Annotated in this window: 101 protein-coding genes, 2 tRNA genes and 1 pseudogene (1 of these 104 only partly in view); 45 read left to right on the forward strand and 59 right to left on the reverse strand. The window is 54.4% G+C overall.

What is annotated here, in order from left to right; genetic code table 11:
• The 3 genes from DTL42_RS00740 to DTL42_RS00750 all read left to right on the forward strand — a co-directional run.
• Nucleotides 1-696, forward strand: partial view of a S1C family serine protease gene (locus DTL42_RS00740; protein ID WP_114366761.1) — the 3' portion only. 330 nt of this gene lie to the left of the window's left edge; 696 of the gene's 1,026 nt are visible here — the last part of the coding sequence; its start codon lies beyond the left edge, outside the window; the stop codon is at nt 694-696.
• Nucleotides 697-2,655, forward strand: a complete 1,959-nt coding sequence (locus tag DTL42_RS00745; RefSeq protein ID WP_114366762.1) for a PDZ domain-containing protein — start codon at nt 697-699, stop codon at nt 2,653-2,655.
• A 67-nt stretch (nt 2,656-2,722) separates the two neighbouring features.
• Nucleotides 2,723-3,076, forward strand: coding sequence for a hypothetical protein (locus tag DTL42_RS00750; RefSeq protein WP_114366763.1), 354 nt, complete (start codon nt 2,723-2,725; stop codon nt 3,074-3,076).
• Here the strand turns inward: DTL42_RS00750 and DTL42_RS00755 are convergent.
• The 4 genes from DTL42_RS00755 to DTL42_RS00775 form a co-directional block, all read right to left on the reverse strand.
• Nucleotides 3,045-3,890, reverse strand: coding sequence for a sugar phosphate isomerase/epimerase family protein (locus DTL42_RS00755; protein ID WP_114366764.1), 846 nt, complete (start codon nt 3,888-3,890; stop codon nt 3,045-3,047). The two genes, DTL42_RS00750 and DTL42_RS00755, sit on opposite strands and share 32 nt — an antisense overlap.
• A 163-nt stretch (nt 3,891-4,053) precedes the next feature.
• Nucleotides 4,054-5,832 carry a Gfo/Idh/MocA family oxidoreductase gene (locus tag DTL42_RS00760; RefSeq protein WP_114366765.1) on the reverse strand — a complete coding sequence of 593 codons (1,779 nt, stop codon included), beginning with the start codon at nt 5,830-5,832 and terminating at the stop codon, nt 4,054-4,056.
• Complete coding sequence (locus DTL42_RS00765; RefSeq protein ID WP_147274113.1) at nt 5,829-6,647, reverse strand: DoxX family protein; 819 nt, start codon at nt 6,645-6,647, stop codon at nt 5,829-5,831. The genes DTL42_RS00760 and DTL42_RS00765 overlap by 4 nt, the downstream gene beginning before the upstream one ends.
• Nucleotides 6,648-7,005: 358 nt before the next feature.
• Nucleotides 7,006-8,436: an MATE family efflux transporter gene (locus tag DTL42_RS00775; protein ID WP_158545179.1), complete on the reverse strand. Its 1,431-nt coding sequence runs from the start codon at nt 8,434-8,436 to the stop codon at nt 7,006-7,008.
• 190 nt (nt 8,437-8,626) lie between these two features.
• Between DTL42_RS00775 and DTL42_RS00780 the strand changes: the two genes are divergently transcribed.
• Nucleotides 8,627-9,598, forward strand: coding sequence for a D-2-hydroxyacid dehydrogenase (locus tag DTL42_RS00780; RefSeq protein WP_114366769.1), 972 nt, complete (start codon nt 8,627-8,629; stop codon nt 9,596-9,598).
• Nucleotides 9,599-9,774: 176 nt separating this feature from the next.
• A complete protein-coding gene (locus DTL42_RS00785; protein WP_114366770.1) occupies nt 9,775-10,896 on the forward strand; it encodes a serine/threonine-protein kinase in 1,122 nt (373 codons plus the stop codon).
• 1,017 nt (nt 10,897-11,913) lie between these two features.
• Here DTL42_RS00785 and DTL42_RS00795 read toward each other — a convergent pair.
• Nucleotides 11,914-12,912: a Gfo/Idh/MocA family protein gene (locus DTL42_RS00795; protein WP_114366889.1), complete on the reverse strand. Its 999-nt coding sequence runs from the start codon at nt 12,910-12,912 to the stop codon at nt 11,914-11,916.
• Nucleotides 12,913-13,343: 431 nt separating this feature from the next.
• Between DTL42_RS00795 and DTL42_RS00805 the strand changes: the two genes are divergently transcribed.
• On the forward strand, nt 13,344-13,778 hold the full coding sequence (locus tag DTL42_RS00805; RefSeq protein ID WP_114366773.1) for a thioredoxin family protein: 435 nt from the start codon (nt 13,344-13,346) through the stop codon (nt 13,776-13,778).
• Nucleotides 13,779-13,970: 192 nt separating this feature from the next.
• On the opposite strand, the gene DTL42_RS00810 is transcribed toward DTL42_RS00805, so the two are convergent.
• Together DTL42_RS00810 and DTL42_RS00815 are read right to left on the reverse strand one after the other, a co-directional pair.
• Nucleotides 13,971-14,498, reverse strand: coding sequence for a chemotaxis protein CheX (locus DTL42_RS00810; RefSeq protein WP_114366774.1), 528 nt, complete (start codon nt 14,496-14,498; stop codon nt 13,971-13,973).
• 166 nt (nt 14,499-14,664) lie between these two features.
• Nucleotides 14,665-16,692: a sigma 54-interacting transcriptional regulator gene (locus tag DTL42_RS00815; protein WP_114366775.1), complete on the reverse strand. Its 2,028-nt coding sequence runs from the start codon at nt 16,690-16,692 to the stop codon at nt 14,665-14,667.
• Nucleotides 16,693-17,197: 505 nt separating this feature from the next.
• On the opposite strand from DTL42_RS00815, the gene DTL42_RS00820 reads away from it, so the two are divergent.
• Nucleotides 17,198-18,550 carry a DUF1598 domain-containing protein gene (locus DTL42_RS00820; RefSeq protein WP_114366776.1) on the forward strand — a complete coding sequence of 451 codons (1,353 nt, stop codon included), beginning with the start codon at nt 17,198-17,200 and terminating at the stop codon, nt 18,548-18,550.
• A 75-nt stretch (nt 18,551-18,625) separates the two neighbouring features.
• On the opposite strand, the gene DTL42_RS00825 is transcribed toward DTL42_RS00820, so the two are convergent.
• The 10 genes from DTL42_RS00825 to DTL42_RS00870 all read right to left on the reverse strand — a co-directional run bounded on the left by DTL42_RS00825 (nt 18,626) and on the right by DTL42_RS00870 (nt 27,323).
• Nucleotides 18,626-19,234, reverse strand: a complete 609-nt coding sequence (locus DTL42_RS00825; RefSeq protein WP_114366777.1) for a hypothetical protein — start codon at nt 19,232-19,234, stop codon at nt 18,626-18,628.
• Between the two features lie 5 nt (nt 19,235-19,239).
• Complete coding sequence (locus DTL42_RS00830; protein ID WP_114366778.1) at nt 19,240-20,250, reverse strand: hydantoinase/oxoprolinase family protein; 1,011 nt, start codon at nt 20,248-20,250, stop codon at nt 19,240-19,242.
• 19 nt (nt 20,251-20,269) lie between these two features.
• Nucleotides 20,270-21,295 carry an ATP-grasp domain-containing protein gene (locus DTL42_RS00835; protein ID WP_114366779.1) on the reverse strand — a complete coding sequence of 342 codons (1,026 nt, stop codon included), beginning with the start codon at nt 21,293-21,295 and terminating at the stop codon, nt 20,270-20,272.
• A gap of 57 nt (nt 21,296-21,352) precedes the next feature.
• Complete coding sequence (locus DTL42_RS00840; protein ID WP_114366780.1) at nt 21,353-21,673, reverse strand: metal-sulfur cluster assembly factor; 321 nt, start codon at nt 21,671-21,673, stop codon at nt 21,353-21,355.
• Nucleotides 21,674-21,688: 15 nt separating this feature from the next.
• Nucleotides 21,689-22,003 carry a non-heme iron oxygenase ferredoxin subunit gene (locus tag DTL42_RS00845; protein WP_114366781.1) on the reverse strand — a complete coding sequence of 105 codons (315 nt, stop codon included), beginning with the start codon at nt 22,001-22,003 and terminating at the stop codon, nt 21,689-21,691.
• 73 nt (nt 22,004-22,076) lie between these two features.
• Nucleotides 22,077-23,402, reverse strand: coding sequence for a Fe-S cluster assembly protein SufD (gene sufD / locus DTL42_RS00850; RefSeq protein WP_114366782.1), 1,326 nt, complete (start codon nt 23,400-23,402; stop codon nt 22,077-22,079).
• 222 nt (nt 23,403-23,624) lie between these two features.
• Entirely contained in the window at nt 23,625-25,040 is a 1,416-nt protein-coding gene (gene sufB, locus DTL42_RS00855) for a Fe-S cluster assembly protein SufB (protein ID WP_114366783.1), read from the reverse strand.
• A gap of 105 nt (nt 25,041-25,145) precedes the next feature.
• The gene (gene sufC, locus DTL42_RS00860) at nt 25,146-25,961 is read right to left on the reverse strand and encodes a Fe-S cluster assembly ATPase SufC (RefSeq protein WP_114366784.1); all 816 of its coding nucleotides are present in this window, start codon (nt 25,959-25,961) and stop codon (nt 25,146-25,148) included.
• Nucleotides 25,962-26,023: 62 nt separating this feature from the next.
• Nucleotides 26,024-26,641: an NADH-quinone oxidoreductase subunit B gene (locus DTL42_RS00865; protein ID WP_234824021.1), complete on the reverse strand. Its 618-nt coding sequence runs from the start codon at nt 26,639-26,641 to the stop codon at nt 26,024-26,026.
• Between the two features lies 1 nt (nt 26,642).
• A complete protein-coding gene (locus DTL42_RS00870) occupies nt 26,643-27,323 on the reverse strand; it encodes a helix-turn-helix transcriptional regulator (protein WP_114366785.1) in 681 nt (226 codons plus the stop codon).
• A gap of 280 nt (nt 27,324-27,603) precedes the next feature.
• Here DTL42_RS00870 and DTL42_RS00875 point away from each other — a divergent pair, with 280 nt between their 5' ends.
• The gene (locus DTL42_RS00875; protein WP_114366786.1) at nt 27,604-29,892 is read left to right on the forward strand and encodes an alanine/glycine:cation symporter family protein; all 2,289 of its coding nucleotides are present in this window, start codon (nt 27,604-27,606) and stop codon (nt 29,890-29,892) included.
• Between the two features lie 74 nt (nt 29,893-29,966).
• The gene (locus DTL42_RS00880) at nt 29,967-30,611 is read left to right on the forward strand and encodes a hypothetical protein (protein ID WP_114366787.1); all 645 of its coding nucleotides are present in this window, start codon (nt 29,967-29,969) and stop codon (nt 30,609-30,611) included.
• Nucleotides 30,612-30,656: 45 nt separating this feature from the next.
• On the opposite strand, the gene dusB is transcribed toward DTL42_RS00880, so the two are convergent.
• The 3 genes from dusB to DTL42_RS00895 all read right to left on the reverse strand — a co-directional run bounded on the left by dusB (nt 30,657) and on the right by DTL42_RS00895 (nt 33,360).
• Nucleotides 30,657-31,655, reverse strand: a complete 999-nt coding sequence (gene dusB, locus DTL42_RS00885) for a tRNA dihydrouridine synthase DusB (protein ID WP_234824025.1) — start codon at nt 31,653-31,655, stop codon at nt 30,657-30,659.
• 245 nt (nt 31,656-31,900) lie between these two features.
• A complete protein-coding gene (locus DTL42_RS00890; RefSeq protein ID WP_114366788.1) occupies nt 31,901-32,536 on the reverse strand; it encodes a hypothetical protein in 636 nt (211 codons plus the stop codon).
• A 317-nt stretch (nt 32,537-32,853) separates the two neighbouring features.
• Complete coding sequence (locus DTL42_RS00895; RefSeq protein WP_114366789.1) at nt 32,854-33,360, reverse strand: hypothetical protein; 507 nt, start codon at nt 33,358-33,360, stop codon at nt 32,854-32,856.
• A 116-nt stretch (nt 33,361-33,476) separates the two neighbouring features.
• On the opposite strand from DTL42_RS00895, the gene queG reads away from it, so the two are divergent.
• Together queG and DTL42_RS00905 are read left to right on the forward strand one after the other, a co-directional pair.
• The gene (queG, locus tag DTL42_RS00900) at nt 33,477-34,619 is read left to right on the forward strand and encodes a tRNA epoxyqueuosine(34) reductase QueG (protein ID WP_114366791.1); all 1,143 of its coding nucleotides are present in this window, start codon (nt 33,477-33,479) and stop codon (nt 34,617-34,619) included.
• Between the two features lie 337 nt (nt 34,620-34,956).
• Nucleotides 34,957-35,697, forward strand: a complete 741-nt coding sequence (locus DTL42_RS00905; protein WP_114366792.1) for a TIGR00266 family protein — start codon at nt 34,957-34,959, stop codon at nt 35,695-35,697.
• Between the two features lie 85 nt (nt 35,698-35,782).
• Here DTL42_RS00905 and DTL42_RS00910 read toward each other — a convergent pair whose 3' ends face one another.
• On the reverse strand, nt 35,783-36,727 hold the full coding sequence (locus DTL42_RS00910) for an alpha/beta hydrolase family protein (RefSeq protein ID WP_114366794.1): 945 nt from the start codon (nt 36,725-36,727) through the stop codon (nt 35,783-35,785).
• Nucleotides 36,728-37,015: 288 nt separating this feature from the next.
• Between DTL42_RS00910 and DTL42_RS00915 the strand changes: the two genes are divergently transcribed.
• Nucleotides 37,016-38,980: an SHD1 domain-containing protein gene (locus DTL42_RS00915; protein ID WP_114366795.1), complete on the forward strand. Its 1,965-nt coding sequence runs from the start codon at nt 37,016-37,018 to the stop codon at nt 38,978-38,980.
• 1 nt (nt 38,981) lies between these two features.
• Here DTL42_RS00915 and DTL42_RS00920 read toward each other — a convergent pair whose 3' ends face one another.
• Both DTL42_RS00920 and DTL42_RS00925 read right to left on the reverse strand, forming a co-directional pair.
• A complete protein-coding gene (locus DTL42_RS00920; RefSeq protein ID WP_114366796.1) occupies nt 38,982-39,635 on the reverse strand; it encodes a DUF533 domain-containing protein in 654 nt (217 codons plus the stop codon).
• Entirely contained in the window at nt 39,622-39,930 is a 309-nt protein-coding gene (locus tag DTL42_RS00925; RefSeq protein ID WP_114366798.1) for a Rieske (2Fe-2S) protein, read from the reverse strand. Before DTL42_RS00925 ends, DTL42_RS00920 begins: the two co-directional genes overlap by 14 nt.
• A 166-nt stretch (nt 39,931-40,096) precedes the next feature.
• Between DTL42_RS00925 and DTL42_RS00930 the strand changes: the two genes are divergently transcribed.
• On the forward strand, nt 40,097-40,825 hold the full coding sequence (locus DTL42_RS00930) for a hypothetical protein (RefSeq protein ID WP_114366799.1): 729 nt from the start codon (nt 40,097-40,099) through the stop codon (nt 40,823-40,825).
• Entirely contained in the window at nt 40,800-41,282 is a 483-nt protein-coding gene (locus tag DTL42_RS00935) for a hypothetical protein (protein ID WP_147274114.1), read from the forward strand. The genes DTL42_RS00930 and DTL42_RS00935 overlap by 26 nt, the downstream gene beginning before the upstream one ends.
• Here DTL42_RS00935 and DTL42_RS00940 read toward each other — a convergent pair.
• The 8 genes from DTL42_RS00940 to DTL42_RS00975 form a co-directional block, all read right to left on the reverse strand.
• Nucleotides 41,279-42,331, reverse strand: a complete 1,053-nt coding sequence (locus DTL42_RS00940; RefSeq protein ID WP_114366802.1) for a tRNA dihydrouridine synthase — start codon at nt 42,329-42,331, stop codon at nt 41,279-41,281. The genes DTL42_RS00935 and DTL42_RS00940 overlap by 4 nt on opposite strands.
• 338 nt (nt 42,332-42,669) lie before the next feature.
• The gene (gene zwf / locus DTL42_RS00945; RefSeq protein ID WP_114366803.1) at nt 42,670-44,118 is read right to left on the reverse strand and encodes a glucose-6-phosphate dehydrogenase; all 1,449 of its coding nucleotides are present in this window, start codon (nt 44,116-44,118) and stop codon (nt 42,670-42,672) included.
• A 266-nt stretch (nt 44,119-44,384) separates the two neighbouring features.
• Nucleotides 44,385-45,221 (reverse strand): SDR family NAD(P)-dependent oxidoreductase, encoded by an 837-nt coding sequence (locus DTL42_RS00950; protein WP_234824023.1) that lies wholly within the window; start codon nt 45,219-45,221, stop codon nt 44,385-44,387.
• A gap of 46 nt (nt 45,222-45,267) precedes the next feature.
• Nucleotides 45,268-46,713, reverse strand: a complete 1,446-nt coding sequence (gene gnd, locus DTL42_RS00955; RefSeq protein WP_114366805.1) for a decarboxylating NADP(+)-dependent phosphogluconate dehydrogenase — start codon at nt 46,711-46,713, stop codon at nt 45,268-45,270.
• Between the two features lie 138 nt (nt 46,714-46,851).
• Nucleotides 46,852-47,721 carry an HAD family hydrolase gene (locus DTL42_RS00960; protein ID WP_114366806.1) on the reverse strand — a complete coding sequence of 290 codons (870 nt, stop codon included), beginning with the start codon at nt 47,719-47,721 and terminating at the stop codon, nt 46,852-46,854.
• 61 nt (nt 47,722-47,782) lie between these two features.
• Nucleotides 47,783-49,087 carry a diphosphate--fructose-6-phosphate 1-phosphotransferase gene (locus DTL42_RS00965; protein WP_114366808.1) on the reverse strand — a complete coding sequence of 435 codons (1,305 nt, stop codon included), beginning with the start codon at nt 49,085-49,087 and terminating at the stop codon, nt 47,783-47,785.
• A gap of 118 nt (nt 49,088-49,205) precedes the next feature.
• Nucleotides 49,206-50,324 carry a calcium/sodium antiporter gene (locus tag DTL42_RS00970; RefSeq protein ID WP_114366810.1) on the reverse strand — a complete coding sequence of 373 codons (1,119 nt, stop codon included), beginning with the start codon at nt 50,322-50,324 and terminating at the stop codon, nt 49,206-49,208.
• Nucleotides 50,325-50,452: 128 nt separating this feature from the next.
• Entirely contained in the window at nt 50,453-50,959 is a 507-nt protein-coding gene (locus tag DTL42_RS00975; RefSeq protein ID WP_114366811.1) for a CBS domain-containing protein, read from the reverse strand.
• Nucleotides 50,960-51,249: 290 nt separating this feature from the next.
• On the opposite strand from DTL42_RS00975, the gene DTL42_RS00980 reads away from it, so the two are divergent.
• Nucleotides 51,250-51,549, forward strand: coding sequence for a hypothetical protein (locus DTL42_RS00980; RefSeq protein ID WP_114366813.1), 300 nt, complete (start codon nt 51,250-51,252; stop codon nt 51,547-51,549).
• A 60-nt stretch (nt 51,550-51,609) separates the two neighbouring features.
• On the opposite strand, the gene DTL42_RS00985 is transcribed toward DTL42_RS00980, so the two are convergent.
• The gene (locus tag DTL42_RS00985; RefSeq protein ID WP_114366815.1) at nt 51,610-52,455 is read right to left on the reverse strand and encodes an enoyl-ACP reductase FabI; all 846 of its coding nucleotides are present in this window, start codon (nt 52,453-52,455) and stop codon (nt 51,610-51,612) included.
• Nucleotides 52,456-52,681: 226 nt separating this feature from the next.
• Here DTL42_RS00985 and DTL42_RS00990 point away from each other — a divergent pair, with 226 nt between their 5' ends.
• From DTL42_RS00990 to DTL42_RS25925, 6 genes and pseudogenes are all read left to right on the forward strand, one after another.
• Nucleotides 52,682-53,407 carry an SDR family oxidoreductase gene (locus tag DTL42_RS00990; RefSeq protein ID WP_114366817.1) on the forward strand — a complete coding sequence of 242 codons (726 nt, stop codon included), beginning with the start codon at nt 52,682-52,684 and terminating at the stop codon, nt 53,405-53,407.
• 199 nt (nt 53,408-53,606) lie between these two features.
• On the forward strand, nt 53,607-53,933 hold the full coding sequence (locus DTL42_RS00995) for a thioredoxin family protein (protein ID WP_114366818.1): 327 nt from the start codon (nt 53,607-53,609) through the stop codon (nt 53,931-53,933).
• Nucleotides 53,934-54,225: 292 nt separating this feature from the next.
• Nucleotides 54,226-55,479 (forward strand): serine hydroxymethyltransferase, encoded by a 1,254-nt coding sequence (gene glyA, locus DTL42_RS01000; protein WP_114366893.1) that lies wholly within the window; start codon nt 54,226-54,228, stop codon nt 55,477-55,479.
• A gap of 192 nt (nt 55,480-55,671) precedes the next feature.
• Nucleotides 55,672-55,866: pseudogene (locus DTL42_RS26650) on the forward strand (ISAs1 family transposase); the annotation flags it as partial.
• A 129-nt stretch (nt 55,867-55,995) separates the two neighbouring features.
• Nucleotides 55,996-57,153, forward strand: coding sequence for a hypothetical protein (locus tag DTL42_RS01010; RefSeq protein WP_114366820.1), 1,158 nt, complete (start codon nt 55,996-55,998; stop codon nt 57,151-57,153).
• 189 nt (nt 57,154-57,342) lie between these two features.
• A complete protein-coding gene (locus DTL42_RS25925) occupies nt 57,343-57,729 on the forward strand; it encodes a hypothetical protein (RefSeq protein ID WP_147274115.1) in 387 nt (128 codons plus the stop codon).
• Between the two features lie 48 nt (nt 57,730-57,777).
• Here the strand turns inward: DTL42_RS25925 and DTL42_RS01015 are convergent, their stop codons facing one another.
• Nucleotides 57,778-60,027, reverse strand: coding sequence for a prolyl oligopeptidase family serine peptidase (locus tag DTL42_RS01015; protein ID WP_199590006.1), 2,250 nt, complete (start codon nt 60,025-60,027; stop codon nt 57,778-57,780).
• Between the two features lie 99 nt (nt 60,028-60,126).
• Here DTL42_RS01015 and mnmA point away from each other — a divergent pair, with 99 nt between their 5' ends.
• Nucleotides 60,127-61,251, forward strand: a complete 1,125-nt coding sequence (gene mnmA / locus DTL42_RS01020; RefSeq protein WP_114366822.1) for a tRNA 2-thiouridine(34) synthase MnmA — start codon at nt 60,127-60,129, stop codon at nt 61,249-61,251.
• Nucleotides 61,252-61,317: 66 nt separating this feature from the next.
• Here the strand turns inward: mnmA and DTL42_RS01025 are convergent, their stop codons facing one another.
• Nucleotides 61,318-61,932: a nitroreductase family protein gene (locus DTL42_RS01025; protein WP_114366823.1), complete on the reverse strand. Its 615-nt coding sequence runs from the start codon at nt 61,930-61,932 to the stop codon at nt 61,318-61,320.
• A 170-nt stretch (nt 61,933-62,102) separates the two neighbouring features.
• Here DTL42_RS01025 and DTL42_RS01030 point away from each other — a divergent pair, with 170 nt between their 5' ends.
• From DTL42_RS01030 to DTL42_RS01040, 3 genes are read left to right on the forward strand one after another with little or no spacing between them, the layout of a single operon-like run.
• Nucleotides 62,103-62,513 (forward strand): hypothetical protein, encoded by a 411-nt coding sequence (locus tag DTL42_RS01030; RefSeq protein WP_114366825.1) that lies wholly within the window; start codon nt 62,103-62,105, stop codon nt 62,511-62,513.
• Nucleotides 62,514-62,532: 19 nt separating this feature from the next.
• Nucleotides 62,533-62,922, forward strand: coding sequence for a hypothetical protein (locus DTL42_RS01035; protein ID WP_114366827.1), 390 nt, complete (start codon nt 62,533-62,535; stop codon nt 62,920-62,922).
• 8 nt (nt 62,923-62,930) lie between these two features.
• Complete coding sequence (locus DTL42_RS01040; RefSeq protein ID WP_114366828.1) at nt 62,931-63,323, forward strand: hypothetical protein; 393 nt, start codon at nt 62,931-62,933, stop codon at nt 63,321-63,323.
• A 112-nt stretch (nt 63,324-63,435) separates the two neighbouring features.
• Here DTL42_RS01040 and DTL42_RS01045 read toward each other — a convergent pair whose 3' ends face one another.
• Nucleotides 63,436-63,852, reverse strand: a complete 417-nt coding sequence (locus tag DTL42_RS01045; RefSeq protein WP_114366830.1) for a nucleotide pyrophosphohydrolase — start codon at nt 63,850-63,852, stop codon at nt 63,436-63,438.
• A gap of 97 nt (nt 63,853-63,949) precedes the next feature.
• Complete coding sequence (locus DTL42_RS01050; RefSeq protein ID WP_114366832.1) at nt 63,950-64,759, reverse strand: hypothetical protein; 810 nt, start codon at nt 64,757-64,759, stop codon at nt 63,950-63,952.
• Between the two features lie 207 nt (nt 64,760-64,966).
• Here DTL42_RS01050 and DTL42_RS01055 point away from each other — a divergent pair, with 207 nt between their 5' ends.
• The 4 genes from DTL42_RS01055 to DTL42_RS01070 all read left to right on the forward strand — a co-directional run bounded on the left by DTL42_RS01055 (nt 64,967) and on the right by DTL42_RS01070 (nt 70,849).
• Entirely contained in the window at nt 64,967-65,437 is a 471-nt protein-coding gene (locus tag DTL42_RS01055) for a MarR family winged helix-turn-helix transcriptional regulator (RefSeq protein WP_114366833.1), read from the forward strand.
• Entirely contained in the window at nt 65,434-66,714 is a 1,281-nt protein-coding gene (locus DTL42_RS01060) for an efflux RND transporter periplasmic adaptor subunit (protein WP_114366835.1), read from the forward strand. The genes DTL42_RS01055 and DTL42_RS01060 overlap by 4 nt, the downstream gene beginning before the upstream one ends.
• 44 nt (nt 66,715-66,758) lie before the next feature.
• Complete coding sequence (locus DTL42_RS01065; RefSeq protein ID WP_114366836.1) at nt 66,759-70,340, forward strand: efflux RND transporter permease subunit; 3,582 nt, start codon at nt 66,759-66,761, stop codon at nt 70,338-70,340.
• Nucleotides 70,341-70,579: 239 nt separating this feature from the next.
• Complete coding sequence (locus DTL42_RS01070) at nt 70,580-70,849, forward strand: hypothetical protein (protein ID WP_114366837.1); 270 nt, start codon at nt 70,580-70,582, stop codon at nt 70,847-70,849.
• Between the two features lie 48 nt (nt 70,850-70,897).
• On the opposite strand, the gene DTL42_RS01075 is transcribed toward DTL42_RS01070, so the two are convergent.
• Both DTL42_RS01075 and DTL42_RS01080 read right to left on the reverse strand, forming a co-directional pair.
• Complete coding sequence (locus tag DTL42_RS01075) at nt 70,898-71,239, reverse strand: hypothetical protein (RefSeq protein ID WP_114366839.1); 342 nt, start codon at nt 71,237-71,239, stop codon at nt 70,898-70,900.
• Nucleotides 71,240-71,389: 150 nt separating this feature from the next.
• Entirely contained in the window at nt 71,390-71,719 is a 330-nt protein-coding gene (locus tag DTL42_RS01080; protein WP_114366841.1) for a hypothetical protein, read from the reverse strand.
• A gap of 240 nt (nt 71,720-71,959) precedes the next feature.
• Here DTL42_RS01080 and DTL42_RS01085 point away from each other — a divergent pair.
• The 3 genes from DTL42_RS01085 to DTL42_RS01095 all read left to right on the forward strand — a co-directional run bounded on the left by DTL42_RS01085 (nt 71,960) and on the right by DTL42_RS01095 (nt 74,776).
• Nucleotides 71,960-72,031, forward strand: a tRNA-Cys gene (locus DTL42_RS01085).
• A gap of 633 nt (nt 72,032-72,664) precedes the next feature.
• The gene (locus DTL42_RS01090) at nt 72,665-73,297 is read left to right on the forward strand and encodes a response regulator (protein ID WP_114366842.1); all 633 of its coding nucleotides are present in this window, start codon (nt 72,665-72,667) and stop codon (nt 73,295-73,297) included.
• 126 nt (nt 73,298-73,423) lie between these two features.
• Nucleotides 73,424-74,776, forward strand: a complete 1,353-nt coding sequence (locus DTL42_RS01095; RefSeq protein WP_114366844.1) for a mandelate racemase/muconate lactonizing enzyme family protein — start codon at nt 73,424-73,426, stop codon at nt 74,774-74,776.
• A 19-nt stretch (nt 74,777-74,795) separates the two neighbouring features.
• On the opposite strand, the gene DTL42_RS01100 is transcribed toward DTL42_RS01095, so the two are convergent.
• The 3 genes from DTL42_RS01100 to DTL42_RS01110 all read right to left on the reverse strand — a co-directional run bounded on the left by DTL42_RS01100 (nt 74,796) and on the right by DTL42_RS01110 (nt 78,094).
• Nucleotides 74,796-75,221, reverse strand: a complete 426-nt coding sequence (locus DTL42_RS01100) for a hypothetical protein (protein ID WP_114366845.1) — start codon at nt 75,219-75,221, stop codon at nt 74,796-74,798.
• Between the two features lie 281 nt (nt 75,222-75,502).
• The gene (gene uvrB, locus DTL42_RS01105; RefSeq protein ID WP_234824024.1) at nt 75,503-77,578 is read right to left on the reverse strand and encodes an excinuclease ABC subunit UvrB; all 2,076 of its coding nucleotides are present in this window, start codon (nt 77,576-77,578) and stop codon (nt 75,503-75,505) included.
• A 189-nt stretch (nt 77,579-77,767) separates the two neighbouring features.
• Nucleotides 77,768-78,094, reverse strand: a complete 327-nt coding sequence (locus DTL42_RS01110; protein ID WP_114366848.1) for a tetratricopeptide repeat protein — start codon at nt 78,092-78,094, stop codon at nt 77,768-77,770.
• A gap of 166 nt (nt 78,095-78,260) precedes the next feature.
• Between DTL42_RS01110 and DTL42_RS01115 the strand changes: the two genes are divergently transcribed.
• Complete coding sequence (locus DTL42_RS01115; RefSeq protein ID WP_114366849.1) at nt 78,261-80,468, forward strand: DUF11 domain-containing protein; 2,208 nt, start codon at nt 78,261-78,263, stop codon at nt 80,466-80,468.
• Between the two features lie 3 nt (nt 80,469-80,471).
• On the opposite strand, the gene DTL42_RS01120 is transcribed toward DTL42_RS01115, so the two are convergent.
• From DTL42_RS01120 to DTL42_RS01130, 3 genes are all read right to left on the reverse strand, one after another.
• Nucleotides 80,472-81,440: an SMP-30/gluconolactonase/LRE family protein gene (locus DTL42_RS01120; protein ID WP_114366851.1), complete on the reverse strand. Its 969-nt coding sequence runs from the start codon at nt 81,438-81,440 to the stop codon at nt 80,472-80,474.
• A gap of 77 nt (nt 81,441-81,517) precedes the next feature.
• The gene (locus tag DTL42_RS01125) at nt 81,518-82,702 is read right to left on the reverse strand and encodes a ribonuclease D (protein WP_114366852.1); all 1,185 of its coding nucleotides are present in this window, start codon (nt 82,700-82,702) and stop codon (nt 81,518-81,520) included.
• Between the two features lie 147 nt (nt 82,703-82,849).
• Nucleotides 82,850-84,469: a sodium:proton antiporter gene (locus tag DTL42_RS01130; protein ID WP_199590007.1), complete on the reverse strand. Its 1,620-nt coding sequence runs from the start codon at nt 84,467-84,469 to the stop codon at nt 82,850-82,852.
• A gap of 353 nt (nt 84,470-84,822) precedes the next feature.
• Between DTL42_RS01130 and DTL42_RS01135 the strand changes: the two genes are divergently transcribed.
• The 3 genes from DTL42_RS01135 (at nt 84,823) to DTL42_RS01145 (ending at nt 86,479) form a co-directional block, all read left to right on the forward strand.
• Nucleotides 84,823-85,524: a (5-formylfuran-3-yl)methyl phosphate synthase gene (locus tag DTL42_RS01135; RefSeq protein ID WP_114366856.1), complete on the forward strand. Its 702-nt coding sequence runs from the start codon at nt 84,823-84,825 to the stop codon at nt 85,522-85,524.
• A gap of 202 nt (nt 85,525-85,726) precedes the next feature.
• Nucleotides 85,727-85,936 (forward strand): hypothetical protein, encoded by a 210-nt coding sequence (locus tag DTL42_RS01140; RefSeq protein WP_114366858.1) that lies wholly within the window; start codon nt 85,727-85,729, stop codon nt 85,934-85,936.
• A 231-nt stretch (nt 85,937-86,167) separates the two neighbouring features.
• A complete protein-coding gene (locus tag DTL42_RS01145; RefSeq protein WP_114366859.1) occupies nt 86,168-86,479 on the forward strand; it encodes a polyhydroxyalkanoic acid system family protein in 312 nt (103 codons plus the stop codon).
• Nucleotides 86,480-86,483: 4 nt separating this feature from the next.
• On the opposite strand, the gene DTL42_RS01150 is transcribed toward DTL42_RS01145, so the two are convergent.
• The 6 genes from DTL42_RS01150 to DTL42_RS01175 all read right to left on the reverse strand — a co-directional run bounded on the left by DTL42_RS01150 (nt 86,484) and on the right by DTL42_RS01175 (nt 95,154).
• On the reverse strand, nt 86,484-88,028 hold the full coding sequence (locus tag DTL42_RS01150) for an ABC1 kinase family protein (protein ID WP_147274116.1): 1,545 nt from the start codon (nt 88,026-88,028) through the stop codon (nt 86,484-86,486).
• 134 nt (nt 88,029-88,162) lie between these two features.
• Nucleotides 88,163-88,768 (reverse strand): chemotaxis protein, encoded by a 606-nt coding sequence (locus DTL42_RS01155; RefSeq protein WP_114366866.1) that lies wholly within the window; start codon nt 88,766-88,768, stop codon nt 88,163-88,165.
• Between the two features lie 12 nt (nt 88,769-88,780).
• On the reverse strand, nt 88,781-91,867 hold the full coding sequence (locus tag DTL42_RS01160) for a chemotaxis protein CheA (protein ID WP_114366867.1): 3,087 nt from the start codon (nt 91,865-91,867) through the stop codon (nt 88,781-88,783).
• A gap of 54 nt (nt 91,868-91,921) precedes the next feature.
• Nucleotides 91,922-92,749, reverse strand: a complete 828-nt coding sequence (locus tag DTL42_RS01165; protein ID WP_114366868.1) for a CheR family methyltransferase — start codon at nt 92,747-92,749, stop codon at nt 91,922-91,924.
• A gap of 103 nt (nt 92,750-92,852) precedes the next feature.
• Nucleotides 92,853-94,574 carry a methyl-accepting chemotaxis protein gene (locus DTL42_RS01170; protein WP_114366869.1) on the reverse strand — a complete coding sequence of 574 codons (1,722 nt, stop codon included), beginning with the start codon at nt 94,572-94,574 and terminating at the stop codon, nt 92,853-92,855.
• Between the two features lie 133 nt (nt 94,575-94,707).
• Nucleotides 94,708-95,154 (reverse strand): chemotaxis protein CheW, encoded by a 447-nt coding sequence (locus tag DTL42_RS01175; protein WP_114366870.1) that lies wholly within the window; start codon nt 95,152-95,154, stop codon nt 94,708-94,710.
• Between the two features lie 584 nt (nt 95,155-95,738).
• Here DTL42_RS01175 and DTL42_RS01180 point away from each other — a divergent pair.
• Nucleotides 95,739-96,101, forward strand: coding sequence for a response regulator (locus DTL42_RS01180; RefSeq protein WP_114366871.1), 363 nt, complete (start codon nt 95,739-95,741; stop codon nt 96,099-96,101).
• 66 nt (nt 96,102-96,167) lie between these two features.
• Here DTL42_RS01180 and DTL42_RS01185 read toward each other — a convergent pair whose 3' ends face one another.
• Nucleotides 96,168-97,316, reverse strand: a complete 1,149-nt coding sequence (locus DTL42_RS01185) for a hypothetical protein (RefSeq protein WP_114366872.1) — start codon at nt 97,314-97,316, stop codon at nt 96,168-96,170.
• A 122-nt stretch (nt 97,317-97,438) separates the two neighbouring features.
• Between DTL42_RS01185 and DTL42_RS01190 the strand changes: the two genes are divergently transcribed.
• From DTL42_RS01190 to DTL42_RS01215, 6 genes are all read left to right on the forward strand, one after another.
• The gene (locus DTL42_RS01190; RefSeq protein ID WP_147274117.1) at nt 97,439-98,101 is read left to right on the forward strand and encodes a tetratricopeptide repeat protein; all 663 of its coding nucleotides are present in this window, start codon (nt 97,439-97,441) and stop codon (nt 98,099-98,101) included.
• 44 nt (nt 98,102-98,145) lie between these two features.
• Nucleotides 98,146-99,723, forward strand: coding sequence for a glycerol-3-phosphate dehydrogenase/oxidase (locus tag DTL42_RS01195; protein WP_114366874.1), 1,578 nt, complete (start codon nt 98,146-98,148; stop codon nt 99,721-99,723).
• 18 nt (nt 99,724-99,741) lie between these two features.
• Nucleotides 99,742-101,235 (forward strand): glycerol kinase GlpK, encoded by a 1,494-nt coding sequence (glpK, locus tag DTL42_RS01200; protein WP_114366875.1) that lies wholly within the window; start codon nt 99,742-99,744, stop codon nt 101,233-101,235.
• Nucleotides 101,235-101,453 carry a hypothetical protein gene (locus DTL42_RS01205; protein WP_114366876.1) on the forward strand — a complete coding sequence of 73 codons (219 nt, stop codon included), beginning with the start codon at nt 101,235-101,237 and terminating at the stop codon, nt 101,451-101,453. The genes glpK and DTL42_RS01205 overlap by 1 nt, the downstream gene beginning before the upstream one ends.
• 119 nt (nt 101,454-101,572) lie before the next feature.
• Nucleotides 101,573-102,922 (forward strand): rhomboid family intramembrane serine protease, encoded by a 1,350-nt coding sequence (locus DTL42_RS01210; protein ID WP_114366877.1) that lies wholly within the window; start codon nt 101,573-101,575, stop codon nt 102,920-102,922.
• Nucleotides 102,923-103,055: 133 nt separating this feature from the next.
• Nucleotides 103,056-104,291: a rhomboid family intramembrane serine protease gene (locus DTL42_RS01215; RefSeq protein WP_158545181.1), complete on the forward strand. Its 1,236-nt coding sequence runs from the start codon at nt 103,056-103,058 to the stop codon at nt 104,289-104,291.
• Nucleotides 104,292-104,376: 85 nt separating this feature from the next.
• On the opposite strand, the gene DTL42_RS01220 is transcribed toward DTL42_RS01215, so the two are convergent.
• Nucleotides 104,377-105,633: a thioredoxin family protein gene (locus DTL42_RS01220; protein ID WP_114366879.1), complete on the reverse strand. Its 1,257-nt coding sequence runs from the start codon at nt 105,631-105,633 to the stop codon at nt 104,377-104,379.
• 942 nt (nt 105,634-106,575) lie between these two features.
• On the opposite strand from DTL42_RS01220, the gene rho reads away from it, so the two are divergent.
• The gene (gene rho / locus DTL42_RS01225; RefSeq protein ID WP_114366880.1) at nt 106,576-107,901 is read left to right on the forward strand and encodes a transcription termination factor Rho; all 1,326 of its coding nucleotides are present in this window, start codon (nt 106,576-106,578) and stop codon (nt 107,899-107,901) included.
• 19 nt (nt 107,902-107,920) lie between these two features.
• Here rho and DTL42_RS01230 read toward each other — a convergent pair whose 3' ends face one another.
• From DTL42_RS01230 to DTL42_RS01255, 6 genes are read right to left on the reverse strand one after another with little or no spacing between them, the layout of a single operon-like run.
• Nucleotides 107,921-108,667: a prolipoprotein diacylglyceryl transferase gene (locus DTL42_RS01230; RefSeq protein ID WP_114366881.1), complete on the reverse strand. Its 747-nt coding sequence runs from the start codon at nt 108,665-108,667 to the stop codon at nt 107,921-107,923.
• Entirely contained in the window at nt 108,664-110,175 is a 1,512-nt protein-coding gene (locus tag DTL42_RS01235; RefSeq protein ID WP_114366882.1) for a radical SAM protein, read from the reverse strand. The genes DTL42_RS01230 and DTL42_RS01235 overlap by 4 nt, the downstream gene beginning before the upstream one ends.
• A 34-nt stretch (nt 110,176-110,209) precedes the next feature.
• Nucleotides 110,210-110,677, reverse strand: coding sequence for a hypothetical protein (locus DTL42_RS01240; protein ID WP_114366883.1), 468 nt, complete (start codon nt 110,675-110,677; stop codon nt 110,210-110,212).
• Nucleotides 110,674-111,330: a hypothetical protein gene (locus tag DTL42_RS01245; RefSeq protein ID WP_114366884.1), complete on the reverse strand. Its 657-nt coding sequence runs from the start codon at nt 111,328-111,330 to the stop codon at nt 110,674-110,676. The genes DTL42_RS01240 and DTL42_RS01245 overlap by 4 nt, the downstream gene beginning before the upstream one ends.
• A complete protein-coding gene (locus tag DTL42_RS01250; RefSeq protein WP_114366885.1) occupies nt 111,323-111,814 on the reverse strand; it encodes a hypothetical protein in 492 nt (163 codons plus the stop codon). Before DTL42_RS01250 ends, DTL42_RS01245 begins: the two co-directional genes overlap by 8 nt.
• Entirely contained in the window at nt 111,811-112,461 is a 651-nt protein-coding gene (locus DTL42_RS01255; RefSeq protein ID WP_147274118.1) for a hypothetical protein, read from the reverse strand. The genes DTL42_RS01250 and DTL42_RS01255 overlap by 4 nt, the downstream gene beginning before the upstream one ends.
• A 172-nt stretch (nt 112,462-112,633) precedes the next feature.
• Here DTL42_RS01255 and DTL42_RS01260 point away from each other — a divergent pair.
• Nucleotides 112,634-112,715 (forward strand) — tRNA-Ser (locus DTL42_RS01260).
• A 478-nt stretch (nt 112,716-113,193) separates the two neighbouring features.
• Here DTL42_RS01260 and DTL42_RS01265 read toward each other — a convergent pair.
• The coding region (locus DTL42_RS01265) for an integrase core domain-containing protein (protein ID WP_147274119.1) at nt 113,194-113,411 on the reverse strand (218 nt) is incomplete at its 5' end.

The following is a 113,411-nucleotide window of genomic DNA, read 5'->3' on the forward strand; positions in this document are numbered from 1 at the left end:
ATCGATGCGGAAGAGCTGCCGTTTTTCAACCTCGACGAAGGTGTCTCGGTGCAGCCAGGCGAACGAATTTTGTCGTTCAGCAACTTGTTTGGAATAGCCGCCGGCGATGAACCGGCCAGCGTGCTAAGTGGTTATGTCTCGGCAATTGCCCCTCTGGAAGCACGACGTAGCGCGTTCCCCTCGGCCTATCAAGGTCCGGTATTGATTGTCGATGCGATCGTCAACAACCCAGGGGCCGCTGGAGGGATTCTGACCGATCAGTCGGGACACTTTGTTGGGCTAATCGGCAAAGAGCTGCGTAGTTCGCGAAACGATATCTGGTTGAACTATGCCTTGCCGGTTGCCGAGATTAAAGAGCCGATCGAAGATCTTCTCGCAGGTCGCTCGCGTCCGTTCGTCGACCCGCAGCAGGAAAAACCGCAAATGCCGCTCACCCTGGCCCATTTGGGCTTGGTGCTGGTTCCAGATGTGCTCGATAAGACGCCCGTCTATGTGGAACGGGTCGAACGCGATTCGCTGGCCGCCGCCGGGAATCTTCAACCGGACGATCTGATTATGTATGTCGACGGAACGCTGATTTCGTCCCAAGATGCGTTGGTCGAGAAGCTAAGCTATATAGACCGGGACAAAGTTGTCTCTCTGATCGTCTTGCGAGACAAAGAACTGATTGAAATCACACTGAACGAATTGAAGTAAATGTTGAAGCCGCTGACACGTTTGCCCCTTTTGCTGCTGACCATCTCGCTGACGTTGGCCTGCGGTAGCGTAGGCGCCCAGCAGCTGAACATCGAAGAAGATGCCGCCATCCGCGCGGCGGTTGAACTGGCTGCGCCGAGCGTGGTGCAAATCGAAACGGTTGGTGGTTTGGTTCAAGGAGGAGGTCCGCTTGAAGGGGGCAGCCGCACGACCGGCACGATTATCTCTGCCGACGGCTACATCCTTTCCAGCTTAGTTGGCTTCATTCAAGAGCCCTCCGGCATTTTGGTGACGTTGCCCAGCGGTAAACGGGTGGCGGCGAAGGTGGTTGCCAAGGACAAGAACCGCAATCTGATTTTATTGAAAGTCGAAACCGACGAAGAACTGCCTACGCCGAAAACAATCGAGCGTTCCCAGCTTCGGCCTGGGCAGTGGGCGATTGCGTTAGGCAAAACGTTCTCGCCGGATATGCCTTCGGTTTCGGTCGGTATTCTCAGCGCGAAAAATCGCGTCTGGGGTAAGGCCGTTCAAACCGATGCGAAGATCTCGCCCAACAATTACGGTGGTCCGCTGGTCGATATTCATGGCCGCGTGATCGGCATTCTGACGCCTCTTTCTCCCCAAGATTCTGGGGCCACAGGTGGCATGGAATGGTACGACTCTGGCATTGGATTCGCTGTTCCTCTGACCGAGTTAGAACCACGCTTGGCCCTGCTTAAAGAAGGCAAAGACTTGCTGCCGGGGCTGCTAGGCATCAACCTAAAAGGGAACGACATCATTGCCGACCCAGCGGAAATTGCAGCCGTTCGCTACAACAGCCCCGCTCAGGAAGCCGGCATTCAGGCCAAAGACATCTTAATCGAAGCGAACGGCCATCCGATCGAGCGTCAGGCTCAACTGAAACACATTCTCGGCGAAGCGTACGCAGGCGATACGATTGCCTTCAAAGTGAAGCGGGGGGACGAAGAGCTTTCGCTGGAAGTGAAATTAGCCGACAAGCTAATCCCGTACGATCGCCCACTGCTGGGTATCATGCCGCAGCGTGATATTGAAGAAGCAATTGTGCAGTATGTTTTTGAAGACACCGCCGCCCATGGCATTGGCTTGCAGGCAGGGGATAAGGTCATTCGCTACGACGATACCGAAATCACCACCTCGCAGAGCTTGCGTGAAGCGGTTGCGACCGCGAAGCCTGACGTGCCGCACAAATTGACCATCGTCCGAGAAGGGGCCGAACAAGCGTTCGAGGTTCAGCCTCGCTCGTTTCCGAACCAGTTTCTCACCGGAGCCCCCCAACCGACTGTGGCCCCTGATGCCGCCGAGCAGGAAGGTTTGGTTACCGGTGAGAGTGATTTCCAACTTGCCGAAGAGCAAAACGAAGCCAAGCTGTTTGTGCCGGAAGTGGCCAAGAAGCTACCTTCGTTAGGTTTGGTGGTGGTGTTGGGCGATGTCGACTTCAAGCTGGAACCGATGCGAGATGCCTGGCACGAACAAGCCGAAGCGTTTGGCTTTGCCGTGCTCGAAGTCATGCCCGCCAACGGCGACCGCTGGAATCGGGCCGAGTCGTCGGTCGTTCGGAAAATGATCGACCGCGTTCGTGACAACTACAACATCGATGCCAAGCGTACCATCACGGTCGGGGGCAAATCTGGCGGGGCGATGTCGCTGATTCACGGTTTTGAAAACCGTGACGTCCAAAACGGGGCCGTCTCGGCCGAGGCTGGGATTCCGCGTGGTACCAGCGTGCCAGACTGTGAACCACTCTCGCAGTTGGAACTTGTCTTTGTGATTCCTCGCGAAGAAAAACGAGCCGAGGTGATTAAGAAACAGGCGAGTTCCCTGCGTGAGATGAAATACACCGTGATCGAGCTTCCCATGCCCGACGAAGAATCGAGCGTGCTTTCCGCCACCGAGATCGCTCAACTGGCCGTGTGGCTAAATACGCTCGATCGGATCTAACCCGCTTCCCCCTTTTCCGTACGCCCGCCTGCCTCGCTGCCGTTCTCTTCTCTCGACGTATTGGTTGATGCTCTTGCTTCGCAATCAGATCGGAATTGTGGCCTTGGTGATGCTGGTCGCGGCTGCCGGCATTTGGCTTTTTCATGGGGACGACTCGGCATATCTCCCCATCCAAGGTTCGCTTTTGAAAGTTGGCCTGGTACTAGGAGCGGTGTGGCTGGCCTTTCCGCAGCTATCGAAGCTGCCGATTTGGCTGGCGACCTTCGCCGTCGGTTCGGTCTTGGTAGTAGTGCTATTTAAAAAAGCGGCGATCGTTGTGATCCCGCTTTTAGTCGTGGTTTGGTTGTTACGTCCTCGGCCACCGAAGCCGCCGAAGAAGAAGCCGTGGTTTAGCCGAGAATCTTCGACTTCAAATCGGTAAGCACGGTAACCGCGTGGCCGATTTCCTGCTTCTGGCGTTCTGGCTCTTGCGGGATTTCGCGTTCGATGGTCAGCGGGCCTTCGTAGCCGACTTCCTGCAGGGCACTTAGGTAAGACTCGAAGTTGACATCTCCTTGGCCCACAGGAACTTCCTGGCCCCATTCCTGACCGGGGTTGGCAGCCCACTTGGCGTCTTTGCAGTGAACACTGCCGAGGTGCTTGCCGACCTTCTTGACCGCTTCAATCGGTTCGCCGGTCCCGTACAAAATCATGTTGGCCGGGTCGAAGTTGACCTTCAAGTTATCGCGTGCCACGTCGCCGATGAACTGAAGCAAACCGTCAGCCGTTTCCTGTCCGGTTTCCAGGTGGACACTCTGGCCCATCGTCTTACAGTGATCGCACAGCTCTTGAGCAACCGCCACAACCTGGGCGTACTGCGGGTCGCTGGTATCGTGCGGGATGAAACCAATGTGCAGACCCACGCACTTGCAACCCAAGAGGTTCGCAAAGTCGGCGATCTCTTTCATTTCCGCCGTACGAGCAGCGCGGGTTTCCGCAGGAACCAGGCCAACCGTCTTTTGCGTGGTTGGAATGTCGGCGTAGCTTTCCCCTTCAAACCCGCCAAAGACGCACGTCAACGTGATGCCCATGTCGTTGAGCTTGGCCAGAAACGCATCGGCATTTTCTTTGGTGCGGGAAGACTGCTGCGGGGCATGCAGTTGAATGGTTTTGATTCCCAGTTCCTGGGCAACGTTTAGATTCACACCGAGACCGGCATCGAGACTGGCAAACACGCCAATAGCCCACTTTTCCACAGTCATCTCCTTCTACGCAGAGGGTCAAATTGCAAGCGCTGTAGCGGAATGTAAAGCGTCTGCGAATGGCTCGCAACCATAGCGATGCCACAGGCACGAAAAAAGGCTCAGTTATTTACAGACTGAGCCTTTTCTCATTTTTTATGTTTCGAGACTTTGGTAACTACGCGAGGTCTTTTTCCGGCGTAGCGTCGCTGTGAACGTCGAACCATTCTTCTTTGAATTCGACGTAGCCACCCTTACCTTGGTTCGATCGCTGCATCGCCAAGCGAGCCGTCAGGGCGATCACGGCGTCGGCCATGGCGACTTCCGGATGACACTTCGGCTTGTTCTCGGGGCCTGGGTTGCGGATACAAGCAGCCCAGTGTTCGATTTCCTCGGTGTAACCACGGCTTACCGGGCCAGCACTGGTCGTGTTCGCCACGGCAGCTGCCTTCGAGCCACCGCCACTGGCTTGGGTATCCATGGTCGGACCATCGGCACCCTTTTTCACGGACAGCTTGGTATCGGCCGAGACACCGTTTTTGTACAGCATCACGTCCTTCTCGCGTTCGAGAACCAGCGTTCCCTTGCTGCCCATGACCACTTCGCCGTAACCGCCGTAACCGTTACCGTTGATCGAAGAGTAAGTCACCACGACCTTCTTATGCGGGTCGTCGTTGTAGGAAGGAACGCCCTTGCCAGCGGGTGGCCAGTTGGTGACGTTATCGTAGTAGCCGACGTCAAACGAAGGGTCATAACCGCTGCCGGGGAACTCGAACATGCAGTAGACATGGTCGTCGGCATCGCGGTCGTAACCGAACAGGTGACGTCCACCGGTCGCATGGACAGTTAGCGGGTGCGCCTTCTTGCCGTCGGCTCGGAGGGCACTGATAAAGATCGAAGCGGCGTCCAACTGATGGCTGCCTAATTCGGCCATCAAACCGCCACCGGTGCGGTCCCACAGACGCCAACGGCAAAGTTCTTCCATGGCCGAGATCTGGCGATCTTGTCCTTGACGGTTCTTGATCGTGAAATCGTTGTAGCCGTATTGGGTTGGGTCGATATCGCGATCGTTGTTCCAAGCTTCGTACTGAGCAAACAACAGCTTGTACTGAGCGCGGCGAGCCGGATCGGACTCATCCTCGATACGCTTCTTAAACTTGTTCATTTGCGACTTGATTTCGTCGACCATCTTGCCATCGGCCAGCTTTTCGCCGCCAGGTAGCGGTTGTTGCCAGCTGTCGCCGCCAGGCAAGTTACCACGGTGCCACTGGGCACGGATGTGATGGATTTCGCCGAGAACGCCCCATTTGATCAGGTTCACTGCGTTGTCGTACAGCACGCTGTAATGGCGTTGGTGACCGGTGGCGAGGTACAGGTTTTGTTCCTCGGCCATACGGGCCATTTCCTTGCACTGCATGACCGTTTGGGCCATCAGCTTTTCAGTCAGCACGTGCTTGCCGGCGGCCATGGCATCCATCGCGACCTGCTTGTGCAGGAACAAGGGAAGGGCACAGATAACCGCTTCGATATTCGGATCGGCCAGCAGTTCTTTGTAGTCGGTGTAGACTTTGACGTGCTTTTTGGCTTCGTCTTCGGTCTTCCAATCGTAAACCGACATCAACCCTTTACGGGCATCCAAGGCGGCCGGGCTGGAATGGTCACCGTGGAAAGCACGATGGACGTTGTAAGGGCGAATGTCCGAGATGGCCACGACGTCGATGTATTCCGGGTTGATCGCCCCGATCAGCACGCTTCCTTCGTCCCCGGTACCGATCACACCAACGCGAACCGGATCGTTGACCTTTAATTGCTGATACCCAAAGTAGGCAGCTCCGAGACCTACGCCAGAAACTGCAGCGGCAGCGACACTTCCTTGTAGGAACTCACGGCGGCTAATGCCAACGGCTTCGTTGAAGTTTTCCTTGCCAACGGCTATTTCGTCTGGTTTCAAGTTCATGAATTACTCCCTGATGAGGATGTACCGCAGCCGCAGCACTTAGCGAATAAGTTCCAAAGGATAAAATCCAACCCAGCAAATTTTCCCGCACCGATCGCAGCAATCAAGAGCAATGCGATAAATTCTACCGATTGATAGTAAGCAACGGTCGTGTCCGCACCATAAGCCAAAGGCCACTGGGCGAGGATAACCTGCAGCAGGAAACCAGCCACCGCTAATGCGGCTAACCGCGTAAACAGCCCCACCATCAACAGCAAACCGGAAATTGTCAGCACCCAAGCCACGGTGTAATCGACGGGGCCTTGGTTGGGGTTTACCTGGGCTAGTTCCGAGGTCGAACCGGTGTTCATCTTGCCAATCCGGTTCAAGTCGTCGATATAGTCCGCTTCGTACGCGGCGATATCTTTGGTCCACTTATTAAGGCTCTTGTAAAGCTCTTTGTCTTTGTCGACCAAACGATCTTCGTGGTGGGCGACCCCCTTAAAGTTAGGGTCGTTTCGCTTTGCCTCGTAGATTTGGACTTCGTTGAAATATTTGTCGATATCCTCGGCGTTTTCTTCAAAGTAGTAGTTAATTCGCGAGAGATACTTCTTCAGTTGATCCTGAAATTTGCCCTGCAGGTCTTCACCGTAGGTGTTGGTCGCCATATCGCGATAGCCGGCGGCCCGGCTAGCGATGTACTGTTTGTCGAGACGCTGGGTCCCGTACAAATCGAACACCATATTGCGGAAGTTGTCCGCCAACGGCCCTTTCGCGTTACGCAAAAAGCCTGCGGAAGAGAAATCGCCCGAATGAAATTTCTTCGAGCCTTCCATGAAAAAATGCCATCCGGTTGCTAAGCGCAAAGCAATCAACAACACAATGGCCAGCCAGCCAAGTTGGTATTTCGAGGTAGACAGGGAACTAGCTCCTCACAAGATTCTTTATCGTCGGGGGTGCAGATCCAAGGTGGGATGGTGCCTTAAGAGCCGTCTCGAGTTGGGGTACGACGCTCTTAGAATATGGATGTGCCGAAAGTGTGCGGATATCCATCCAATGTTAATTATTGTCAAAAAGGGGCGTTTCGCCAAGAACAGGGGACACTTTTTAATTGGCCGACGCTTGGCCAGCAAGCTTTCTGTCTTCTGCCAATGAAGCAAAAAATCAACAAGACTGCTAGGTAAAAACGGGCGATTATGTTGCCTCGGTCGCCGTTTCCATCACCGTCTTGCTTCGCCACTGGCCGGTGAAAAACCGGCTCCAATGGGCAATGGTCAGCAGGATGACCCAGCCAGTCAGGGCGTACCACAGCCCTTCGACATCGATTCGATCGAGCCACAGAAAGGTGACGGCAAGCGCCAGCAAGAGCGAAGAGCAAATTGCCCCCACCACCAAAATGAAACGGACATCGCCAGCCCCTTTCAGGGCACTCACAGCGACGAGATTCATCGCGTCGAAAACACAGAAAAAAGCGACAAATCGCAGCAAAATGATGGTCAGCACACGGATTTCCTCGAATTTTGACGGCTCCATTCCCATGGCGTGAGCCGACAAAAAGAAATCTGGGGCCATGAAATACGTAAACCCCATGCCTCCCGCGTAGACCATGGCAACCATCAAGCCTGACCAGGTTGCCACAGCCGCTCTTTGCGGTTGGCCATGGCCGATTTCGCGTCCGACCAGGGTGCTGATGCCAATTCCCAGCCCAATTAAAGGAACAAACGTCAGCGAGTTCACGTCGACCGCCAAGGTCGATGCGGTCATCGCCGTCAGCCCCATTCTGCCCATCAGGAAGGTAAACCCGGTAAAGGTTCCAATTTCCAACAAAACCTGAAACCCGCTGGCCGAACCATATTGAAAGATTCTCCGCAGTAAGTGAGGCTCGTCGCGGGAAGGATCGAGAAAACCAAATTCGCCACCGATCGCTGGTCGCCAGAGCAAAATCGCATAGGCAATCACCTTAAACCACTGGCTCAGCATGGTGGCAATCGCGGCCCCGGTAATTCCTTCGAGCCATTCGCCGCATAAACCGAAGATGAACAGGGCGTCGAGGGCCACATTGAGTACACAAGATCCGACCTCGACAAACATCGAAGTCATCGTCTTACCGCGTCCGGTAAAGAAGGTCGACATTGCCGCAGACACAACCGAGGCCCCAGCCCCGAACGTTAAAATCTGAAAGTAGCGGACTTCCAGCAGTTGAACCTCGGCCGAGTGCCCCACCATTTGAAAGGCCCACGTCGCCAAAGGAATGGTCAGAAAATAGGCCGGTATTAGAAACGAACCAGCGATGACACCTTTGCGGATAACCGCGCCGATTTGTTCTGGGCGGTTGGCTCCGTCGTACTGGGCGACAAACGTATTTAAATACGAAGCCAAGCCAATCGGAAAGCAGAGCAGCGTGAAGTGCAACATCCCTGCCGGCAAAGCCGCGGCCATCGCTTCGGGAGAGTACCAAAACAGAAACAGGCGGTCGACAAAACTAGTCATCGACCATGACGCCGTCGAGGCAATCAACGGCAGCGCGATCCATAGTAGTTCGCGGACTCCGCATGGACGGCTCCACCAGTTTCCCCCCTCCGAGGCCTCAGAGGATGAATGAGCCACTTCCGATGAATCCAACATGCTGCGTCCGGGAGAGAGTTGCGCCAAGAAATTGCGAATCCCAATTATTCGCATGGGCAACTATCTGACAATCGCAAACGCGTCAGGTTCATGCTCCATCCACGAAATTAAACCAATAGTCTATATTTTGGTAATGGACCAAGATGGCCCTAATTCGCGTCCGTTTCGCTTCCCCCAGAGTTGACTAGTTATGAAAATCGCCCTTTGCTATCAAACTCAGCCTGAATTCATCGATGCCATTCGGCAGGTTGCCCCCGATGCCGAAATCGACGATGCCGGGCAAGAGCGGATTGGCGAAGCGATTCTCGATGCCGATATCTTCTGCGGGCATGCCAAAGTGCCAATGCCGTGGCCGGAAGTGGTAAAAAAAGGGAAGCTGAAATGGATTCAATCCTCGGCCGCCGGCATGGACCACTGCTTGGTGCCGGAAGTGATTGCTTCCGATATCATCGTTTCTAGTGCTTCAGGGCTGTTTGCCAATCAGGTCGCAGAGCAAACATTTTCCCTCTTATTGGGCCTGATTCGCTCTTTACCGGTTTTCTTTCGCGCACAAACCGTTAAAGATTATACGAGAAGACCTACCCACGATCTTCACGGAAAAACGGTCGGCATCGTCGGCTTGGGGGGGAACGGTCGTCGAATTGCCGAGATCCTCTCGGCATTCCGCACACGCATCATCGCGACCGACCTGTTCCCTTATGATCAGCCTGAGCATGTCGAGCAGTTGTGGCCTGCCCATCGCCTCGACGATTTATTGGCCGAGTCTGACATTGTGATTCTGACGTTGCCCCTGAACGCCAGCACGTATCACATTATGGATGAAGGGCGATTTGCGGCGATGAAACAAGATGCTTGGTTCATCAACGTGGCCCGTGGTCAGGTCGTGAAAGAAGTGGCCCTGATCGAGGCTTTACAGAACAAAAAACTACTCGGGGCCGGAATTGATGTCGCCGAAATCGAACCCCTACCGCACGATAGCCCACTATGGAATATGGAGAATGTGATCATTACGCCTCACGTCGGTGCGCAAGGAGCAACACGCAATGCCGACGCGACGCAACTTTTTTGCACTAATCTGCGTCGTTATCTTCAGGGTGAACCTCCCATCAACCTGGTTGACAAGCAGCTTGGCTTTCCCGTTCGCATGCCTTCGGCCACCTAAAGCCTGGGCGTCTTATTGCCCCAATAAGGCGAACTTGTTCAAGTGAATCTTGCCATTCACAAGATTTTCATTTATTTACAGGAAAGAATCTTTACCCGTAGATTCTTCCCCTCCTATCATGCAACAGGACAACGTGCGCTTTGAATCCTGAAGACGCCGACAGGAAGTCGCCACTCATGCTAACGACGACCCAACAAAATCTTCAGCTGACCCTTTCGCTCGAAGGCGAGACTGCTTCGCGAAAGTGCCCGGCTGAATTGATGGAGCGATACGAATCGCTGATTCATGCGCGGCGGTCAAGCTGGACCGAGCATTACGCTTTACGTCGCTTGCTTGGTTCTGGCGGCCAGGGGCTGGTTTTTCTCACCGAGCGGCGGGGAGCGAACGGTTTTACGCTTCCCTTGGCGGTAAAGATCTTTTCGCCGGAACGCTTTGATAGCCTGGCCCATTACAACGAGGCCATGGCCCGTGCTGCCCGGGTTGCTTCGCGTGTGGCTCAGATTCAGCAGCACAACTTGCTCGAGATCCACAACTTCCTCGATTCCAGCACGATCCGCGTAATGGTGATGGAATGGGTCGACGGTTACGATCTGCAGCAACTTTCGACTCCCGGCATGGTCGAACGGATTCGTCCGCGCGTCACCACCGAGCGTTGGAATTACATCAATCAAGTGGTTGTCACCAAGGGGCCGCAGCAGCCTCGCTTCAAGCCAGGCGTAGCGGTGGCGATTGCCCGCGACTGCTTGGCTGCTTTGGCGGCACTGCATCGCGATGGGATCGTTCACGCCGACGTGAAGCCCTCGAACATCATGCTCAAGCGAACCGGCACGGCTAAGCTGATCGATATTGGCTCGGCCTTCGAGATCGATAATGCCCCGGAATCACGAACCTGCACGCCAGCCTACGCCGCCCCAGAAGTGTTGGAAGGGGCCGAAGCGACGCCGCGTAGCGACCTGGCCAGCTTGGGTTACGTGCTGATCGAGATGCTCTCAGGCCGCTCAATATTCGGGCACATTAAAAACTTCCGCGAGTTGCTGGAAACCAAACGGTTCCTGGCGCAGCGGCTGCTGGATATCTTGCCGGATGAAGTGACCTGCAACGAACTGCTGATGAACTTCTGCCGCCGCTTGATCGCCCCCGATCCATCGCGTCGGTTCCCTTCAGCCGAAGATGCCGATCTTCGCAGCGGCGGCGCCGCGTCGTTCCATCGCCAACTCGTCAAAGGAGACCTGGCGGTCGAATACGACAACGAGATTCGGTTGTGGATTGAAGAGTTGCAACAGACGGACGAGCATTGACCTGGTTTTCCGCATTACCATGCCCATAGTTCAAACGTGGACATGGTATTTTTTTGCCACGGAGGTCGACAATGCAGCTCTTGCAAGTGAGTCTTCGTAGCCTTTTCTTTTCGTTCTCGCTATTGGCGCCCCGTTGGGCAAGCGACAAGCCGCAATTGCTCCTCTCGAAGTATCAAAACAAACGTTAGCGGCAAGCTTGCCTTCGATGCCGCCTGACTACATGAATTTCACTCAGATATATGACAGCGGTTACTTTGAAATCGACGGTGGCATTTTCTGATGTGTTTGAAATGGCTTCCCGTTGTGTTTGAGAAATCTTCCCCAATAGCCCCAAAGGGGCGACCGTTAATAGCCAGGGGCGGAAGCCCCTGGTAGACGGGGCAACTATCTTCTTAGCCCCAAAGGGGCGTTCGTAGCCCAAGATCCTGGCGAAATGCCTCATTCGTTCTCCAACGCCTATGGGCATCTCGTTTTCAGCACGAAGAATCGCCAGCACTGGAACGATGCGGTGGAATTGAACACTACGAAGGCCCCTTTGGGGCTTGATTTCGAGGGCGCCATTTTTCCAGGGGCTTCCGCCCCTGGCTATTAACGGTCGCCCCTTCGGGGCCGCTGGGGAAGGTTGTTTCAGGCTCAAAGGCTCTCAGCAGAATGCCACGTAGGGTCCGCTGTGCGGACCGAACTCTGGCTGTGGCGATCTCAATTGGTAAGACGTATCACGGCGGACTACGAACGCCCCTTGGGGGCTTGATTTCGAGGGCACCACTTTTCCCAGGGGCTTCCGCCCCTAGCTATTAACGGTCGCCCCTTCGGGGCTGCCTGGGAGGTTGTTTCAGCCTCAATGGCTCTCAAGAGAATACCACGTAGGGTCCGCTGTGCGGACCGGGAGTTTCCCTAGGTGTCCGAACGATTGTTACCTATCTGTCCGGGCCGTCCACACATCGGCCCCGAGAGAGAACTACAGCGAACTGACGAACACCCATATCACGGTCCGCATAGCGGACCCTACGGGAATGGTTAGAAATCAATCCGGCGGTTCTCGGCGATGCTTTGCCGGGCGGCTTGGATGACGCGGGTTGATTCGCGGAATTCGCTGAGGCAATCGAAGTGGCTGTTGCCGTTTTCTAGTAAGCGGTGGAATGCCGCAAACAGACGTTCGCCGACCGGGCGTTCTCCCTCTAAACTTTCCATGTGACGGCCAGCGCCATTGAACCAGATAAGCGTGTTGGGGAGGTCGATGAACGCGATACCGTTTTCGCAGCAAACCTGCATCGCCGCTGGCGGGCGGAACGAGACCGCTTCAGGCCAATCGCTGCGGAGATAAGTCCCCGCACTGATCTGGGCAACCACGCGCTCGGCAGAATCGTCTTTCGTTTGGAAATCGACGCTGAGCATCTGGTATTCAATGTCGCTTGGATTTTCGGCCCGTGGGTAGCTAACACTGAAAAGCGAGTCTGGCTTGCCATCGACAATGTAGCGACACCAGTCGAAAATCTCGGCCAGCGAACGTTGAATCACCAGCGATCGCGGATTACTGCCACACGAAGCAGGCGTGAGGCGATGGTGGCAGAAAATCAGCTTGGGGCGGCCTAGCTGCGTCGCGATCAGTTCCTTCAAGCGAATCGTCGCCGGGGCGAAACGGCGAGGAAACTCGATCATGAAGGGAACTTTCGTCGCTTCAACCAAGCGCACGACTTCCTGCTGCGACTGGGCGTCCATCTCTAACGCGGTGTTCAAATACACCGCTTTTCCTGCCGCACACGCCGATTGCAGAGGCAAGAGGCCCGTCCACTGCTGATCGAGCAAAAAGACGGCATCGATTTGCTCGCCGTCGATCGCATGACGAAAGCCGCGCGGTGCCATGGCGTTGAATTGCGATGCAGCATTCCTTGCCCTTAAGGCAACTTCATCGCAGATAAACTCGACCTTGTAACGATCTTGCAGCGAGTGAAGGGCAGGGCGATGACGCGATTCCCAATCGCAGCCCAAACCGACCACTCCGATACGTAGCACCATATAAAACAACATCCTTGAGATATTCGCCCGACGACCGCTTGGCCAACTGGTCGTAACTATCGGCTATTGAAGCATTTCTGCTAGCACAACTCTAGTCAGAATTGCAAAATCTTTCTTGCGCCACAACACGCGGTCTTCACTAGACTTGATGTGCTTGTCCGTAAAGTCGCTAGGAACTTTGTAAATTGAACACTTGTCATCCCTTCTCGAATCGTTAAACTTGGCCCCAAACGTAAACCCAGTCACGACCCCCAATGGCGGAAATCCTGAGCAATCTTGGAAATTCTAACCTAACCCGGCTGAAGTTTACCCACCAACCCTATACCCCACCCAAATTGCTGGATTACGTGATCTGAGCCCCAATTGCCCAAATGACCTTCGGAGCTGATCACATCTATTTTCGGGCAGAGATTTAGTAAGGAACCTACTGTATGCTCGGCGTTACCCTGGCCATCCTTTTGCAGGCGGCCGTCACCGGCGACACCACCACCGATTACAACACGGCTTTCAAGTCGGCTAACGAAACCGGCAAGCCGATGCTTGTACTTGTTGGAACCGACTGGTGCCCCGCTTGCGTCACCATGAAACAATCGGTGATGCCCCGTCTGCTGCGAGCTGGCCGCTTGAGCGGTGTTGTCTACACGGAAGTCAACGCAGATGCTCAACCCACCATCGCACGTAAAATCATGTCGGGCGGTGGCTATCCTCAGCTGGCCATGTACCGTAAGACCAAAGATGGTTGGAAGCGTCAAATCTTGATTGGAGTGCAATCGGAATCGACGATCAAAACGCTTGTCGATCGTGCCGTCGAAGCACAAGAAGCCGAAACGGAAGATAAGTTGGAAGTAATTCCCGTCTCGAAGTAGTTGCTCTACGAGGCAATTACCAAAGAACGGCGAACCAAGGGATTGGACACTTCGCTTTTCCAGATAAACAATAAAATCTCCCTGTTCATTCATTTGATCAGGGAGATTTTTTTATGCCGATAGGTGTCCACGCCAAGAACAAAATCTAGGCAGTAAAACGGTAGCGTTTTCAAATCGCAGGCAAACCGTTTGTTACAACTTGAGAAAGCACATACTGACCGAGAGCAAACGGTCGTCGAGCATCACAGCTTCGTCATTGTCATGCTCGAATGTGGCGCTCACGAATTCGAGACCGCGGGCAAAAGCCATCTGGTAGCCCTCGCCCACAATGATCGAAGGAACCGTAATTCCCTGAAACGAAAACGGTGTCTTGGATAATTGCGATTTGATCCCACCACAAATCATGTTGGTCACTTCGCCGGCACCGTCGACCACTTGCGTAGATAGCTTGCCGAATTCTTCTTGCAGCAATCCTTCCACCACCGAGATGGCCATCACTTCGGACATATTCACGGTGATGAACCCAGAAACACGGCCATGCACGCCGATGATTCCGGTAACCAAACCTTTTTCGCGCAGAGGGACCGTCGCCACACCAACACAACGTGCCGACGCGCCACACATAGTCAGTGCTTTTTCCACCGAATGAACCACAGCTTCAGCCATGGTGCTATTCGCTCCGGCCAGCCCTGCAAAGTTCTCAGTTAAAGTTGTCGACATGCCTAACACTCAATCATGGCCACGAAAAGGGTAACGGCATCTTCAGCCACGTAAGTATTGGTCAGGTTTACCGACAAATTATCTTACTTGCGCGAACGCGTACCCTCGTTACGCCGCCAACTGGCGTTAGAACCGTTACCACTGCTGCGACCGGCCTGAAAATGCCCTACGCTTCGGTGGGAGGCTGGATATGATAACGACGAATCTTACGGTCTAGGGTCGAACGCTCGATCCCCAAAATTCCAGCCGTGCGACTCTTATTCCACCCGGTGGCTCTTAGGGTGGCGTTGATATGTCGCTTTTCGAGGTCGGCCAGCGAAAGAGGCTCGTAGCCAGACTTGGTAGCGTTCAATTCGGCCGTATCCCCCGATGCCGTCAAATTGGAAAGCGCCAGATCATCCGAATTAATACGTTCAGCCTGAGACAACACGACGGCTCGCTCGATAACGTTTTTCAGCTCGCGCACGTTGCCTGGCCAACGATACTTCATCAGGTCGTCGATTGCCGATTGTGTGAAGCCCAGAATCTTCCGGCCAGTCTCTGCGTTGTACTTCTGCACGAAGTAGGAAGCCAGGTCGAGGATGTCCTCGGTCCGCTTACGTAGCGGCGGCACGTTGACTTCCACCACCCGCAAACGGAAAAACAAGTCGCGCCGAAAACGACCACGTTCGACTTCTTTTTCCAAGTCGCGGTTGGTGGCGGCGATCACGCGCACATCGACCTGAACCGCTTCGTTACCACCCACTCGCTCAAACGGATGCCCTTCAAGCACGCGGAGAAACTTCGCTTGGATCGCCTCGCTCATTTCGCCGATTTCGTCCAGCATCAGCGTCCCTCGGTGGGCAGCTTCAAACTTACCGACCTTGCGATCGGTCGCCCCGGTGAACGCCCCTTTTTCGTGGCCAAACAGTTCGCTTTCGAGCAGCGATTCGCTGAGGGCGGCACAGTTTAAGCAGACGAATGGGCCTTTCTTTCGCGTACTAGCGAAGTGAACCGAACGCGCGACCAATTCCTTGCCGACACCACTTTCGCCGGTAATCAAAATCGTCGCTCGGCTGGGTGCGACGCGGGCAACTTGCTTCTGCACGTCCAGTATCAAGGGGCTGCTTCCCACGATGTTGCTCTCGGCACCGAGCCGTTGCCGTAGCTCGTCGATTTCGACCATCGACTGCGAAATGGTTTCGGTTAGCTCTTGCTGGCGTTCCAGGTTTTTCAGCGCTAACGCGACGTTTTCAGCAACCGCCAAAGTGAACTCGAGATCTTCTGGATCAGGAATTCGCCCCGTGTCGGTCGAGTAGAGATGGATCAGGCCAATCACTTTTCCGTTCTGCCGAATGGGGGCGGCCAACACGCTGGTCGCGTGGATGTCTCCCTTGCTATCGCGACTTCCGAAGCGGCTGTCGTCGGCGAAGTTGCGTGCCAGGACCGCTTCCCCTTCCTTCAAAACCGTGTTGGCCAAAAACCGCGAGATGCGATGGTAGACCGGCAGTTTGTCGGTACGGGAACTAATTAGCTCTAAGTCCTTCTCCGTCGCTGGCCCTTTGAACCCGCGTGGCAATAACAACATGGCCCCAGAGTCGACCTGAGTACTTTCAAACAACCCTTCGAGTGCCAGATTAGCCACCGCGATGACATCGGCTTGCTGGGCCAACTCGAAGGCCAATTGGCACAGCCGAGCAGCGGCTCGGCCTACCCGGGGGACGACCGAACCTTCCTTAGAGTCTTCGCTTTCCGGCTTTAAAAACCGAGTATGTCCCCGCCGATGCGTGATGTTGGTGGGCTCGGCGATATCCAGCACATGCTCGCTGTCGTAGCCTGAGGTCATCGACGGATCGATCTCGGCGTTGGAATCGAACAGGTGCCCAGCACTGGAAGAACCATCGGGAAACGCAGCCGAAAGATCATTCACGAAAGCCAACTGCGTGTTGGCCACCCGGATAATATTGCCTGGCGTTAAAGCTTGATCCCCACGAATAGGGGAATCTTCGACGGTGGTTCCATTGCGGGAATCGAGGTCGCGAATCGTCCAAACGCCCTGAGAAAGAAAGATTTCTGCATGATAGCGGCTGCAGCGATCGTCCTTAATCACAATCTGGTTGGTTGGCGCCCGCCCGATCGTGACGTTCTGACCCTCGACCAAGCGAAAGACATCGGTCCATTTGGAACCTTCACGAATAATTAAATATGCAATCATCCAGTTTTTTACTGACCCGTGCTACTTTGCCTTGCCGCCCCGAAAGTGGTCACGCCCTCGCCAACGTGTATCGTAATAATACACTTATATGCACACGATGGCAGAAGGGGAAATAGTTGTTGGTCGATTCCGCAGCAAGTCGTCATAATCGTTCTCATCGGACAAAGAGGCATCGGCCTGGGAAGTTTAGGAAAAACAGGCAATGCCTTCCCTTTCCGAGCACCCCATCCAACAGGTAACATTTGATGCTCCTAGAAATGGCATGAGGATTTAAACGTAATCCTTGCAAGGAAAACGGGAGCGAACTATTGTAGATTGAATGGAAATCCCGACTTGCGCGGATTTTCCTTCCTCGTCGGCCCAGGCAACCCTCGCTCGGTGACCTAGGCTGTAGTTTGCCTCCTCAATTTGTTTGAGCCTATTTCGTGCTCTTTGAGGACCAAGACAGTCCACCATCGGGCGGAAACTGTTGTCGTCCATCGCGATAAATCCGGAGATCTTTCGTATGAAAGCCGTTGTGCTACCGCGTGTTAGCTATGCTCTGCTTCTGGCTTTAGGGCTTGCCCTGGTCAGTTCGCCTGTTTTCGCTGGCCAATCCGCCTTCCGACAACAAGCTGTTGGTGGTGTTTCGATCGACGCCCAAGGTCAGCTGACCTCGGCGACTCCGGAGGTGAAGAAAATGCTCCGCCAGGAGATGCTTGCCGCTCTGGACAAGGTGCCTGGCAATTTGGCCACTCCGGTCAAAATGCGAAAAGTTTCGTTGCGTGGCCTGAATGCCATCATGAAATCATCGCTGGAAACCGATGGCGATCTACCAGATGCCGTCAAATACATGGCTGGTCTGCAGCGTATCGAATACGTCTTTGTGGACGAAGCCAACAACGACGTGATCTTGGCAGGTCCGGCGGAAGGGTGGACAGTTGATGAAAATGGCGATGTCGTCGGCATTACCACCGGTCGCCCGGTGCTGTTGCTGGAAGACTTCATTGTTGCCATGCGAAGCGTTCAAGAAGCTCGCCAGGGTGGCATCACATGCTCGATCGACCCGACCGCTCAAGGCCGCCAGAACCTAGACAACTACCTGGCCGGTGTCTCGCAAATGAATGCCAGCGTGAAAGAAGGGGTCGAACGTGCATTGGGCCCGCAAGTGATCACCGTCACCGGTGTTCCGACCAGCAGCCACTTCGCTCGCGTGATGGTTGCCGCCGACTTCCGCATGAAGCGAATTGCAATGAACCTCGAGCCAAGTCCGGTTCGTGGTCTGCCGAGCTACTTGCAAATGCTCCCTTCGGCCCGAGTCGTGAAGAATGCTATGCCACGTTGGTGGTTGGCTTGCAATTACGAACCAATGGCCCAAAGCGAAGACGGCCTCGCTTGGCAACTGCGTGGTCCTGGCGTGAAAGCGATGACCGAAGACGAATACGTTGATGAAGCCGGCAACGTGAAGCAAACCGGCAAAACCAGCCCTCTGCCACAAAAGTGGGCCGACCTCATGACGGCCAAATACGAAGAGCTTTCGGCAGAAGACAAGATCTTCGGTGATCTGCGAAACGTGATGGACATGTGCGTCATCGCTGCTTTGATCGAAAAAGAACAACTGCTCAGCAAGGCAGATCTTGATCTGGACATGATCAAGGACGCTTCGAGCCCGGTTCACTTGGAAGAATTTCCTGCTCCGAACACCGTTCCGACCTTCTTCAGTGCCATGAAGAAAGGGAGCCATTGGGTGATCACCGCTTCGGGCGGCGTCGACATCAACTCGTGGGAAGTCGCCAGCAACATCGAAAAGGTTGCCGGGATGGACAAGCTGCGAACCGAACAGTTGGCTTCCAACAACAACTTGTGGTGGTGGAACTAATGTCCTCTGTTCACAGTCGTGTTAATCCACGACCATCGCTCAATAGAAACGGCCTTCATTGATGAGGGCCGTTTTTTATTGCGCCCGGAGGTTCACCCATTCGATGCAGGGCAGGTGAGGGGCAATTTGCGGAAAGAACAGATCGACCAGGCCTTGTTTCGCCCAAGCGTGGACATCATCGGTAGTCGGTGCGTCGATCGATTTACACAGCACCAAGCGATCTGCCTGCCAATACCAAGCCAACAACGCCGCGATCGAATCGCTGGTCAGGGTCCAATCTTCTGGAATCGGAGCGATTCTTTCTTCGAGTGCCGGCAGGCAGAGGTTCCAGGTGTTTATGACGTCCCAGACTTCCATCGGTTTAGCCGTGTCCTCGGAAGCGTGCCAGGTTTGCAATCGCTTCTGCTGCTGATCTGGATCGGCCAACGCGGCTGATTCTCCTAGCAGATTGGCCACCATCCGCGCATTAATCCGCATGGCTTCGAGGGCCAGGCAATGAGAATCCCTGGCGGACAGTTGGTAATTCTGATCGAGCCGCCGCACCACATCGGCGAACTCGCCTCCGCCTGGGATGATGACTACAGAGAAGTCAGCATAACACTCGGCTTTGAGTCGCCTGATTCGCTGGGCTAAATCAGGCAAGTCGAACAAGCTACCTCCCAACTTCCAGACAACAAGCGACATCGGCCTTAGTCCCAGGCTTCTTCCGCCAGCGTGGCCAGGGCATACGCCGGGGCACAGCGTGCGGCGTTGGCACCAATCAGGTCGGTAAGATACTCGCGATGCGTCACCACCCCGGCCGAGTCAAGCGCCGCTTCGGCCAGAAAATCGCCATGGCCGCAAATCACGGTCATCTCGGCATCCATCTGATGCGTCTCGACCACCTGGCGAATTGCTTTGGCAATCTTGCGGACCATGATCGAATTGAGTTCGCGAGCGATCTCGTTGATTTCGGTCCAGGTCACTTCGTCTCCGTCGGCACAAATAATCCGAGCAAGACGGGTCTTGGCGAACTCGCGGGTCGCCGCGCGGCCATCGGCGGTGCCGTGGTTTTCAGGCTCGTCGTCAAAGAGGCCCAGCGCTAAGAAGACATCGAGCGACGTGGCGAACCACTCGTTCGCCGTTGGACATGGTTTCCCCCGGAAAGTCACCTGATCGGCAATGCCACACGTCGGCGTTCGTTCAACGCCCAGGTAGTACAGTTCGCCAGCCAAGAGTCGAGCGAGATCGGAACGGGATGTACTGGCGACTTTTCCCTTAATGATCGGAACGATATCGGTTGTGGTCGAACCGATATCAACCACCAAGCCACTCTTGCCTTGGAACATTCGGCCTGCATAGCTTCCCAGGGCATGCCAATTGGCGGCCGCTACGGAATGGGGGTCGAGAATCGCCTTATCGAGCGAAACCAGAGTCCCAGGCAGCGTATAAACCTTGAGCGGGTAATCAGCAAAGACTTCGCGAATCGAAGCCAAAACAAAGCGAACGCCTTCCGATTTCGAGCCAAAGCAATCGGCCAGTTCGGCGGTCATCGTAACCACCACACGATCAAAGACAGGGGCCATCCCCAACACGTGTTCTAGGCTGCTGACCAGGTCGTTCTTTTTCGACCAGATAGGGAAGGGAAATGAATGGGCGAATCCCTCGCCCGTGGCAATTTTTATGTTGGCCCCGCCAACATCGACGCCCAGGACCGTCATAAAATTCCCGCTTCCTCAATCAATGAATTTCAAAATCAACATCTCCGCAGCCAGGTTGCGGCACAAATGCCTTGCCAGCAGCAACATCCAGCATGGCTTGCGCTAAGTTATTCTTCAGCAACAATCTCAAGCCGACATAAGAACTAGTAAGTCGTGGGTTAATTTCTACCGCCACGTCTTCGGTCCCTTCCGGACAAGGCCCCAAGATCATATCAAGGCCAACGTAACCGCGGAAAGGGGGAAAAGACCTAATTGCTTGTCCTGTAAGGCGATGCGCTCGCTCGTTGAACGCTTCAGGAAGGGGTAATCGGCCTCCATGATACTTTAAATCTTTGCTTAGGCGTTGGTAGCCAGCAGGTAACGGAACAATATCTACCCCAGAACCGAAGATAGCACAACTAATTGCCGTGCCATAAACCTTCGGCTGTATGAGAATCCTTTCATTGAGCGGAAGCTGAGCTTCTACTTGTTTTCCCATTTTCCAGCAAAGTACCTCCTCCGATCCGGCTCCGTCGCGGGGTTTGGTAACGACTTCGACCTCGCGAAGATGCTGCCAACTAGCTGAATCCGCTAGAAAATGGGTCTCGATGGTGGGCACCCCAGCCGTCTGCCAAACTTGAAAGGTCTTCCACTTACACGTTGCCACTTCCACGAAGGTAGAGTTTGGGCTGAGAAGCCAGGCGTCCTCCTCTTCGGCCCACAGAGTTCGTTCGAGCAGGAGTCCATCGAACTCTGGGGCAATGATCAGCGTGGCATCGGTTTCGCGTACCGCTGTGCGAAAGGCCTCGCGTTCCTCAGCGGCACTGCGCACGGCAATTTGCTGAGTGGCAGAAACCGACAGCGGTTCGATGCGTTGATCACGAAGAATGGTGACAGAAGTGCCTGCAATGGCCGAGAAATCTTCAGCCACCGCAGCCAACATGGCGGTTCCTTCGTGCAGAAGGGAACCGCTCGGGGCCGGAGCTCCGTCGACGGCGAACAACCCGCCGCCGGTGATCAGCTCGTAGATAAAGACAGTCCGGGGATACTCTGTTTGCGCTGACATCGCCAATCGGTCATCCCCGGCATCTCGACGAATCGTTCCTTGGTGTCCCCAGGAACATTAGAAAATGCCGAGTTGATCCCGAGCATCTTCGGTCATGCGGTCAGGGGACCAGGGCGGATCCATGACGATTTTCACGTCAACTTCGCTGACCCCTTCCATTTGCGAGACATATTGGTTGACGCCACCAATCAACTGGGGACCAGCCGGGCAGGCAGGGCTGGTCATGGTCATGTTGATTAGGACTTTTTTGTCTTCCGAGTCAGCGACGTCCTCGAAGTTAACTTCGTAGATCAATCCCAGGTCGACAATGTTGACGAACAACTCGGGATCGATCACGTTCTTCAATTGCTCGCGGACCGCATCTTCAGTGAGTGCCATGACTTGGTTTCCTTCTCAATCTGCGAGACGAACGTAGATCGAATCGCCTTCAATTTTCGCTTCGTGAACCTGGGTGGGTTGGGTGGCCGGCATCAATGTGGCCTCGCCGGTGCGAATATCAAACTTAGCACCATGGCGTGGGCATTCAATTTCGTTCCCCTCAAGGTCACCTTCCCCCAAAGGGCCGTCGTCGTGCGTGCAGACGTCGTCCAAACAATATACCTGACCTCCAGCATGAATTACGATCACAAACCGATCATCGACTTCATAAACATTTTTGCCAGGATCAGGAATTTCGGAGAGGGCAGCTACACGAACAAATTCGGACATGCGTTGGGTGAACTTTGGGTGACGAATGAATGGGTTGTTTGATGGATATCTTGAAACGTCAGGGAACGCTGGATTAATCGTATTCGCGAACGCGGCGGGCGATGGCATGGCCGAGGGCTTCGCGGACCGACTCTAACGTGATCCGATCGAACACCTGCTGAAAGAAGCCGATCACGATCATTCGCATTGCTTCTTTGCGAGTGAAACCACGCGCCATGGCGTAGAAGATTTGCTCTTCGTCGACCCGGCCGGTCGTTGCCCCGTGCGTGCAGCGAACGTCGTCGGCTTCAATTTCTAAACCGGGAATCGAGTCGGCTCGGCAATGTTCGGTGAGCAGCAGGTTGTCGATCCGCTGGTAGCCGTCCGTTTTCTGAGCCCCAGGGGCGACCTTGATCATGCCACGCCATACCGTGCGAGAATGATCCTGCAGGGCCGCTTTGTAGAGGAAGTTGCTCGTACAGTTCGGAGCGCGATGATATTGCTGTGTGTGGTAAGAAAGGTGCTGTTTTCCTTCCGTGAATAGCACGCCGTTCACTTCGCAGTGTGCCCCTGGACCATCGAGGGCGACGTGCTGATTCACTTTCGACAGCCGGCTGCCCAGGGCGCCCAACGTCCATAGCAAGTTGCCATCACGACCGACCGAGCCTTTTTGCTGGCCGAAGTGCCAAACTTTGTGCCCCCAGTTCTGCAGGTTGACGAAGCGAAGATTGGCACGGTCGCCAACTACCACTTCAATCGCTCCGCAGTGGAAGCCAGGCTGGTCGTCATCGAGGCTGGCCGATTCGGTCAGCACGGTGGCTTGCGCGCCTTCTTCCAGCACGATCAGCGTATGAGCTAAGTCGACACCGTTGTCGCCGATCAAATTCAGCATGTGCAGCGGCTGTTCGACGACGACATTCGGTGGCACATACAGAAACGCACCGCCACTAAAGAACGCCGCATGCAAGGCACTGAACTTGTCGAAGTTCGGATCGAACTCACCTTTAAAGAGATACTTCTGGAGCAGATCGCCATGCTCGGCCAGCACGGTGGCGAAGTCACCAAAGATGACGCCTTGGGCCTTTAGCTCGTCTGCCAACGTGCTACGCCCGGTGCGTCCATTAAGCGAAACGACCTGGCCACCAATATCCACCCCTTCCGCCAACAAGCCGGAGGGAAGGGTAGCGGCATCGACGACTTCGTCGAGCTTAGGTGGGTTGAATTTTTTCAGGCTGAAACCGCGGATGTCGGTTCGCATCCACTCTTCTTCTTTACGCGTCGGCCAGCCCATTTCCTCGAAAGCTTCGAAGGCATTCTGGCGTAAATCGAGCAGCCATTCAGGCTCGCCCAGTTGTTTGACGTACGAATTAAAGGCTTCAGCGTTCCACTGATCGACGGTGGGTGCGGCTTGCACGCTCATGATTTCGCTATGTTCGGTTGTGCATTGTCAAAGAAAAATGGCCAAGCTCGCCAGCTTACTTGAACGCGGCTTGGCATATAGGGGATGCTGTATCGAGTCTCTTTCCATCGACGCGTTGGGTGTCATGCTCACGTTTGCGTGAGCATGACAAGCAGGAAAGCCTACAGACGAAGCACGACGGTATGGCCCCCAGGGCGTCTATGCGAGACCGGCAGGGTTGGCCTAACCAACCGAGCCTTCCATTTGCAACTCGATCAAGCGGTTCAATTCAACCGCGTATTCCATTGGCAGCTCTTTCACCAGCGGCTCGATAAAGCCGTTGACGATCATCGTGCTGGCTTCTGCCTCGCTCAGACCGCGGCTCATCAGATAGAAGAGTTGCTCTTCCCCAATCCGCGAGACACTTGCTTCGTGACCGATCGAGACATCGGGTTCCATGATCTCGATGTAAGGGTAGGTATCGGTCTGGCTTTCAGGGTCCAAGATCAACGCATCGCAGACGACGCTGCACTTGGTGTTCTTGGCACCTTCCTCGACACGGACCAAACCGCGATAGCTACCGCGACCGCCATCTTTGGAGATCGATTTCGAGATGATCTGGCCGGAAGTGTTCGGAGCACAATGGACCAGCTTGGCGCCGGTGTCTTGATGCTGATGCTTGCCGGCGAAGGCAATTGAAAGAATCTCGCCACGTGCCCCTGGTTCCATCAAGTAGACCGCAGGGTACTTCATCGTCAGATGACTGCCGAGGTTACCATCGACCCATTCCATGGTCGCGTCAGCGTAAGCCAGGGCCCGCTTGGTAACCAGGTTGTAGATGTTGTTCGCCCAGTTCTGAATGGTACTGTAGCGGCAACGCGAGCCCTTCTTGCAAATCACTTCCACGACGGCCGAGTGCAAGCTTTCCGACGAATACATCGGGGCAGTGCAACCTTCGACATAGTGAATCTTGGCCCCTTCGTCAACGATGATGAGGGTTCGCTCGAACTGCCCCATGCTTTCTTCGTTGATGCGGAAGTAAGTTTGCAGCGGGAATTCGATCTCGACGCCCGGAGGGACATAGATGAACGAACCGCCTGACCAGACCGCCGAGTTGAGCGCGGCGAACTTGTTATCGTGCGGGGGAATCACCGTGCCAAAGTATTCCCGCAGCAGATCCGAGTGCTCGCGAAGGGCGGTATCGGTATCGGTGAAGATAACGCCTTTCTGGGCGAGGTCTTCTTGTAGCGAACCGTAAACCACTTCGCTCTCGAACTGGGCCTTCACGCCGGCCAGAAACTGCCGTTCGGCTTCAGGAATACCGAGTTTCTCGAAGGTCTCTTTAATTTCTGCTGGAACATCGTCCCACGTCTTGCCTTGCTTTTCGGTTGGCTTGAGGTAGTAGAAGATGTCTTGGAAATCGAGTTCAATATCGCCGCCCCATTTAGGCATCGGCTTCGATTCGAAGATCTCAAGCGACTTCAGGCGAAATTCACGCATCCAGTCCGGCTCTTGCTTGATATCCGAGATCTGGTTCACCACTTCAGCGTTGAGGCCTTTCTTCGCTTTGAAGACCCCTTTGCTGACGGTGCGGAAGTCATACTTGTTGATCTCACCGATTGGGCTTTGCACAGCATCTTCGGTAATATCGGTCGCCATTGTCTCTCCAAACTGTTGAATATCGTCGCTACCGGTTTTGTCGCAGTGTTCCGCGTTGTGCCTGGTCGCAGTTCAGGCCGCCGAACTCCCAGAATCTCCTGGGGGCTAAACCGTTTGTTCTTCGTCTTGCATTTCCATTTCCAACGCGGCGGCCTCGGGATATGTTTCCCGAATCCGTTGATAACCGTTGGCATGTAGTTCGTGGGCTAGTTCGACACCACCGCTTTCAACAATCCGTCCCCCTAGCATCACATGGGCATGCGAAGGAGGATTGTGTTCTAGCAGTTTGTCGTGGTGAGTGATGATCAGCAGCCCCATCTCTTCGCCACCGATCTGAGCGATACTTTGGCTGGCCAAACGGACCGCGTCGGCATCTAAACCACTGTCGGTTTCGTCCAGAATGGCAAATTTCGGCTGCAGCATCGCCAGCTGTAAAATTTCAGCACGCTTCATTTCACCACCCGAGAACCCATCGTTCACGTAACGACGAGCGAACTCGGTATCCATTTGCAACTGCTTCATCTTGGTGGTGATTTCCTTGCGGAACTCACGCATCGGGATGAGGTCTTCCCCTTCTTTACGGTCGGGGTTGCGGACGTTGGTGGTGGCATGCCGCATGAAGTCGGCCAAGCGAACGCCTGGGATGGCGATCGGGCGTTGGAAGGCCATGAACAGCCCCAGCCGGGCCCGTTCGTCCGCTTCCATCTCGGTAATGTCGATATCGTTCAGCAGGATGCGTCCCTCGGTCACTTCGTACTTGGGGTGACCCATGACCGCAAAGCCAAGGGTGCTTTTCCCAGAACCGTTGGGCCCCATCAACGCGTGCGTTTCGCCGCGGCGGAGTTCCAGATCGACACCGTTCAGGATCGGCTTACCTTCCACCGAAACATGCAAGTTTTCAATCTTCAATACGTCAGACATCAGTGACTATCGCTCTCTCGATCTCAACGAATACGGCGCTAAAACGGGGCGCCTTGAATGGTTTATTTACCGGTTAGCTTTTGATGACCGGTGAGCGGGTGTTCCGCTCCGGTTGTTTCTACAAAACCGGAATGGTGCGGCACCGGTAACTCATCTTCCAGACGCACACCATCACGGCGATTGAGGCGGTGCCCACGAATCTTGTCTTGAATTCGCATCAGCCCTTCAAGCAAAGCCTCAGGACGGGGAGGGCAGCCGGGGACATACACGTCGACCGGCACGACTAAGTCGACCCCTTTGACGACGTGATATCCATACTTGAAATAAGGACCACCACCCACGGTGCAAGCCCCCATGGCAATCACATACTTGGGGTCAGGCATCATGTTGTATAGCCGGCGGACGCGACTGGCCATTTTGTAAGTGACCGTACCTGCCACAATCATCAAGTCCGCTTGGCGAGGCGAAGCCCGAAAGGCCCCAGCCCCGAAACGGTCGATATCAAAGCGGCTCGCTCCGACGGCCATCATTTCGATCGCGCAACATGCGAGCCCGAACGTCATGGGCCAGATACTGGCTTGCTGTCCCCAGTTGATCGCTTGTTCGATGGTGGTCGTAATGACGTTTTCTTCGAAACGACCTTCAATCCACGGTTTGGTCATTTCTTGCGGCTTGGTCATGTCACACCGTTTCCGTATCAGAGCCAAGTTGGGTCAGCTCGTAGGTGCAACAACTTTCGCCATCGAGTCGGCAGTGGCTTAGCTTCATGTTCTGGCCTAAAAGCTCGGCGAACATGGCCTTCTCGAGGACGCACACGGCCCGATCTTGTTCGGCAATATCAGGATAAGGACAAGCCAGCACATTTAAGACTGGTTTTCCCTCGGTACCTTCTTCATATTCCAGCGGAATTTGCCGACCAACGAAAAGAGCCATCAGCTCATGAATGCGTTGTTCGGCATCTGCCCCGCGAATCTCGCTGGAATACATCTCGACAAGCCGTTTGGCAATTCTGGCGATAAGTCCCCGCTTCACGTCGGGATCTTCAATGGAACGAATCTCGTCCCAAAGGGCCATTGCCAAATCAGCATAGTTTGCCCCGGCTTTTCGTTCCCCTTTGGTCGTCAACCGATACTTGTGCGTCGGGCGACCACGGCCAGATTTGGCGGAAACTCTTTCGATATAACCTTGAGCAAGCAAACGACTTAGGCGCTGACGAACCGCCGTTGCTGTCACCTCCATGGCTTCGGCCATGTCTGCGGTGCTTAACGAGGGGGTCTTACGCAGCAAATCGAGCACCACGAGATCCGTAGGAATCACCTCGTTTGCCCAGCGTGCTTCGTTTTGAGTGGAATTTGCGCTCATTCGTTCATTTTTTCGGGCCGCCGACTGGCGAACTGCTAGCCAGCCCGGTAAGTTGTGTCGGTACCTTAATATTAGTGATTATCGCATTTTTGACAAGCATATATTTGTTAAACCGCGACTCTCTTCTCAGGTCGATCGTAAATCATTGACATAAAAAGATTTACATCGTAAAACGATCGCAGTCTGTTAGACACCCCATCACTTCGAATCGATTTTTTATCACTTTTCCGCCAAGCAGCCCCAAGCTTGAGCTGGAAAATTGGCAGTTTGGGATATTTGCATGATCGCAAATCGATTGTCTAAGCCGTGGCGCGTCTTTGTCGGTTCGCTACTGGTAATGAGCTTGGTCTGTGTTGTCGTCGTCGCTCAAGATTCGGCACAACCCGATCCACCTCCGACCGAAGCAGCCCCACCCGCCGCAGAGAAGCCGGCGGGCGAGCAAGCTGCGGAGCCAGCGGCACAACTAGCCCAGCCCACGACCGATGCAAGTTTCCCCGCGCCTGTCGATATCAAGGACGTCGAAGCGCCGACGTGGACCAAACGCATCGATAACATGTTTGGCCAAGTGGTCGAGGTTCTCAAAGCGACCCTTTTCTATACCGTCATTCCCGATAAGCAGCAGTACGTTCAAGAAAACTACGTGCTGTATTATGTGCGCGACAAGGGATCGGACGAGCCTTTCAAAATTGCCGAGAATAGCAAAGTCCGCAAACCGGCCGACATGCCTGATCAGGTTTCGATCGAAGAAGCCACGGCTTGGGTTGAAACGGGCAAAGCAGCTGGCTCCGGCGACCCCGCCACTCCTTATCGGCAAGGGGAACTCACCTACGTCGATAACAAGGGAACACCCAAAACCCGCCCGGTCGAGTACTTGAAATATGTGATCAACGACTCGACGAAGTACGTGCTGGACAAAGATGGCGACCAACCGATCTACAAGCCGCTGCGCAAGGTCCGCTCGGCCTTGAGCACCGACAAAGGGGAATGGAAAACACCAGAGCAGATTCGCGAAATGGCCCTGGCCGGTGAGTTGGCGATCAATTTCCAAGCCAACGGTGATGAAACACCTTACCTATTCACGGAAAACATCGGCGGTGTGCCGCTGGTCGTGATTTGGCTTTCTGGCGGTGCGATCTTGTTCACCCTTTACTTCGGACTGGTCAACTTCTGGGGTGTTCCTCACGCAATCAACGTCGTTCGCGGAACGTATGACAACCCCAACGAACCGGGCGAAGTCACTCACTTTCAAGCGTTGGCCTCGGCTCTCTCCGCCACGGTAGGGCTGGGGAATATCGCGGGGGTGACCATCGCAATGACCGATGGCGGCCCAGGGGCGTTCTTCTGGATGATCTTGTGTGGCTTCTTTGGCATGGCCAGCAAGTTTGTCGAGTGTACGCTAGGCCAGATGTATCGCGAAGTGAAGCCAGACGGCACGATCCAAGGGGGACCGATGCAGTACCTGGTGAACGCGTTCGAGCAGTTCGGCTTGAAGCCGGTCGGTGTCTTCTTCTCGATCGTGTTTGCAATCATGTGCGTGATGGCCAGTTTTGGTGGCGGCAACATGTTCCAAGGCAATCAGGCCGCCTCGCAGGTTCTGCTGATGGTGCCCAACGAAGACAAGCAGGAACTCGAAACCGTTCAAGCCGATCTGAAAACGGCTGCCGAAGAAAAACGCCTGGGTGACATCCCTGCCTTACAGACCCGCCGTACGGAACTACAGGGGAAGATCAGCGCGTTTGAAACGCAGTTTAAAGTTACTTTCGGCATCATCATGGCCGTGCTCGTGGGGCTGGTGATTATCGGCGGCATCAAACGGATCGGGGCGACCGCCGGCAAGATTGTGCCGGCGATGTGTCTCATGTACGTCTTGGCCTGCTTGTGGATCATTCTGACCCATTACCATCAGATCCCTGGATTGATCGGCACGATTTTTACTCAGGCCTTTAATCCAGAAGCGGTTCGCGGGGGCCTGTTAGGGGTGATCGTGATTGGCGTTCGCCGGGCTGCGTTCAGCAACGAAGCAGGGGTTGGTAGTGCGGCAATCGCCCACAGTGCCGCCAAGACCGACGAGCCAGTCCGAGAGGGCTTTGTTGCGTTGCTGGAGCCGTTCATCGATACGATCGTTGTTTGCTCGATGACTGCCCTGGTGATCTTGATCACAGGTGCCTGGGACAGCAAAGAACTGGTTCACGAAAAGAGCCTGGCGGGTGTCGAACTGACCTCGGCTGCGTTCGCCGCTGAAATCAGTTGGTTCCCTTATATCCTGACGCTGGCGGTTGTGCTGTTCGCCTTTTCTACGATTATCTCGTGGAGCTACTACGGCGAACGCTGCTGGGAACGCCTGTTCGGGGCCCGCGCCGTTTTTGTCTACAAGGTTCTCTTCGTGATCGGCGTGTTCCTGGGACCGATCTTCTCGCTCAATAATGTGCTTGATTTTTCCGACTTCATGATCCTCTCGATGGCCTTCCCTAACATCTTGGGCTGCTTACTGTTAGCTCCTACGGTGAAACGAGCGGTGACCGAATATTGGCGAAAATTGAAAGCGGGCGAGTTCAATATTTCGCATTAATCCGCGAATGACTTCCTAAGTAGGAGATATCTCGATTTCTCCTACGTTCCCCCCCGGAAAAAGGAAGTTATCCGATGTGCTGTTTTCGCCGACACCACCACCACAAAAATCGCACGCAACCTACAGCAGATCACCCTGCCAAGCACCGCTCCCTGAATTTGATGGGAGCTTGGGGCTTTGGGGTCTCGTTGTTTGGGCTGCTATTCACCTTCGGGCTGTTGTGCCCGCTTGGTTTTCTGCTGAGCTTCTTTGGGCTGTTTTCTCCCAGACGAGGCTTCGCCGTGGCAGGTTTGATCCTGGGTGGAATCGGCACGCTGTTTGTCGCCGCAGGCATTGGGACGATCGCGGTGGCGGCCAGCACCTTCCATCATTACCGCGTAGAAGTCCCCAAGATTGAACAGACACGTGCTGTGCTGAACACGGCTTGTGTCGAAATCGAATCGTACCGCCAAGAGAACGGTAACTTGCCGGAAGGAATCGAAGGGAACAAGCTGGTCCTCAAGTTCGAGGACGCATTCGGCAATTCGGTACGTTACGAACCGGAAGACAACGGCGATTACGGCATTCGTAGCGCCGGCCACGATGGCCGGTTCGATACCTCAGACGACCTGCGCGTGCTGAACTCGAAAGAAGGGCTTAGCCAACAAATCGCCACTTCGCACACGGCCAACGATTTCGGCCATCGTCGGCCCAGCCGACATTTCAGCTGTCGTTGGTAAGCCAGGCGTCTTCCTCCCTTGCCCCTGATGGCGAGGGACGAGGAGCTACGAGGCGACTGGCTCTGGGGGAACTTCACAGGGGAAATACTTGTCGACCACCGCAAAGAACTCTTCTTTCGTGGCGACATCGGCCACGTGCTTGCGAAAGTGCCGGGCTCCCGGTTTAGCCTGGGCATAACAACAAGCGAACTTACGCATCAGCAGCGTTCCCTTCGCCTCGCCAAAACGCTCGACCACCAATTTGTAATGTTCGAGCATGCAATCGCGCTGCTCGGTAAGTGTCGGTTCTGGCGGAATCGGGCGACCTTGAATCGCAGCGGCAGCTTGGGCGAACAGCCATGGACGTCCCAGACAAGCCCGGGCGATCATGACGCCGTCGACGTTATAGTCGCGAAACGCACGATAGACCTTCTCGGCGGAATCGAGATCACCGTTTCCGATCAGAGGGATCTTCTTCAAATACGATTTAATTTCCGAAATCCGCTCCCAGTCGGCCTGCCCCTTGAAATACTGCTCAGCCACGCGGCCATGCACCGTCAGGGCTGCGGCGCCGCTTTCTTCTACCACGCAGGCAATTTCGTTGGCGTTGATGGTGTTATCGGAACAGCCCAGGCGAATCTTGGCCGTCACCGGTGTGGGGGCACAGGCTTCCACCAGACGCGAAATGATCTGCCCCATCCGCGCTGGTTCGCGCAGAAGATACGAACCGCTGTGGGCTTTCTCGGTCACCTGCTTCACCGGGCAGCCGAAGTTGATATCGACGACGCTGACCTGAAATTCTTCCACCAAGCGACGGCCCACTTTGGCCATCACATCGGGCTGATTGTCCCAAATCTGAACCGCCAGCGGGCGGGCTTCGTCCTCGACACCCCACAAACGATCGGGAAACTCGGCTTCGTTTTCGTCCAGCCAGTGAAAGCCGCGAGCGTTGACCATCTCCGTCGCTAACAACCCAGCTCCACCATACCCACGCACGATCTGCCGAAAGGCATAGTTGGTGAAACCAGCCATCGGAGCTTGCAAAATTGGGGGATCGACCACCATCTCGCCAATTTTCAGCGGAGGCAGCTTTAAATCGGTGGTGGTCGGTTCGCCAGGCGGAATATCAATTTTTTGCGGAGTTTCCATGGCTTCCATGGTTCCTAGTTCGACCAAAATGGTCAAGTGGCTTCTGGTGAGAAGTGCGGTCCGAAGGTGATTTTAGACGAGAGTTTTGCACACCTTGCCAGTTCTCGTGGAACTGGCCGTGCCTGGCCAGGAAGAGGCAGCCTTAGGACGTAGCTTTCTTCTTACGGAATGCGGCTGGGCTGGGGCGTGCTGGACATGGTCGAGGTTGCCGCCGCTGGGGGCGAGGTCCAGCCGTTGTAGGGGACCGTGGCAGTCGTCGGCGGCGAAAGGGGCTGAGTTACCTCAGTCACTTCGTTTACGCGCATTCCATTGGTGTACGAGTTTCCGCTGGCGGATGAACTGGTCGTCGTTGAACTAGCGGTCCCTGAACTGGCCGCAGAGGCAGGGGACGTTGTGGTTGCCGCGTTGGTGCTTGTTTGTGTCCCGACTTCTTCCGTGTACGAAGCCGGTGCTACACCGCTGGACGAAGAGGACTGGCTCACGCTTTGCCATTGCCCTCGGCCGTAACTCGAAGGAGGCTGGCTGGTCGCCGGAGCCGAGCCTGGCACCGGGGAAAACTGCGCAGGTGGGTTCTGCTGCGGATAACCATTCAACGTCGGAGCTTGCGACGCCGCCGGGGCTTGGTAATAGGGATTCGGTGCCGTTACCGCTGGCTGCCCAAACGTCTGGGTGCCTGGCGGAGGAACTCGCTGCATACCGTAAGCATTAAACGGATTGAGTTGCTGCGCCTGCTGCCCCTTACATCCAGCACAAGCGAAGGCAAGCAGTAACAAACCGGCAGTAACAAGCGTCTTCATGGGAAATCCTTTTCCGGACTTGGCAACGGCTTCCCAAACGCCTACAGGACAACCGTTTTCCTCCCGAAATCAAAGCAAAACCACCGCCAGACGAAAACTGACGGCGGGGGAAGGTACCAAAGACTGCTAGCCAACAGCAAGACGAATTGTGAGAACCTGGCAAAAATCTCTCAAGTTCGATCCACGAACGTCCGAGCAAGCAAACCCGACGCTAGCGTTGTGCCATCCGTTCAATGGAATGAGCATCAATAAAGAGTGCCCATCTCGACGACAACGACGACATGGGCACCAAGTCCGATCTAGATTGAACGTCGCATTTACAGCGAATTTTGAATCACCAACGGGCTCGAACCCGCGACTTCGCTTCCTTTAGCGTCTACTACTTTCATTACCGGCTGAATCACCGCTGGTTCCGCAGGGGCCTTTTGTTGGCTGCTTTCCTGCTCGACGTACGGGTTCACCACCACTTTGGGCTCTGGGGTCGAACGTTGGTAGTTCGCCGCAGGGCTTGCCTGGTACGAGCTGCCTTGCTGATACGAGGTGATCGGGAACGGGCTCATGCCGTAGGGGCGGTAGACGTTGTGCGAGTAGTAAACCGGCGGATAGAGCGAGTAGTATGGAGGCGTCGGGATGAAACCAAGCGTTTGTGTCCAAGGACCATAGATCCAAGGATTACCGCAGCTTCCGCCAAAGTAACCACCGTTACCGAAACCGATCGATGAGGTACGATGGACAATGATTTGCCCATCGGTTTGGGCTTCGCTTTCCGAAACCCAACAAGTGGCAATCGCCGCGACCAATAATACCAGGGCTGCTTTGCGCATCTGAGAGAACCTTGCGTGAACCTGCACTCGAATACCTTCCCTGGTAAATCAATCCGTATTATTTCACCCTAATTACCCTCCTTACCGAACGCAAACGCTTTGCGGCTTTTACGCGCGTGCCACTTCCAGCCTCAGAACTAACCGCTTTGATCCGTCAGGAAGCCTTGACAGTGGGCTTTTCCGCAGTCGGCGTCTGCCCAGCCGTAAGCCCCACCGGGGTGACTCGTTTGCACGACTGGCTCGATGCCGGTTACGCCGGAGAAATGCAGTATCTGGAAGATCGCCGCGAAGCCTATTCGCATCCCCAGTACGTCTTAGAGGGAGTGCATAGCATTGTGATGCTGGCCCTCACTTACAAAAGCGATCCGATCCCGTTGCTGAAACCAGGGGAGGGGAGGGTATCGCGCTACGCGTTTGGCGAACTCGATTATCACGATTGGATTCATGCCCGGCTGAAACAATTGAAGCGGGCCATCGAAGGCTTTGCCCCAGGCGCGAAAGTGCGGGGCGTGGTCGATACGGCGCCGCTCTTGGAACGCGAGTTCGCCCAACAAGCCGGGCTTGGCTGGTTCGGCAAGAACACGATGCTACTCAACAAACAACTCGGCAGCTTGTTCTTTCTGTCTGCCATCTTGATCGACCAACCACTTGTTTACGACGAGCCGCACACGGCCAGCCACTGCGGGACTTGTACGGCCTGCCTCGACGCTTGCCCGACCGACGCGTTTGTCAAGCCGCACGTGCTTGATGCGACCCGTTGCATTTCTTACCTGACGATTGAACTTCGAGCAGAGATTCCGCCGGAACTGCGTAGTGGCCTGGAAGACTGGGTGTTCGGCTGCGACGTTTGCCAAGACGTTTGTCCCTGGAACAACAAAGCCCCGCTCACCCAGCACGAAGCCTTCTTCCCTAACCCCGATCGCGCGCCGCTCGAGTTGCGGTCGCTCTTCAGCATGACAGACGACGATTTTCGGGCACGCTTTCGCAACACGCCGCTTTGGAGAAGTCGGCGGCGCGGCATCTTGCGCAACGCTGCAATTGTGCTGGGCAATCGCCCCCATGCCGACCAGGTTACTGCCTTATCACAGGGGCTGAACGACGAAGAATGGTTAGTCCGCGGCGCTGCCGCTTGGGCGTTGGGGCAACACGACTTCCCTGCCGTAATGTCGATCCTACGCGAGCGAAGCGAGAGCGAAACGGATCCTCGCGTCCAAGTCGAAATTGATCGCGCCTTGGCTCGCCGATCGATGAGCCCGTAGCAGGAAGTTCGCGTCATACCGCTTGCTTGGATTGTCTCAGAGCGATTCGTCCTCCAGCGTCTGCGAAATAGTGCTTCCAATCTCTCTTCGCAGCCTAGTAAATCAGCTGATTTTCTTTGCCGTTGGCTTCGTATTGCAAGCTATATATTGTCACGCGAAAGCGAAGGTATTCGCTGGCTTAAAAGGCTAGTTACGATTCCATTCGAGCATGGAATTCGTATCAGGACCGCGTTTCGCGCTGAAATCTTACGGAATTGGAGCTGCCCAATCCCTACAATCGCGCCAGGGCTTGGCAGTGCCGATCTTACCACGGTCTTAATGAAGGGGCACCAGTCCAATGGCATCTGACGAAGCTGCTAATAAAATCAATTACGAAGTCCTCGGCGAAGCGATGCAATTGCTCGAAGTGGAACTCGACCCCGGCAAGACGATCATCGCGGAAGCAGGCACGATGTGCTACATGGAGGAAGACATCCAGTTTGAAGCCAAGATGGGAGACGGCTCGAAAGCCAACCAAGGATTTTTTGGCAGCCTGATGCAAGCTGGCGGACGAATGCTAACCGGCGAATCGATCTTCATTACCCACTTCACCAATCATGGTGGCAGCAAGAAGCGAGTGGCCTTTGCGGCTCCTTTCCCAGGCAAGATCATTCCGCTCGATCTTACCACGGTCAACGGACGGATCATCTGCCAGAAAGATTCGTTCCTGTGTGCCTCACACGGCACCCGCTTGTCGGTGGCGTTTAGTAAGCGACTAGGGGCTGGTTTCTTCGGGGGCAATGGGTTCATCATGCAGCGGGTGGAAGGTGACGGCATGGCCTTCATGCACGCTTGCGGTACGATCATCAAACGAGAACTGCGAGGCGAAACCTTGCGTGTTGAAGCTGGCTGCCTGGTCGGGTTCACGGACGGTATTGACTTCGATATCCAGCGGGCTGGCAATTTGAAAAGCATGGTCTTCGGCGGCGAAGGTTTGTTCCTGGCTAGTCTCCAGGGCGAAGGAACCGTCTACATGCAAAGCCTGCCGTTCAACCGCATGGCCGAACGGATTGTCCAGCACGCACCGGGCAAAGGTTAATCCAAACTACGGACGCCTACCCAGGTTCTTTCAGCCTGGGTAGGCGTCTTTTTTTTTACACGTTGTTTGCTGCAACGCGGCGACGTTACAAGGCGTCGACCATCTGCTGGGTCACTTCGATTTTGCCTTGGATGATTTGCGGGGCCAGCAATTCGGCAACCGGGGCAATGACACTGAAATGGTCGTGACCTGGGACTTTCCAGAATTCGATTTGGGGATTCGTATTTGCTTTGGCCATCACTTCGATCGAGCCATCCCAGTTCCCTTGATTTTCCCCTTCAAAGACGAACATGGGACTCTTGACGCAGTGCAGCCAATACAAAGGCGAGCGGAGTTGCATTTCGTTGGTATCGTTCGGATCACAGTAAACGTATTCGCCACCGTATTGAACCACGCTTGCCACCGGGCCCAGGGCAATGATGCCCCGATATCGATCCGAGCATTCTCCGACAAGCATCGCTAACGTGCCGCCGGTGCTGTGTCCGCCGAGATAGATTTGGTCTGGATCGACATACGGCTGCTGAGCCAGGAAATCGGTGGCGGCCAGAATGTCGTCGACTTCGCCATAAAAACCTTCTCGCTTGCCAGAGCTTCCGTTGCCGCCACGCTGCGCGGGGAACATCATCACGATTCCTTCCCGACGAAACGGAGTGGCCCCTTGGTCGTTATCACGGCTTGGCAAGGTCCACACATCGCCAATTGCATTGTTATCGCCGCCGGTGATCCAAACGATCGCCGGATGCTTCTCGCCATCGCCTGGGTCTGGGGTGAGGTAAGCGACCAAACGCCCGGCTGGGGACTGATAATTCACGACATGAAAAATGCTGGGCGGGGGCTGATCGAGCCAATTGCCGACATTCGCGTCTGTCACAATCTTCGTCTCGAACCCAGCGCGTGCATCTTGCAGCGTGGGATAGAGGTCCGACAGTTTGCCCTCTGGCGGATCGAGCAAGTCAGGCTGGTTGCAACCGACCACCAACAAGAGCATTCCCAGAAGCAATTGAGGGAGCGCAAGCGGTTGATGCTTCATCGTGCGTTGTTCCAAAGTGCTTGAGAAGGAGGAAGCTGGCCATGAATCTTTTGTTGCCATGTTTTTAGTAGATCCTTCGTATCATGTCACGCTTCTTAGCTGCAATTTCTCGCTTGTGGCGTAAGCATCTGAGACGAGCGTGTCGAGCACTGGAAGACCGAAGACTGAAGGAGCCGCAAGGATTGCTGAGCGGCAGAAAAAAATAGTGGCACTCGCTTCGCCGAACGGGTACGATCACGTCAATCTTTTCCTGCAAGCTTTTTAATTTTCTCTCTTCAAGGCAACGGCATGACTTGGGCAAGAAGTTCGCTAGGTTTGGTTTGCTTATTCTCGCTGGTGATGCTGGGCGGCTTGTCTCGCCTAGCCTTGGCCGACGACTTTCGGACATGGGTCGATAAGACAGGCAAGTTCAAAATCGAAGCCACGCTGCATGAGTTGCGGGATGGAAAGGTCATCCTTCATACCAAAGACAAACGAGAAATTACCGTACCTTTGACATTGCTGAGCGATGACGATCAAACGTTTGTCTCCCAGAAAGAAATCAATCCGTTTGGCGGAGGGAAGCCCATCGCCAGTCCCGCAGCGATGCCTGCCGAATCGACAAATAGCTCCCGCACGTCGAGGCGTTCCTCGCCCCGTTCGTCGACCAGTGCTGCTGGCCTGCTGGCAAAGGATGCCGCAGTAACCGAATTGCCCACCGATGGGACCGAACTTTTCATCAGCATCGATCAAGAACTGGAAGAGATTGCCGCCGACCCTTTACCCGAACAGGCCAAGTTTCGCCAGATGGTTGTTCCGCTGGAAAAGCTAGACGCCTATGCTAAGATCTCGGCGCCGGTGGTGGTTGATCCTGCCAAGCTCACCTTCGCCGTCTCGACGAATCGCGTCGCGAATGCCTCCTCACCAGATCATTTCGGCAGGATCTATCTGGCCGTAGCGGGCAAGTCGCGACCAGTGGTGGCGCTCGATCTGCCAGAAACCCTACAACTGCTAGATCATCATATTGCGACCAATCGCTCGCTTGTAATGATCGGCGTCGGCGCCACGACCGAGCGTGGTGGCGACCTGGTTTTGCTGGAAGGACTTTCTACCGGCGATCCGAAACCACTCGCCCGCTGGCATCTGCCGGAATGGGAAAAGCCTGGCTTCAAACCGAAAGTCGAATTTGCTCGCCTGCTTGATGGTACGAAAGCGGTCGTGCGGGTTAATTCTTCGCTTTATATCTGGGACATGCTGGAAGGAAAGTGCCTGTTCGCACTCGACCAACTGAGCGGCAGTGGCGATCTGACGCTAAGCGGAACCGGCAAGTATCTGGCCATTCCGGTAAGTGGGGGCGTGCGTGTCGTGGAAACGGCCACCGGGGAACTACTCGGCGGCGTAAAAATCGCCACGACCTTGACTCCAGAGGCCCATTTTTCCCCCGACGGAAAAATGCTGGCCTTGGTCGCCGGCAGCCAGTATCGGGTGTGGGATCTTACCAAGGGACGTGAATTGTCTGAAGGAACCGTGGAAGGGGTGCCTGGCAAGTTCTACGGCTGGATTGGCAACGACTATCTCATGACACAATTGGCTGGCATCATCGATCCCGAACTCGGCATGACGCTCTGGAAGTACCATCTTCCCTCCGGCACCGATACCGTGCCGCTTTCGAGCGGGATTGCCGTGATCGATAAGCATGGCAATCAATCCACCACGCTGATGACCATGCGGGTCCCGCATGCCCCGGTGGCGAAAGTCAAACAGAAGCTCTCCGGCGATACCAGCAACTTGCTGCTGATTAAGCCAGGTACCGAGGTCGCGCTGAAGATTGATGCGATTGCAGGGGTCGATCAAGAGATGATCAAAGAGGGGCTAACCGAGGCGGTCGAGCGAGCAGGCTGGGTGGTGAATGAGAAATCCCCCATCGAGCTTATTGCCAAGATCGGACGGGGCGAGCCGATCGAAATGAACTACCGCAGGCTGGGAGCCAGTTTCCGCAGTAATGGCGAAGTCGCCAAGATCACGCCGTATACGGCCAGCTTGCAAGTAAAAGATAAATCGAAGGTTCTGTGGGAACGCAAAAGTGAAAATATGGTTCCCCGTCTCTTACGTCTCCAACCAGGGCAATCGATCCAAGAGGCGGTCACAGAACACGAGAAACCAGACCCAGAGTTCTTTAAACGACTACGGTTGCCTCCTCGGGTGCTGAAACCGGAAGTCTCCGAGCTTGTCGGGCGAAGCCGGATTAAAGAAGGAAGCTGGCACGACTTTTAAGTCAACGTCGACCACTTGCCGGTTGGGTACGTTGGAGTTCGGCCATGAGCACGTCGAACTCCTCCAGGGGCATTTGCAACGTGACGCACAAATTGTGTAGTTGTCGCTGGTGGCCAGGCTTCGGCGGACCGGCCGCCGCCATCACGCGATAGGCCAACTCAACAGCGGTTCGCTTTTGTTCTGGCGTCATCAGTTCGGCATAGTTTGCCAGATACGTGTTAAGCGATGTCGCTTCTCGTTGGGCTGCTGAGATTTCCTGTTCTAACTGATCCTCGAGCAAGGCCATCTCGAACCGTTGGTCGTACAATTGCTCAATCGTGCTCCGTTCGACCGCGTCGACCAGTCCATCGGCCAAGGCAGCATAAATCATCGTGCGCAGCATCTGCCGATCGAACGGAGGAGAACTCTTGCTAGGGTTAAGCTGCAAGACTTCCAGATCGTACTGCTCGTTACATTTCCTGCATACCAAGTAACGCCTTACCAGCCACAGCGGCAGCACACGCACGTCAAACGCCGTCAACCACAAACGGACCCGCCGGATCGTAGCATTCTGTCCGTTGCGGCAATTGCGGCAATAGATTAGCCGCTCGACTTCTGGTGATTCGAATGTGGTAGTGCCAAAAAACAACATCGAGCCAAGGTTACTCCGTAACATCGACCCAAATACGTCCCCCTTCGACTTTCACCGCGAAGCAATCGAGATGAATCGAACTGAGTTCATGTTTGCCGGTGGTGACGTCGTACTGCCAGCCGTGCCATGGGCAGGTCACAATCTTATCGCACAGTTGCCCCTGACCGAGCGGGCCACCTTGGTGGGCACACATGCCGTCGGTGGCGAAGATTCCTTCCGGTGTATGAAACAGAGCGACCATCCGCCCAGCGGCCACCACTTCCAAGGCGGCCCCTGCCGGACAATCTTCTTCCGCAGCGACATCCACCCAGTTCGGCATTCTCGTTTCCTTGAATTCTGGGGCTTTCGTTGGCCGCCCCTGTTTAATTTGCAACACAGTCCTCAATAGCCTGCCTGCTTTATTTTCATCGGTAAACAACCTATCGTGCAAGTAGATAAAGCGAGGCGGCAAGCTTGTTTGGATTTCTCTGCTTAGGGAGTACATCGTGGTTACTACGTTTTCAAGTTGGCAGAAATTCTTTCTCATTCACGCGGGCATCCTCCTCCTCTTGGTCATCGGTGCTTCCTTGCCAAGGGAAAGCCTCGGCGACGATGGCTCAGAGATTTCGGACGAAATGTTTGCGTTCGTGCAGCTTAGCTATTTCTCTAATCGTGGCTTCATGCTCGGCATATATGGAGTGCAATCGAAAGACAAGCTGAAGCATGACCTGCTGAATGACATTCCAGAAGATCTGGCCGAATATCTCAAGCCACGCAAGACCAATTTGCTCTCGGAACCTGCGCACACGCCATGGCCAAGTGGAACCGCCGAATCGCCGCACGATATTCAAGTAACTTTAGAAGTGCTCGCGGAACATGGTTTTGTGGAACTTTTCCGGCATCAGAATGCTCGCTTATTCGATAGCCCACTAGAAACTCGTTCAGAGTTGATGAAACAACTGCAGACAATCTCCGAGCAGATGAACGTTGCTTATGCCGGTCTAATCGGGGGGCGTCTCACGCGTGACGAGCATATCATTCTCGCCGGACAGATGCGTAAACTTTCTGTTGATTTTGATCTAGCCGTTCTCATGGCACTTTCTCCCGAGGAACGCCAGCGTGTCGGTCAACTGGTGAAGCAGGCGATGCCGGTCGCGTTAGAGTCAATCCAACGCAATCACAAACAACTCGGCCCCTTTGGTTTCAAACTTGACGAACAAAATACCTCACGCTGAACTGTCAGAGGCCGCATTACGTTTTGGTTTCTGGAAAGTCAGCCCGATCGAAGTGGTACTGCCAGAGTCGAGGTTACTGCTGTCGTGGTCGGGGTATGTAGGTCGGTATTCGATCGGCGACCATTCCTATGGGTACGATTACTCCCAGCGTGTCTTGGCCGAGAACGGGACGATTGTGGCCAAGCTCCCGCCGCGGCAATTTGGCAGCCATCTGTATCAAGCAGGCAGCTTCGAGGTAGCCTCGAACCTCTTCTTCGATGTTGCCTCTACGCTTCAACGCGAGACAACGATTCGCCTAGGCACAGAGCAACAAAATGAGGCGGTGGCCTATTTTGATTCGAGTTTCTATCGCTGGTCGTTTTTCAGCCGCCAACGTAAATTTTACTGCCAGAACGGCATGAGTCCGCTGGCCACTGCCTTGGCGGTAGCGACGGCGATTGACTGGGCGATTGATTAACCGGTCGAGCAGTTAACTTGGCCGTTGTGGATTTCAGCCGAGAGATATTTGCCAGGCTGGTCTTCGAGGTAGTATTCATCTCGAATCGCGTGCCAGTCGGCGAGTTCCTTGATGCGGACAAACTTCTGACGCAGTTCTTCCATCTGCGGATGGAGGAACGAGTACTTAACGCCAAACTTGCGGAACTGAGTGATCGCGCGGTCTTCGCCGTAAAGATCAACCACGAGACGCAAATGTTCTTCAATCACTTCGCGCTGCTCATGTGTCGTCGGAGGCAAGGGGAGGGGCTCGCCGGCGGCTAAAGCTCGTCCTTGTTGAAAGATCCAAGGGTTGCCGATCGCACCACGGGCGATCGTCACGCCGTCGACGCCAGTCTCGCGCATCATGTCGAAACAATCTTGGGCGGAAAACAAGTCGCCACTTCCCAGAATCGTACGATCCCCCACGTGCCGCTTAACCTCGGCCAGGAACTCCCAGCGGCTAGGGCCGATGTAACGCTGCATGACGGTGCGGCCATGCACGGTGATCGCATCGACTCCGCTTTCGAAAGCTCCATCGAGAATCTCAAAGAACTTGTCACGGCTTTCCGGAGTGTCGTCGATGCCGCGTCGCATTTTGACAGTCAGCGGCATTTCAGCCGGAACAACATCCCGCGTACGACGAATGATATCGAGGGCCACTTCTGGCTGGCTCAGATGAAAGCCGCCACGGCAACGCCCCAAGACCTTTTTCACGGGGCAGCCGAAGTTGATATCAATGACGTCGAAGCCAGCTTCCACCAGCTTGGCAGCCCCGGCGGCGAATTGTTCAGGCTCAGCTCCCATTAGCTGCCCCCCCACCGGGTGTTCTTCGTCGGCGATGGCCAAGAAGTGGCGATTCTTCTTGCGGTCGTTCAGCGTGACCAAAAATTGATCTAGCATCACTTCGCAGATGGAATAGGAAGCCCCCATACGACGGGCTAGGACGCGCATCGACATATCGCTGTAGCCAGACAACGCTGCCTGCACAAGCGGAAAATCTAGCTCTAAATTACCTAACCGCAACGACATGAACCGATACGACCTCTATACGCGTGATAACTGAACCGACATCAATCAGGATAGCAGCTGGCATTTGCCCGGAAAGTGTGATTTGCCGCGATGAACTCTATTTGGCTGGAGACATATGCCAAGATCGCCGAGAATTTTTCGATCTTAGGTTAAGTACCCCAATGCAACTATCCGATATAGCTCTCTAGTAAGACATCTTGTCCTTTGAATATTCAAAAGACAACCAAAACACATCACTGGTCTCTGAGATCTCCAGTGGTGCTGCGGGGTCGATCGGTTACCTGCCCCAACCGGTCGACCCTATTTTTGTTTCGAATGCCTATCCGGCAACCGGCCGCTTAATGCAGTACCGGGCAAACATCAAACCACTGCCGGCCATGTTCGGCCATCCAGTCGGCCGATTCGGTCGGGCCCCAATAGCCGTCTTCGTATAGATTAAGCTGCGGGGCTTTATCGGAACGCCACGTCTTAATGATTGGGTCGATGATTCCCCAGGCCAGTTCCACTTCGTCGCTTCGAGCGAACAAACTGGCATCTCCTTGCAAGGCGTCTAGTAGTAGCCGCTGATATGCGTCCGGCAGTTCGCCGTTGTATTGCTGACAGAAACGGAAATCGAGCGAGGTAAGCCGCGTCGACATCCCTTCGTCTGGCACTTTGCTTTGGATCTGCATTTGAATTCCTTCCGCCGGTTGAATCTGTATCACCAGGCGGTTGGAATCGATCGGGCGATCTTTCTTATTGAACAGCGTGAGTGGCGGCTGGCGGTATTGAATGACGATTTGCGTTGTCCGGCACGACATCCCCTTGCCGCTGCGAAGATAAAACGGCACGCCGTTCCAACGCCAGTTATCGACCCACAATCGCAACGCGGCGAAGGTCTCGGTCTGGCTGTCTTTCGGCACGCCTTCTTCGTTTAGGTAGCCTTTGTATTGGCCACGCACGGTTTCTTTGCGGATTTCGGCTTCGTCCATTGGGCGAATCGACTGCAGGACTTTCACCTTTTCGTCCCGCACCATATCAGCGTCGAACTTTACCGGGGCTTCCATCGCGGTAATCATCAGCAACTGCAGCAGATGATTTTGGAACATATCTCGCAAGACGCCTGCTTGATCGTAGTAGCCACCCCGTCGCCCGACGAGAACTTCTTCGGCCACGGTGATTTGCACGTGATCGATATAGTTGCGATTCCAAACCGGTTCGAAGATCGAGTTGGCGAAACGCATCACCAACATATTCTGAACCGTTTCCTTGCCCAGGTAATGGTCGATGCGGTAGACGTTCTTTTCCGGGAAAACGCGGTTCACATCTGAGTTCAGCTTCTTGGCCGTGTCCAGGTCGTAACCGAACGGCTTTTCCAGCACGATACGGCGATCCCCTTCTTCCTGGTTCGCCAGGCCGGAAGCCCCCAGTTGATCGATCGCTTCGACGTAGAGGCGTGGGGCGGTCGACAGATAGTAAATCCGTTCAGCCGGTCCAGCCTCGATCTCTTCCAGAAATGACTTCAGCCCGGTCAGGTCTTCCAGCTTGGTAAGATCGCCAGGATGGTAGTAAATGTTGGCAGCGAATTGGGTCCAGCTGGCTTCCTCGAACTTGTCGCCGGTAAACTTCGCGGTCGACTCCTTCAATTCGCTCCGCCAGGCATCGTGCGAGAACTCGGTGCGGGACATGCCCACGATCCGGGTATTTTCAGGCAAGCGTTTCTTCTTCGAGAGAAGGTACAGAGCGGGAATTAGCTTTCGACTAGTCAAGTCGCCTGAGGCGCCGAAGATCACGATCGTATGAGACATGGCTTATCCTATTCCGCTCCTGCTCGGTTGGGCACGTTAAAAAATCCTTGTTCCGCCTGGATAACCATCTATTGTGGCAATGTAACGACCCTCCCGACAACCAGACGCCGCGTAAAAATCAGAAGCATCTAGCACTCACGCGCCCCGTTGCCCCCTAGATCGGCTGTCGATGCAGGGGAGATGGCGTTATTTCAGCGTGACGCTAGCGAACGACAAGCAGAGATATCATCGCTGGAGATCCCAAGCGGGTTGCGCGTGGGACGGTTTTAGAAACGCATTGCCGTGAAGCCGCCGTCGACGTACAGCGTGGCCCCAGTGATGAAGCTGCCGGCACCACGCGAGAGGAGTAAGATCGAAGCGCCGACCAGCTCTTCTGGTTCACCGAAGCGAGCCAGCGGGGTTTGCCCGATAATGTTATCGACCCGCTCTTTGTCGAGGATTTTGCGGTTTTGTTCTGCCGGGAAGAAGCCAGGGCAAAGGATGTTAAAGCGAACCCCTTGGGTCGCATATTCGCGAGCGAGATTCTTCGTCAGGTTCAGCACAGCCGCTTTCGACGCCGAGTAGGCGAAGACGCGCGAGAGTGGCAAATGGGCTGTAACGCTACCGATATTGAGCACCGAACCACCTTCTTCACGCCCGGCAAAGTAGGGGGCGAACACCTGGCAAGCGAGATGCGTGCCGGTGAGGTTGGTGTCTATCACACGTTGCCAATCTTCGTCGCTGATCTCTTCGTAAGGGACCGAAGAATTGACCCCAGCGCAGTTGACCAGCATATCGATGCGGCCAAACTTCTCGATGCACTGATCACGCAGTTGGACCAGCGAATCGCGCGATAAGGTATCGGCGGAAATGAACGTGGCCTTACCGCCAGCTTCTTGGATTAGCTGAGCGCGGTTTTCACCCCGATCTGGATTAAGGCCGCTCACAACAACCGTCGCCCCGGCAGAGGCCAGGCCTTCGGCGATTGCGCCCCCTAATACCCCGGATGCTCCGACAACGACGGCAACTTGGCCCTCAAGTCCGAACAGTTTGGTTAAGTAATCAGATGCCATGCGTCGTTCGATCTTCTTGGCTGGATGCCCTGGCGAAAATTGCCGGGGCATCCATGGCAGGTTCCTAGAAATTCAATTCAACCGACGTACGGCTCGCTTACGACTTCGGCTCGCGGCGACGATGCAGCCATTCGGCATGGAAGGTACCTTCCTTGTCGGTCCGCTGGAACGTGTGTGCCCCGAAGTAATCGCGTTGGGCCTGCAAAAGGTTGGCCGGCAAACGGGGGTTGCGGTAGCCGTCGTAGTATGCCAAAGCGCCGGCGAACGCTGGCGTTGGGATGCCTAGTTCAATCGCCGTTTTGACGACCGCACGCCATCCGTCTTGGGCCTTGGTAACGGCGTCGGTGAAGTAAGGATCCAGCAGCAGGCTTTCGAGCTTGCTATCTTTGTCGAACGCTTCCTTGATGCGATCAAGGAACTGAGCCCGAATGATACAGCCACCCCGCCACAGCAACGCACATTCGCCGTAGTTTAGGTCCCAATCGTGCTCCGCCGAGGCGGCTTGCAGTTGGACGAAACCTTGAGCGTAGCTGCACAGTTTCGAGGCGTACAACGCTTCGCGAACTTGTTCGATGAACTTAGCCCGGTCTTCCGAGGTCTTGCCGCTAGGGCCGGTCAGCACTTTGCTGGCACGCACGCGGGCTTCCTTGGCAGCCGACAACGCACGCGCGTAAACGGCGGTTGTGACCAGGGTGCTTGGCACGCCCAAGTCCAAAGCCAATTGGCTCATCCACTTACCAGTCCCCTTGGCACCGGCAACGTCCAGCACCTTGTCGACCAGGTAACCTTCGCCGTCGTCATCTTTCACGCTGAAGATGTCGCGGGTGATTTCGATCAGGTAACTTTGCAGGTCGCCGCTGTTCCATTGATCGAACACGTCATACAGTTCGTCGTTGGTCAGCCCTAGGCCGTGCTTAAGCAGGAAGTAGGCTTCGCAGATCAACTGCATGTCGCCGTATTCGATGCCGTTGTGGACCATCTTCACGTAGTGACCAGCACCCCGCGGACCAACCCATTCGCAGCAAGGGATGTCGTTGTTGGGGCCTACCTTGGCCGAAATGGCTTGGAAGATCTCTTTGATCTCGGGCCAAGCGGCTTTGCTACCACCGGGCATCAAGCTCGGACCCTTCAAGGCACCTTCTTCACCGCCGGAAACGCCAGAACCGACGTAGAGCAAGCCTTTGTCTTCGATGTACTTCGTGCGGCGTTCGGTATCGGCGTAGTGGGTGTTGCCACCGTCGATGATGATGTCTCCCTTTTCCAAATAAGGAAGCAGCTCTTCGATCACCGCGTCGACCGCAGGGCCAGCTTTGATCAGCATCATCACCTTGCGCGGCCGCTTGAGCGAAGCGACCAAGGACTTGATGTCGTGGCAGCCGACAAAGTTCTTACCGGCAGCTCGGCCCTGGATGAAATGGTCCGTTTTCTCGGTGGTTCGATTGTAGACGGCCACTTTGTAGCCACGGCTTTCGACGTTCAGGGCCAGGTTTTCGCCCATAACGGCGAGACCAATCAAACCGAAGTCGCAAGAAGCATCTGACATGATGTTTCGTTTCCTCTGAGATCTAACGGGTTTGTGTTCGGGTAATTTCTGGTTCCCTCGCCCCTGCGGGAAGAGGGATAGGGTGAGGGGGCGAAGCGTGTACCCGCTGCCCAACCATCACCCTTTGAAAGAGGATTGCTAGTCGATGACCGGCCAGCTTGGCTTTTCGGGCAGGTAGCGATCGAATTCTTCCAGCAACATCTTTTGATAGTCGCCAGCGAATTCAAGCTTCAAGAACTTATCGATACCTTCCTCATGGAAGCGTTTCCAGCTATTTTCTTCGTCACCGGGATTAATCGGGTAGAAAAGGCAATCATTTGCCACGGCGGCTTTATAGTCGCCAGGGGCATCACCGATCATCAAAGTTTGATTCGGCTTGTATTTGGTGGCGTTGGTCAGCGTTTCCTTCTTGTTGCCGGCTTCCTGACCGCAGATCGCCGTAACGTACTGAGCAATATCGTGCTCGCTCCATTCGGCTTCCAGGGCTTCGTTCGGCGTGGCCGAGACCACAAGCATGTCGGCTTTGCCGCTCAACTTTTCCAGACACTTACGAACCGAAGGGAAGGGGGGCACACCGCGAACCATACCGGCAACCGTTTCGTTGACCGCTTTCGACCACTTCAAGCAGTGGGCCAAATCAGGGTCGTTCGATTCGGCGACTTTGGCTTCCAAGGCTGGGTTACCGAGCTTGGTTTCCTCCTTGATCCACTTCAACAACGATTCAGGAATGTTGATCTTAGCGCCACGTTCCTGTACTTCAGGACGCTTTTGCAACCACTCCAACGCTTCGACCAACGCCGGAAAGCGGTTGATGCCTCGACTTTTCGAGTACAGATTCACGAACTCAGCCGCTTCGCGAGCGTACTTGCTGACGCCTTGCAGTTCGTAGTAGTTGATGATGTTGGGAATGAAGCATTCTTTGTGCTTCAATTCCATCGTGTCGAAAACGCAACCATCCGAGTCGATGCCCACTAAAAACTCTGCTTTTGGTTCAATCTGATAAACCATGGTTAATTCGATCTCGCTCTATTGGTTGATGGTTGGTGTGATTGGTAAATGTGACGCTTATTTACTTCTTGGGGGCTTCCTGGCGATCGGCTTGGGGCACGTACGCAGGCAACTTCTGCCCGGCGAACAGTGACTGCAAACGGGTCATCCGTTGCCGGCCGTCGATCATTGGCAAGCTGACCATGCCTTCCCCTAGAAGTGGCTTGGCATATTTGACGAATTCATCGGTCACGTCGTACCCACTGGCGGCAATCCATTCTTTCGGGAAGGTACGCTCGCTGTTGGCGACTTCCGCCAAAGGAGCTTTATCGTAGCGAACGCTGTAGACATCTCCTTCGTTCCGCAGAATAGTCGACATGTAGCCAGACTGGCCGGTCGAAGCCAACACAGCGGCCATTTCGCCGGCGTGGTAAGCTTCGTCCAGGTCGACCGAAGAAGCATAGGCCATCGCGTGGCGCTGATCGGTACCGCTCACATTGCAGCGGGCGGCTCCCTTCACAGCGAGACCGTTATCATTCAGATAATTGGTTACGATCTGGGCGACGGTGATGTTGCTGGCGCTGAAGCTGGTGTGACCGAACGAATCTTTTCGGGCACCAATGTCCCCGACATCAAACCCTTCACTGAGCACGACCATGCAGCGGCCATCTTGCTTCAGTTGCATGTTGACGTTTTCGTGCAGTTCTTCCAGCGAGCAAGGGGACTCGGCCATGTAGATTTGCAGCGGCATTTCTCGCTTGGGATCGGCCAAACGAGCGGCAGCCGGGATGTAGCCGATTTTGCGGCCCATGGCCTGCATCACCAGCACGGGATCGGCTGGGCAGCTGCCTCGGTTTTCTTCGTTAGCGTACTGAATCATGTGCATCCAGTACTTTGCGGTCGAGGCATAACCGGGGGTATGGTCGATTAGCTTGAATTCGCTATCGCCGACGTCGTTGTCGATCGTCTTGGGACCACCAATACCAACCAGATCGAGCCCTTTGTCTTGGGCCATCTTGGCGATCTTGTTGGCGGTGTCCATCGAGTCGTTACCGCCGATGTAGACGAAGTAGCCAATGTTGTGGGCCTTGAAAACCTCGATACAGCGATCAAAGTCTTCGTTCTGCCAATCTTTCAGCTTGTAACGGCAAGTGCCGATGGAACCAGCAGCCGGTGTGTACCGCAGCAGCGAGATCTCTTCGGGGGGCTGATCGGTCAGATTGATCAGTTCTTCTTTCAGAACCCCTTCAATCCCATGATGAGCACCGTACACCGTTCCGATGTTATCGGTTTCCCAAGCCGCTTCCACCAAACCACGCAGCGTGTTGTTGATAACTGGGCTGGGGCCACCGCTTTGGGCAACAATCAAGTTCTTCTTGGTGCTCATGCTTTCAATCGCTACTGAGAGTCACAGGCCAACATGCGTTCTTACTACCAGCGCAGAACCGCAAGACAGGATAAACCGCGAATTTTACTAGACGTCACCGCAAGCGGCAATGAGGCGTCTACCCTGCGTCCGCTTCCTCAATGCCCTCGCTAACCGGCGACTCAGGCTTGCGACGCAATGCTGTCAGCACCGAGATCGTCAGCACGAGAACCGTGAGCGGAACCAGTCCGAACAGCATCACTTTTCCCAATATCGGAGCATAGGGGGATCCAACCGCCCCTAACACGAGATAAGTGGTGTAAAGAATGTAGTACCCAAACAAGATGGCACCTTCCCAACGCTCGATCCGCCCGCCGGTGAAGAAGATCGGCAAGCAAACCGCACAAACGGCGATCATCACCGGAAACTCTTGCCAGATGGCCGTTTGGGGAACCGGTACTCCTTCAGGCACGACAATCGCGGTCAGCCCCAGCACGCACATCATGTTGAAAAGATTGCTGCCGACCACATTCCCCACGGCGATATCACGCTCGCCTTTGATCGAAGCCATGACCGAGGCAACCACTTCCGGCAGCGAGGTACCGACCGCCACAATGGTCAGCCCGATCAACAGCTCGCTCATGTTGAAGCTCTTGGCGATCATCACCGCGCCATCAACCAACCACTGCGAACCGTAGGCCAGTCCAATCAGACCAAGGACGATCCAGACCAACTGCAACAAAGAGTCCCAAAGTGATTTGGGGGGCTTGTCGAATTCCTCTTTATATTCCTCGACTACCTTTTTCGACTCGCGCCGACTTTGCCAGACCGACCAGACGATATAGACCAGCAGCATGCCAAACAGCAAGCTCCCTTCGACGTGCCCGAGATGCCCGTTCATGCTCAGCATCCACAGCAGCAGCGACACGCCGACCATAAACGGCACTTCCAAGCGAACCAATTGACTCGCCACGCTTAGCGGCGTGACCAAGGCCGAGATGCCTAAGATGAAGAGGACGTTAAAAATATTGCTGCCCAGCACATTGCCCACGGCAATCTCGGCGGCATCGCCGGAACTGGCACTCAGCGAGACGGCAAGTTCTGGCGCGCTAGTCCCAAAGGCGACGACCGTCAGACCGATCACCAAGGGAGAAATCCCCATCAGCGATGCAATTCCTGATGCACCGCGAACGAGCAGATCGCCCCCCACGACAAGAACTACCAATCCTAAAACAATCAGTCCGGAAGCAACGACCATTCAGCTCTTTCCTATGCTGGCCAAGGGGAAGGAGCCGACATTATAGAGACATTTACGTTACCGCCGAACCAAGGGCAATCGGCGGTTTGCAATCCGTTGTCATTCGTAGACCGTTAGGCTCCAGTCAGTTATTCGACCGGAGATTCGTCTAATTCGACCAAAGCGCTGAAATACATCACGAACTTTCCGTTACGGCGATCAGGCTTGTCGATCATCTTGATGGCGGCATTTAGCAAGTCGCGGCGACTTACTTGCCCAATTAACTTAGTTCCTTCCAATACCGGCAGACGACGGTACGGAGTCGAGAGAAATACCTGGGCACAGTTCAGCCAATCGGTATCGGCCGTGATCAACCGCGAAATGTCGGTATTCATGAAAGCACCGACTCGATTGGAGGGAAGCTGTGAATAGGCTGCGTCTAACAAGAAACGCATGGAAGTTTTTTCCGAGAAGATTCCCAAGAAGTTGCCGTTCTGGTCGACCACCGGAGCCCCAGAAATCCGATATTGCAGCAACTTACGAATCGCGGCCAAGGCATCTTCGTCTGGGCTCAAAGTGAGCAACCTGGTCTCCATGAAGTCTCGGGCCGTCAGCGTTGGCGCAAGCGGCGATACCATCGAAGTTGGGATGGACATAATACGTCCTCCTGCGAGAAGAGTGGGGTTTGATGTATCACGCAGTGATGTCAGAGAAGGCCTTTATTTTACCCAACAGAAAACATAATTTTCCATATTTTTCCCTTTTCCTGGCAAAATACGTCGATTAAAGAGGCGGCAAGTGCTATGCCTTTTCTGGCAAATCGATCACGATCGGGCCTTTAGATTGACGAACCCAGGGCCGAACGATACGCTAAAAAGTGGTATTTATCGCAGAAAATCCCCACAAAACACCCCATTAGCGTGCCCCCTGAATCGGAGAGTGCTCGATGTTTCGCCCCGGCGATGTGGTCGTCTACACCAAGACCAAGCACACGACGAGTCCAGGCCCTCGGGCGCACGACATCGAGCCGGAGTCGCGCGGCGAATACTACACCTACGCGGTCGACAAGTACTGGATCGTCGATCGGGTCGACACCGACGGCATCATGGTCCGCACCCGTCGCGGCAAAAGCCACCTGATTTCGCCGGAAGATCCACGTCTTCGTCCAGCCAAATGGTGGGAACGCCTGTTCTTCCGCAGCCGCTTTCCGACTTCAGCTGCGGCCGTGGACGATTGCCTGAAATAGCAAACGCCGCGAGTGATCGCGGCGTTCGTTGTTTCGAAGGATGTCTACTGCGGGGCCAAGTTACTTGGCAGCAGCTTCGTCTTTAAGACGCTTGTAATCACTCGCCAAGCGGTTGGGGCTGCCCATGATGTTGTAGCCAGCGTCGACGTGCAAGATCTCGCCGGTGATGCCGGTTGCCATGTCGGAAAGAAGGAAAGCACCGGAATTGGCGACTTCTTCCAGCGTGATATTGCGTCCGAGCGGGGAAACGGCCGAGTAAAGATCGAGCATCTCTTTCGCACCGACGGCACTGCTGGCCAATGTCTTCAACGGGCCGGCACTCACGGCGTTTACGCGGATGTTGGAATCGCCCAGATCGTAGGCCAGGTACTTCACAATGCTATCCAAGGCGGCCTTGCAGACGCCCATCATGTTGTAGCCTTGTACGGCCTTTTCGCCACCGAAGTAGGTCATCGCACAAACCGAGCCACCTTCTTTCATCAGCGGACGAGCGGCATTGGTCAGGGCGATCATGCTGTAAGCGCTGATATCCATGGCCAGCTTAAAACCTTCACGGCTGCATTCAACCGTCGGGACACGTAAGTCTTCTAAAGCCGCAAAGGCGACCGAGTGCAGCAGGAAGTCGATTTGGCCTAGTTCTGCTTCGGCCACTTTCATCGCTTCCGCGATGTTTTCGTCCGATTGCACATCGAGCGGGATCAGGAACTTGGCGGCATCGCCGTGGGGCTCGGTCAGCTGCGCCACCTTGTGGCGATTCTTCTGCCGCTTGTCTTCCGGTTTATCGGGAAGGTGCGTGAAGCCACACACGCCCCCTTCTTTCATAATTTTCTCGGCGATTCCCCAGGCAATCGAATATCCATTGGCGACGCCGACGATCAGGCCCTTTTTTCCGGTGAATAATCCCATTCTTCTGCAACCCTGGGGGAAATATGTCTTCGCGAAATTGATGACGTTGTCTCAACCGATTTTCACTCGATTGCGCAGCGTTTAGGATAACGGCAAACCGCCTACCGCAAAAGACGACCCACAAGCATGTCCCCTTGCGAGCCGGCGGATGCCACGGAATCCTGGTAATTAACGGGAATTTCCGGTCCTTTATTTTCACGCAACGAAGTTCAGAAGGCGGTCGCAGATGTCGTTAGCAGGTAAAGTCGCATTGGTCGTAGGTGGTGGAAGCGGAATCGGCAAGGCAATCGCGTTGTCCCTGGCCGCCGATGGAGCCAAAGTCGGAATCGCCGGTCGCCGGTTTGAAGTGTTGGAAGAAGTCGCTAAAGAATCGGACGCGGAAATTCATTGCCACAGTGTAGATGTTTCTGACCGTGCCAACGTCAAAGCCTTGTTCGATTGGGCCACCCAAACGCTGGGGCCGGTCGATATCTTGGTCAATGCCGCCGGGGTGAACATCAAAACCCGCAGCATGGCCGAAATGACCCCAGAGCAGTGGGATCAGGTAATGCAAATCAACGCCACCGGTGGCTACAACCTGATGTACAACGCGTTGCCCCCGATGCGCGAACGAAAAGATGGCCTGATCATCAACATCTCGTCGATCTCTGGCAAACGCGCCTACGCCCTGGGTGGCATCGCCTACTGTGCGTCGAAATTCGCGATGACTGCTTTGGGGACCGCAGCCGGCAACGAAGTCGCAGTCGATGGAGTTCGCATCACCAACATCTACCCAGGCGAAGTCGATACGCCGATCCTCGCTCAGCGTCCCAGCCCGGTCACCGAAGAACACCGAGCCCGTATGTTGCAGCCGGAAGATTTCAGCGAAGTCGTGCTGGCCATCTGCCACTTACCCCCGCGTGCCCACGTGGCCGAATTGATCATCAAGCCGACGAAGCAGGAATATACCTAATCGTTAAATCAACATCTCGCTAACATCTCCCCCCTCGTCTCCGCTGAGTTGAGGGGGGTTGAGATGCAAACGAACATTTGACGCAAGCTGCTTTGCGAGAATCCAGGCCCTAACCATCGTAAGCCGCCAGCGTACATGGCATTGGTTTTGCAGCTAATTCAGTAGGCCAATCCGTTTTTTCCTTGAAGCGAGACCTACGATGTCGTTTGATCCCACTTACCGTGAAGAGGTCCCTAGCCGCGAAGAGATCGACCAGCGGCCGGGGCGGCTGGTGGTTGAGTTCGGTGCTAATTGGTGCGGTCACTGTCAGCAACTTAACCCTACCGTCGAGGGCATTCTTGCGTCTGCCGACGACGTTGCTCATTTGCGCGTTGCCGTTGGGAAAGGGAAACGGCTCGGTCGCTCGTTTCAGGTCAAGCTTTGGCCGACGCTGGTTTTTCTGCGCGATGGGGAAGAGATTGCCAAGCTGGTCCGTCCCTCGCCGCAAGAGCTCGAGCAAGCGTTTGCTCACTTTATTGCCGATTGATTGGCAGCCGAACGGTTGTATCCCCAGCAGTTTTGCCCGCTGTGGGGGTCAGGCTCGGCAAAAGGATTGGATTGCTTCCTTTTGATTGTGCCGCCGTGGAAAATGCCAAATGGCGTAGCTCAGTGGTAATTATCTGTCATTTACCGGCGAAAAGCCCGGATCTGTTAGGGTAGAAAACGGCGACATCTGTGCCCGTTGACGAATGCTAGCCGCTGGCCGACAATTCAATATTCTTTCCGGGGCATTGGTTCGCTCTGGGGACACCTCAAACGGTCTTTCCCACCACGCTGGCATGAACTTAATCAAGCAAAACGATCCTGAAGTCTGGGCCGCCATCGAAGCCGAACAAGTCCGTCAAGCCGACGGGCTGGAAATGATTGCCTCGGAAAACTACACCAGCGCCGCAATTCAACAAGCGGTGGGTAGTGTCCTAACCAACAAGTACGCCGAAGGCTACCCAGGTCGTCGTTACTACGGCGGTTGCGAGCATGTCGATGTGATCGAACAACTGGCCATCGACCGCGCCAAGCAGTTGTTTGGGGCCGAGCACGCCAACGTCCAGCCGCACGCCGGTTCGCAGGCCAACTTTGCGGTTTACCTGACCGCGATCGAGCCTGGGGATACGGTTCTCGGTTTAGATCTGGCTCACGGCGGTCACTTGACCCACGGGATGAAGCTGAACGTTTCCGGCATCCTGTACAACTTCATCAGCTACGGTGTCGACCGCGAAACGCACCGGCTCGACTTCGACGCGATCGCCAAGCTGGCCAAAGAACACAAGCCGAAGCTGATCGTCGCCGGAGCCAGTGCTTACCCCCGTGAGATCCCGCACGAAAAGTTCGCCGAGATCGCCAACGACGTCGGGGCGAAGCTGTTCGTCGACATGGCCCACTATGCTGGCTTGGTCGCTGGCGGCGTCCATAACAGCCCGGTGCCGTACGCCGATTTCGTGACGACCACCTGCCACAAGACCCTGCGTGGCCCTCGTTCCGGTCTGATTCTGTGCAAGGAAGAGCACACCAAGATGATCAACCGCAACGTCTTCCCTGGAACCCAGGGTGGACCGTTGATGCACGTGATTGCTGGCAAGGCGATTTGCTTCCAAGAAGCCTTGCAGCCAGAGTTCAAGCAGTACGCTCAACAGGTGGTCGACAATGCCAAAACCTTGGCCGACACGCTGATGTCTGGCGGCTTGAAATTGGTTTCAGGCGGAACTGAAAATCACCTGATGCTGGTCGACGTCACCGCTGTCGGCACAACCGGTACTGCAGCTGAAAACGCCCTAGGGGCCAGCGGTATCACGGTCAACAAGAATATGATTCCGTTCGACGAACGCAAACCGATGGACCCCAGCGGTATCCGCATCGGCACGCCAGCGTTGACCACACGCGGCATGAAGACGGAAGAAATGAAAAAGATCGGCGGCTGGATTTTGGAAGCCTTGAAAGCTCCCGAAGACGCCGCTGTACATGGCCGCATCCGAGGCGAAATTGCTTCGCTCTGCGAACAGTTCCCCGTGCCAGGACAACCGGTCGAGTTGCACTAATACTGGTTCGGCGTCGCTCTTTGTCGGCTGGGTTAGCGTCAGCGTAACCCAGCAAAGACAAATTGGCGGCAAGCTGTACGATAGAATAAATCGATACGGCTTGAACCGATTTGTGTTCTTTTGATCTATGTTGGTTGGTCACGTTTGATTTGGGATCGCTGGGTTACGCTTTCGCTAGCCCAGCTTACGAATCTCGATGTGACGTTCCGCGAGGACGAAAACCGCGTCAGAAATCGCCTGGCCGCAGACAATTTGGCGTTGCTAAAACGCTTCTCCATCACCCTATTCAAGCAGCAACCCGGCAAAGAAAGCATCGCCATGCGCCGCCGAATGGCCGGGTGGAATGTGGACTACTTGGCGCAAGTAGTTAGACTGAAAAGGATTTAGTGTGCGTTTGCCGTGGGAGGTCATACTCTCGGCCACCTGGCTAAAGAATCGATCAGAATTCTTTAAGGAAAAGTTGCCGTAGCCACTTACTGCTTTTAATGTGTCGCTAAATTCGAAAAGAAAGCAAATATGATTAAGACCTGGGCTTTACTTTCGGCATTTACCTTCCTGTTATTACCTGTCGGTTGTCAAGCGAATGACGCATCTGAGCGATTAGAAACAGCCCGAGAAGAAGTCGCCCGGTTAGGTGGGACAGTTGAAGTGTACAATGGTCATATTCAAAGTATTTCTTTGGAAGGTTGTAACCTCTCGTCAGCCGACTGGGACAAAATTCTGCCACTTAAGGGGGTGATCTGGCTGCAACTTAATGGGAGCAATGTAAATGATGAAGCTCTTCGCCATTTGGAGGGCTGTGTGAATCTTGAAAATCTCGAACTCGGACATACAGATGTAACAGATGTTGGGCTAGGAGCCCTTGATAATTTGCCCCGGCTTAATCGATTATGGCTGCGAGGCTGTCAAGTTTCAGACAAAGGGGTTGAGACGCTCAAAAGCATTGATGAGCTAGAGGTAGTTGTCTTGATTGACACGTTTGTCACCACAGAAGGTATTGAGCGACTCAAAAGTGACTCGCAAATTGAATCAATTCTTTGGTCCACAGTTCAATCCAAAGAAGTTAGTCGTTCGATGACAGCACTCGCCCAGGGCGGGGCTCATGTGAGTAGCACTTCAGAGTTCGCGAGAAAGGAAAATGAATATCCGATTCTTTATCGAGTCCGCTTAACGCCCCAGACCAAATTGCCTGCGACTAAGATCGAGAAGCCAATCAATATCCTAGCTACTGCAGGAGATCTTTCCCTGACGCTCGAAGGGCATCGCTACATGCCATTACTTCCGAAGATCAAAAGAATTAAAGACGTTTACATCCAAGCCTCAGAAGAGGGCAGTCCCTTCGATTCCACCGCTCTTAAGAATCTCGAATCAGTCCAAGCCGAGGAGGTGTATCTGGTGGTACCTAAGCTTTCACCAGAAATATTGACTACAGCGACAAAAGTAAATGGACTGCGTCGACTTAACCTTGATGATCAGGTGATTTCACCGCAAGTGTGGCAAGCAATTGTACAGACCCCTGAATTAGAGACGATTGGGTTGTACAACTGTGAGTTCAAAGGCATTGAGCAGTTTATTCACGCTCCTCGCCAACTTACAGTCACGTTCTCAGGTGCGGACACAGCCCCTGAGGACGAAAGAAAGCGAATCGAAGAATTGGCCTTGCCTGTGAAGTGAGCGATATCGACATGCTGACGGTTCATACTTGCCTGGGTCTTCGAGAATGTGGAGGGCAAGAAATGAGGATAAGAAAAAGGTGTCAGGACTCTTTTCCTCTTCTCCTCAGGTGCCCTGCAGCTAACGATCGCCGGTAACTATATTGGCACCAACCAAGCAGGGACTGCGGCAATCGGCAACGAGACCGGCGTGCATCTTACTGATGGGGTGGCAAACGCCCTAATTGGTACCAATGCCGATGGTGTTAGCGACGACCTGGGGGATGCCCTGGAAGGGAACACGATTTCCGGCAATGGGACCTACGGCGTGTATATGACTGGGGCCTCGACGGTCGCATCTGAGGCGAAGTCGCTTCGCTCTGCGAACAGTTCCCTGTGCCTGGGCAAGCGGTCGAGTTGCACTAAAACAGGCTCGGCATCGCTCTGCTGGGTTACGCTTTCGCTAACCCTAGCCTACGAATCTCTAAGGTGGGTGGATACCTTCCAAGCAAATTTCGGTACGCCCAGCGTACCCTACGGTGGTTGCCAACATGAAAGACAGTGGTTGCAAAATGAAAGCAGCCCAGGTTGTGTTTGACCTGGGCTGCTTCTCTTACTGAAAACTGAACACTGAAAACTTCAAACTCTAGTCCATCAATTCCTGCTGCAGGAATTCGTAGACCAGGGCGGTCATGAAGGCACGTTGTTTGTTGTCGGCGGCGCCGGCGTGGCCTCCTTCGATGTTTTCGTAGTACAGCACGCCGTGTCCCATGTTTTTCATCCGGGCGACCATCTTCCGTGCGTGGCCTGGGTGGACGCGGTCGTCGCGGGTGCTGGTGGTGAAGAGGGTTGGTGGGTACTTCACGTCCTTCTTTACCAAGTGATACGGCGAGAACGTTTTGATGAACTTCCACTGTTCGGGGTCGGCTGGGTTGCCGTATTCGCCCATCCAACTAGCCCCGGCCAAAAGTGTGTGGAAGCGCTTCATGTCCAACAGAGGAACCTGGCTAACCACGGCGCCGAACAAATCAGGCCGCAAGACCAGCATATTGCCGGTTAGCAGGCCGCCGTTGCTGCCTCCCATGACGCCCAGATGCTCGGTACTGGTGACCTTGCGCTTGATCAGGTCTTCGCCAACCGCGATGAAGTCTTCGTACGCCTTGTGACGGTTTTCTTTCAGGGCAGCTTGATGCCACTTCGGACCGAACTCGCCACCGCCACGGATATTGGCCACCACGAAGACGCCTCCCTTGCTCAGCCAGGCCGTACCAGTCGTGGCGGAGTAATTCGGCGTTAATGCGATTTCAAAGCCGCCGTAACCGTAAAGCAGGGTGGCGTTCGATCCGTCGAGCTTCAAGTCTTTGTGTGAAACCTGGAAGTAAGGAATCTTCGTTCCATCCTTCGAGGTTGCCTCGAACTGTTCCACTTGCAAGTTGGAAGCGTCGAAGAACGCAGGCAAGGCCTTCAGCTTTTCGATCTCGGGATTGCCTGCCGTACCCAGGTAAAGGGTAGTGGGGGTGATGTAGTCGGTTACCGTCAAGAAGAATTCGTCCGACTCCTCTTCGTCGACCGCACCCACCGAGACCTTACCGAATTCCGGCACGCCGGGCAGTAGTTCCTGTTTCCAAGTGCCGTCTTTGCCAGGGGTCCACAGATAAATCTTGTTGCGGACATTGTCCAGTTCATTGACCAGCATAAAGTTCTTGGTCGAACTATAGCCATCGAGCGATTTACGGTCGGTCGGCTCGAACAGCACCGAGAACTTACGTTCCCCTTTCATGAACGCATCGAAATTTCCGACTAACAAGGCGCCTGGCTCGTAAGTCTTACCACCAACTTCCCAAGTGGTGCGGGGCTGAATGAAGATCCACTCGCGATGGACGTTCGCTTCGGCATCGTCGGGCTTATCGATCTCGACCAGCTTACCATCTTCAACCAGGTACAGCTTGCTAGTCCAAAAGGTCATATTGCGGCTGACGAATTCTCGCTCGAAGCCAGGGGTGTGATCGTAGACCCCACCGACGCTGACGTCCGTTTTTTCTCCTTCAAAAATCGTTTTGGCTGCCGATAGCGGGGTGCCTCGCTTCCACTCTTTGACGATCCGCGGATAGCCGGAATCGGTCAGCGAGCCTTCGCCGAAGTTGGTGCCGACAATCAGCGTGTCTTTATCTTTCCACGAGATACGGCTTTTTGCTTCGGGCAGTTCGAAACCATCTTTCACGAACGAGCGGGTTTCCACGTTGAACTCACGCTTGACATCGGCATCGGCACCGCCGCGCGAGAGACTGACCATTGCGTGTTTGTACTCAGGCTGCAGCATCGAAACGCCGTGCCAGACCCAGTTTTCCCCTTCTTCTTTCGCCAAAGCATCGACATCGATAATGACATCCCACTCAGGCTTCTCTTTCTTGTACTCTTCCGGAGTCGTTCGCCGCCACAAGCCGCGCGGATGCTCACCGTCTTGCCAGAAGTTGTAGTAGTAAGGGCCTCGTTTGACGACGAATGGGATGCGTTCGTTCGAGTCGAGGATTTTCAAGATTTGATCGTTGAGCTGCTGAAAGCCTTCTGAATTGGTCAGCGCGGCGATGCTTTCCGCGTTTTGTGCTTTCACCCAGTCGAGGGCTTTCTCTCCGGTGACTTCTTCCAACCAAATGTTGGGATCTTCGGACGACGTTTCGGCGGCTGATTGAGCCATGACCAGGCTTCCTCCTTGAGACAAGAGAATCGAGATCAAACCGACAAATAGCAAGGTGGTCTTTTGCATAGTTTGCTCCGTGATGCGAGTTTCGCTCCATTCCACAAACGGCTGCGTGGGGAGCCCGTTCGTGTTGCGTTCTATCGTACGCCGCGCGCCAGGGCTGTGACAACCTGGGGGAATTGGCTCAATTTTATCCATTTCGCGGTTCCCCGCCGACGCTGGGGGTGTCTGAAGGTGGGGAACGTTTTCTAAAATACCCAATTGTCGATAACTTTGTCGTAAACCATTGAGAGACTTGTGGCCCGAGTAGTACTAGCGATGTCTGGCGGTGTCGACAGCAGTGTCGCCGCCCAATTATTGAAGCGTGATGGACACGACGTCATCGGGGTGTTTATGCGCCACGGCGAGGAGTCGCCGGTTGCTCACTGCGCCATCGATGCCCCTGGCGGGGGCAACGCCCTGCAGATTCTCAACGAGCGGGCCGACCACAAGCAAGGCTGCTGCAGCGCGTCCGACGCCGCCGATGCCCGGCGGGTAGCCGATCGGATGGAGATTCCGTTCTACGCGCTGAACTTGCAGCAAGAGTTTGGCCAGATCATGGAATACTTCGCCGACGAGTATATCCGTGGCCGCACGCCGAACCCGTGCGTGATGTGCAACAACTGGATCAAGTTCGGCAAGCTGTTCGATTACGCCGATAGCGTGGGGGCCGAATTCGTGGCGACAGGGCACTACGCCAAGCTGGTACCAAGCGACGACGAAAGCGGCGTGCCGAAGCTGGTCCGTGGTGTTGATCCTGGCAAAGACCAAACGTACGTGTTGTTCGGTATCCAGCGCGAATATCTCAAACGCATGCTGTTGCCGGTCGGTGATTTCCACAAGGATGAAATCCGTGCGATGGCGGGCGAAACAGGTCTTCGCGTCGCCGATAAGAAGGACAGCCAAGAGATTTGCTTCGTCACTTCGGGCAAGCACGATCAGTTCGTCAAGCAGCGTCGCCCAGACGCTCAGACGGCCGGCAACTTCGTGCTGACCGATGGCACCGTCGTCGGCCAGCACGACGGCATCGAGCGGTTCACGATCGGCCAGCGGAAGGGGCTAGGTATCGCGTTAGGGGAACCCCACTACGTCACCAAGATCGACCCGGCAAGCAACTGTGTGGTACTGGGCAAGATCGAAGAACTCGGCCGCGCCGAGCTCACCGCTAACCGCTGCAACTGGCTGGCGGAACCGCCTGGCGAAACGTTCCGCTGCGACGCGATGATTCGCTACAACAGCCCCGCCTTGCCGGCCACAGTCACCATGCTGCCGGATAATCGCATTGCCGTTACCTTCGATCAACCTCGCAACGGGGTGGCCCCTGGCCAAGCGGTCGTTTGCTACGACGGCGGCACCGTCTTGGGTGGCGGGTGGATTGAGTAGGTCAGGCGGTCTTCAATGCTGTTTGACACGGCCTGACCTAAGAGTTTCGAGGCACGTCTTATGCGGCTACGGTTTTCCCGGGAATTTATCGTGGACGATTACGTCTTCCAGCGATAACTGGCCCGGTTTACCCCAGGCGCCTTGTTTCGCTTTACCGACCACGATCATCATGCCCAGGATATGATCGTCTGGCAGGTTGATGACTTCCGCGACTTTGTCGGGATCGTAGCCGACCAGGGCACCGGTGTCGTAGCCCATATCTTTGGCGGCGATCATTATCGTTTGAGCTGCGATGCCCATCGAGCGCATCGCTTCGTCGCGTTGTAGTTGCGGCTTTTTGTCGTACAGGCCGAACAGCATCTTCACCAGCTTTTCGGCAACCTCTGGCGGGCTATTGCGCCAGTAACGGTCTGGCTCTTTGCCGTGGGCTTCCAGATCGGCGGTCAGCACGATCAACAGCGAGGCATCGGCGACCTGGGCCTGGTTGAAGGCAGCCGCTTTTAACTGTTGGCGGGTTTCTTTATCGCGGACCAGCACAAACCGCCAATGCTGAATGTTGAACGAGGTGGGCGACTGGATGGCCGCCTCCATCAACTTGTTGATTTCCTCGTCGGTCAGTTCGTGGTCGGGGTGAAAATGCTTGATCGACCGGCGACCGTAAATAGCGTCGAAGGTTTCCATGACGTAAAATCCGCGTTAAATTTCAATCCGTAGGATGTTGGTTTTCGTCACTCTATTTTGTCCCGAATTGAGATGGACGACTAGACACCCTCAGCCAAACCGATCTTGGGAGGTTCTCTCGGCATCTGTTAGAACGCAGGGTATCGAATTCACCTCGTAAGTAGGCGGCCATGGAAATCCTTAAAGAAGAAAACCCGTACCAGTCGCCCGTTGAATCGGCTGACCATGTCGTTTTGCGAGAGGCGGTGCTACGCCGGGCCAGCTTGGCGTGGCAGTTTCCGCTAGTAGGAGCATTGCTTTTCGTGGCCACGATATTCGTTAACTGGCTTCCATTTGCGACCTCGCTCTACTTCTTGCTGGTGCTGGCCATGCTAGGTTTCTGGGTCGGCGGGCTATTGATGACCGTTTATGCCGTTCTCGCAGCGCAGCGTCATTCAGGCGCGCTACGTCACGGCGTTCAAGGAATGCTTTGCAATGCGATGCTCACCGGGGTTATTCTTTTAGGCGTTGTTGGCTACGCCTACCTGGTCGCTGAAACCAGACCAACCACCACCAACCCGCCAGCATCGGCGAAGCCGTAAAGAGAAAGCCCCTCGTCCAATGACGCCCCCAGAATCCAACAATCCGTTCGCTTCTCCGACCGACCCCCGCGAGAGCAAGGTCACACCGGAAGAGGTAATGCGGTCCGTCCGCATCGGCTGGATCATGCCGATCGTCAGTGGCTTGGGTGTGGGCCAATACGCCATGATCGCTGGCTTTGAGTTCAGCCTCGCCGTATTGGTGGTTGTGCTGCTGACCTCTGGCCTCAGCTTGCTAGTGGGTATTCGTTTTACCCTCCGTGCATTCACCTTACGCAGGTACAATCCACACGTCGGGCCGCAGATCGGCTGGGCAATTGTAGGCAACCTGCTGATGGCTGTTCTATTTGTTGCCTGTACAATCAGGCTGTTCAACGTCGATTGGTCAGATTTTTCAAACGCAATCTACTAGCCACGAGAATGGATACCCTAATCGAAACATCGGAAGACAACCCGTTTGAATCGCCAGCGACGCCCAGTGAAAGTGCGATTATTGAGGTTTCGTTTTCTCCTTTCGTCACGTTGACCTGGATCCTGCCGCTTCTCAGTGGGCTCTTGTCCGTGACTGCGTTTATCGTTCCGGCGCACATCGGCGATACACCGATCGCAATTTGGTTTTTTGCAGCGTCCCTTTTGTCGCTGATTGGTGGGATCGGGGTCACGATTTACGCGTTGTTTGTGGGAAAACAGTGGGCACCAGCATGGCCCCATCTGTTGGCCGGCATCCTACTGAGCGGGGTAATGCTTTTCCCGCTGGGATTCTTCGTTTATGCGTTGATTGCGGTCATGATGTTTTTAAGCAGCTTCTCGTAGAATCTGTTCCAATCGTTTGGTTCCGATTGGTTGCCATGCCGTCGTCTTCGTCGGCATGCTCACGAAGACGAGCGCATGACACGGACGCTTCAAAACTGACGAAAACCAAGCGTTACGAAGTCTTCGGCGGGTCTTCTTTCCCGTACCGTCCGCGGAACTCGTCGGCAGGGTATTTGGCGACGTTTTTCTTCATTTTCTCGCGCATAAGCGTCGCCACATCAAAGCCCATTTCGTTGCAGAGGGCCAGGGCGTAGCACATGACGTCGGCAATTTCTTCGCCGATAGCTGCCCGCTTTTCAGGTTCCAGTTCGGCTCGCGAGGCTTCGACGGTGATCCACTGGAAGTGCTCCATCAGTTCGGCCGCTTCAATGGCGAGGGCCATGCTGATGTTTTTTGGTGCGTGGAACTGATGCCAATCACGCTCAGCAACAAAGTGCGCGACCATCTCACGCAGTTGACCCACCGGCGTTTGCAGATCGTCAGAAATGGCGTCGATGCGTTGGGCTAAGCTTTGTGAATCACGATTCATGCGAATCTCCCTGAGGCAGATCATTCCACACTGAGCCCAAGTGACTCAAACGATGTGTGTCATGATTGGAGATATCGCCGTTTGATTCAACCGGTGGCTACCGCTGAGTGGGCTCTTCTGCTTGGGTTGCCGGCAGACCAAGTAAGCGGCAAGCAAAGATCGGCGAAAGGTCAGCCTTGCTCGTAGCTGGCTCATCACCCTCTAGGGTTTCGTCAACCGGCTCTTGCGTTTCAGGCATGTTGGCCGCAGGTGTTTGATCCACCGATTCAGGCAAGGCCGGCTGCTCGACGTTGTCGTCATTTTCGTCGAAAACACGAGCATAAACCGATTTCCCCGAGGCGGTGGCAGCCTCAACTTGCGGCGTAACCGGAGCCATCCCAGCAGACTCCGTGAACCGAGAGCCAGCGTGCGAAGCAGGCAATTGAGGCTCGGCAGCCAGGTCTTTTGAATAACGCGAAGCGTGTCCTTGTGGGGCCCCGACAACTTCTTCATGGCTAACCATTCGCCCCTCAGGCCCAATCACGACACTGGGATTCGCCCAATCGACAGGTGCTGCCGTGTATGGGTCGACCGACGATTTTTGCGGGTTGGCCGCAACTTCTTCGCTTGGTTTCGTACTGCCAGACGGGTGTTGGGCTGTATCGTTGGCAACCGGAGCAGAGAAGGAGCTCGGCGTCACTTCTTCCTCGATTGGTGGCAAGCGGCGCAGTTGGTCGTCTACCTTGATATTGGCTTGGTCGACCGCCGCTGGGGTAGGGGGGTTCGCACTCGACCAGCGTGATCCGCCGGTATATTGCCCCCAAACCGGGGAAAGCGTGGCCAGTGATGTGGCCGCCAGGACCAAACCGGCAAACATTTTCGACACCCCGGTGGCCCGGTTTCGGCTGTTGCTGCTGTACTGTGTCATGATCCCTACCACGCAAAAAGATCGAGAAAAACTCACCACAAACGCCTCTATGAAGTGGCGTCTTCGTTTTTATCGTCAGTTTCGCGCAAGAAAGTTTAGCGATTGTAGCGGTCACGACCGGTGATAGCAGAATTTCCTTGACTAAAAATGCCCGTTCTATCCATAATTCCTTAGGAAGGCTAACTAAACACCCACCGTGAGTAGTCCATGCGATATGACTTCCAATCTAGCCCTGGCTATTGGATCACCTTTACTTCCCATCAATACCAGCAACGTGTTGATGCGGAGTTGCGTCCGTTCGGAATCACGTTTCGTCAATTTCAAGTCTTGGCTTGGTTGAAGTGTGACGGGCGGTTAACACAAAGCGAGCTTGCTCGTCGGATGTTCATTGAACCCCCAACACTGGCTGGTTTGATGATGCGAATGGAATCGGTTCACTGGATTCAACGGGTGATGTGCCCTTCGGATCGCCGCAAGAAGTACCTTGAGGTTGGCCCCGCCGCCGAGCCTGTTTGGGAAAAGATTGTCGCAGTACTTAACAAGCTTCGCGCAGAAGCGGTCAAAGGTCTTACTTCGGACGAAGTCGACCAACTTAATTCACTCCTTGGTCGCGTTCTGCAAAACCTAGACGGAACGTCGTCTCCTACCTCCCAACAAGTCGCCACACACCCATCATGAATACGACTTATCCCTATTTCAGCCTAGCGTCCATCGTGCTAACCCTGGCGATTGTCTTGCCACTGCAAGCCCAGGGCAAAGCCGCGCCGCCAGCACCGGTTCGTACCGCCGTGGTCCAGCAAAAAGAAATCGCCACGCAAAAACCGTTTGTTGGCACAGTACGGCCCACCCAACAGGCCATTTTAGGAAGTGCGGTCGATGGTCGCGTGATCGAATTCAACTACGAAGAAGGAGATAGGGTGGAAAATGGAGCCGCGATCGCCCAACTTCTCACCCAAACAATCAATTTGCAATGGGAAGCCGCCAAAGCGGAACTGAATGTCCGTAAGGCGGAACTTGAAGAGTTGGAAAACGGCACCCGTCCGGAAGAAATCGAGCAGATGAAAGCCCGCATGTTGGCTGCCGAAGCCAGGAAGCGGTACCTTGAATTGCGTCGCAAACGAGCCGAAGACCTGTACAACAATCAAAAGGTCACCTCGGCAGAAGTGCGTGACGAAGCAGTTTCGGCTGCCGACGCTGCTATCCAAGCCTATCTGGAAGCCAAAGCCGCTTACGACCTGGGCGTGGCTGGGCCTCGGGCCGAACAGATCGCCCAGGCCAAAGCTCGCGTGGCAATGCAACAAGCCGTGACCAACGAGTTGGAAGATCGCATCAAAAAATACACCATTCGCACCCGTTTCGATGGTTACATCGTGAAGAAGGCCACCGAAGTCGGTGCCTGGGCGAGCGCCGGGGGACCGATTGCGGAAGTCGCTCATCTCGATTCCGTGGATCTCGTGGCGAACGTTCCGGAACAAGACATTCCTTACGTTCAGGTTGGCCGAGAAGTCACCGTCGTGGTCTTCGCTTACAAAGACAAGCCGTTCAAGGGCACCGTTTTCTCGATCAACCCTTCCGCCGATGTACGATCCAGGACTTTTCCCGTCAAGATTCGCGTGAAGAATGAAATGGTCGATGGCAAACCAATGCTCAAATCAGGCATGATGGGCAATGTGCTGCTGCAAGCTGGCGAGCGCAAGACGGCCACGCTTGTCCCCAAAGATGCCATTGTTTTAGGTGGGGCTGCCCCCATGCTTTATGTCGTTGTCAAATCGGCAGATGGCATGACGGTGAAGCCTGTGGCCGTAAAAGTTGGTGAAGCCGACGAGAGCTTGATTGAAGTGATCGGCGAAGTTCAACCGGGCGATCAAGTTGTTACTCGGGGCAACGAGCGACTACGTCCCGGCCAGGCAATTACGATCATTCCGCCCACCGAATCCCAATCGGTCGGTAGCTAAACGCATCTTTTCCATCTCTCACCTTCCCGCCTCAAGCTTATTCCATGATCAATTTCTTCCTCAACAATCCGGTCAAAGTAGCCGTTGGCGTGTTACTGGTCGCGTTGTTCGGAACGGTCGCGCTGTACCAAATGCCGATGCAGCTCACGCCGGAGGTGCAAACGCCGACCATCACCATCGAAACCTCCTGGCCCGGGGCTAGTCCGCAGGAAATCGAGCGGGAAATTGTTGTCGAGCAGGAAGAGCAATTGAAAAGCGTCGAAGGCATTCGGAAGATGACTTCCGAAAGTACTGACTCGAGAGCGACCATCACGCTTGAGTTCCTGGTCGGTACCAACATGGAAGAGGCCTTGCTGAAGGTCAACAGCCGTCTCGCCCAAGTTCCCGACTACCCGGAAGACGCCGACCAACCGGTGATCAGCACAGCCAACTCCTCTGATCGTCCCATCGCCTGGTTCGTGCTTGGCCCGCGGAAACCATCCCAAGACCAGTTCGACGCGTTCCGCCAGAAGTATCCGAACTTGAAAGCCGAGCTGGATGAAATCGAGTTTTCACCCAACGTGGGCGTGCTCATGCTGCGGCTGAGAAATGCAGCCAAAGCTCATCCCGAATTCGCCGAATTGGCCCCGCCGGCCAGTCTCGATGTCATGACCATGAAACGCTTCGCTGAGGACGAGATCGAAGCGAGGTTTGAACGCGTAAAAGGGGTTTCGCAGTCGAACGTGATCGGTGGTCTGGAAGATGAAATTCAGGTGGTCGTTCATCCCGAACGACTGGCTGCCCGGCAGCTAACCATCAGCGACGTCCGTCGTGTTCTTTCCGGCCAAAACGAAGACACTTCGGCGGGGGATTTCTGGGAAGGCAAACGACGCTGGGTTGTCCGTACCCTGGGCCAGTTTCGCTCGACGGATCAAGTCGAAAACCAACTTCTCGCTGTCCGAGATGGTGTGCCCGTTTATGTCCGTGATATCGGCGAAGTCCGTCACGGCTACAAAAAGCCCAACGGCATCATGCGTCGCTTCGGCGAATCGAGCATCGGCATTAATTGCGTGCGAGAAACCAACGCCAACGTGCTGGATGTCATGGATGGCCTGCGTGATGTTCGCGAGGAACTCGACTCGGGGTTACTCAAGTCGAAAGGGCTGCAACTCGTTCAAGTTTACGACGAAACCGATTACATCTACTCGTCGGTCGACCTGGTAAAACAAAACATCTTCATCGGGGGTGCGTTGACCGTTTGTGTGCTGATGTTGTTTTTGCACCTAGGTGCTCGCACGCTGTTTTTGATCCCGGCGGCCATGGCCTTGGCGATTGGCTCGGCCACAATCAACAGCTGGCTGTTTTTACCTTGCTTGATCTTGCTGATCACGGCTGGTTTCTGGTTTGCTCGCGGGGCCTTGGTGGTTGCCCTGGCGATTCCCACTAGTATCGTCGGGACGTTCCTGGTGCTGGGGATTCTGGGGCGTTCGTTGAACGTGATCAGCCTGGCCGGTTTGGCGTTTGCCGTGGGGATGTTGGTCGACAACGCGGTGGTCGTTCTCGAGAACATCTACCGTTATTACCAGATGGGCGATTCTCCTTTGAAAGCAGCCTCGAAAGGGACCAGCGAGGTCTGGGGGGCAGTGTTTGCTTCAACCGCGACGACCGTCGCGGTTTTCCTGCCGATTGTGTTTATTCAAGAAGAAGCGGGGCAGTTGTTCCGAGACATTGCTTTGGCTATCAGTGCGGCCGTCGCGCTTTCGTTGGTCGTATCGATGACAGTAATTCCGACAGCTGCCTCGCGACTTTTTCATCGCAATCGAAAAGGAAAATCGGCGAACAACGGGCAAATCACGTCTCCCGATGCAAGTGAGAACGGAAACTCGACTCACGTCAAAACGCCTGCTTCGACTTCCGCCGTTAATGGTGTGGAAGCAAGTATCAACCAAATGGGCGAACGGACCGTTAATTGGATTGTTGCTCTTAACCGCTGGTTAATGCAAACCACCCTGCGACGTGTCGGGGTGATCGCGATCATCTTAGCCGCAACCGGGCTTACCAGTTGGGCGTTGTGGCCCAAGGTGGAATATCTTCCAACCGGAAATCGCAACTTGGTGTTTGGTATTTTGTTGCCCCCGCCCGGTTACAACATCGACCAATTGATGGCCATGGGGAAACAAGTGGAAGAGGATCTGCGCCCTTACTGGGACGTCGACCCAACCGATCCCGCTGTGCTGAATGCCGATTTCCCGCCGATCAGCGACTTCTTCTTTGTGGCTCGCGGTCGCCAGGTTTTCATGGGTATTCGAACGTATGACGACCAGCGTGCTGGCGAACTAGTTAACTTAGTTCAACGTGTTGGCTCGAAGCTGCCGGGCACGTTCGCGGTTGCTAAACAGTCGAGCTTGTTTGAACAAGGGCTCACCGCTGGCCGCACGATCGATGTCGAAATCACCGGTGCAGACCTTGAAAAGCTGGTCGAAATTGGCCGATCGGTGTTCGGCAAAACCAAAGCCATCTTGCCGGAAAACACCCAAGCCCGTCCCGTCCCCAGCTTGGACCTTTCCAGCCCAGAAGTTCACATCGAACCGAAACTGGTGCAAGCGGCTGAAATGGGTGTCAGTAGCCAAGAGCTCGGCTACACGGCCAACGCGCTGATCGACGGTGCCTATGCTGGCGACTACTTCCTTAACGGCAAGAAGATCGATCTAACCATCATCGGCGAAACTTCCTTCGCCGACTCGACTCAGAAGATCGGCACGTTGCCCATTGCCACCCCCGGCGGCGAATTGGTTCCCTTGGATGCGGTGGCCGATGTCACGCTAACCAGCGGCCCGGAACAAGTCAATCACCGCGAACGAGTCCGTTCGATTACGATCGAAATTTCGCCCCCCCGCGAAATGGCCCTCGAAGACGCGATGAACAAGGTCCAGCAACAGGTTCTCATCCCGCTCAAAGAGGACGGCGTAATCCCGGAAGGGTATCGCGTGGCCCTTTCTGGTACGGCTGACAAACTGCAAGACACCTGGAAATCGCTACGTTTGAACGTTTTGCTGGCCTTGTTGATCACCTATTTGCTGATGGCAGCGTTATTTGAATCGTGGATCTACCCCTTTGTGATCATCTTGAGCGTTCCACTCGGGGCAGTGGGCGGAGTTTTGGCACTGTGGCTGCTGAACTTGTTCGTACTGCAACCTCTCGATGTGCTAACGATGCTGGGCTTTGTGATCTTGATTGGTACCGTGGTGAACAACCCGATTCTGATCGTACACCAGGCCTTGAATTACATGCGGGAAGATGGCATGTCGCTGCAAGAGGCGGTGCTGGAAAGCGTGCGTTCCCGTATCCGCCCAATCTTTATGACGACGATGACCACGGTACTCGGGCTGATGCCGCTGGTGCTGTTCCCAGGCTCAGGGAGCGAACTGTATCGCGGCTTAGGAAGTGTGGTGCTAGGAGGCTTGTTGGTTTCCACCTTCCTAACGCTGGTTTTGGTTCCTAGTTTGTTCAGCTTGACCGTCGAAACATACGACTGGCTGTTTGGACGTTTCCATGAAGATGACGAAGAAGAGCCGCAAGCACCGACAAAACCACGTGAAGAAGTTCCGGCTGCTCGGCCAGAGTATGCCCAGGTTCCTAGCAACTAACCACCCAAATGGGCAGCTATCACGCTTAATGTTCAAAGGGCTTCTCTTTGGCAGCAAGCGAAACGACGTCCATCGTCCCGAGACGTCTTTGGTTTTCCTCGGGCTTCACGATACTACGCTTGGTTAGGGTCAACACGACTTGGCCCGCCAGCAATCGTTTCCCCTGGTTTTGCGACGTGAGATATTGAGGTTAAACTAGAACTCTCATTTCACGCCGATTTCCTTCTCAGGTTTTTTCTATGTCGAACAAGCTACGACGATTCTGGATTGTTTTGTCCTTGCTCGTCTTCCCCCTGCTGACTTCTGCCGCGTTTGCCCAAGACGACACCAAAGAAGAGGAAGAAGGAAAGAGCTGGGTTCTGAATTACATCACGGTTGTTCTGCTGGTAGGTGCCGGTGTCGGCATCGTGGGAATGGGAACCAATCGCGAGAACGAAGAAATGCGCAAGAAGGAACGCAAGGAAGCCCAAGAGAAAGAAGAGCGGCTCAAGAAGTTGGAACAAGGTTAGTCCCAACTCTATTTGGGTCTGGGGATCGCTCGGTGGCTAAATCTGCGATTAGTTAGCCGCCATGGTCGCTTGGTTGGATGTGCGTGCGAACGCCCCTACCAAGCGAATCACCTTACTTCCGACGACACCGTGCGATTCGCAACCAGCCGCCGCCTCGCAAACATCGGCCGCAATGGCAGCTAGATCTTCGTATCCGTATACATCGCAGCAGCGATAGATAAAGTGGCTCAAACGGCCCACTTCGGACATGTTCCCCGCACTGACCGCTTCTACCAAACTATCGATTCGGGGGGAAAGCCCCTCTAAAAAAGCCTGGACACGAACGCTGTTGAAGGCAAGCCGTTGATTCAGTTTCCGCAAATCGGGAAGTTTGTTTTCGGTGGCATTCATTGGAAGGACCTCGCGTTGGCATGAGAGCATGTCGCAGAATAATCGCCTGCGTAAGACTTCTGTAGGCATGATCGGCAGAAAGCGACACGCTCGATTGCAAGCTCTGCATGCAGCAGCCAAAAAGCTAGCAATTGGAGGCGAGGTTAACGATTATGCCACTTGTCGGGGCAAAGCTTCGCTCGAGGCCGTCACCGTGACCAAGGCCACGTTCTGCTGGGCTAGTTGCTCTAAGATCGATCGGGTCAGCCGTTCGCGTGCCGATGCCGACCAAACGGGCTGTCCACGCTCGATCGTGGCAAGATATTCGCGTACATAGCGGCGCAAACGTGCTTGCTGATAGCCTAGCGATTGCTCGGAAGAGGAAATGCTGGCAGACAAATTGGCTCTTTGTTGTACGATTTCGGCCAGTTCGCGAACCGCTCGGTTGACGATTCGCTCCTTCCTAGAGAAACTGGTGACCCAAGCTAATAACCAACGCATCGAATTAATCCTTTCGGTCCAGCATTGTCGAGTTTCGACAGAACGCGTCTACTGAAAGAATCGAACGTTCGCAGCACTTGGCAGCAGCTTCCCGCGAAGGATACCTATCCTGCCAACTAGCGAAAGCTTGTCAGATGTTAAGAAAATGAATAAAGAGGGCGGCCAGGAATGGTCGATACCATTGTCAAACCCAGCGAATCTGGAATAATCAAACCAATCACTGAGGTTTGCCTCTTTTAAGGCGCCGTGGCCAAGTGGCTAAGGCAGCGGATTGCAAATCCGCCATCGCCGGTTCGAATCCGGCCGGCGCCTCTTCTTTTTTCTCTCACTAAGGCTCACCTTTACTGCTTAACGAGCCTTTGCAATGCACTTTCCAAAGTGTACTTGTGTCAAGAAATTGGTCGTTTTTCTTGCTCTGCCCGCTCTTAGGGGAAATTATTTCCCATTTTTTTCTTTACACTCTTCTGCGGCGGTTACGCAAGGTGCTAGTCTTGATAGCGGTAAGTCGTTGATTTGAAAAGGGTAAAACCCGTAGATACCCTGCGGTAACGCCGCAAGCGGATTGCCGTAAGTAGTTAGATATTCTGAGTTTTTAACCTTATCATCCCAGATACTAAGCCCATTGCGGGTGACCGCCCTAGCAATTTTCATGGCTTAGGGTAACCTATCTCTAGTGGGTGGTATGCTTTAAAAGCGATAGCACCAGAGGGGTAGGCAAATAATGTGCAAGGTTTTTTTCGTCATTACCTGACAGGCACATGCCTACGATTGTGTGTGTAGACAATCAATAACAAATTGGACAAGTACCGTATCGCCTGCATCAGCTGGCCAGTTGATGCACCAAACATAGTTCCTTGATTAATCAAAAATCATGGAACTGTGAACTAGCGTAGAGCTTCCTTGAATATAAGATGCGGGCATTAACGAGATGATGTGGAGTAATTGATGGCTATTCGACTGTTAGTTGCGGATGACCATGAAGTTGTCCGATTCGGGCTGAGAACTCTTGTTGCCGATAGCGATATCGAAATTGTCGGCGAGGCGGCTACCGGAGATTCCGCGATATCGATGGTTGATGAAGTCAAACCTGATGTGGTTTTGCTAGATATTCGTATGCCCGAAGGAGATGGCCTAACAACCCTAGGACGCCTCAAGCTAGACCATCCCAATCTGGCAATTCTGGTCCTTTCGACCTACGACAACCCAACCTACGTGGCTCGTGCGGTCGCTTTAGGAGCCGCCGGTTACGTCCTGAAGGGGGATCCGAAAGATCGCTTGCTAGATGCCATTCGCACGGCTCACCGTGGCGAAAACGCCTGGACTCGCGATGAACTTCGCCGCGTGACCGGAGCATTGGCGACACCACGCCTCAACGCCGACGTCGAAGTTCCTTTGACTCAGCGCGAGAGCGAAGTCTTGCGTCAACTGGCACTCGGTTTGACCAATAAAGAGATCGCTCAAGCGTTGCACATCAGCTACGAAACGGTCAAAGAACACGTCCAGCACATCCTTCGCAAAGTGGGTGTCTCGGACCGTACCCAAGCAGCGGTTTGGGCCGTTCGCAAAGGCTTGGTCTAACCGCCAAGCAAGGGCAACGCAGCCTTGGCTTTCTAAAACTCGTTCAGGCGATGTGGGTAATTGCACGTCGCCTGATAACATTTACGATGGGTGGCTCCTTCCTTTCTTCTGCCAGAAAGAGCCACCATGACCAAGCCCACCGATATCGTCGTACGCGAAGTCTCTCCTTCGACGGAATGCATTCAGTACCGCTCCCCCATGAAATTTGGCGGACGGGTTGTCAACGAAGTCACGCTGTTTAACGTCGAAGTAACCGTTGAAACGCAAAATGGGAAGATCGGCCGTGGCTTTGGCTCGATGACCATGGGCAACGTCTGGGGCTGGCCTTCGCAAAAAGTCGACAGCACCGAGACCCTGGCCGCGATGGTTGACATCGCGAACCGTTTCTCGACGCAAGCTGCGACTCTTACCGAGGCAGCTCACCCGCTTCAGCACGCACGCTTGCTACACGAGCCGCTTCGACAGATTGGTAATCAAGTCGCAGCCGAACGCTCGCTTCCCGAGGCCGTGCCGCCGCTTGCCCTTCTGGTCGCGGCCAGCCCGATAGATGCCGCGATTCACGACGCCTACGGCAAAGCGTTGGGGCTGAACAGCTACAATACACTCGGCCCTGAATTCATTTCCGAAGACCTGAGCGGCTTCCTCAATGCCGATTTCGCCGGAGAACATCTCGACCTGTACACATCGCGAGAACCTCAAGCCAAGATGCCGCTTTATCACTTGGTAGGCGCACTCGACCCACTGGACGACGAGGAACTGCAATCGCCGGTTGGTGACGGACTGCCCGAGACACTGGCCGACTGGATTGTGGCCGATGGTCTCTCTCACCTGAAAATCAAACTCAACGGCGACGACTTGGCCTGGGATGTTGCTCGGGTCGCCAAGATCGACACCGTCGCCAGCCAGGTTCAAGCCCAACGAGGCGTGGAGGCCTGGTTTTATTCGCTCGATTTCAACGAGAAGTGCGCCAGTGTCGAGTACGTGCTCGAATTCCTCGCCAAGCTGAAAGAAGCAAGCCCCGCTGCCCTAGATCGGGTACAGTACATCGAGCAGCCCACGCATCGCGATCTGAAAAAGCACCCCGAAAATAAGATGCACGCGGCAGCGCAGATTAAACCGGTCGTTATCGACGAATCGCTGATCGACCTGGAAAGCCTTTTCCTGGCCCGCGAACAAGGCTACAGCGGTGTCGCGCTCAAGGCCTGCAAAGGACACTCGGAAGCGTTACTCATGGGAGCAGCGGCCCAGAAATATGGCTTGTTCCTGTGCGTGCAAGATTTGACCTGCCCTGGGGCATCATTCCTGCACTCGGCCAGCCTGGCCGCTAGAATTCCGACGATTGCCGCCATCGAAGGCAACGGCCGACAATATTGCCCGCTCGGCAACGAGGCTTGGCGCAAGCGTTTTCCGTCGATGTTCGAGATCACCGACGGAACGGTCGGGACCGGTACATTGACCGGCCCCGGACTTGGCTTTTAGCGACAGCGTCGTTGGCCAATTAAAACTGGCGAGGACCATCCGTTACCGGCGTCGCTGCTTGTCGATAGAACGTTCCAGTACGAACGTCGTACGGCAAGTTCGATTCGTGAGCCGAGTAGCGATACATCATCGGGACGGCGTTCACGCTAGGGCGAAGGTTGCTGACGCCGTACCACTGCTGCGAGAACAAGCGAGCCCGACGAGCAGACGCGGTCATTTCAGCTCGGCGACGACGTGCAAGCGAAGGATCGTCGTAGCGACGCATCTCTTGCAGGTAGAACCACATTTCTGGTGTCGCGTTACCCAGTGAAGGGATCTCATCCACCGAGACCGGCTTGTAGGCCTTGGACTCGCCATTGTCGACAACCTTCATTTCTTGGGCGTTGACCTGAGCGGTCATGGCAACGATGGCCAAAACAAAAGTGAAGGGGATCAGCTTAGTCATTCTGTATCTACTCCAGGATGATGGTTGTCGTCGCAATCTCTTGTACAGATTGGGTCACACTGGATCGGCAACCTGACATACTACGTCTTCTAGAGTCGGCCAGAATTGGTGCGAAAGATCGGCAAAATCAGAATTTCCCGGCACAGAATTACAAGCCTGCCCGCAAGCTTCAACCAGCTTTCCTACTTCGCCACACAAGACACGACAGCATTGCCAGCAACCGCCTATAAGCGGCAACTTTCGCCACGCCATCGCTAGCAAACCTCACGCGTCCAGCTGGCTTACGAAGCCCCTTTCTTGGGACGCGGAATCTTGCCGCCGCTCCGCGTACGACGTCCCTTCTTACGGCTTCCTCCACCATCCTTCGTATCGACGTCGCTTTTCTTCTTGCCGATTGAATCTTCCATTTTCGAGATTCGATCGCGAATCGCTGCGGCCCGCTCGAACTCGAGATTCTCGGCAGCATCCATCATTTCCTGCTGCAGTTCTGCGATGTATTCCTTGGTAATAATCTCGGAATCGTCCGTCCGGCCAACCGCTTCGTTCGCTTTGCGATGAGCGTCCGCTTCCGATTCGATGCCACGCCGAATGTTCTTCTTGATCGTCTCTGGCGTAATGTTGTGCTTTTCGTTGTAAGCCTGTTGAATCTCGCGCCGCCGGGCCGTTTCGTCGATGGCACTTTTCATGGCGGCCGTTATGCGGTCGGCGTACATGATGACCTTGGCATTGACGTTACGAGCCGAACGCCCGATCGTTTGGATCAACGACGTTTCGCTCCGCAAAAAGCCTTCCTTGTCAGCATCTAAAATGGCTACCAACGACACTTCCGGCAGGTCTAAACCTTCCCGCAGTAAGTTCACCCCGACCAAACAGTCGAACTTTCCTTCTCGCAGATCACGCAGCAGTTCTACCCGCTCGAACGCGTCGAGTTCGCTGTGGAGCCATTTACAGGCCACGCCTTGCTCGTTGAAGTAGTGCGAAAGATCTTCGGCCAAGCGTTTCGTCAGCGTCGTCACCAAAGTTCGATCCCCGGCAGCCACACGCGCCTTGATTTCTTCCAGCAAGTGAGGCACTTGGCCTCGTGCTGGGCACACTTCTACCACCGGATCGAGCAGACCGGTCGGACGAATGATCTGTTCAACCACCTCGCCCCCGGTTTTCTCCAACTCGTAATTGGAAGGCGTTGCCGAGACAAAGACGGTTTGGTTGAGGATATTTTCCCACTCCTCGAATTTCAACGGGCGGTTATCCAATGCACTAGGCAGACGGAAACCGTGCTCGACGAGGTTCATTTTGCGGCTGCGGTCGCCGTGGTACATCGCCGAAATCTGCGATACCGTTACGTGCGATTCATCAACAAAAAGGAGGAAATCTTTCGGAAAGAAGTCGTACAGCGTGCTCGGCGGCGCACCGCGTGGGCGTCCAGAAAGAGGCTGGCTGTAGTTCTCGATACCTGGGCAAAAGCCGACCTCTTGCATCATTTCCAAGTCGAAGCGGGTGCGGGCATTCAGCCGCTGAGCTTCCAGCAGCTTGCCGGCTTGTTTCAGCTCTTCCAGACGGCCATTCAACTCGGCCCGGATATTTTGGACCGCTTTTTCGATCCGTTCTTCCGGCATCACAAAGTGCTTGGCCGGGTAAATGAACAGCTGATCCTGCTGCGCGATGATCTCACCGGTGGTGGGATTGATAATCGCGAGTTGCTCGACCTCGTCTCCCCAAAGCTCGATGCGATAGGCAAACTCTTCATAAGAAGGCCAAATTTCGAGGCAATCGCCGCGCACCCGGAACTTCGAGCGTTCAAAGGAAATATCGTTACGTTCGTACAAGATATCGACCAGCTTCGACAAGATATCGTCTCGATCAACGATTTGCCCCTTGCTGATACTGACCATCATTTTCTTGTAGTCGTCGGGCGAACCCAAACCGTAGATACTAGAAACGCTAGCAACGATAATCACATCGCGGCGGCTGACCAAAGCGCTGGTCGAGGCCAGACGCAAACGGTCGATCTCGTCGTTTATCGAGGCATCTTTCTCGATATAGATATCGCGCTGCGGAATGTAGGCTTCCGGCTGGTAGTAGTCGTAGTAGCTGACGAAATAGTGGACGGCGTTATTGGGGAAGAACTCTTTGAATTCCGAATAGAGTTGCGCTGCGAGTGTTTTGTTATGCGAAATTACCAACGCAGGTCGTTGCATGTTCTGAATCACGTTAGCCATGGTGAACGTCTTCCCCGAACCGGTCACCCCTAGCAAGCATTGGTGTGATTTGCCCGCTTTGATTCCGTCGGTCAACGCTTCGATCGCGGCAGGCTGGTCACCGGCTGGCTTGAATGCGGACGCTAGCTGAAATTCCACTACGTCTCCCTTTTCTCTGTTCGTGGCAAATTCCTGCCTGAGCCCCAGCCCCAAGCAGAACCTTTCCATTCTAACGCTTCACACCGTAAGGCGAGGCCCTCAAAGTCATATATCTGAGAATGAGCCAGTTCGCCATCTTGTCCCCTTGCCCTGTCTACGCAGGCGAGGGGACCAATGGAATGCCGACGTCTATTCCCCTAAACTCCCCAAAGATGCCAGCAATTCGGCCATTTCTCCGGCGGCGTGGGCATCTCCTTGTTGGCGAGCGATTTCGACACCTTCTCGTAAAACCGAGCGAGACTCTTCGATTTCCCCCATCTCGGCCAGCATTTGTCCGCACATAAACCAGGCCGCCACATAGGGGGGCGTGCCTCGCATGAGCGACTCGAATTGCTCCCGCGCCTCGGCATGGCTTCCTTCCTTCCGCAGTTCCATGGCCAGGCCGTATCGCAGGAAGGTGTCGTTGGGGTCATTTTCCAGCAGACTAAGAATTTGCTCTTTGCGTGAATTAGCCACGAAGTCGTTACTCTTTCTAGGATTACGTCGAACCGGCACATCCGGAAAAGGATGCCTAAACCATCCATTCTCTAAAATCCGAACATTTCTTTAAACCACTAATCTTGAAATGGCCGATACAGAGAAAGGAATTCTCATATTGTTTTGATGGGCGACAGGAAATTCAATGATGCATCGTAGCGCACTTCTAGGCACCGCAGGAATGATTGTCCTAGCCGCCTTTGGCCACGTTGTCATTTCTGGGATCACGGCACACCAGACCGCCTCGGCGGAAACAAACCAAACAGCGGCTAGCGATCCCGTTTCGCCCGTGCCTAGTCGATTTGCGGCCCCTAGCGGCTCGATTCCGTTGCAACCGATGCCCGCACGGCTCAGTCGCGATGTCTCGACCAGTGGCACCCGCCTGACGGCTATTGAAGAGGAAGGGCAACCTTCCAGCCGGCGTCGTGCTGCTCGGCCGGAAGCCATGGCACCCCAGCAAGAGCCAACCCCAGCGGCACGTCCTCAAGCAGGCCTGCCATCGTCGCTGGACGAGGCATTAAACCGTTTGAAATCAGCTCCTGTCATCGCCGACAACGAAGAAGACAAAACGCTGGAACCGGCCCCGGCGGCACCTCCGCAGCAGGAAATCGAAGCCCCGGCCGCGCTGCCCAACAAATCGCCAGTGGCGAATTCGTATCGTTATCAGCCGCCAGGTTCGGCCCCAGCAGCAAACGGTGCGGCCTCGATCGGCTCGGCATCGCCAGAACCAGAAACGCAGCCACAACCGGCTATCACTCCCGAGCCTGCAGCAATCCCCCGTCAAACGCTGACCACGTCCGATCTGCCTGCGACAGCTCCGATTCAGAAGCCCGTCGAAACCCCAACAGGCAGCCTATTCACGCTGAGCAGCCCTTCTATCGAAATTGAAACGTCCGGCCCTAAGTCATTGGTGCTAGGTAAACCGTCGAACTTCCGCATTCACGCCCGGAACGCCGGTGGCACCGATGCTCGCCAAGTGATGGTCTCGATGTTGCTACCTCAAAGCGTTCAGTTGCAAGACATTCGCGGAACACTCGGTTCCCCTCGCCAAGTTACCACCCAAAGTGGCGCCGTAGCTGTGCAATGGGAAATTCCGGTCTTGCCGGGTCGTAGTGAAGGACACCTCGACTTGAACCTGATCGCGATGCAGACTCGTCCGTTCGAGTTGGCTATCGAAGTCAGTTCGGCTCCGCTTCAAGCAATGTCGCCGATCACGGTTCTGGAACCCAAACTGGCGATGGCAATTGACGGTCCGACCGATATTTTGTTCGGCGATTCGCAGATCTTCAAAGTGATTGCCAAGAACACCGGTACCGGCCCAGCTGAAAACGTCTCGATCACGATCATGCCGATCAAAAAGGGGCAGAACCCGACCGTGCTCGACTCGATCGGCACCATCGAAGCAGGCGACCAGAAAGTAATTGAACTGGAACTAACCGCGAAACAGGCTGGCACGCTGCAACTGCGAGCCGAAACTTCCGCCGCTAACGGCCTGATGGCCCAAGCCGCTCATGACGTGCTCGTTCGCCGAGCGGAACTTGCTGTTTCCGCTCAAGGCCCGGGCATCAAGTACGCGGCTACGACGGCAAACTACCAAGTGATGGTCGCTAACTCAGGCAACGCACCGGCTAGCGAGATTGTGGTCGAAGCCATTTTGCCGACCGGAGCCAAATTTCTGTCGGCATCGCATGGCGGTACTCACAATACGAACAACAACAGCGTGACCTGGAAACTGGCCAGCCTGGAAGCAGGCACCCAGCAACCGCTGGAAGTGGTCAGCATGCTGCAGGTCGAAGGTAACAACATTCTGCAAGTCACCGCCAACGCCAACCAAGGTTTGACGAGCCATCACGAGTTGATCACGCGTGTTGAATCGGTGGCCGACTTGAAGCTGGCGGTAAACGACCCGACGGGGCCGATTCCGGTTGGGCAGGAAGTGGAATACGAATTCCATTTGACCAACCGCGGCACCAAGGAAGCGCGTGAAGTGCAAGTGACCGTCAGCTTTGGCAGCGGCATCGAACCACTTTCGGTGGACGGTGGTCGCGGCAACATTCAAGGCGAAAAGGTTCAACTGACAACGATTCCATCGGTGAACGCCGGTCAAGAGATTGTGGTGAAAGTCAAAGCCCGTGGCCGCAGCGAAGGTAGCCACACCTTCCGCGCTGAGGTTCGTTGCGACGATCCCACCACACGCTTGGCAATCGAAGAATCGACTCACTTCTACGGTGCGACGATTCAAACGGCTTCACCTCAGATGCCTGCTCGCCAGCAGCCGCCAACCAGCTTGGCTCCGCCAGCAGCAGCCGGGCCGACCTCGCTCAGCCCGCCGCCGTTCAGCCGCTACCAGTAAGCGTTACGGCGCGTGCCGTCCAATGAAGGGGCGAAGATCCAATCGGAAAATCGCCTCTTTACCAGGAATCGACATGAGTAACGCATCTTGCCACAGCGTTACTCCGAAGACGCGCTCGCTACCAGAAGAGATTACTTCTAGTAATTTACCCGAATTGGTATCGATCACAGCGATCTTTCCTTGATCCCACAAGGTCACATACAACCAGCCACGGCGGTCGATGGTGAGATGCCCCAGCCGCCCAACCTCGCTGGTTTTCTCTTGGTCGAGCAGGGCATCCAAGAAGTAGGTTCTTAACTTTTCGACGCCACTTTCCTTCAACGCAAAAACGCTAATTCGCGCGCGGCCTGCTTCGGCGACGTAAAGCAACTTGCCGTTGGAACTGAGACAGATGCCGGTGGGTTGATCTAGCCCCTCGACCAAGAGGGTAGGGCGATTCGTAGCGACCTCGAAACGATAAACAGCACCACTGGCCGTATCCCCCGAAGAGCTATCCGGCTCGGAAAAATAAATATTCCCGCCAGGCCCAACATCAACCGCAAATAACGAATCGAATCGGCGTCCTTGAATCCGATCGACCACCACCGCTACCATTCCGGTTTGAGGGTTCCAGCGGAGGACTTTCCCTTGCCGCGAATCGATCGCCAGCACGCGACCATCATCATCCACCGCCAAGCCGACTAAAGGAATCTGCTCGGAGGCTCCCATCGCTGCCGGCACCTCGAAAAGAATTGCGGCGCCAGCTTCTGAACTGATCCTCCCCACCGTTCCCGCATGACGATAATTGGTCGCCAGCACGTTGCCTTGCCCGTCACAAACAATGGCCGAATGGTCGACCAAACCGGTGGCGAACAACTCTGGCACGCTCGACTTGGGCTCGGCAACTTCTTCAGCGACCAGTATGCCACCAGCCAGCCAAACTGTGGCTACCAGCAGCAGGGCAGGGGAGCGAAGTCGGAGGAGGAAGCTCATGATACGGCTACGATTTCAAGGACAAAAAGAGACGCTCCTTGTCTCGCGAACCCCACCATGGACTTTTTTGTAGTGATTTACTCCGCAGGGTCGGGCAGTCGCTGAAATGCCAGTGGCTCGTCAGCCCGAGGGTCGCCGATCCGGACAACGAGTGATCCATCTAATAGATCTTCAATCGTCTGACCGATCACCTCGGCGCGCCAACCTTTCGCCAGCGGGGGTACCTCTCCGGAACCGTCTAAATGATAGGCCACCAAATCGCGAACATCCTGAACCGTGCAGGCCAGGCTCGGCGCGATGCGGGCTTCGCGACAGATGCTGCCCAGGGCGGCAGTCAGGAACTGCCCTAGTACCGTGTACTGCGAGTTCGCATTGCCACGCTGATTAACCGGACACTGATCGTCCGGCAATTCGAGCGCGGTTCGCACGCAATCGGCTAGGTCTTGAATATATGGGTCGAGGTCGCGGCGGTTCATCCCCCGCAAGGCTTTGATCTGCGAGATGTTGCTTGACTTGCGTTTCGAAAGTTCCACCACCAAATCGTCTCGCAGCACGCGACGAGGAGGCACATTTTGCGAGCGGGCATGATGATCGCGCCAGGTCCAAAGCTCGCGTACGATGGCCAACGAACGCCGATTAAGGTTGCCAATGCCAGAGACGCTTCGCCAACCGGGGCGTGTCGAGTAATCCTCCCAGGCTTGCTGGAAACGGTTCATCTCGGCGACCATCCACTCGGTTCTGCCCAGTTTCTCGATCTCGGCGACCAACTGCTGATAGATACTATCGAGAAAGATAACATCGTTCAGGGCGTATTCGATTTGCTGCTTGGAAAGAGGACGTCCGCGCCAATTGGTTCGCGTTTCTCCCTTGGGCAGGCGTTCGCCCATGAGCCGGGTGATCAAGTTCCCCAGCGAAACAGGAAACTCCATCCCGATTAGCCCAGCGGCGACTTGCGTATCGAACAGGCGTGTGGGCCACTTGCCGGTAGCGCGGAAGCAGAAGAGAAACTCTTCACGTGCCGCATGGGCCACTACCGTTACGTGTTCGCTGGTAATCAAATCCCAGAAAGGTGTCAGATCGAGCATCCCTTTGGGATCGATGACACTTAAACCAGAACGGCTGGCGACTTGAATCAGGCAAAGATCGGGCAGGTACACATCCTCCGAAATAAATTCGGTATCGAAGTAAATGTACTCGTCAGAAGCCAGTTGTTGGCAAAGATCTTGTAGGTCACGATCGTGACGGACGTAGGTGTACTCCACCGTCGATGTCGCTTCTCTTCCGTGGGGAAAACTTAGACTACTCGGTCCGGTCCTCGCAGTTCACACCGCACAGTATCGGATAAACTTGGTGTCGCCGCAAAGGGTGAAGTCCCCAGAGCGGCGAAAAGTTCCCCCCTGCGGCACAACTTACCGCAGGAAAATTAAGGCGACAATTCCCAAAATTGGTAACAGGATCGGCACGCTGAAGAAGAGGATGTAGCCAAAAAAGCTTGGCATCTTCACGCCTCCCTCTTCCGCAATCGCCCGGACCATGAAGTTTGGTCCATTGCCGATATAGGTCATTGCCCCCATAAACACGGCCCCCAAACTGATGGCCATCAGATTGAAGTGAGGCGGTGCCGAGGCATCAGCCAACGAATGCCCGATCGCTGCCGCATCCATATGCGGGAAGGCGGTCTTAAAGAAAACCAGGTAGGTCGGGGCGTTATCGAGCACCGAGGACAAACCACCGGTGATCCAGTAAAACTTCATCGGCGAATCGATACCCAGACTCGGGCCTTGCTCGTTCAAAATTTCGAGCGCTGGCTGCATGCAGATAAAGATCCCCACAAACAGGGCCGCGACTTCCACAATGGCGTGGTAATTGAAGCGGTTGTCTTGGCGAACCTGGGTGCTTCCCAGCCAGACACTCAAACCGACCAAGGCCAGCTGAACCACTTCTCGCAGGTAAACATACGGGTACCAACCAATGCCAGGCAGCGGTTTCGTCGGATCGAGCAAAGCGACCGAGAAAATCACCCCCAACAGCAGCAACGCGTTGGGCATCAAGCCACGCACGGTCAGCGGAGTGGTTTGCGTTTCGTCGCGGGCGACGTCGACGGCTGATTCCTTCGGATAAAAATAGAACTTATCCATCAGGAAGTAGACACCCAGCAACAAGGCATTGGCCACGAGCCACGGCTCCCACAAGGCGATCATCGTCCACAGGAAGTCGACCCCTTGCAGGTAACCCAAAAACAGCGGCGGATCGCCAATCGGCAACAAGCAACCGCCACAGTTGCACACCACGAAAATGAAAAACACCACCGTGTGTTGCCGGAAGCGTCGTTCTTTGTTGGTTTCCAGCAGGGGACGAATCAAGAGCATTGCAGCTCCGGTCGTACCAATGAAGCTGGCCAATAAACCACCCACCAACATGAACGTGGTGTTGGTCATCGGATGGGCCCGCAAGTCGCCCGAGATTCGAATACCGCCGGAGATCACGTACAGCGAAAACAGCAGCACAATGAACGGGATGTACTCTTTCAGAATCGCATGATCGACCCGATGCCACGCCGCACCCAGCCCAGCATCGACGTAGATCGTCATGTAATAAAGTAGCGTCACCCCGGCTAAAACCACCGCCACGATAAAGCGGTTGGTATTGCTTTCCCACCAATGCTCGGTGACTTTTAGCAAGGGAAAGATGGCAATCGCCCCCAGCAGCAAGATAAACGGAGTCACTGCAAAAGGGTGAGGCAACGAGACCTTATGGTCGTCATGCCCAGCAGCGTGCTCGGCGGCATGCTGCTCGTCTGTGTGTTCTTCAGTGGCATGCTCGGCATCGGCATGCTCGGGGTTTGCTTCCTCAGCTTGCTCGGGTTCGGCATGCTTTTCTTCGGCATGAGGGGCACTTGCCACCTTTTTGGCTTCGGGTGATGTAGTCCACCCGGCCACCGAAGCGATCGCATAAACAACCAGAATAACGACAATGCTGATCAGTAGAGGTTTGTCGGAACCTGCACCGCTTCCGTGATGATCGTCCACCGTCTAATTTCCTCCGATAGTCGCATGATAATCTGTCGAGGTGACACCAGCATTGCCCATATCCGCCACCGTATTCCCCACATAAGGGATTGTGATTTCCATTTCACCAAACGGTGGGGATACGGAGCGATCCATTTCGCTCCTGTTCGGGAATGGTACTTGTGTCAAACGGTAGGTTATGCTGAAGGGATTAAAACTATCAGAGGCAAGTTTTCGTGCCAAGGTGGCACCGAACACGGGATCCCGTGTCGGTTTGGAGGGAATGTACGGGTCTCGCTCAAACTCGTTTTCCTTAATCTTCTGCGGTTCCCCTGGGCAGCCTATTTTTATTCCGTCCCGAGATTACCAAACGCATGCAATTGTTGGTCAGTGTTCGTGATGCGGTTGAAGCCGAAATCGTGTGTCGTTATCCGATTGATCGGCTCGACCTGAAAGAACCTCGTTGGGGATCACTAGGGGCGACTTCTCCTGATATTTGGCAAACGGTGGTTTCTCAGTGGCATGCGCAAATCGGCGTGAGTATCGCCCTAGGCGAGCTAAGCGACTCCCCTGATCCCACGGCAGTCCCCCACCAGACGGAGAGCATTAAAGTGGGGCTTGCGGGTTGCAGTGGTCTGCCTGATTGGCCTGAGCGTCTACGAATGCTTTACGCAACGGCCCCTAAAAGCGTATCACGCGTAGCGGTCTTCTATGCCGATCAGCAATTAGCAAGGTGTCCGTTATTTGAAGATTTGTTGGAAGTAGCTGCCGACTTGCAGTGTGCGACCATCTTGGTCGACACGTTTGGCAAGACGAGCGGTTCCGTGTTCGGACATCTCACTGAAACCCAACTCATCCAGATGCGACGTGCGGCCCATACGATCGATTGTCAATTCGCGCTCGCTGGTTCGCTTCAACAACATGATTTACCTATAATAAAGAACGTTCGGCCCGACATTGTGGCTGTTCGTGGTGCCGTTTGTCACCACGATCGATCAGGCCACATATGTGAACGGCGGCTTTCCACTTTTGTCACTGCATTCGAAGAGAGCAGGAGCATTGCCGCAGAGGGATAAACCGTGTTTGTCTCGTTCCGTTTTCGTTTTCCGAGTTGTCTCTGCCGTTAAGGCAGAAAGTCGAATTCTGCGAAAACTTGCTTGACTTTTGATTTTGCGGCTTCGATACTGGCGAGTCCTTTGTGACCACCTTGCGGGTGTCACCTGGGGTTGCCGATGACTGTTCTCGTGAACATTGCTTCGTTGTAAGGAGAAGTCTACCGTGCCAAGTTCCGTTCTCGACGCCATTCGCTTAGGTATTTGGGATTACGAACCAGAGAAAGTGGAATCAAATCGCTTTGACGCTACCTGTGCCTTGCCTGGCTCGTCGGAGAAACTGGATATTTTGGCCAAGCGACTCGCAACCGGCCTTCCTCTCTGGCATCCCGAAGATCGTCGCTCTTACGACGATACGCTTCGCGCGGAAGAGTAGCCCCCGGCCTTCCGCACTCGGTGGCGATAGCCAAGCGTCTGGCGGGTTGAATTCTTGGGCCAATCAGCGAAGATTGCGTTGGTACAATCGAATTCACTAAACGAACGCTTGCGTTACAAGTTGACCCCCATCGTCTGGCCACATTCCCAAGGTTTCGTGGCAGCGGTATTCGTTTTCAGGGTTTGGCTTGCCGCGCGGATCACTATTTTTCCCATCAGTAAGAGATACACCATGCCTGGTTTCAAGGTGGAAGTTCCTCATTCGCTCGGCCAAGAAGATGCAGCTAACCGAGTAAAAAGCTTGCTCGATCATCTGCGTGGACGGTTCGAAGGCACCATCAAGGATATGGAACAAACCTGGACCGACGATGACGTGATGCAATTCTCGTTCAAGACGGCCGGCTTGGTCATCAAAGGCATCATGGACGTGCAGCCCAGCTCTGTGATCGTGAAAGGGGACTTGCCCTTCGCTGCGATGCTGTTCAGAGGCAAGATTGAGAGTTCGATTCGCGAAGAACTCGAGAAGTGCCTCGCTTCTAAGTAGGCGACTATTCCAGCCACACTTTGACATCGCGTTGGGGGTCGGTTAACTCGAAGACCGGCCCCGGGACGTAGCCGCGATGTCGTACGTCGCGCACAATCGCCTTGAGATCGAGTCGCTCTTCGGCGATTTTCTGGCATGTCTGCGGATCGAGAAAGTCTTCTAATCGATCGATCGCCGAAGCGGGTAAAGTCACACAAGCCGTAACCATTCCGCCGCGTTTTACCTGGACTTTTAACTTCTGAGCGAGCGTTGAGAAATCGTCGCTGACGATTTTTGGCAACGACAACTTTCCGTAAGCGGCTCGCTCGCGCTGCAAATGCGGTTCGACCAATTTCCCCCACATCACTTGGGCGTCGAGACCGGTCAAATAGGTAATCACCGCTTGGAAAGCACGCAGCAAAAATAGCAGCCGGGGTGGTCCAGCGATGCGAAAGTTCATTCGCTCGTCCCCTAACAGCTCGTTCAATCGCGGGCTAAGCTTCCACTGCCGCACATCGTACGGATAGTCGCTACAAAATGGTTCCAGCAGAATCCGACAAAGCGCCGGCAATCGCCCTGACAACGGCTGTAACAAATCGACATCGAAGCCAAGTTCGGCCAACAAGGGAAGGGGGGCTTCGCTTTGGCGACGAGTTGCATCAATCAACCGCAATAAAGTCCAACGTTGGGTATCTGTTAATCGATAGACCGAACCAAAATCGTAAAGCACAATTTTGGGACCACCGCAGCCGCGAATGAAGCGAATGTTGCCCGGATGCAAATCGGCATGAACTTGGCCATAGGTGAAGAGAGATTCCAGAAACCAACGCAACAATTTCTGGCCCAACTCGGTTTTCTCTTGTTGGGTCCACTCGGCTTGCACCTTCTCCCAAGTGTCGCCGTCGATCCACTCGGAAACCAAGATGTTCTCGGTAGAGAGCGTTTCGTCGACGCGGGGTACGATCACCTCGCTGCTACTACCTGGGCCGGCAGCGAACTCGCGTTGATTGGCAGCTTCGCGACGGTAATCGAGTTCCTCTTCAAGCCCCGCCAGAATGGTGGTCTGGTAGCCTGCGAGATCGAAGCCTCGTTGCAAATTACCAAACGGTTTGGCGAGCCAGGTGAGTCCCTTCAAGTCGGCCAGCACTGCATTGCGAATGCCAGGGTACTGGATTTTGATAGCGACCTTCGTTCCCTTGGTAAGGGTCGCGGCATGAACTTGGCCAAGCGAGGCCGCTTTGCCTTGGGTTTCGATTTTCTCGAACAAGGTTTCAGGATCGACCTCCCAAGCTTGCTCTAAAATGGGCCGCATGGTTGCCCAAGGAAGTGGTTCGGCAGATTCAAACAGCCCGCCAAAGGCGTCTTGGCGTTGCTCGTCGGACGAGAACGCCAACATTTGACCAACCTTCTGAGGAAGGCCGCGTAGTTTTCCTAGTCGCTGAGCCACCAAACGCTGCGCAGCCTCGCGCGACTTGTCGTCGCGGGCCCAGCGCAACTGTAGCGAGTCTTTCGCCAAATTCGCGTAAGCGATCGTTCGTTGAATCGTTTTGAGCGTCATTCGGTCAGTCACCCGGTTCGATCAAAGCTCCTGCCAACGGTGGGTAGGAATTTGCCGCTCGCTTTTGCCCTACGACTTGCTATCGACGGAAAATCGCCGGTCACTTCTACCAGGAAACGGTTTTACCGATTATTGCGACAAGTAAGCTACAGCGAAGCCCGTAGTACGTTTTGCATATGCGAGTGAGGCACGAACAGGATGTTCCAGTTCAGCTTTTCGCGACCTTGCAGGAACGTGGTTTGGCAAATCAGTACGTCCGAGCTATCCTGCAACTGTTCCATCAACGCCTGCTGCAGCACGCAGATACCATAGTCTTGCAGGAAGGTAGGTGGCGAAGGGACGAATTCTCCGCCAACCAAACGTGCAATACGGTTGAAGTAAGCACAGCCGAGAATGTTGCCGGTTTCTTTCAAGGCCGACTCTTCCAACTCGGACCAGGCGATATCGTTGGAAACTTCCTGCTTCAACAACGAGGCGGCCAGGCGTCGCCCGTTTTCTTCGTCGAAGGTTAGGATGAACGTTCCTCCTACGTCACCACCGATCGTCAGCACGACCATGGACAGTAGTTCCATCCCCAGGTCGAACTCTTGCGTGACTTGTTCTAAGGGAAGCTCTCGGACGCAGTCCAACGACAACGTAATCGAGCCGCCAGTCCAAGTCCCCATTGCGGTCGAAGCCTCTTCGGTAGCTTCGCTTAAAATGCCGTGCAAGACCTGTAATCGGTCGACGGAGTTCTTAGTCGCGGTTTCCATTTATTTACCTCTTTAGGCTAATATTTCCGCTTGTCGCTTAACTGCTAACTCGATCACCGCTGCCGGGTCGAGAATAAGGGCAACGCGGCCATTGCCCAGCACACATGCCCCCGAGATCCCTTCCACGTTTTGATAGTTCTCGGCCAGAGATTTCACCACGACGTCTTCCTCGCCCAGAATTCCATCCACAACCATTCCCAACTCGCTGCTATCGTTGCGAATGATCACCATGGTCACGTCTGCCTTATGGTCGACATGAGGCGACGGACTGTTCCAACGAAACGTCTCGTGAAGCTCGACGACGGAAACCGGACGTCCCCGCACGACGGTTGTCTTCTTGCCGTGGATCGTACGAACTTCCTCTTGATGCAGGCAAACGATTTCGACGATCGACTCGACCGGGATCGAGAACAAGTCTCCATCGATCTTGGCCATCAAGCTTGGAAGAATTGCCATAGTAAGTGGCAGCCGAATCGTGAACACGGTTCCTTGGCCCGGCTTGCTATCGACTTCGACCACGCCGTTGATCGATTCGATCTTAGCCCGGACGATGTCCATCCCCATGCCGCGGCCAGATATTTCGGTTATCGTTTCAGCCGTGCTAAAACCAGGCTCCCAGATCAATTGATAGACCTGCTGATCGGTCATCCGCTCGGCATCGAGTTGGTTAATCAGCCCACGTTCGACCGCTTTGCTCAAGATCTTATCGCGACTCAGCCCACGTCCATTGTCGGTGATTTGAATAACGATGCTATTCCCGCGATGAAACGCATTGAGTGTGATCTCGCCCGCACGTGGCTTGCCAGCTGCCAAACGATCTTGCGGCGATTCGATGCCATGGTCGGCCGAATTACGTACCATGTGAATCAGCGGATCTCCCAACTCATCGATCATGCGTTTATCGAGTTCTGTCTTTTCTCCCAGAATCTCTAACGAAATCTCTTTGCCGTTGGTTCGTGAAATATCGCGTACCACGCGGCGGAATCGCCCAAACAGTGGCCCAATCGGAACCATCCGCGTGTCCATGATCGTTTTCTGAATTCCATCGGTCACGCGATCCAACTGATGGACGGCATCGAAGAAGCCAGTTAGCCCGGTTCGCACCATATTGACTCGTTGCATCTCAGAGCTAATCGCGTTCAAGTTTTGCTGAATCTTGCGAATTTGCCCATGGATGTCGGGCAAACCTTGCCCACGGTCTAGCGGCGAAGTATTGTCGGACGTCTCTAACAACTTCGAGCACATCGAATTGGTTGATTCCAACCATTGCTGGCATTGCTTGTGCGGCATTGCTGCCCGGAGGTTTTCGCCCAATTGATTGAAGCGAGCTTTGCTAATCACCAACTGTCCAGCTAGGTTCATCAATTGATCGAGACGGTCGATATCGACGCGTAATGTCTCGACCGGCTTTGCGTTGTTATCGCTGGTCTTGGCCGCTTCTTTTTTCAGAGGGGTTGCCTGGGCAGCGACCTCATTACGCGGGGTAACCGGAACAGCACTAACTCGTGGAGCAGCGGCGACCGGCTCTTTCTCAACAACCGGAGCCGGAGTAGCCACAGAAACCGTTTCGGCGAGTATTTCTTCCGCTTCCAGAGGTTCAAGCGCGATTTCGATCTCAACTTGATCTTCCTCAATCTCTTCGACTTCGATCACCTGCGTCGTCGCGACTTCTTGCGGTGGAGCAGGGGTGTCTACTTGGGAGATTTCTTCCAAGGCGTAGTGATTAACCCCGGAAACGTTGATGGCCTGGAAAATATCTTTATCTGGCTTCGTGGTCAGCAGGCCAACTTCTATCAACGAGAGGTTCTCGCAATCATCGAACGCCTCGCACGCGGGCATCGTCAATAAGATGCGGCCAAGCCGCTTGAGCTTCTCAATCAGTAGCTGAGCTTTGACGCCAATCAACGGCGTGTTCTGATTCAGCTCGACCTGAACGACACACAAGCGTTCGTTTTCTTTTATCTCGTGAGTAACAGCCTGGGCGAGCAAGGCGTTGCGATCGAGCGCGACGCTCTTTTCTTCCGGCAGGACTTCGTCGGGTTTTTCCTCGGTTGAGACCGCTTGCGAGACCTCGACTGCTAAAGCGTGAATCGCTTCAGCGGCTTGAAGTTCGCTGGCCAAAACGGCGAATTCAACATCTGCTTGCGTTCCTTCACGTAAATTTTTGGTGTAGGCGCGAAGTCCATCCGCACATGCTAACATCGCATCGGCGAGAAAAGCACTCAGCGATTGCTCGCTATCTCGATAACGTTGCAGTACATCTTCCATCAGGTGCGCGAGCTTCGCGGGCCGATTCAAACCGATCGATGCCGCCGACCCTTTAATTCGGTGAGCGGTACACATGATCGTGCGTACCGATTCGATATCAGCTTCCGAGCCCGATTCGAGTAGCAAGTCAACCATCTCATCGAGCGACATTTCCGTTTCGTCAAGGAAGATCGAGAGATACTTCGCAGGTACCTCTGTTTCATCGACCACACCGTGGAACATCGCCTCACATTCTGCGAGCAGCTGCGCCGCTTTCTCTTCCACCGTAACCTGCCCGGGAAGCGGAGAAGTTTCGCGGGGAACAGACTTGCTTGTATCTTCAGTCCTGGAGGAGGCCAGTTCTTCCAACGTTTCTTCGATGCTGCTTTGTTCGCCTTGCATTTTTACCGACCCTTGAGCTTCTAAGATGGCGGATATGGCTTGCAACTGGCTTGTGCAGTCCAAGTTATCGTTTTGGGATACTCTTAAGTGATCGATGAGTTCGCTCAATCGATCGACCGACGCGTAAACGACTTGAATCACGTTGCTGTTCAAGGCAACTTCATCCCGTCGCGCGGCGTCAAAAACATTCTCGATATTGTGCGTCAGGCCGTTGATTCGAGGCAGGCCTAGCATCGCGGATAAACCTTTGATGCTATGCGCGGAACGAAACATATCGTTTAATAAATCGATATCAACCTGAGCATGCTCTTCCTGCGAATCTGTACAAACCGACTTTTCCAACTCCATCAAGCGGTCGTTCAACCGTTCGATTAGTTGCGTCGATTCGTCCAAAAAATCTGCAAGCAGATCTTCGTTGCAATCATCATTTGCTGTCGCCTTGTCAACCATTACCCCGCCCCTGGTAAGTGATCACCGACCCTAACAACGTGTCGCCGGGCTTTTCTACTTCTTCTGGTACAACCAAGGATGTATTCGCTGAAAGGCCCCCATGAGATCACCAATGCCTTCTGCGGCCCCTGCCACCAAAAAGCCGCCTGGTTTCATCGTTTGTTCAATGTTCTTCATGACTCGTTTCTTCGAGTCCACGTTGAAATAGATCAACACGTTCTTCAGGAACACAAGATCGAAAGGAGCTCCGCTCAAGCGATCCAAAAGGTTGTGCTGCCGAAAGCTCGTCATCGCACGAAGCTTGGCGTTGGGTTCCCACACGTTGACATCGCCCACCCGTTTAAAGTGACGATTCTTCAGCGACTCTGGCACCAAACGCATCGACCGTTCTCCGAAGCGTGCTTCCTGAGCTTCGCGAACCGCACCGATCCCGATATCGGACCCCAATATCTGAATCCGCCAGGCAGAAAGATTACGGATGTCTTCGGCTAAACAACAAGCGATCGTGTACGCTTCATCCCCAGTGCTGCAGGCCGCCGACCAAACCCGTAACGAGTTCTTTCCTGATTTCTGTATTTCTGGAATAAACTCGCCGCGCAGCCATTTCCAGTTCGACTCGTCCCGAAACAGATAGGTTTCGTGGGTTGTCACTTCTTGCAGAAACCCATCCCACTCTTCATGAGAAGTGGGAAGCTTACTGAGGAACTTGAAATACTCCTCGAAGTCAGCGATGCCGGTTTGCTTTAGGCGACGTCGAATTCGATTCGAGAGCAATTGTTTTTTCGCGGGCGAAATCTCAATGCCAGCGACTTCGTAAATCATTTTTGCATAACGTCTCATCTGGTCATCAGTGACTTGCGACGTAGCGGATAGGTGAGACATCTGGAATTCCCTTTTATCGATAAACTGTTTTCTGCGAGTCTTATGCTCTGAGTGTTTCACACGTTTCGGCGCGAGGTGCCTGGTATACGTGGCACCTGCTTACTTAAATGCGGAATCGGCTCACCAATTCGCGAAGCATGGTTGCCTGAGTTCCCAATTCTTCGCTGCTGGAAGCCATTTCCTCGGACGCGGCGGACGATTGTTCCGTAACGTACGACACTTGCTGGATCGCTCCAGCAACTTCGTTGGCGTTTTGAGCTTGCTCGACCGTCGCCATGGCAATTTCGGAAATCTTGGAAGCGGTTGAGCCAACCCCAGCGATAATCTTCTCCAACGCTGCTCCGGTCTGTTCGCTAAGTGTTGCTCCGTCCTGAACTCGTTGCGTCGACTCTTTGATCAGCGATGAAATTTCTTTAGCCGCTTCGCTCGAACGTTCGGCCAGTTTGCGAACTTCGTCGGCCACCACCGCGAATCCCAAACCATGTTCCCCAGCACGAGCTGCTTCGATGGCTGCATTCAAAGCCAACAAGTTCGTTTGACTGGCAATTTCAGAAATGACCTGAATGATTTCACTGATCTGCTCGGAAGAGGTCTTGATCAGCTCCATGGCCTCGATCGATTTCTGAACTGCGTGGCCACCTTCCTGAGCCATGTGACTGGTATCGGCCGCCATACGGTTGGCTTCGCCAGCGTTGTCTTTCACCGTATCGATGCTGCGGGTTAATTCTTCAATGGAAGCACTCATCTCTTCCACCGCAGCACTTTGCGTGTGAGCTCCCTGAGCAAGATCCTGCGAATTCTCGGCAATAACCGAGGCACCCTCAGCGAACTGCATACCGCTGTCGACCACTTGGCTTAGGATGTCACGCAGATCGGCAATCATGCGATCGATCCCCCCCGCGAGTGCTCCGATCGCGTCGTCTGATTCAAGGTTGATCCGCTGTGAAAGATCCCCCTCGGCAGCCGCTTCGACGACACGCAAGATGCTGTCTACATTGGCTAGAAGAAATTCTTGCTGCTGCCGGTCTTGCTCGGCTCGTAATTCTTCAGCTTGCTTTGCGTTCACCTGTTCGGTTATCAGTTTCCAAGTCACCATGGGTCCGACGTAGTTGTCACTCGCATCGAAGAGCGCGGTCGCTTGAAGCTCGATATATTCGCCTTCCAATTCAATTTGCGTTTCGATCGGCAAATTGCTGGAATCAGCCAACAACCGGCGTTGATACGCAGGATTCGTATGGAAGATGTCGTAAGAAGCTCCGACAATCTCCTCTACCGGAATCGGCAACACATGCTCGATACTATTGAACGCCCTTACCGAGGCAGGATTAACGTAAGTGATAATCCCATCCAAGTTGGCCACCAGGATGTTGACCGGAGCGTTCTCGACAATCGCCGATTTGTCAGTGGCGTCTAGTTCTTGACTCTGATTCTCGGTACTCACTTCCCAGGTCACCATCGGACCAAGGTAAGTCCCCGCTTCGTCATAGATGGCGGAAATTAGCAAGTCGGCAGTTTGATCTCCGATTCGAACACTCGTTCGTAAGGGAAGATTCTGCGGATTACTGATACTGCGGCATTGCTCGTCCGCGCTTTCCAGAAAGATGTCGAGACCTTGTCCAACCACCTCTTCGGGCTTGCAAGGCAAGTGGTCAGCAAGGCCCTGCAGCGTGGCAAGGCTCGCCGGATTGACATAAGTAATGATCAGGTCGGTGTCGGCCATCATGATATTGATGGGGGAACTCTCACTCATCGCGCGGGCGAGTGAGAGTTCATTTTGCAGCTGACTTATGTTCTTCGCCGCAGTGTTGTTTTTCTTTACCGTCATTTTATTAGGCTCGTTCTGCGAGATTGGTCCTGCCCCTTACCATCCGCTGGCTACCGATTGCCTCCTGCCGCTTGGTCTGCGTCCGAACACGACGCAGCCCCTTGCATCACTGAACCGAAGCGTCTACGTGGTTCTACCCAGCGATAGCTTCCAGTTTTTCAGCGTCGGCCTTGCCGAGGATTTTGTCGATGTCCAGCAAGATCAGCAGTCGCTTTTCGAGCTTGACCAATCCGGTGAGATACTCTCGCCCCAAACCAGCCACGGTAGGAGGTGGATTCGAGATCTGATCTTTCGAGATTCGCAAGACTTCGCTGACGGCATCCACCACAATGCCAACCGTCTTGCCACCAACGTTCATCACCATGATGCGGGTTTCATCCGATGGTTCTTGTTCTTGCAGACCAAATCGAAGTCGCAAGTCAACAATCGGAATCACCGTGTTTCGTAGATTGATCAGCCCCTTGATAAAGATAGGCGTTTGAGGGACACGCGTGATTTCCCCCATCAGGATAATTTCCTGAACGCGGGTAATCTCGATCCCATACTCCTCTTTGGCCAGTTGGAAACTGACCAACTGCATGGAGTTGGTTCCCTCACGTCGCTGAGCCGAATGGCTCTCGCGTTCTTCTCTCTTTAGATCTTCAGTTGTAACGGACAATGTTCTGTCTCCCGATGTTTGCTGGAACGAAATCTCGATCAGCTTCCCGAGGTGTCGGGCAGGACAGCCTTGTCCGCTAGGTGCTCCCTTCAAAATTGCCAGAACGCTTGCATTTGCTTGCAGCCAGCCACCTGCACATACTTGACGTTCTCGAATAAAAATCGGTTAGTGTTAGCGACCTTGTTTGCCAAGAGGGAAGATTTTCTCTATTTGTTTCTAACCCCCTCTCTACCTCAGCCAGAGCATGCGGCAAAATTGGAACCACTCTTGCGGCATCCCGAAGGTTTCGCGGTTTTTCCATAATCACTAGGCACAAACAGCAGTTTTGCCGTGATTCAAATCCATAAAAGCGTGTTCCATGGAAAATAGATCGTTATTTGAACAAGCCATTTGACGCACTCGCGGAACAACCTATCGTTCGGTAGGAATTTTGATTTCTAAATCAATTACCAACGGATTACTCAATCCGTGCGGGCAGACTACTAATCAGGAGTTAATAGGAAACCATGGCAACACGCGTACTCGTCGCAGACGACTCGAGCACGATGCGAAAAATCATCCTTCGTTCACTTCAAGCGGTAGGGGTACCGAGTGCCGTCGAAGCCGCTGATGGTGAAGAAGCGGTCAAGATCTTCAAGCCGGGCGAGTTTGATCTCGTTTTGACCGACTGGAACATGCCCGGAAAGAACGGTCTGGAAGTGATCCAAGAGATTCGCAAAGTCGACAAAGACGTGACCATCATGATGGTTACCACCGAAGCAGAAAAATCCCGCGTGATGGAAGCCATCCAAGCCGGCGTGTCCGACTACCTGGTGAAGCCTTTCACGGCCGATACACTTCGCGAAAAGCTGGAAAAGCACGGCTGCTAAAGCTCAGCCGCACGAGCAAGAAAACATCGAAGGCAACGAAGCCACCTGCGGCAACGTTGCCTTTTTTTATTGCGCTGCAGGCTTCTTGCTGACAATCAGTTTGTCACCTTCCAAAGCATAGGTGAACGGCGTTTCGCTAAAGACGGCATCCCAAAGTGCCTTCATATCGGCATTCTCTACCGCGAACGAAATGCGTTGATTCAGTTCTGCTTCCATCCCTTGGGGCAGCACCGCTTCTAAACCAAAACGTGGTGCCAATGCTTGCACGATCGGTCCCAACGGCTGGTCTTTGATTTTGAGGGTAAAGACCTTTTCTCCGGGCATTACTACGGTTTTTCGGGCCGTGCCACCACGGAGAAGCTTGGCAACTTGCTCTTGAATCTCTTGCGAAGCGGTTACCTCAATGCGCATCTTGCCATCCGACTTTACGGTCGCTTCGGGAAACAACTCTTGAATCTTAGCAACCGCGTCTTGATGGTTTCCTTCAAAGCGATGGGTCCGCGTTAACGAAACGTTTTCGGGAATCGGCACCAGTTGCAATTGCACACCGGAAGCGGTCTTATCAAAACGATACGAAGCATCGTAGCCAGCTAAGAGAAGTGTTAGATACTCGGTTGTTTTCAGCGGAGGAAAATCGACCGCCGGCCAAAGGTCGTGCTTTACGACCTGGTCCAAGTTGCTCCATGTCATATCGTGGGCAACGGCCACGTTGATCAACAAGTCGCGCGGCGTGGTTAGTTTCGGCCAGTGATGTTGTTTTTGATGGACTAACTTTACCACTTCGGTAAGCGTGCTTCCTTTCGCAAACTGCGTTTGCAATTCGGCAACGGTCGGCAAGCGTTTGGCAGTTGCTTCAGGACCGATATAAATCACATCCCCGACACGCGACATGCCGGCACCGATCTGTGCTGCAATCCGTAGCAAGCCTGATTCAACCGGTTCGGCGGCAAAGTTCATGGTCATCTCTTGATCGGGATCGATGCGGCGATCCAGAAAGATCGCGACCCCTTGGGTTTGCGAAATACTATGCAACCCATCTCGCAACGGCACCGAATCCCACGTCAAATCAAACGGGCGTTGTAGCTGTTTATCGAGTTCAATACCGGTTCGCCAGGGGATCTTCTCTTGTCCCCAAAGCGGCTGTGAGAATAGCAAGATTGCCGCTGTCAAGAGTCCGCAAATCAAGAATTGGGGTTTGCTCGCGAGAGACGACATTGGGGATTTGCTCCGGAGTTACCGCGTGATTACACTCGTCATTATTCAATGGATTGAAAATAAAGGATTTCTCATCTCAGGACGAGTGGAATGTTGCCCTCGATTTTTATTGAAGCCGATTTGTGACTAACCGCCCGGAGCGAAACCCCGTACTTTTAGAATTCTTCCAGAAATATCTCTCGGAAGAAAACACGGCCGCGTTCATTCATCGTGTCGCGTCTGTATATACGTGCGGAACCTTAGAACGACTTTCCCATCATGGGTTGCCGGAAGTACGCCGGGGAGCCGTCATGGCGTTATGTTTTGTAAGTGATTATTCTTCAAATCATACCGTCGGCATGGCCCTCAGCGATTCAGATCGAGGGGTCCGTTTGATCGCGGAAAATGGGATTCGCTCTCTGTGGATCCGGGCTGGCACCCCGAGCCAACGCCATCGATTGCGCAAGGTCATGAGCCAAATTCAAGGAAATTCTTTGGATTCCGCCTTGAAAGACGCCGATGCTCTGATCGTGGATGCTCCGTGGTATTCCGAAGCCTATAATCAACGGGCTCAGGTTTTTTTTAAACGTCAGAATTTCGAGCGTTCGCTCCGCGACAATCACCAAACCCTGGAAATCAATCCGTATCATTTCCCTGCGGCCATCTCAATGGGACAATGTTACCTCAGGCAAGGTGAAAATGTGATGGCGCTGGACAGCTTCCGCCGGGCTTTGCGTTTGAACCCGAACCTGGAATCCATCCGTACGCAAATCACGTATCTAGAACGTCAACTGGAAGAGATGTAACTCTTCCTCAGACGAAACTGGATGCCTCAGCAGGGATCGCGAACATGGCAGACCACTCCACTCCCGTACTCATTCTGGGTGCTGGCATCAACGGCGCGGCCCTGGCCCGCGAACTTCTTTTGAACCAGGTACCGGTCGTGCTGGTCGATCATAGCGACTTCGCCTCCGGCACGACGAGCTGGTCGACACGTTTAATCCATGGTGGCCTGCGCTACCTGGAACATGGCGAAACGTCCCTCGTGTACGAATCGCTTGCCGAGCGGGAACGATTTCTGGCCAATTCGCCTGAGCATGTTTCTCCGCTCGAATTGATGATTCCCGTAAAATCTCAGTTCGCAGGTCTTGTTTCCTCTGCCTCTGGCTTCTTCAATCTCCCATTTTTCCAGTCAGGCTCCCCATCACGCGGTTCGTGGGCAATTCGTAGCGGTTTGACGATGTACGATTGGTTGGCAGGCAGCCAGCGGCTCGGTTCGCATCGCCGTTTAGCTTCCGCCGAATGGAAGCCGATTGGCTTCGATCCTAGTTTCATGGATGTTTTTTCGTATTTCGACGGCCAAATCGAGTTCCCAGAGCTTTACACCGCCAACCTCATTCACGACTGCGAACAAATCGCGGCAGAGTCCGGGCTACGTTTCACCCTGCGGACCTACCGCAAGCCGATCTTGCATGGCAAATACTTCGAGTTCGAGAATCTACTCGACCGAGACAGCCCCACCGATCCAATCCAACCTGCCGCGTTAGTCAATGCCTCGGGTCCGGCGGGGGACGAAACCTTGACGGCACTCGGCATTGCCTCGGAACGGCTCTTTGGCGGCACGCGTGGTTCGCATTTGATCTCGCATAAACCGGTTCTTCTCGAAACACTGGGCAAGCGTGGTATCTACGCCGAAGCCTACGACGGACGTCCCGTCTTTATCTTGCCTTGGAACGGGGGAGCGTTGATTGGCACGACCGATTTGCGTCATGATGGGGATCCCGAACTGGCCATCGCCAGCGAAGAAGAAATCGATTATCTCCTTCGCTGCGTGAATTCCGTGCTGCCAGAGGTTGGTCTGGCCCGGGAAGACATCACCCAACATTACAGCGGCGTGCGTCCCTTACCCTTTGTTCCGGCAGAATCAACCGCTTCGATCCCACGTGGCCATTGGCTCCACGAACACGACGGTACGCCGTGGCCATGCTTTACGATCGTCGGTGGAAAACTGACCACATGCCGTTCGCTGGCGCAACACTCGGCGAAAATAATCCTGGAAAAACTCAATCGCTCGGTAATTGCCAACTCGCAATCGCGCAAGACGTACGAAGGAGATGTTCCCAACATCTCGCCTGGCACGCGAGCTTCCTTTATCATGCACTCGCTTACCGGAGTCGATATTGCGGCAGGCACCCAAGCCATGGCTGCGGCGGCGATTGACAAGCTGCACGCCAAGACCATGGCCGACATTATCGAGCGCCGCCTCATGCTTGTCTTCGATCCGACACTTTCGCTCTCGCATCTCGACCAAGTCGCCGAGGCGTTGATTGCCGCTGGAAAACTTTCCGCCGAAGCCAAATCGGAAACGATCGCCAGCTATACACAGCGGTTACAATCGCGATTCGGAAAGCAGGTTCTTCCCGCCTAGCCCTCAGAAAGACACATCATGCCCCGCTACATTCTCGCGCTCGACCAAGGGACCACCTCCAGTCGTTCGATTTTGTTCGATCACGATGCCAGAATCGTTTCGGTCGCTCAACAAGAGTTCCGTCAAATCCTCCCCGCGACAGGCCAAGTCGAACACGATCCGGAAGACCTCTGGGGCAGCCAGATCTCGACCGCCGAAGGGGCCCTCGGTAAAGTTGCCCTGGAAGAGGTCGCCGCGATTGGCATTACCAACCAGCGCGAGACAACCATTGTTTGGGATAAACGAACCGGCAAACCGATTCATAACGCGATTGTTTGGCAAAGCCGCGTTTCGAGTTCTATCTGCGATCGCCTCCGCAGCGAAGGGGTGGAAGATACCATTCGCCAAAAAACAGGGCTGGTGGTCGACGCCTATTTTTCTGCTTCCAAGATTATCCACCTCTTAGAAACCGTATCCGGGGCGCGGCAAGCAGCCGAGGACGGGCACTTGCTGTTTGGAACCGTCGATTGTTACCTGGTTTGGCGATTGACTGGCGGCAAGCGTCACGTCACCGATGTCAGCAACGCCAGTCGCACGATGATGCTGAACATCGAAACGCTGGAATGGGACGACGAACTATTAGCCGCGTATAAAATCCCCCGCAGCATGCTGCCAGAAATCGTCGATTGCAGCGGCCAATTCGCTGAAACCGATCCTGCCGTTTTAGGTCGCGTGATTCCCATTTCAGGCATGGCTGGCGATCAGCAAGCGGCTTCGTTCGGGCAAACTTGTTTCGACCAAGGAATGGTCAAAAACACTTACGGCACCGGGGCGTTTGCCCTGATGAACATTGGCGATAAGCCGGTTCTATCGAAAAACAACCTCCTTACAACCGTTGGCTGGCGAATCGGCGACCAAGTTAGCTACGCGTTGGAAGGTTCCATTTTCGTGGCCGGAGCGGTCGTCCAGTGGTTACGGGATGGCCTGGGCATTATCGAAGCTTCGTCAGAAGTCGAACCACTTGCCGAAACGGTTGCAGACAACGGAGGCGTTTACTTTGTGCCAGCGTTTGTCGGTCTCGGGGCGCCTTATTGGGATCCCCATGCCCGCGGCACCATCATCGGGCTTTCGCGTGGAACCACCGGAGGTCATATCGCTCGGGCCGCGCTCGAATCGATGGCATTTCAAACCCGCGACATGATCGAAGCCATGCAGCGTGATGCCGGCGTGCCACTGCAAGTGTTACAGGTCGATGGAGGAGCCAGCGTCAACAATGCTTTGATGCAATTTCAAACAGATTTACTTGGTACTCGCGTCCGCCGCCCAAAAATCAGCGAAACGACCGCCTTGGGCGCAGCGTTTCTGGCAGGCCTGGCAGTCGGTTTCTGGGAGTCGCAAGAAGAGCTTCGCGGGCTATGGCGTCTTGACCGCGAGTTCGAACCAACTGCCGATCCGCACAAAATGGATCAGATGTATACTCGCTGGCAAGAAGCCGTTACGCGAAGCCGTGCCTGGGAAAGGGCAGGGGAGTAATGACGCTGGAAGTTTGGATCATCTCTTTCTTCACGGCTGCGATTGGTTTGGCGGCCATCTGGGCAGCCATCTTCAACATCGAGCCCGTGTTCGCTTCACGCAAAATTGCGTTCGTAGAACGTCGTATCGGCCGCGCAAATGCTCGGCTTGTTGTGGGGGTCGGAGGCGTGGCCCTGCTTGCTCTGGCGATCAGCTTTATCATGCTGCCACCAGGCTGACCAATCTTTCCCTAGAAAAGATTGAACACCACGCAAGGGTGGGATAATCTAGCAGGCAATCTCACGTTCTTATGGGAAGACTCAAACTTCCTGACCGGCACCTATTGAAATCAGAATCGATGCTTCTTCCCTATAGCACTGACGCCACGCTTTATCATCTGCCAACGGCCACGATCTCGCTGATCATCGTCAATGCGTTGGTCTTCTTCGTCTATCCCATGCGTACCAACGACGATCTCTCGCTTCCTCAGATCGCGGCGTTGATCGAACAACTGCACGAACATGGCACGTTGACCGATGCCGAGTACGATCAACTAACCGACGAGGCCGACGAAGAAGAAGCTGAGCAAGAGGCACTGGATGAGGCATCGGGCGAGGAACTACCAGCCGAGGATGAGGATGCTGAAGAGGTTACCATTCCGGCCCCAGATCCGTTATCGCTGCAATACGGACGTGGCCTTCTACCGTGGCAATGGATCACCAGTAACTTCCTGCACTCCGATATTTTTCACTTAGTCGGCAATATGATATGGCTGTGGACGTTTGGCTTGATTGTTGAAGGAAAAATCGGCTGGCAGCGGTTTCTGATGGTTTATTTCGGCATTGGTATCAGCGAGTGTTTCATCGAACAATCGTTGATGCTGTTTTCGTTTCCAACGCCCTGGTCGTGCTCGCTAGGCGCGTCTTCGATCATCTTCGGCTTGATGGCAATTGCCATGCTGTGGGTGCCGGCCAACGATATCCACTGTCTGGTCGGGGTTTGGTCGTGGGATTTTCCGGCGGCCGGCTTAGGTGGCTTCTATCTGATTTACAGCATCATCATCGGGCTTATGTCTTACGGCTCTGGACCGCTCGAATCGCTAGGTACAGAGTTACTCCACGCCCTTGGTGGCGTGATAGGCGTGGGAGTAGGAATTGCTTTCTTGAAGTACCACCTTGTCGATTGCGATAACTGGGATCTGTTTTCAATCTGGGCCGGTCGGCATCGGCTTTCGCGTGAGGAAGCTCACGAATTGGCCGTCAGTTCCGAGCCTTTTCAAGCCAAACAAAAAGTTCAGATCGAAAATGGCCTGAACCAGATTCGCGAACTCTTGCAACAAGGCGAAGCTCCTCAACTGGCGTACCGTGCCCACATTAGCATGCAACAAAAGTACGAAGGCTGGCATCTTCCCGATGCCGAGTTCTTGCTGATCATCAAACAATTGGCCGACCAAAAAAAGTTTACCGAAGCCAGTCAGGCAATTCACGAATACCTGAAAACGTCACGTGCTAAACAAAATCAGGTTCGTTTGAAGCACGCCGCTATCTTGCTCGACCACCTCCACCAGCCGAACCAGGCCCTTACCGTCCTCAAAAAAGTCGACCGCAGCGAACTAAACGCCCGCGAGTTGGCCTTCTATCGAAAGATTTCCAGCCAAGCCGCCAGCCAGAAAGACGATGACATGCTCGATATTCTTGGTGACGATTGACGGAAGTTCGGGCTCTTTCAACAGCGAAGCTGGTATATAGCAATACACCCCAACTAGCGTGGCAAGATTTCTTCCCACCGGGCGAATAACCTTTCGAAGCTCGTTACCTAGAACTTTCCCAAGGTCAAATCTCTTGGTCCTTATTCCTTATGGAACCGATGCCCCACTTTATCATCTGCCGGTGATAACCGTTACGCTTGTCGTTCTGAATGTCGCCATCTTCTTTGCCGAACCCATCCACCGCTTGGCAACCGGGACACAGCAGCACCCATTGGAAGTAATCACCGAGGCGGTCCTGGTACGTCAGGCGGAACAGCCCAAGGAGTACCAGCTGCAGTTCGGCGAAGGGCTTAAACCGTGGCAATGGATTACGTCATCGTTTCTGCACGGCAATCTGCTGCATCTTGTCAGCAACATGATTTTCCTGACCCTCTTCGGCTTGATCGTGGAAGGCAAGCTTGGCTGGTGGAAATTTCTGGGAGTCTACCTAGCAATATGCGCCGTCGCAGGCTTTCTAGCTCAGGGATTCATTAGCCTGGTAAATCCCGGCTACGAAGGGACCGCCTTAGGAGCCTCAGACGCAATTTGCGGACTGATGGCGATTTGCATTCTGTGGGCTCCACTTAATAACATTCAAGTCGTTGTTAATTTCCGTTTTCACTACAACTGGCACTTTGAAATCCCAGTGGCGGCGTTCGCGGGCATCTACTTACTGTTGGATATCATCAGCACTTTGTTCTTTGCCACTTACGCCAGAAGCTTCGCCCCGTTTACAGCCTTTTTGCACACGTGCGGAGCCGTAGTTGGTGCGGCTGTGGGGCTTGCTTTTCTGAAATGGAATTGGGTTGATTGCGATGGGTACGACGCCTTCACGGTCATACAAGGAGGACACCAACGAAACCATTATCGCGGTGAGCTCGAGACACCTTCAATCGATACCGTCACGACCCTCACCACGGACCAAGGGCTGAAGCAAATCCAAGACATCTTACAGGAAGGTCAGCAACCGCAACTGGCCTACCGTGCCCACCTGAGCATGGCCCATCGACATCCAAAGTGGCATCTGCCTGATCGCGAGTTTCTCCAGATCATTCAGCAACTTTGCCGCCAACAGCATTTCGATGACGCGGTTCTCAGCATGCGAGACTACTTGAAAACCCCTCGGGCCAAACAAGATCAGGTGCGGCTCAAACTAGCTTCGCTCCTGCTCGATCCGCTGCAGCGTCCCAGCCAAGCGTTGGAAGCCCTCAAGCAGGTTGACACCACCAAGCTGAACGCCAAAGAAAAGACACTCTATCAGCAAGCCGCTCAGCAAACTCAACAACTCCGCAGCACTGGCGTCATCGATTCGCTTCACTTCGAGGACTAGTAAGCTCGGCACTGCGCATAAAAAAAAGGAGGCGGCTGTTCCAACCGTCTCCCTTTTTCAAGCGAATTCAACGCACGCGTGCGATTTAGCGATGCATGTTCTGGGCTGCCATTGCTTGCTGAACCATTGCCGAATAACGGGTTGGATCTTTCCAGAACGTTTGTAGGCTTTCTTCACTGCTGAACAAGTAAAGCGTACCGCGATGGGTCAAACCGAAGCGACGATCACCAGGAACCGTTTGGCCTTTGTTCAAGTAGGCGACCGGGTCGATTCCCGACATAACCGGGCTGTACTGATTTGGGTTAGCCAGAAACTTCTGCTGTTCGACTTGCGACGAGAACAGATAGATCTGTCCTTGGTGCTGAGCTCCCCAACGCGGGTCACCTTTCTGCCACTTCATGCTTTCCATCAAAGTAACTGGGCAGTAACCATCCATTGCAAACTTCGGCTGAACAGCAGGGGCTGCTGGCGGTTGCTGGGCAACTGGCTGTCCCGGTGCCGACGGTTGAGGAGCCGGTTGTTGGACAACTTGGTTCGCTGCAGGCTGCTGCGGGGCTGGTCCAACATACGCTGGTGGGGCAGGCATGCCAGGTCTCGTTTGCGAAGCAACTGGGCTCGACGAAAATCGGCTTTGTGCTGGGTCGGAAGCGGCCGCAGGCGGCATCGAAGGGGCTGGGCCTGAGTTAGCAAAACGGGAAGTTGGCGGTGGTGGCAATTGCGGAGCAACTTGCTGGGGCGCACTTTGCTGCATCGCTGGCTGCTGCTGAGGTGGGGCGGCGTTGTTCGCGGTGAAACTTGAATAAACCGAACCACGCTGCCCTTGATTTGCTTCTGGCAAAGCGGGCTGCGATACCGGCACCTGCATCGAAGCAGTTACCGTCGGGTTGCTGGTCTGGGCGACCATCTCAGGGGAAGCCGTTGGTTTAGGATTCGCTTTCTGAGACACCATCGCCAGCATCGACACGTAACGACCTTCATCCTGCGGGCTGATCGTACGATATACAAACTGCCCAGCAGGGGTGATGATCACGTCTTGCGGCCAACGATCAACGCCAAACTGCTTGGCGATCTCAGTTTGTTGACTGCCGTTAATCTTTACCGGCACATAGTCTGCTTCCAACGATTGGGCAAACGAAGCCTTGGAAAAGACATTCGCTTCCAAGCGACGGCATGGCGGACAATCGTCGCCATAGAAGTGGATATAGATGAGTTGCTTATTCCTGGTTGCAGCGGCCCGAGCAGTTTCAAGATCGGGCGCCCAGCGAATGGCATCTTCAGCGAAAACGTTTGCTTGAATCGCTAACAACAGGACAATAACAGAGAAACGAGTAATGGTCGTCATGTATGAACGAGCCCCGGTTAGCTGATTCGAAATGATGGCTAGGTTCAGTTTTCCAATCTCTGGTATCGGACCTCTTGCCTTAGCAACTGAACTAAATGTGACGATTTTGAGGAATTTCCTGACTGAAAGGTCCCTAAGTGTTGTGCTGATTGGTTGCACTAGCCCGAAAAGAGTGCCAATAAGTCTTTAAATTGCAAAGACTTGAGCTCCTAAATCGTTTTCACTTAGAGAATTTGGGGAAGTCTGCCGAATGAATAAGAATGATAGCTTGACACGACCTGGTAAATCCTTATGATTCCAGTAGTTTGATCGTCGTCGAACTCATTGCGGGATTTCATTCCCGGGTATTTTTGGACGGCCATCCTTTCTGCCCAATGATGCTTTGCTGAAACCTCAAGCAGTATCAAGTTCTTCGGGCAGTGACGGTTTTCTTCAACTCAGCCGCAAGATAAACAATGTGGCATGTTTAAGAACCAAGGAAGCTTTTTCAGTTCTTCACTGAACTGTGTTGGTTACCATCGATTCGCTAGGGTAACTACGTCTCAGGTAACCATTGATTTTCATTTTAGATACGCCGGGTAACGGATTTACCTTGCGACAATCAATACAAAGTCGCGACTGGCGGAACGTTTTGTTCCTACCACAATCGCAACACCGATGCCTCTCTGGGCTGTATCACTTTTTCACGTGATCGCAGGTCCCGTTCCCCGACGAGAGGCAAGGGCTAATTCGACTCAAGCCCAACGCCAAGCTGTGTTCCTCACATACGGCGGCGGGCATCGCTTGTGCGAGTTTTCCAGCTCCCAAGGCAAAAGGAATCTTTCAAACCATTTCAGGCAAGCTCCTCTTCAACTAGGAGCTGACCTCAGGAATCTGTTAAAGCGGTTTGGCGCTCTCTACTGACGCGACCCACCCTGACTTCTGTGATTAGGTAGTTTTTTCATGTCAAACAAACGGCAGACCCGCTCCAAATCTGGTGGGCGGCGACGTGGTAACAACAGCGGCGGATCATCGGGACCAGGCCCCAAAGGACGTGGGCGATCTGGTGGCAATCGACGTCGCTCTTCTCCTCCTAGCTCCAATGTGCCACGCAATAACCTGGAAAACGAAGAGTTTGAACCAGGCGAACCAATCCCCTTGGAACCTTGCTATGGGCTGCTAGAGATGCACCCCAACGGCTACGGTTTTCTGCGTAGCCCCGCGAACAACTACGCCCGCGAACGAACCGATCCTTTCGTTCCTGGCACCATGATCGAACGTTACGGCCTGCGTGTCGGCGTGATGATTCGGGGCATGATTCAGCATTTCCGCCGTGGCCAAGGGCCTCGCCTGCGTGACATCTTTGATGTCGACGGCATGGTTCCGGAAAACTACGTGAACGTGAAATCGTTCGACGACCTTACCCCCGTCAACCCAAGCCAATACCTTAAGCTGGAATTCGACGGCGGGCCACTTACCAATCGCGTGGTCGATTTGCTCACACCACTGGGCAAAGGCCAACGTGCCTTAATCGTCGCTCCACCGCGCACCGGTAAGACGATGCTGATGCAAAACCTCAGCCGCGGCATTACCGCCAATCATCCCAACGTTAAACTCGTTGTGCTGCTGATTGACGAACGCCCGGAAGAAGTCACCGACATGCAGCGCAGCGTGAAAGGTGAAGTGATCGCCAGCAGCTTAGACCGCGATGTCGAAAGCCACGTGCGTCTCTCGCAGTTGGTGATCGAACGCTGCAAGCGTTTAGCCGAATCGGGACAGGACGTGTTCCTATTATTGGATTCGATCACACGTTTGGCTCGGGCGTTTAACAAATGGGTTGGCGATGGTCGTGGCAACAATGCCACCATGTCTGGCGGTATCAACGTCAAGGCGATGGACATCCCCAAGAAGCTGTTCGCCACGGCCCGTGCCTTCGAAGAAGGGGGTTCGCTCACAATTGTTGGTACGGCCCTGGTCGATACCGGCAGCAAGATGGACGAAGTCATCTTCCAAGAGTTCAAGGGTACCGGTAACATGGAACTGGTCCTCGATCGTAAGCTATCCGATCGACGCGTCTGGCCAGCCATCGATATCTCGCAATCAGGCACCCGCCGCGAAGAACTATTGCTGGACGAAGAAGCCCTGAACGCCGTGATCGCCTTACGTCGCACGTTGACCTCGATGCATCACATCGATGCTATGGAGCAACTCACGCGTCAGTTGGGCAGGTACGAAAACAACAAGCAGTTCATTAGCTTGATTGCCAACAGCCGCGACCGCTATCAATAAAGCGGATTCGCACGCGAGTTCAAACTTTCTCGGAGCCGTCCCCCAAGGTCGGCTCCGTTTTTGTTGCGCCGGCCAAGTGATGATCGCGATAGATGAGCCAAGCAAACAGTGGAATCGCCGCCAATGCAGCCCATTGATAAGCAGTCAGCCCAAATGCGTAAACAGGCTCTGGCCGCAGCCACTCGGTGAAAAACCGAAAGGTCATGTAGGCGATCAAGTAGATCTTGAACAACTGCCCCGGAAACATCTTTTTCTTCCACAGAAAATAGAAGACAACCGCGCAGGTTAAATGGAAGATCGACTCGTAAATTTGCGTCGGATGCCGCAAAATCGTGCCGCCATCTGCGGCCAGCGGAAAGTACGTTCCCCAGGGCAAGTGGCACGCTTTTCCAAAGCAACAACCACCGACATAGCAAGCCCAGCGTCCGATCCCGATCGATACGGCGACCGGGATCACGAAGCTGTCACCCGTCTTCGTACGAATCTCGAGCACCCACTTCGCCAGCTCTACCCCAAAGTAGCCGCCTAAAAGGCCAGCGATGATTGTCTTGCCGTGGGCAAACCAAGCTGTTCCATCAACTAGCCCTTGCCAGTTGTACAATGCAAAGGGCAGCTTCGCGCCGATCATTGCCCCACAAAAACCACCAATAGCAATGCCTAGTTTCTCCCACCAGGCAAGCTGCAGCTTCTCTTGAAATAGCCGTAACAAGATACCGCCGGTTACAATCGCCGACAGCATGATGCCCATGTACGCCAGACTTGTCATGCGGTGGTATCCACGGTGCTCTTCAGTGGCGGCAACTTAACATGCCCTTCACGGTACAACACATTGTAAGCACAAAACGGCACCACATGACCGCTCGGTAACAGGTGATGCACACAGCACTTCATCACCCGGCGAACGTCAAAATTATAGGCATCAAGAAACGAAGTGATCATTATCCGAAATACGTCTCTGGCTCCCAGTTCTTCCTGCATTGCTTTGCCGAAAAACTCGACCGCCGCTTCAGCATAAGCCGGGTCCGCCGTGTTGAGTGCCCCGATCAACTCCTCGACCGGGCTCTTGGAACTCAGTACCGGCAAGGACAACCCTTGACTGGTCTCGGTAGAGGAGGGGGGAGCACAACTTCCGCCAGGGCAACATGCCTCGCGAACCAGGTAGCGTTCCAAGATTTCTTTTACGGCTCCGCGCTGAAACGAGATGCCACCCGCTAAAAGGTCCAAATGCTCGGCCGCTTTGATGAATCGCATCAGCGGAACCAGTTCTCCATTGCGGCGGTAGGCGTACGACATCTGGTGGCAATTCGGATGGGCACACGGCAGCGGCATGAAGTCAGCTTCGGTATAGCGGCCTGAAGTCTGCTCGACAATGCCCCGGATAACATCGGGAAACGTAATCCGGTTTTCCAATTCTTCCGGCAGCACATGCCGCCCCGAGTAAGTCGCCGGCTGCAAGCTAAGCCCCGTAATCCAAGGTCTGCTCGCACAATAGTCGACCAATTGCCCCAGTTCATCGTCGTTCACCCCTGGCTGCAAGGTCGCCACCAGGTTCACATGCAGCCCGGCTTGGCCGCAGTTTTCGACGGCTTTTAACTTCGTTTCAACCAGCGACTCACCACGTAGCTTGAGAGAGGTCGACTCGCGGAAACCATCGAATTGCAAATAGATCTCCACTCGCTTCCGCCGCTGGGCTAAGAAGTCGACCAACTCCGGATCGTGCGCCAGACGAATGCCGTTTGTGTTGATCATGACGTAGTCGATTGGCTGCGACAGCGCGTAGTCAAGGATCGCGCGGAACTCGGGATGAATGGTCGGTTCGCCGCCAGAAAGCTGCAGCACCTCCGGCTTGCCCTCCACCTCGACATAGCGATCGATCGTCCGCTGACATTCTTCCAGTGTCAGATGCTTACCGCCAGGGCCACTCGAAGCGTAACACATCGGGCAAGCAAGGTTGCAGCTCGAAGTCACTTCCAGCAAACCGATACAGGTATGCTGTTCGTGCTCGGTGCAGAGCCCGCAATCGAGCGGACATCCTCTGTTCGGTTCAACACCAAAGTCGCGAGGTATCTTCCCCGGCACATTGAACTGAGTCTGATCGTACCAGGACACATCCGAGCAAACATAGTCGTCTCGCGTACCGTGTGCTTCGCACCGCTTACGAAAGTAAACCCGATTGCCGCGCGTAATGATCTTCGCTGGAACCACGGCCAGACACTCTGGACACAGGCTTTGCGTAATTCCAAGAACGGTGTAGTCGCGAAATTGATAGGTCATAAGCTTGTAATGGTTTCTCTGAGTCGCCTCTACTTCAGTGCCCCGCAATCAGCATGAGGCAAAATGCAAACAGCGCAATAATGGTCGCAATGCCTAGCAAGATGACCGTTCCAATCGTGACCACCAACGCCGAAACGGCAAACGAAAGATGGCGGATCCATTTGCTTTCGCTTTGACTGCCACGCAATATGAACGCGGAAATTACTACCACCAGGGGCAACACGACGAGCAAAAATGAAACGAGCCCATCAAGACTATTGGCCAACGCCCCCAGCGCAAGCGGCACCGTGCCGAGCACTAACATCCCAAAAGCCGACGCTGCCAAACGAGACGCAACCTTTCCCCGGCCAGACGAAGCCGTTGGAGGTACCAGTTCCGCCTCGACGGTCTCTTCTTTCCCCGTATATAAAGGACTACGGCAGATCCAACACACGTTGGCAAACGAGTTGTTCTCGGCGCCACACTCTGGGCAAACAACCAGCGGCACATCGGAACGTGTCATTTCGCCTCCTTGGCCTGTTGCAGATCGACGCGCTGTTGATATTGCTCGGCCAAAGTTCGAGCCAGACGCACAACTTGACCAACGACAATTCCGGTCGCACCAATACATGCCAACGCAACCCCTTGTTGCACCAACGGCACCACGTGATCGGCATCGAACCACGAATCGTCAACCGCCCCGACGCTGGCCAGGTAGGCCACCATTGCCCCCAACGTTGCGGCCCAAACCAATTTCAAATCGAACCGCAGGCCCGCCATCGCCACCACAAGATAGAAGGCACCGGTCAACGAGGTCATCATCGGGCCACCTGCCAAGGCCACCAGAGCCGAAATCGCCAACAAGTCGATTGCTGTCGTCAAGAAAGGCAGCCAGGCTGGCAGAAATCGCTTCAGCACCAACAGCAAGGTTAACAGCGACACGACCAGCAGCAGCACAGCCACCGCTGTCGCCCCTTGCTGAAACCGTAGATTCGCCGCACGTGCTTCCCCGGATAGCACCAGAAAGTGATGCCCCAACTGACAAGCATACAGCACCACGACCGCGATCGCCCGCAAGATCAACGCCCGCAGTTCGCCAGTATACGTCTGCCAGCGTCGGACAATAAACCACTGCCGATCGCGAACCTCGCCAGTCAACTCAGACAAGCTATCCATCTGATCCTTCTTTCGCGATAGGTCCCTTCACAAAAGCATGAAACGCCAAAAGAAAAACGAAACCCGCCAGCAGTGTCGGTAAGACATTGCTAACGATAGCCAGAACGAGCCTATCGGCCCTCAGAGTGACAAGCATCATGCGCGTCATCAAAGCACTTCTCAACCAAGTTACTATGGTGAAAAAGCAAATCGATAGCATTCCCCCTACAGAAGACAAAAGAATATGGATCTGTCGATCCCACCCAGGCGTTTTCCTCTGCAGCTGTCGCTCTCTGTGTAATATCAGATAGGCCCGCACACAGCCTGGCAACAAGACGAGCAAAGCTGCCACTAGCACACCTAAAGGAGCCCCCGCCAGCACACCGAGCAGGCAAACAAACAGAGCCGCTCCCACTACCATCCACAACGCAAACAATGAATCTGTCGGTGGCTCTGGTTCAGGCTGAGGAGTTTCGAAAGGGTTAATGGACTCTGGCGAATTCATTTCGGCTCTTCACCATTAGAATTGCTGGATAACGATTTTGTCTTTGAAAGCGCTTGTCTGCTTGGATAGAAAAGTGAGGCGACAAACAAAACAACGAACCCCACCAGTGGCAAGACCACGCCCAGAATGAATCCAGCGGACAGCAACCATTGCTCGTTCAAGTTGCTCTGCGACATCACAGAAATCGTCATGAAGCAAACCAAACCGCATGCAATCGAAACTCCTAAGGCGATGCCCATCACCATGAAGAACGAGCCAATCACCAAACCAATTTGTATTCGTGGTTCCAGCAAAATCCCTTGACCACCCAGCCGGTGCAGCCGAACGTAGGCATGCACAAAGGCTGGCGCCAGCCCCAGGGCCAGCAAAATAGAAATCCCCGGCCAAAAGGGAAGCAAAAAAATGGCTACGCTCCCCACCACGCACAATGCCACCCAAAATCCCAAGAGGGAATCAGCCTGCTTAGTAACAGCGGGCCCGGCAGGTGAACGAAACGGATTGGGCTCGCTCCCCTCTGGCATCAAAGATCCCTCCCGATAAAAAATCGATTCTGGCACAGTTTGCATCACGCTAAAGCTCATTCCGGCAGCTCTACCGTTATCGGCTATCGCCAGCCCACCGCCGACCACAGCCAGCACAAGACGCAATAAATTCCGGAAAACCGCTCTAATGCTCCGCCTAGCATACGCGAAAAACACCCCTGTTGCGGCCAAATCTTCTGGCCGCTATTCTCATAAATCAAACGATTCGTTAAGATGCACCGTGAACCTAGAGCCCCCGTCAGGTCTCCCTTAGGGAAACTTCACGGTGCGTCTAACTGGAGGGTATGCGAATGGTTAGCGGTCACATTGGAAATGTGATGCCCCGTAAGGGGTTGCGAGTTCGAATCTCGTGCCCTCCGCTTCAAGCCAAGGCCGTCAACATAAGTTGTTGACGGCCTTAATCTTGCGCTGAATCAGCCATCCTCCAACGGCCTCACTGCCCCCAACCAGCAAATCACTTCGGTAGCCCTTGGGTAATGCGGTAGAAAAAGAAACCCAAACTCCTGGCCCCGATAGCGATTGCGGTCGCAATTCTGCGTGCCGTTTCCCGAGAGAAAACCCCATAAAACCAGGGGGTCCTAACTTCTTCAAAGAGGGCCGCGTTGCCCTAAAATGGTCCTTCTTGGCCCTCTTTTTCCCGTATATGGAGCTAACGATGTTTTTTCGAATACCATGATTTTTCCGAGGGTTTTGCTACTTCTACCAATGCAGCCTCGAACCTACGAACACGTGGAGGTCTTGAATGCCTTTCTCTCGGCAAAAAAAGGCGGACGTCCCAATCACATCATGACAGCAAATGAAGTGGACCCCATTATTCGGACCACGGGGCCACGTTTCTTAGATAGAGTGTTTCACTCGCTCGGACCGGTCAGGCCGGTAGACTTGCCAGGGGGTTTTTCGTCCTAGCGACTGGTGTCGCCGACGGTGGTCGTAGTAGTCCAGGTACTCCCCCAGGCTTTGATAACAATCGGCTCCGCTCGCGTATTCCTTGAGGTAGACCTCCTCGTATTTCAAGGTTCGCCACAAACGCTCGATCATCACGTTGTCGATCGCTC

The sequence above is a fragment of the Bremerella cremea genome (genome assembly GCF_003335505.1).
Classification (GTDB): domain Bacteria; phylum Planctomycetota; class Planctomycetia; order Pirellulales; family Pirellulaceae; genus Bremerella; species Bremerella cremea_A.

Coding starts and splice junctions, on each gene's coding strand:
- DTL42_RS00910 (WP_114366794.1), bottom strand. CDS start 36,727: ATGAAGCATCAACCGCTTGCGCTCCCTCAATTGCTTCTGGGAATGCTC.
- DTL42_RS00745 (WP_114366762.1), top strand. CDS start 697: ATGTTGAAGCCGCTGACACGTTTGCCCCTTTTGCTGCTGACCATCTCG.
- DTL42_RS00920 (WP_114366796.1), bottom strand. CDS start 39,635: ATGTTACGGAGTAACCTTGGCTCGATGTTGTTTTTTGGCACTACCACA.
- DTL42_RS01030 (WP_114366825.1), top strand. CDS start 62,103: ATGGAAATCCTTAAAGAAGAAAACCCGTACCAGTCGCCCGTTGAATCG.
- DTL42_RS00775 (WP_158545179.1), bottom strand. CDS start 8,436: ATGTTGGATTCATCGGAAGTGGCTCATTCATCCTCTGAGGCCTCGGAG.
- DTL42_RS01045 (WP_114366830.1), bottom strand. CDS start 63,852: ATGAATCGTGATTCACAAAGCTTAGCCCAACGCATCGACGCCATTTCT.
- DTL42_RS00830 (WP_114366778.1), bottom strand. CDS start 20,250: ATGACGGTCCTGGGCGTCGATGTTGGCGGGGCCAACATAAAAATTGCC.
- DTL42_RS01075 (WP_114366839.1), bottom strand. CDS start 71,239: ATGAATGCCACCGAAAACAAACTTCCCGATTTGCGGAAACTGAATCAA.
- DTL42_RS00795 (WP_114366889.1), bottom strand. CDS start 12,912: ATGGTGCTACGTATCGGAGTGGTCGGTTTGGGCTGCGATTGGGAATCG.
- DTL42_RS01060 (WP_114366835.1), top strand. CDS start 65,434: ATGAATACGACTTATCCCTATTTCAGCCTAGCGTCCATCGTGCTAACC.
- DTL42_RS01170 (WP_114366869.1), bottom strand. CDS start 94,574: ATGACGGTAAAGAAAAACAACACTGCGGCGAAGAACATAAGTCAGCTG.
- DTL42_RS00980 (WP_114366813.1), top strand. CDS start 51,250: ATGTTTCGCCCCGGCGATGTGGTCGTCTACACCAAGACCAAGCACACG.
- DTL42_RS01210 (WP_114366877.1), top strand. CDS start 101,573: ATGCTTCTTCCCTATAGCACTGACGCCACGCTTTATCATCTGCCAACG.
- DTL42_RS01145 (WP_114366859.1), top strand. CDS start 86,168: ATGCCTGGTTTCAAGGTGGAAGTTCCTCATTCGCTCGGCCAAGAAGAT.
- DTL42_RS01205 (WP_114366876.1), top strand. CDS start 101,235: ATGACGCTGGAAGTTTGGATCATCTCTTTCTTCACGGCTGCGATTGGT.
- DTL42_RS01015 (WP_199590006.1), bottom strand. CDS start 60,027: ATGGATAAAATTGAGCCAATTCCCCCAGGTTGTCACAGCCCTGGCGCG.
- DTL42_RS01035 (WP_114366827.1), top strand. CDS start 62,533: ATGACGCCCCCAGAATCCAACAATCCGTTCGCTTCTCCGACCGACCCC.
- DTL42_RS01250 (WP_114366885.1), bottom strand. CDS start 111,814: ATGAATTCGCCAGAGTCCATTAACCCTTTCGAAACTCCTCAGCCTGAA.
- DTL42_RS00975 (WP_114366811.1), bottom strand. CDS start 50,959: ATGTCCATCCCAACTTCGATGGTATCGCCGCTTGCGCCAACGCTGACG.
- DTL42_RS01070 (WP_114366837.1), top strand. CDS start 70,580: ATGTCGAACAAGCTACGACGATTCTGGATTGTTTTGTCCTTGCTCGTC.
- DTL42_RS00880 (WP_114366787.1), top strand. CDS start 29,967: ATGTGCTGTTTTCGCCGACACCACCACCACAAAAATCGCACGCAACCT.
- DTL42_RS01175 (WP_114366870.1), bottom strand. CDS start 95,154: ATGCAGTTGGTCAGTTTCCAACTGGCCAAAGAGGAGTATGGGATCGAG.
- sufB (WP_114366783.1), bottom strand. CDS start 25,040: ATGGCGACCGATATTACCGAAGATGCTGTGCAAAGCCCAATCGGTGAG.
- DTL42_RS01040 (WP_114366828.1), top strand. CDS start 62,931: ATGGATACCCTAATCGAAACATCGGAAGACAACCCGTTTGAATCGCCA.
- DTL42_RS01120 (WP_114366851.1), bottom strand. CDS start 81,440: ATGAGCTTCCTCCTCCGACTTCGCTCCCCTGCCCTGCTGCTGGTAGCC.
- DTL42_RS00990 (WP_114366817.1), top strand. CDS start 52,682: ATGTCGTTAGCAGGTAAAGTCGCATTGGTCGTAGGTGGTGGAAGCGGA.
- DTL42_RS00875 (WP_114366786.1), top strand. CDS start 27,604: ATGATCGCAAATCGATTGTCTAAGCCGTGGCGCGTCTTTGTCGGTTCG.
- DTL42_RS01160 (WP_114366867.1), bottom strand. CDS start 91,867: ATGGTTGACAAGGCGACAGCAAATGATGATTGCAACGAAGATCTGCTT.
- DTL42_RS00960 (WP_114366806.1), bottom strand. CDS start 47,721: ATGGTTTATCAGATTGAACCAAAAGCAGAGTTTTTAGTGGGCATCGAC.
- DTL42_RS01245 (WP_114366884.1), bottom strand. CDS start 111,330: ATGGATAGCTTGTCTGAGTTGACTGGCGAGGTTCGCGATCGGCAGTGG.
- DTL42_RS00750 (WP_114366763.1), top strand. CDS start 2,723: ATGCTCTTGCTTCGCAATCAGATCGGAATTGTGGCCTTGGTGATGCTG.
- DTL42_RS00825 (WP_114366777.1), bottom strand. CDS start 19,234: ATGTCGCTTGTTGTCTGGAAGTTGGGAGGTAGCTTGTTCGACTTGCCT.
- DTL42_RS01155 (WP_114366866.1), bottom strand. CDS start 88,768: ATGGAAACCGCGACTAAGAACTCCGTCGACCGATTACAGGTCTTGCAC.
- DTL42_RS00895 (WP_114366789.1), bottom strand. CDS start 33,360: ATGCGCAAAGCAGCCCTGGTATTATTGGTCGCGGCGATTGCCACTTGT.
- DTL42_RS00805 (WP_114366773.1), top strand. CDS start 13,344: ATGCTCGGCGTTACCCTGGCCATCCTTTTGCAGGCGGCCGTCACCGGC.
- glpK (WP_114366875.1), top strand. CDS start 99,742: ATGCCCCGCTACATTCTCGCGCTCGACCAAGGGACCACCTCCAGTCGT.
- DTL42_RS01100 (WP_114366845.1), bottom strand. CDS start 75,221: ATGACTAAGCTGATCCCCTTCACTTTTGTTTTGGCCATCGTTGCCATG.
- DTL42_RS00820 (WP_114366776.1), top strand. CDS start 17,198: ATGAAAGCCGTTGTGCTACCGCGTGTTAGCTATGCTCTGCTTCTGGCT.
- DTL42_RS01185 (WP_114366872.1), bottom strand. CDS start 97,316: ATGTCGTCTCTCGCGAGCAAACCCCAATTCTTGATTTGCGGACTCTTG.
- DTL42_RS01025 (WP_114366823.1), bottom strand. CDS start 61,932: ATGGAAACCTTCGACGCTATTTACGGTCGCCGGTCGATCAAGCATTTT.
- rho (WP_114366880.1), top strand. CDS start 106,576: ATGTCAAACAAACGGCAGACCCGCTCCAAATCTGGTGGGCGGCGACGT.
- DTL42_RS00925 (WP_114366798.1), bottom strand. CDS start 39,930: ATGCCGAACTGGGTGGATGTCGCTGCGGAAGAAGATTGTCCGGCAGGG.
- DTL42_RS00815 (WP_114366775.1), bottom strand. CDS start 16,692: ATGATTGCATATTTAATTATTCGTGAAGGTTCCAAATGGACCGATGTC.
- DTL42_RS00965 (WP_114366808.1), bottom strand. CDS start 49,087: ATGAGCACCAAGAAGAACTTGATTGTTGCCCAAAGCGGTGGCCCCAGC.
- DTL42_RS01135 (WP_114366856.1), top strand. CDS start 84,823: ATGCAATTGTTGGTCAGTGTTCGTGATGCGGTTGAAGCCGAAATCGTG.
- DTL42_RS00765 (WP_147274113.1), bottom strand. CDS start 6,647: ATGGAAGGCTCGAAGAAATTTCATTCGGGCGATTTCTCTTCCGCAGGC.
- DTL42_RS01230 (WP_114366881.1), bottom strand. CDS start 108,667: ATGACAAGTCTGGCGTACATGGGCATCATGCTGTCGGCGATTGTAACC.
- DTL42_RS00985 (WP_114366815.1), bottom strand. CDS start 52,455: ATGGGATTATTCACCGGAAAAAAGGGCCTGATCGTCGGCGTCGCCAAT.
- DTL42_RS01090 (WP_114366842.1), top strand. CDS start 72,665: ATGGCTATTCGACTGTTAGTTGCGGATGACCATGAAGTTGTCCGATTC.
- dusB (WP_234824025.1), bottom strand. CDS start 31,655: ATGGTGGTCGATCCCCCAATTTTGCAAGCTCCGATGGCTGGTTTCACC.
- DTL42_RS01050 (WP_114366832.1), bottom strand. CDS start 64,759: ATGACACAGTACAGCAGCAACAGCCGAAACCGGGCCACCGGGGTGTCG.
- DTL42_RS00760 (WP_114366765.1), bottom strand. CDS start 5,832: ATGAACTTGAAACCAGACGAAATAGCCGTTGGCAAGGAAAACTTCAAC.
- DTL42_RS01065 (WP_114366836.1), top strand. CDS start 66,759: ATGATCAATTTCTTCCTCAACAATCCGGTCAAAGTAGCCGTTGGCGTG.
- DTL42_RS01240 (WP_114366883.1), bottom strand. CDS start 110,677: ATGACACGTTCCGATGTGCCGCTGGTTGTTTGCCCAGAGTGTGGCGCC.
- DTL42_RS00840 (WP_114366780.1), bottom strand. CDS start 21,673: ATGGCACTCACTGAAGATGCGGTCCGCGAGCAATTGAAGAACGTGATC.
- DTL42_RS01115 (WP_114366849.1), top strand. CDS start 78,261: ATGATGCATCGTAGCGCACTTCTAGGCACCGCAGGAATGATTGTCCTA.
- glyA (WP_114366893.1), top strand. CDS start 54,226: ATGAACTTAATCAAGCAAAACGATCCTGAAGTCTGGGCCGCCATCGAA.
- DTL42_RS01165 (WP_114366868.1), bottom strand. CDS start 92,749: ATGTCTCACCTATCCGCTACGTCGCAAGTCACTGATGACCAGATGAGA.
- DTL42_RS00940 (WP_114366802.1), bottom strand. CDS start 42,331: ATGTCGTTGCGGTTAGGTAATTTAGAGCTAGATTTTCCGCTTGTGCAG.
- sufD (WP_114366782.1), bottom strand. CDS start 23,402: ATGAGCGTGCAAGCCGCACCCACCGTCGATCAGTGGAACGCTGAAGCC.
- DTL42_RS00995 (WP_114366818.1), top strand. CDS start 53,607: ATGTCGTTTGATCCCACTTACCGTGAAGAGGTCCCTAGCCGCGAAGAG.
- DTL42_RS00835 (WP_114366779.1), bottom strand. CDS start 21,295: ATGTCAGCGCAAACAGAGTATCCCCGGACTGTCTTTATCTACGAGCTG.
- DTL42_RS00780 (WP_114366769.1), top strand. CDS start 8,627: ATGAAAATCGCCCTTTGCTATCAAACTCAGCCTGAATTCATCGATGCC.
- DTL42_RS00810 (WP_114366774.1), bottom strand. CDS start 14,498: ATGTCGACAACTTTAACTGAGAACTTTGCAGGGCTGGCCGGAGCGAAT.
- DTL42_RS00785 (WP_114366770.1), top strand. CDS start 9,775: ATGCTAACGACGACCCAACAAAATCTTCAGCTGACCCTTTCGCTCGAA.
- DTL42_RS00870 (WP_114366785.1), bottom strand. CDS start 27,323: ATGAGCGCAAATTCCACTCAAAACGAAGCACGCTGGGCAAACGAGGTG.
- DTL42_RS00950 (WP_234824023.1), bottom strand. CDS start 45,221: ATGCCCCGGCAATTTTCGCCAGGGCATCCAGCCAAGAAGATCGAACGA.
- DTL42_RS01235 (WP_114366882.1), bottom strand. CDS start 110,175: ATGACCTATCAATTTCGCGACTACACCGTTCTTGGAATTACGCAAAGC.
- DTL42_RS00890 (WP_114366788.1), bottom strand. CDS start 32,536: ATGAAGACGCTTGTTACTGCCGGTTTGTTACTGCTTGCCTTCGCTTGT.
- DTL42_RS01220 (WP_114366879.1), bottom strand. CDS start 105,633: ATGACGACCATTACTCGTTTCTCTGTTATTGTCCTGTTGTTAGCGATT.
- DTL42_RS00970 (WP_114366810.1), bottom strand. CDS start 50,324: ATGGTCGTTGCTTCCGGACTGATTGTTTTAGGATTGGTAGTTCTTGTC.
- DTL42_RS01095 (WP_114366844.1), top strand. CDS start 73,424: ATGACCAAGCCCACCGATATCGTCGTACGCGAAGTCTCTCCTTCGACG.
- DTL42_RS00915 (WP_114366795.1), top strand. CDS start 37,016: ATGACTTGGGCAAGAAGTTCGCTAGGTTTGGTTTGCTTATTCTCGCTG.
- zwf (WP_114366803.1), bottom strand. CDS start 44,118: ATGTCTCATACGATCGTGATCTTCGGCGCCTCAGGCGACTTGACTAGT.
- DTL42_RS01055 (WP_114366833.1), top strand. CDS start 64,967: ATGCGATATGACTTCCAATCTAGCCCTGGCTATTGGATCACCTTTACT.
- DTL42_RS01080 (WP_114366841.1), bottom strand. CDS start 71,719: ATGCGTTGGTTATTAGCTTGGGTCACCAGTTTCTCTAGGAAGGAGCGA.
- gnd (WP_114366805.1), bottom strand. CDS start 46,713: ATGTCAGATGCTTCTTGCGACTTCGGTTTGATTGGTCTCGCCGTTATG.
- DTL42_RS01195 (WP_114366874.1), top strand. CDS start 98,146: ATGGCAGACCACTCCACTCCCGTACTCATTCTGGGTGCTGGCATCAAC.
- DTL42_RS00905 (WP_114366792.1), top strand. CDS start 34,957: ATGGCATCTGACGAAGCTGCTAATAAAATCAATTACGAAGTCCTCGGC.
- DTL42_RS00865 (WP_234824021.1), bottom strand. CDS start 26,641: ATGACCAAGCCGCAAGAAATGACCAAACCGTGGATTGAAGGTCGTTTC.
- DTL42_RS00845 (WP_114366781.1), bottom strand. CDS start 22,003: ATGTCCGAATTTGTTCGTGTAGCTGCCCTCTCCGAAATTCCTGATCCT.
- DTL42_RS01010 (WP_114366820.1), top strand. CDS start 55,996: ATGATTAAGACCTGGGCTTTACTTTCGGCATTTACCTTCCTGTTATTA.
- sufC (WP_114366784.1), bottom strand. CDS start 25,961: ATGTCTGACGTATTGAAGATTGAAAACTTGCATGTTTCGGTGGAAGGT.
- DTL42_RS01180 (WP_114366871.1), top strand. CDS start 95,739: ATGGCAACACGCGTACTCGTCGCAGACGACTCGAGCACGATGCGAAAA.